Source organism: Segatella copri, assembly GCF_051861805.1.
Taxonomy (GTDB): domain Bacteria; phylum Bacteroidota; class Bacteroidia; order Bacteroidales; family Bacteroidaceae; genus Prevotella; species Prevotella copri_M.
Genome location: NZ_CP146520.1, coordinates 780,515 through 895,857, shown reverse-complemented (window position 1 = coordinate 895,857; position 115,343 = coordinate 780,515). Strand labels below are relative to the sequence as shown.

Annotated in this window: 76 protein-coding genes and 5 tRNA genes (1 of these 81 cut by a window edge); 35 read left to right on the top strand and 46 right to left on the bottom strand. The window is 46.5% G+C overall.

What is annotated here, in order from left to right:
- Both V8Z93_RS03355 and V8Z93_RS03350 read right to left on the bottom strand, forming a co-directional pair.
- A protein-coding gene (locus V8Z93_RS03355) for a FimB/Mfa2 family fimbrial subunit (RefSeq protein WP_439432398.1) crosses the window boundary here: on the bottom strand, positions 1 to 107 show its 5' portion. It extends 817 nt beyond the left edge of the window; only the first 107 of its 924 coding nucleotides appear in the window; the start codon lies at positions 105 to 107; its stop codon lies beyond the left edge, outside the window.
- Positions 108 to 351: 244 nt separating this feature from the next.
- Positions 352 to 1,560 (bottom strand): MFS transporter, encoded by a 1,209-nt coding sequence (locus V8Z93_RS03350; RefSeq protein ID WP_217763324.1) that lies wholly within the window; start codon positions 1,558 to 1,560, stop codon positions 352 to 354.
- Between the two features lie 125 nt (positions 1,561 to 1,685).
- On the opposite strand from V8Z93_RS03350, the gene V8Z93_RS03345 reads away from it, so the two are divergent.
- Positions 1,686 to 2,879, top strand: coding sequence for an SGNH/GDSL hydrolase family protein (locus tag V8Z93_RS03345; RefSeq protein WP_439432815.1), 1,194 nt, complete (start codon positions 1,686 to 1,688; stop codon positions 2,877 to 2,879).
- Between the two features lie 166 nt (positions 2,880 to 3,045).
- Here the strand turns inward: V8Z93_RS03345 and xpt are convergent, their stop codons facing one another.
- The gene (gene xpt, locus V8Z93_RS03340) at positions 3,046 to 3,612 is read right to left on the bottom strand and encodes a xanthine phosphoribosyltransferase (RefSeq protein WP_203040595.1); all 567 of its coding nucleotides are present in this window, start codon (positions 3,610 to 3,612) and stop codon (positions 3,046 to 3,048) included.
- Positions 3,613 to 3,786: 174 nt separating this feature from the next.
- Between xpt and V8Z93_RS03335 the strand changes: the two genes are divergently transcribed.
- Positions 3,787 to 4,773, top strand: a complete 987-nt coding sequence (locus V8Z93_RS03335) for a YqiA/YcfP family alpha/beta fold hydrolase (protein WP_439432397.1) — start codon at positions 3,787 to 3,789, stop codon at positions 4,771 to 4,773.
- A gap of 252 nt (positions 4,774 to 5,025) precedes the next feature.
- Here V8Z93_RS03335 and V8Z93_RS03330 read toward each other — a convergent pair whose 3' ends face one another.
- On the bottom strand, positions 5,026 to 6,333 hold the full coding sequence (locus V8Z93_RS03330) for a nucleobase:cation symporter-2 family protein (RefSeq protein ID WP_439432396.1): 1,308 nt from the start codon (positions 6,331 to 6,333) through the stop codon (positions 5,026 to 5,028).
- Positions 6,334 to 6,360: 27 nt separating this feature from the next.
- On the bottom strand, positions 6,361 to 6,828 hold the full coding sequence (locus V8Z93_RS03325; protein WP_298529807.1) for a nucleoside deaminase: 468 nt from the start codon (positions 6,826 to 6,828) through the stop codon (positions 6,361 to 6,363).
- Between the two features lie 229 nt (positions 6,829 to 7,057).
- Here V8Z93_RS03325 and V8Z93_RS03320 point away from each other — a divergent pair, with 229 nt between their 5' ends.
- The 3 genes from V8Z93_RS03320 to V8Z93_RS03310 all read left to right on the top strand — a co-directional run bounded on the left by V8Z93_RS03320 (position 7,058) and on the right by V8Z93_RS03310 (position 11,740).
- Positions 7,058 to 10,567, top strand: a complete 3,510-nt coding sequence (locus tag V8Z93_RS03320; protein WP_439432395.1) for a DEAD/DEAH box helicase — start codon at positions 7,058 to 7,060, stop codon at positions 10,565 to 10,567.
- Between the two features lie 165 nt (positions 10,568 to 10,732).
- The gene (gene greA, locus V8Z93_RS03315; protein WP_203040600.1) at positions 10,733 to 11,200 is read left to right on the top strand and encodes a transcription elongation factor GreA; all 468 of its coding nucleotides are present in this window, start codon (positions 10,733 to 10,735) and stop codon (positions 11,198 to 11,200) included.
- A 138-nt stretch (positions 11,201 to 11,338) separates the two neighbouring features.
- Positions 11,339 to 11,740: an HIT family protein gene (locus V8Z93_RS03310; protein WP_439432394.1), complete on the top strand. Its 402-nt coding sequence runs from the start codon at positions 11,339 to 11,341 to the stop codon at positions 11,738 to 11,740.
- Between the two features lie 80 nt (positions 11,741 to 11,820).
- Here V8Z93_RS03310 and V8Z93_RS03305 read toward each other — a convergent pair whose 3' ends face one another.
- Complete coding sequence (locus V8Z93_RS03305) at positions 11,821 to 12,912, bottom strand: mannose-1-phosphate guanylyltransferase (RefSeq protein ID WP_218413396.1); 1,092 nt, start codon at positions 12,910 to 12,912, stop codon at positions 11,821 to 11,823.
- Between the two features lie 209 nt (positions 12,913 to 13,121).
- On the opposite strand from V8Z93_RS03305, the gene V8Z93_RS03300 reads away from it, so the two are divergent.
- Together V8Z93_RS03300 and V8Z93_RS03295 are read left to right on the top strand one after the other, a co-directional pair.
- Positions 13,122 to 13,203: transfer RNA gene (locus V8Z93_RS03300), tRNA-Leu, on the top strand.
- Positions 13,204 to 13,255: 52 nt separating this feature from the next.
- Positions 13,256 to 13,337, top strand: a tRNA-Leu gene (locus V8Z93_RS03295).
- Between the two features lie 114 nt (positions 13,338 to 13,451).
- Here V8Z93_RS03295 and V8Z93_RS03290 read toward each other — a convergent pair.
- Positions 13,452 to 15,605 (bottom strand): leucine-rich repeat protein, encoded by a 2,154-nt coding sequence (locus V8Z93_RS03290; protein WP_439432393.1) that lies wholly within the window; start codon positions 15,603 to 15,605, stop codon positions 13,452 to 13,454.
- Between the two features lie 329 nt (positions 15,606 to 15,934).
- Between V8Z93_RS03290 and V8Z93_RS03285 the strand changes: the two genes are divergently transcribed.
- The gene (locus tag V8Z93_RS03285; RefSeq protein ID WP_439432392.1) at positions 15,935 to 17,512 is read left to right on the top strand and encodes a glycoside hydrolase family 28 protein; all 1,578 of its coding nucleotides are present in this window, start codon (positions 15,935 to 15,937) and stop codon (positions 17,510 to 17,512) included.
- Between the two features lie 101 nt (positions 17,513 to 17,613).
- On the opposite strand, the gene V8Z93_RS03280 is transcribed toward V8Z93_RS03285, so the two are convergent.
- From V8Z93_RS03280 to V8Z93_RS03205, 16 genes are all read right to left on the bottom strand, one after another.
- A complete protein-coding gene (locus V8Z93_RS03280; protein WP_439432391.1) occupies positions 17,614 to 18,081 on the bottom strand; it encodes a hypothetical protein in 468 nt (155 codons plus the stop codon).
- 148 nt (positions 18,082 to 18,229) lie between these two features.
- A complete protein-coding gene (locus V8Z93_RS03275; protein ID WP_439432390.1) occupies positions 18,230 to 22,792 on the bottom strand; it encodes an autotransporter-associated beta strand repeat-containing protein in 4,563 nt (1,520 codons plus the stop codon).
- 183 nt (positions 22,793 to 22,975) lie between these two features.
- Complete coding sequence (locus tag V8Z93_RS03270) at positions 22,976 to 24,961, bottom strand: hypothetical protein (RefSeq protein WP_439432389.1); 1,986 nt, start codon at positions 24,959 to 24,961, stop codon at positions 22,976 to 22,978.
- Positions 24,962 to 25,061: 100 nt separating this feature from the next.
- Positions 25,062 to 26,762 carry a RagB/SusD family nutrient uptake outer membrane protein gene (locus V8Z93_RS03265; RefSeq protein WP_439432388.1) on the bottom strand — a complete coding sequence of 567 codons (1,701 nt, stop codon included), beginning with the start codon at positions 26,760 to 26,762 and terminating at the stop codon, positions 25,062 to 25,064.
- 20 nt (positions 26,763 to 26,782) lie between these two features.
- Positions 26,783 to 29,632 (bottom strand): SusC/RagA family TonB-linked outer membrane protein, encoded by a 2,850-nt coding sequence (locus V8Z93_RS03260; protein WP_439432387.1) that lies wholly within the window; start codon positions 29,630 to 29,632, stop codon positions 26,783 to 26,785.
- 58 nt (positions 29,633 to 29,690) lie between these two features.
- On the bottom strand, positions 29,691 to 31,787 hold the full coding sequence (locus V8Z93_RS03255) for a RagB/SusD family nutrient uptake outer membrane protein (RefSeq protein WP_439432386.1): 2,097 nt from the start codon (positions 31,785 to 31,787) through the stop codon (positions 29,691 to 29,693).
- Positions 31,788 to 31,802: 15 nt separating this feature from the next.
- Positions 31,803 to 35,000 carry a SusC/RagA family TonB-linked outer membrane protein gene (locus tag V8Z93_RS03250; protein ID WP_439432385.1) on the bottom strand — a complete coding sequence of 1,066 codons (3,198 nt, stop codon included), beginning with the start codon at positions 34,998 to 35,000 and terminating at the stop codon, positions 31,803 to 31,805.
- 297 nt (positions 35,001 to 35,297) lie between these two features.
- Positions 35,298 to 35,906 carry a ribonuclease HII gene (locus tag V8Z93_RS03245; protein WP_439432384.1) on the bottom strand — a complete coding sequence of 203 codons (609 nt, stop codon included), beginning with the start codon at positions 35,904 to 35,906 and terminating at the stop codon, positions 35,298 to 35,300.
- 38 nt (positions 35,907 to 35,944) lie between these two features.
- Positions 35,945 to 37,159 (bottom strand): cysteine desulfurase, encoded by a 1,215-nt coding sequence (locus V8Z93_RS03240; protein WP_299330877.1) that lies wholly within the window; start codon positions 37,157 to 37,159, stop codon positions 35,945 to 35,947.
- Between the two features lie 37 nt (positions 37,160 to 37,196).
- Positions 37,197 to 38,540: a Fe-S cluster assembly protein SufD gene (gene sufD, locus V8Z93_RS03235; RefSeq protein ID WP_439432383.1), complete on the bottom strand. Its 1,344-nt coding sequence runs from the start codon at positions 38,538 to 38,540 to the stop codon at positions 37,197 to 37,199.
- 13 nt (positions 38,541 to 38,553) lie between these two features.
- Positions 38,554 to 39,309, bottom strand: a complete 756-nt coding sequence (sufC, locus tag V8Z93_RS03230; protein WP_089544837.1) for a Fe-S cluster assembly ATPase SufC — start codon at positions 39,307 to 39,309, stop codon at positions 38,554 to 38,556.
- Positions 39,310 to 39,352: 43 nt separating this feature from the next.
- Complete coding sequence (sufB, locus tag V8Z93_RS03225) at positions 39,353 to 40,804, bottom strand: Fe-S cluster assembly protein SufB (protein WP_118139249.1); 1,452 nt, start codon at positions 40,802 to 40,804, stop codon at positions 39,353 to 39,355.
- A gap of 93 nt (positions 40,805 to 40,897) precedes the next feature.
- Entirely contained in the window at positions 40,898 to 43,801 is a 2,904-nt protein-coding gene (infB, locus tag V8Z93_RS03220; protein ID WP_439432382.1) for a translation initiation factor IF-2, read from the bottom strand.
- Positions 43,802 to 43,866: 65 nt separating this feature from the next.
- Entirely contained in the window at positions 43,867 to 45,129 is a 1,263-nt protein-coding gene (nusA, locus tag V8Z93_RS03215) for a transcription termination factor NusA (protein ID WP_203040613.1), read from the bottom strand.
- 3 nt (positions 45,130 to 45,132) lie between these two features.
- Complete coding sequence (gene rimP, locus V8Z93_RS03210; protein WP_203040614.1) at positions 45,133 to 45,600, bottom strand: ribosome assembly cofactor RimP; 468 nt, start codon at positions 45,598 to 45,600, stop codon at positions 45,133 to 45,135.
- Between the two features lie 154 nt (positions 45,601 to 45,754).
- Positions 45,755 to 47,419, bottom strand: coding sequence for a S41 family peptidase (locus tag V8Z93_RS03205; protein WP_439432381.1), 1,665 nt, complete (start codon positions 47,417 to 47,419; stop codon positions 45,755 to 45,757).
- Positions 47,420 to 47,692: 273 nt separating this feature from the next.
- Between V8Z93_RS03205 and V8Z93_RS03200 the strand changes: the two genes are divergently transcribed.
- Positions 47,693 to 47,766 (top strand) — tRNA-Asn (locus V8Z93_RS03200).
- Positions 47,767 to 47,812: 46 nt separating this feature from the next.
- Positions 47,813 to 47,886: transfer RNA gene (locus tag V8Z93_RS03195), tRNA-Asn, on the top strand.
- Between the two features lie 638 nt (positions 47,887 to 48,524).
- Here V8Z93_RS03195 and pnp read toward each other — a convergent pair.
- A complete protein-coding gene (gene pnp / locus V8Z93_RS03190; RefSeq protein ID WP_203040616.1) occupies positions 48,525 to 50,837 on the bottom strand; it encodes a polyribonucleotide nucleotidyltransferase in 2,313 nt (770 codons plus the stop codon).
- Positions 50,838 to 51,032: 195 nt separating this feature from the next.
- Here pnp and V8Z93_RS03185 point away from each other — a divergent pair, with 195 nt between their 5' ends.
- From V8Z93_RS03185 to V8Z93_RS03140, 10 genes are all read left to right on the top strand, one after another.
- Complete coding sequence (locus V8Z93_RS03185) at positions 51,033 to 52,211, top strand: DUF4369 domain-containing protein (protein ID WP_217763792.1); 1,179 nt, start codon at positions 51,033 to 51,035, stop codon at positions 52,209 to 52,211.
- Positions 52,212 to 52,360: 149 nt separating this feature from the next.
- Positions 52,361 to 53,815 carry a sialate O-acetylesterase gene (locus V8Z93_RS03180; protein ID WP_439432380.1) on the top strand — a complete coding sequence of 485 codons (1,455 nt, stop codon included), beginning with the start codon at positions 52,361 to 52,363 and terminating at the stop codon, positions 53,813 to 53,815.
- Between the two features lie 125 nt (positions 53,816 to 53,940).
- The gene (locus tag V8Z93_RS03175; protein ID WP_439432379.1) at positions 53,941 to 54,474 is read left to right on the top strand and encodes an NUDIX hydrolase; all 534 of its coding nucleotides are present in this window, start codon (positions 53,941 to 53,943) and stop codon (positions 54,472 to 54,474) included.
- A 106-nt stretch (positions 54,475 to 54,580) separates the two neighbouring features.
- Positions 54,581 to 56,908: a type I DNA topoisomerase gene (gene topA, locus V8Z93_RS03170; protein ID WP_203040621.1), complete on the top strand. Its 2,328-nt coding sequence runs from the start codon at positions 54,581 to 54,583 to the stop codon at positions 56,906 to 56,908.
- 58 nt (positions 56,909 to 56,966) lie between these two features.
- Positions 56,967 to 57,494 (top strand): shikimate kinase, encoded by a 528-nt coding sequence (locus V8Z93_RS03165; RefSeq protein ID WP_439432378.1) that lies wholly within the window; start codon positions 56,967 to 56,969, stop codon positions 57,492 to 57,494.
- 114 nt (positions 57,495 to 57,608) lie between these two features.
- Positions 57,609 to 59,501 (top strand): biosynthetic arginine decarboxylase, encoded by a 1,893-nt coding sequence (gene speA, locus V8Z93_RS03160; RefSeq protein ID WP_218412569.1) that lies wholly within the window; start codon positions 57,609 to 57,611, stop codon positions 59,499 to 59,501.
- A gap of 81 nt (positions 59,502 to 59,582) precedes the next feature.
- Entirely contained in the window at positions 59,583 to 60,353 is a 771-nt protein-coding gene (argB, locus tag V8Z93_RS03155) for an acetylglutamate kinase (protein ID WP_006849201.1), read from the top strand.
- A 201-nt stretch (positions 60,354 to 60,554) separates the two neighbouring features.
- Positions 60,555 to 61,070 (top strand): RNA polymerase sigma factor, encoded by a 516-nt coding sequence (locus V8Z93_RS03150; protein ID WP_089544824.1) that lies wholly within the window; start codon positions 60,555 to 60,557, stop codon positions 61,068 to 61,070.
- A complete protein-coding gene (locus V8Z93_RS03145; protein ID WP_089544823.1) occupies positions 61,060 to 61,560 on the top strand; it encodes a pyruvate ferredoxin oxidoreductase in 501 nt (166 codons plus the stop codon). Before V8Z93_RS03150 ends, V8Z93_RS03145 begins: the two co-directional genes overlap by 11 nt.
- 368 nt (positions 61,561 to 61,928) lie before the next feature.
- Positions 61,929 to 63,341 carry an AAA family ATPase gene (locus V8Z93_RS03140; RefSeq protein WP_439432377.1) on the top strand — a complete coding sequence of 471 codons (1,413 nt, stop codon included), beginning with the start codon at positions 61,929 to 61,931 and terminating at the stop codon, positions 63,339 to 63,341.
- A gap of 101 nt (positions 63,342 to 63,442) precedes the next feature.
- On the opposite strand, the gene V8Z93_RS03135 is transcribed toward V8Z93_RS03140, so the two are convergent.
- The 4 genes from V8Z93_RS03135 to V8Z93_RS03120 form a co-directional block, all read right to left on the bottom strand.
- Positions 63,443 to 64,288 (bottom strand): hypothetical protein, encoded by an 846-nt coding sequence (locus tag V8Z93_RS03135; protein WP_439432376.1) that lies wholly within the window; start codon positions 64,286 to 64,288, stop codon positions 63,443 to 63,445.
- Positions 64,289 to 64,368: 80 nt separating this feature from the next.
- Positions 64,369 to 65,202, bottom strand: a complete 834-nt coding sequence (locus tag V8Z93_RS03130; RefSeq protein ID WP_439432375.1) for a lysostaphin resistance A-like protein — start codon at positions 65,200 to 65,202, stop codon at positions 64,369 to 64,371.
- Positions 65,203 to 65,253: 51 nt separating this feature from the next.
- The gene (locus tag V8Z93_RS03125; RefSeq protein ID WP_439432374.1) at positions 65,254 to 66,192 is read right to left on the bottom strand and encodes a bifunctional riboflavin kinase/FAD synthetase; all 939 of its coding nucleotides are present in this window, start codon (positions 66,190 to 66,192) and stop codon (positions 65,254 to 65,256) included.
- 1 nt (position 66,193) lies between these two features.
- A complete protein-coding gene (locus tag V8Z93_RS03120) occupies positions 66,194 to 68,833 on the bottom strand; it encodes a calcium-translocating P-type ATPase, PMCA-type (RefSeq protein ID WP_439432373.1) in 2,640 nt (879 codons plus the stop codon).
- Positions 68,834 to 69,010: 177 nt separating this feature from the next.
- On the opposite strand from V8Z93_RS03120, the gene V8Z93_RS03115 reads away from it, so the two are divergent.
- Positions 69,011 to 69,084, top strand: a tRNA-Ile gene (locus V8Z93_RS03115).
- A gap of 84 nt (positions 69,085 to 69,168) precedes the next feature.
- On the opposite strand, the gene V8Z93_RS03110 is transcribed toward V8Z93_RS03115, so the two are convergent.
- Positions 69,169 to 70,032, bottom strand: coding sequence for a hypothetical protein (locus V8Z93_RS03110; RefSeq protein ID WP_439432372.1), 864 nt, complete (start codon positions 70,030 to 70,032; stop codon positions 69,169 to 69,171).
- Between the two features lie 344 nt (positions 70,033 to 70,376).
- On the opposite strand from V8Z93_RS03110, the gene pafA reads away from it, so the two are divergent.
- Complete coding sequence (pafA, locus tag V8Z93_RS03105; RefSeq protein ID WP_439432371.1) at positions 70,377 to 71,987, top strand: alkaline phosphatase PafA; 1,611 nt, start codon at positions 70,377 to 70,379, stop codon at positions 71,985 to 71,987.
- Between the two features lie 138 nt (positions 71,988 to 72,125).
- Here the strand turns inward: pafA and aat are convergent, their stop codons facing one another.
- The 4 genes from aat to V8Z93_RS03085 all read right to left on the bottom strand — a co-directional run bounded on the left by aat (position 72,126) and on the right by V8Z93_RS03085 (position 75,968).
- Positions 72,126 to 72,791: a leucyl/phenylalanyl-tRNA--protein transferase gene (gene aat, locus V8Z93_RS03100; RefSeq protein WP_439432370.1), complete on the bottom strand. Its 666-nt coding sequence runs from the start codon at positions 72,789 to 72,791 to the stop codon at positions 72,126 to 72,128.
- Positions 72,792 to 72,797: 6 nt separating this feature from the next.
- Positions 72,798 to 75,032: an AAA family ATPase gene (locus tag V8Z93_RS03095; RefSeq protein ID WP_439432814.1), complete on the bottom strand. Its 2,235-nt coding sequence runs from the start codon at positions 75,030 to 75,032 to the stop codon at positions 72,798 to 72,800.
- 116 nt (positions 75,033 to 75,148) lie between these two features.
- On the bottom strand, positions 75,149 to 75,451 hold the full coding sequence (locus V8Z93_RS03090; RefSeq protein WP_153122911.1) for an ATP-dependent Clp protease adaptor ClpS: 303 nt from the start codon (positions 75,449 to 75,451) through the stop codon (positions 75,149 to 75,151).
- 10 nt (positions 75,452 to 75,461) lie between these two features.
- Positions 75,462 to 75,968, bottom strand: coding sequence for a flavin reductase family protein (locus V8Z93_RS03085; RefSeq protein WP_439432369.1), 507 nt, complete (start codon positions 75,966 to 75,968; stop codon positions 75,462 to 75,464).
- Positions 75,969 to 76,754: 786 nt separating this feature from the next.
- Here V8Z93_RS03085 and V8Z93_RS03080 point away from each other — a divergent pair.
- On the top strand, positions 76,755 to 77,453 hold the full coding sequence (locus tag V8Z93_RS03080) for a hypothetical protein (RefSeq protein WP_439432368.1): 699 nt from the start codon (positions 76,755 to 76,757) through the stop codon (positions 77,451 to 77,453).
- A 20-nt stretch (positions 77,454 to 77,473) separates the two neighbouring features.
- Positions 77,474 to 79,453 carry a caspase family protein gene (locus V8Z93_RS03075; RefSeq protein WP_439432367.1) on the top strand — a complete coding sequence of 660 codons (1,980 nt, stop codon included), beginning with the start codon at positions 77,474 to 77,476 and terminating at the stop codon, positions 79,451 to 79,453.
- A 121-nt stretch (positions 79,454 to 79,574) separates the two neighbouring features.
- Here the strand turns inward: V8Z93_RS03075 and V8Z93_RS03070 are convergent, their stop codons facing one another.
- Positions 79,575 to 80,996 carry an AAA family ATPase gene (locus V8Z93_RS03070; RefSeq protein ID WP_439432366.1) on the bottom strand — a complete coding sequence of 474 codons (1,422 nt, stop codon included), beginning with the start codon at positions 80,994 to 80,996 and terminating at the stop codon, positions 79,575 to 79,577.
- Between the two features lie 333 nt (positions 80,997 to 81,329).
- Here V8Z93_RS03070 and V8Z93_RS03065 point away from each other — a divergent pair, with 333 nt between their 5' ends.
- Positions 81,330 to 83,387: a TonB-dependent receptor plug domain-containing protein gene (locus V8Z93_RS03065; protein ID WP_439432365.1), complete on the top strand. Its 2,058-nt coding sequence runs from the start codon at positions 81,330 to 81,332 to the stop codon at positions 83,385 to 83,387.
- A gap of 50 nt (positions 83,388 to 83,437) precedes the next feature.
- Here the strand turns inward: V8Z93_RS03065 and V8Z93_RS03060 are convergent, their stop codons facing one another.
- The 3 genes from V8Z93_RS03060 to V8Z93_RS03050 all read right to left on the bottom strand — a co-directional run bounded on the left by V8Z93_RS03060 (position 83,438) and on the right by V8Z93_RS03050 (position 87,036).
- Positions 83,438 to 84,421 carry a cation diffusion facilitator family transporter gene (locus V8Z93_RS03060; RefSeq protein WP_439432364.1) on the bottom strand — a complete coding sequence of 328 codons (984 nt, stop codon included), beginning with the start codon at positions 84,419 to 84,421 and terminating at the stop codon, positions 83,438 to 83,440.
- A 583-nt stretch (positions 84,422 to 85,004) separates the two neighbouring features.
- Positions 85,005 to 85,997, bottom strand: coding sequence for a hypothetical protein (locus V8Z93_RS03055; protein WP_439432363.1), 993 nt, complete (start codon positions 85,995 to 85,997; stop codon positions 85,005 to 85,007).
- A gap of 25 nt (positions 85,998 to 86,022) precedes the next feature.
- Positions 86,023 to 87,036 (bottom strand): hypothetical protein, encoded by a 1,014-nt coding sequence (locus V8Z93_RS03050; protein WP_439432362.1) that lies wholly within the window; start codon positions 87,034 to 87,036, stop codon positions 86,023 to 86,025.
- A 702-nt stretch (positions 87,037 to 87,738) separates the two neighbouring features.
- Between V8Z93_RS03050 and V8Z93_RS03045 the strand changes: the two genes are divergently transcribed.
- The 6 genes from V8Z93_RS03045 (at position 87,739) to V8Z93_RS03020 (ending at position 95,203) form a co-directional block, all read left to right on the top strand.
- Positions 87,739 to 88,182 carry a DUF1016 N-terminal domain-containing protein gene (locus V8Z93_RS03045; RefSeq protein WP_439432361.1) on the top strand — a complete coding sequence of 148 codons (444 nt, stop codon included), beginning with the start codon at positions 87,739 to 87,741 and terminating at the stop codon, positions 88,180 to 88,182.
- Between the two features lie 61 nt (positions 88,183 to 88,243).
- Complete coding sequence (locus tag V8Z93_RS03040) at positions 88,244 to 89,473, top strand: nucleoside recognition domain-containing protein (RefSeq protein ID WP_089545119.1); 1,230 nt, start codon at positions 88,244 to 88,246, stop codon at positions 89,471 to 89,473.
- Positions 89,474 to 89,574: 101 nt separating this feature from the next.
- Positions 89,575 to 91,038: an oligosaccharide flippase family protein gene (locus V8Z93_RS03035; protein ID WP_439432360.1), complete on the top strand. Its 1,464-nt coding sequence runs from the start codon at positions 89,575 to 89,577 to the stop codon at positions 91,036 to 91,038.
- An 83-nt stretch (positions 91,039 to 91,121) separates the two neighbouring features.
- Entirely contained in the window at positions 91,122 to 91,631 is a 510-nt protein-coding gene (locus V8Z93_RS03030) for a hypothetical protein (protein WP_439432359.1), read from the top strand.
- A gap of 38 nt (positions 91,632 to 91,669) precedes the next feature.
- Complete coding sequence (locus V8Z93_RS03025; protein WP_439432358.1) at positions 91,670 to 92,806, top strand: Fic family protein; 1,137 nt, start codon at positions 91,670 to 91,672, stop codon at positions 92,804 to 92,806.
- A 255-nt stretch (positions 92,807 to 93,061) separates the two neighbouring features.
- Entirely contained in the window at positions 93,062 to 95,203 is a 2,142-nt protein-coding gene (locus V8Z93_RS03020) for a S46 family peptidase (RefSeq protein WP_439432357.1), read from the top strand.
- A gap of 153 nt (positions 95,204 to 95,356) precedes the next feature.
- Here the strand turns inward: V8Z93_RS03020 and V8Z93_RS03015 are convergent, their stop codons facing one another.
- The 3 genes from V8Z93_RS03015 to V8Z93_RS03005 form a co-directional block, all read right to left on the bottom strand.
- On the bottom strand, positions 95,357 to 98,104 hold the full coding sequence (locus V8Z93_RS03015) for a beta-glycosidase (protein ID WP_439432356.1): 2,748 nt from the start codon (positions 98,102 to 98,104) through the stop codon (positions 95,357 to 95,359).
- A 14-nt stretch (positions 98,105 to 98,118) separates the two neighbouring features.
- Positions 98,119 to 99,291 (bottom strand): ATP-binding protein, encoded by a 1,173-nt coding sequence (locus V8Z93_RS03010; RefSeq protein ID WP_439432355.1) that lies wholly within the window; start codon positions 99,289 to 99,291, stop codon positions 98,119 to 98,121.
- A 165-nt stretch (positions 99,292 to 99,456) separates the two neighbouring features.
- Positions 99,457 to 101,430, bottom strand: a complete 1,974-nt coding sequence (locus V8Z93_RS03005) for a DEAD/DEAH box helicase (RefSeq protein WP_439432354.1) — start codon at positions 101,428 to 101,430, stop codon at positions 99,457 to 99,459.
- A gap of 333 nt (positions 101,431 to 101,763) precedes the next feature.
- On the opposite strand from V8Z93_RS03005, the gene V8Z93_RS03000 reads away from it, so the two are divergent.
- The gene (locus tag V8Z93_RS03000) at positions 101,764 to 103,344 is read left to right on the top strand and encodes a DUF3843 family protein (RefSeq protein WP_439432353.1); all 1,581 of its coding nucleotides are present in this window, start codon (positions 101,764 to 101,766) and stop codon (positions 103,342 to 103,344) included.
- Positions 103,345 to 103,952: 608 nt separating this feature from the next.
- Here V8Z93_RS03000 and V8Z93_RS02995 read toward each other — a convergent pair.
- The 3 genes from V8Z93_RS02995 to V8Z93_RS02985 all read right to left on the bottom strand — a co-directional run bounded on the left by V8Z93_RS02995 (position 103,953) and on the right by V8Z93_RS02985 (position 107,898).
- Entirely contained in the window at positions 103,953 to 105,359 is a 1,407-nt protein-coding gene (locus V8Z93_RS02995) for a leucine-rich repeat domain-containing protein (protein WP_439432352.1), read from the bottom strand.
- A gap of 115 nt (positions 105,360 to 105,474) precedes the next feature.
- Complete coding sequence (locus V8Z93_RS02990; RefSeq protein WP_287803381.1) at positions 105,475 to 105,801, bottom strand: hypothetical protein; 327 nt, start codon at positions 105,799 to 105,801, stop codon at positions 105,475 to 105,477.
- 846 nt (positions 105,802 to 106,647) lie between these two features.
- The gene (locus tag V8Z93_RS02985; RefSeq protein WP_439432351.1) at positions 106,648 to 107,898 is read right to left on the bottom strand and encodes an alpha/beta hydrolase family protein; all 1,251 of its coding nucleotides are present in this window, start codon (positions 107,896 to 107,898) and stop codon (positions 106,648 to 106,650) included.
- A 228-nt stretch (positions 107,899 to 108,126) separates the two neighbouring features.
- Between V8Z93_RS02985 and V8Z93_RS02980 the strand changes: the two genes are divergently transcribed.
- The gene (locus V8Z93_RS02980; protein ID WP_439432350.1) at positions 108,127 to 108,666 is read left to right on the top strand and encodes a TIGR00730 family Rossman fold protein; all 540 of its coding nucleotides are present in this window, start codon (positions 108,127 to 108,129) and stop codon (positions 108,664 to 108,666) included.
- A gap of 188 nt (positions 108,667 to 108,854) precedes the next feature.
- Here V8Z93_RS02980 and V8Z93_RS02975 read toward each other — a convergent pair whose 3' ends face one another.
- The 3 genes from V8Z93_RS02975 to V8Z93_RS02965 all read right to left on the bottom strand — a co-directional run bounded on the left by V8Z93_RS02975 (position 108,855) and on the right by V8Z93_RS02965 (position 112,423).
- Positions 108,855 to 110,105: an ATP-binding protein gene (locus tag V8Z93_RS02975; protein ID WP_439432349.1), complete on the bottom strand. Its 1,251-nt coding sequence runs from the start codon at positions 110,103 to 110,105 to the stop codon at positions 108,855 to 108,857.
- Positions 110,106 to 110,286: 181 nt separating this feature from the next.
- Entirely contained in the window at positions 110,287 to 111,474 is a 1,188-nt protein-coding gene (locus tag V8Z93_RS02970; RefSeq protein WP_040553662.1) for an FprA family A-type flavoprotein, read from the bottom strand.
- Between the two features lie 13 nt (positions 111,475 to 111,487).
- A complete protein-coding gene (locus V8Z93_RS02965) occupies positions 111,488 to 112,423 on the bottom strand; it encodes a carbohydrate kinase family protein (RefSeq protein ID WP_439432348.1) in 936 nt (311 codons plus the stop codon).
- A 119-nt stretch (positions 112,424 to 112,542) separates the two neighbouring features.
- Between V8Z93_RS02965 and V8Z93_RS02960 the strand changes: the two genes are divergently transcribed.
- On the top strand, positions 112,543 to 113,934 hold the full coding sequence (locus tag V8Z93_RS02960) for a M16 family metallopeptidase (protein WP_439432347.1): 1,392 nt from the start codon (positions 112,543 to 112,545) through the stop codon (positions 113,932 to 113,934).
- A gap of 90 nt (positions 113,935 to 114,024) precedes the next feature.
- Positions 114,025 to 114,687, top strand: coding sequence for a GDSL-type esterase/lipase family protein (locus V8Z93_RS02955; protein WP_439432813.1), 663 nt, complete (start codon positions 114,025 to 114,027; stop codon positions 114,685 to 114,687).
- Positions 114,688 to 115,343: the final 656 nt, after the last annotated feature.

The following is a 115,343-nucleotide window of genomic DNA, read 5'->3' as shown; positions in this document are numbered from 1 at the left end:
TGGTTTTCTACTTGTGAGGAACCAGTCATCACATTGTCTGATGTACAGCCAACCAACAGGCTAGCTACGAAGACCAGCATCAGGCCTATGCTTCTAAAATTCTTCATCTTTAACCTAGATTTAGGTAAGACGCCAGGAATATCCCAGTGTTATCGGCAATGCCAACCGAATGGTACAGACGATTGTTAGTTACAGTTGCGTTACTGCAAATTTACTTAAAAAAAGAATGGGGTGTTACCGAAGACTCCATTTTTTAAGATTGTTTAAACAGAAAATGTATCCTTACTGCTCTTCCTGGAAGAATGCAATAAGGATACACATTATTATATATAGGGGATGAAATGCACCCTATTATGAACGGATCTTATATCCGTGGATGCTGTAATACAGGATGTAGAGGAAGCATGGAAGGCAGAGCCAATATGCCTGCTGAGCACCTACGGCATCCTTCAAACTGCCATAAAGCGTAGGAAGAACGGCGCCGCCAAACATCGCCATGATAAGCAACGAAGAACCTGCCTTGGTAAACTTACCCAAATCTGCCATTGCCAAAGGCCAGAGTGCAGGCCACATCAGGGAGCAGCCCAATGCCATCAATGAGATGAAATAGATGGAAACCTCAGCTGGAGTAAGAACCACCAGCAAAGCTCCTGCTATCGCCAGAAATGAACAGAGCTTCAATGCCACAGCCTGACTCATGTACTTAGGAATCAGGATGATGCCGCAGATGTAACCGATGACGATGCCGATAGGAGCAATCCATGCATAGTTTGCTGCACCAGGCAAGCCCAGAGAGTTGGCATAATCCACCAGGGTTCCGAGCGATACGGTTTCAACACCCACATAGAGGAACAATGCCAGACAGCCCAACAGTAAGTGAGTGAACTGGAACACAGAATTCTTGGTGGCAGCATAGGCACAGGCTGCAGCCTCTTCACCGTCAGACTCATCTTCTCCGGCAGCCTTTACCTCAGGCAATGGAGCCACGAATGCCAGCACGCCCAGCGCCAGGAAGGCAACGATGATAATCCAGAATGGCTTAGACAGGTCTTCGATGCCAATGAGATGCACGTCCTTACCCAGCAGCCACACGATGAATATGGATGGGATAGGCCATGCCAGCTTGTTGCAGATACCCATCATACTGATGCGCTTTGCCGCACTATCCAGAGGACCCAGGATGGTGATGTAAGGGTTTACCGAAGCCTGAAGATAGGCATTGGCAGCACCACTCACAAACGAAGCCAGCAGGAAGAGAGGAAAACTCTTCTCGTCGGCAGAAAGGATGAAGAGATAGAATGCCGCAGCAAAGATAACGAACGATAGCGACATCGTCTTCTTATAGCCTATCGCCTTGATGGTGAGACCTGCCGGATAACCGAAAACCAGGAACGGAATGAAGGTTGCCGCAATGATGAGATAAGAAGCTGCGTTGGAGATACCCAACGAACCCTGCAACACCGGCACCAGCAATGAATTGATTCCCAAGGCAAAGCCTAATGAGAAAAACATGATTCCAATGAACGACAATGGAATCGCAAAACTTTTACTTGAACTCATAGATTTACATTTAGTTAGAATTTTTGGCAAAGGTACAACTTTTCCCCTTATTATCCAAAGTTTTATGAAAAAAGTTTTTAAATTTCTTGGTTTTATTGGCTTTTCTATCTAACTTTGCACGTATGATGAAAAGATTATTAGTTTTTTTAATGGTGTTCTGTGCCCTGTCAACTTATTCTTTCGCACAGAACTGGGTAGGCACCTGGGCCACAGCTCCGCAAACTGTAGTCAGATCATTTATGCCCTATAACAACTGCATGACCAACCGCTCGGTGCGCCAGGTGGTAAAGGTAAGCATAGGAGGCGACGTGATTCGCCTCAAGTTGAGTAACATCTATTCGATGCAACCCGTGGAAATCCGTTCCATCTACATCGCTCATGCCAAGGACTCGTTCAGCATCGATGCCAAATCGGCACAATACTTCAAGTTCGGCAACAGCTACAAGACCGTCATTCCTGCCGGCAAGCAGATAGTGAGCGACGCCCTGAAGTTCAAGCTCAGGAACCTGGAGCGCGTAGCCATCACCATCAACTACACCTCGGCTCCCGAAGTGCCCACCGTGCACATGGGTTCGCGTACCACCTCTTATATCATGAAAGGTGTAACCAACGCCCACTCCAACTTCGAGAAGGCTTTCAGAGAGAACCACTGGTACAACATCAGCGGCATCGATGTGTATACCATGAGCAACAACATGAGTGCCATCGCCATCATGGGCAACTCCATCACCGACGGCAAATGCTCTACGGATAATGCCCAGAACCGATGGCCCGACGTCATGTCGGAGATGCTGCAGCTGAAGCATAAGATAACCAACCAAGGCGTATTGAACCTGGGCATCGGCAACAACAGGGTAACCGTGCCAGGCGGATTCGGAGCACTCGCCAAGGAACGCTTCGACCGCGACATCCTGATGCAGAGCGGCGTAAAGAAGGTGATTATCTTCGAAGGCATCAACGACATCGGAGCAGCCAAGAGCGGCAATAGCGAGACGGTGGCACGCCAGATTATAGAAAGTATACAGGGAATGGTAAGGAAGGCGAAAGCCCAGAAGAAGAAGGTTTACCTGGGCACCATCACGCCTTTCAAGGGCGCCGGCTATTACAGTCATTTCCATGAAGCCGCCCGTCTTTACGTGAACGACTGGATTCGCAGCCAGGCAAAGAACGTGGATGGCATCCTGGATTTTGCCAAACTGCTGCAAGACCCGAATGACAACAGAAGGATGAAACGGGAATACGCCAGCAACGACTGGCTCCACCCGAATCCGGCAGGATATAAGGCAATGGGAATCTATGCCGCAGACATCATCAAGTAAGTCATCATCTTATCAAGAAGAAACATCCTCATATATTTAGCCTTAAGGCTAAATTTATTTTCCCTTAAGGCTAAATATTTTTAGCCTTAAGGGAAAAAATATCTTTTCTTCAAACACACAAATCCGCCGGGATGCCTAGCGGGATATGTTCTACTATAATTCTTATTTATTTCAATACAATCTTGCAATCATCCAGGCTCTCTACTGTGGCAAGAGCCTCATAACGGATTCCTTCCTTGCGCAGGAAATCACCACCATGCTGGAATGCCTTCTCGATGATGAAGCCCATTGCCTCAATCTTGGCACCAGCCTTCTCGCAGAGATCCATCACACCCTTGGAAGCGTTACCGTTGGCGAGGAAGTCGTCGATGAAGATAACACGGTCTTCAGGAGTCAGGTAGCTGTTGCTTACACATACCGTATAGTCACGGTCTTTGGTAAAAGAGTGAACCACCGAGGTAATCATGCCCTCCATGGTCTTAGGCTGCTTTTTCTTGACGAAGACAACAGGGAGATTGGTCAGATAACCCACCATGATGGCAGGAGCGATGCCCGAAGCCTCGATAGTAATAATCTTGTTGTAATTGATGTCCTTGAAAAGGCGCACGAATTCCTTAGCTAAGTCCATCATCAGAATAGGGTCCATCTGATGATTTACGAAGCTATCTACTTTTAAGATTCCACCAGGAAAGCATCTGCCCTCCTGCATAATTCTTTCTTTCAGTAAATCCATTATGACTTGAACTTTAATATGGTTATTGGGTGCAAAATTACTACTTTTTTCGGAAACAGGAAAGTTTATCGCCCAATAATTTTGTTTTGTCTGCAATTTAGCGTAATTTTGCAGCAGAAATGAATAAGATGTTCAGGGAGCATGATATGATACCCCCTATTAAACTATAAGAATATGAATCCATATATCAAGCAATTCCCCGACCTCATGTCGGGCAAGAAAATCATGTATGTTCACGGTTTCCTCTCTTCTGCACAGAGCGGCACCGTAAAAATGTTGCAGGAACTGATGCCGAATGCCACCCTCGTGGCTGAAGACATCCCGGTACATCCGGAAGAGGCCATAGAGATGCTGCAGAAGATGGCGGAGACGGAGAAGCCCGACCTCATCATCGGCACCTCAATGGGCGGCATGTACACCGAGATGCTGAAAGGCTACGACCGCATCCTCGTGAACCCAGCCTTCGAGATGGGCAACACGATGAGCAGCATGACCGGCAAGCAGGAGTTCCAGAACCCGAGAAAGGATGGAGTAAACGAACTGATGGTTACCAAGGGACTCATCAAGGAATACCGCGACATCACCGAGCGCTGCTTCCAGGACATCACCCCCGAGGATCAGAAAAGAGTTTATGGTCTCTTCGGCGATGAGGACCCTGTGGTTCACACCTTCGACCTCTTCCACGAGCACTATCCGCAGGCCATCCACTTCCATGGCGAGCACCGACTCATCGACAAGGTGGCATTCCACTATCTCTGTCCGGTAATCCGCTGGATAGACGACAAGCAGAACGGCAAGGAGCGCCCTATCGTATACATCGACTTCGATGCCTTGCACGACAGTTACATGAAAGCAACCAGCAGCATGCACAAGGCATACGAAATGCTGATAGAACATTATAATGTATATATCGTTGCCCCTGCGCCTACCAACGACCATGAATACATGGCGAAGGTACAGGCGTGGGTGGAAGAATATCTCTCTACCCCAGCCTACGACCACATCATCTTCTGCAACCAGAAGAACCTGCTCTACGGCGATTACTTCATCGATCCTCGCCCATGCGATGGTTTCATGGGTACGGCGATAGAATACGGCAGCGATGAATTCAAGACCTTCGAAGAAATCATCACCTTCTTCGAAAGACTGGGAGGACAGTGATTTAGTTGATAGTTTATAGTTAACAGTTTACTGAACTTTCGCAAGTTTTGCCCCACACGCCCTGAAAGGGCAGAAGCTCTTAGCCCAGGGTAACACCCTGGGTTAACATACAAACAAGAATGTCGCCCTGTAAGGGCAAAAGCTTTGATTATATGAAGCTTTTGCCCTTACAGGGCGACGTTGTTAAAATCATCATATACCCAGGGCGCTGCCCTGGGCTAGGAGCTTCTGCCCTTTCAGGGCGTGCTGCGATTATGCCTTATCCATGCTCTTCGGCAACACGAGGTTCAGGATAACGGCGAGCAGGAAGACTACGGCTACACAGTTATCGGCGAATACGGTGCGCACAATCTCTGGGAAGATGTTGAACATGCCCGTGGCTGATGTAAAGCCGAGACCTACGCTGAGCGAAAGGCTCACGATGACCATGTTGCGCTGAGAGAAGCCCGTGCGAGCCATCATGCCGAAACCGGCAAAGAGGATGCTACCGAACATCATGATGGTGCAGCCACCCAATACAGCCTGAGGAATGGTGGTCAATACATAACCGATAGCAGGGAATACACCACCGATAATCATGATGATGGCACCCAACGCAATGGTGAAGCGGTTTACCACACCCGACATGGCTGCCAAACCTACATTCTGGCTGAACGATGTGATAGGAGTACAACCGAAAAGCCCCGAGAAGGTACTTACGAAACCATCGCAGCATACAGCTGAACCCATCTCCTTGGTGCTAGGATCACGCTTCAAGGCACTGTTGCAGAGAGCCGAAGTATCACCAATGGTCTCTGTGGCAGACACCAGATATACGGCTACCACCGAAAGGATGGCACCGATATTGAACTCTGGGGTGAATGGCAGGAGCTTTGGCAACGAAACGATGGAAAGACCAGAAAGTCCACTATAATCTATCATTCCCACGAAGAGCGCCAGCACATAACCCACCAGCAATCCTACCAATACAGAAAGAGAGCGGAGGAAACCCTTGGCAAAAATCTGGCAGAGAAGACAGGCGAGCAGGGTAACCGTGCCCACAACCCAATTGTTCATGCTGCCGAAATCTGCTGCACCCTGACCACCTGCAAAAGAGTTGGCACCCACAGGAAGGAGCGAGAAACCGATGGCTGTTACCACGGTAGCGGCTACTACAGGAGGAATGAGTTTGATCCAATACTTGGCGAAAAGTCCGAGTGTTCCTTCTACCAGACCACCAATGATGACAGCGCCTACCAAAGTACCCATGCCATGAGCACCGGCAATGGCGATGGCAAGCGAAAGGAAGGTGAAGGAAATACCCATCACGATAGGAAGGCGTGAACCGATGCGCCATACCGGATAGAGCTGCACCAGAGTACCGATACCTGCGATAACCATACAGTTCTGGATGAGCACAGCGCTCGTCGGACTATCCAATCCTACTGCACCAGCAAGAATCATAATTGGCGCAATGTTACTTACGAACATCGCCAACACATGTTGAAGACCAAATGGGAGTGCTTTACCGACGGGCACTCTACCGTCAAGCTTGTAGAGATTTTCTATTGACTGTTCCATTATTGTTATAAATAATTAGAGAATTTACTAATACTCCGTTTTTTCTGAATTTTCCTCCCACATGCGGAAGGCACCCAGCGCCTCATCACGCATCAGGGCAATCATCGGCTTGTGGCGGTCTTCTATCTTGCGGTCAATCTCCTCGTAGATAAACTCATCGTCGAAACCAATCTTTGCCGCATCCTTTCGGTCGTTGGCATAATAGATACGGTCGAGATGTGCCCAGTAGATAGCACCCAGGCACATTGGACATGGCTCGCAGGATGTATAGATCTCGCAACCTTCCAGGTTGAAGGTCTTCAGCTTGAAGCAAGCCTGGCGCACGCAGTTCACCTCGGCATGAGCCGTAGGGTCGAGGTCGATGGTTACGCTGTTGGAAGCCTCAGCAATGATGATACCATCCTTGGCAATGACAGCACCAAAAGGACCGCCACCAGTCTTAACACTATTCTTTGAGAGCTCAATGGCTCTATGCATCAATTCTTCTTTTGTCATAATTCTTATTCTTTAATATCGGTTATTAAAATAGAGTACTACATTTTTTTGCACGAACTTTTGCTGCAAAGATACACTTTTTCGCACGAATATTCGACACTTTACTACATTTTTTTGCACGAACACCCTAAATTCCCTTAAAAACGTATCCCCATTCAACCGTTAATTATCAATAATTATAAATACCTTTATCATAAGAGTATGCATTATTTTCGTAACTTTGTAGCCTATGAATCAAAACAATATCAGCGCCGCAGAACTCTTCCTTAGGGTAAGAGAACTTTTGATACTCCCCGAACTGGAGCCGAAGACACGCAACAAGATGATGCACGACACGCTCATCCTCTGCTGCCACGAAGGAGTGAAGGATACCAGACAGGCTTTCGGTAACCTCTTCTCCCAGGTGGATTATCTCTGTAAGGCACGCGGCATCAAGGTGGCAGACAAGATTGCCATCCAGACCATGCGCCGACACAGCAACTCGCAGGAACCCCTGTCGGGCGAAGACCTCAAGTATGATGCACGTGCCCTCGCCATCTTCATCTCTGCCGTATTCGGAGTGGATGTGCCTCACGAACTGAACGTGCTCATCCCACATACCAACCGCCCCTACCAGAAGGGATTGGAAATCAACAACCGCCGCATCCGCTGCATCGTGAAGAACTGGGACAGCGACTTTATCCGTGTGGATATCGACCAGGATGCCGACGAGGAGGAATACCTGGTGAGACTGAAGGACGAGGAGAACCACATCGACCATACCTATCTTTGGGACCTTCTGAAGGAAGGTATGCAGCTCAACCTGCTCGACTGTCAGGTGAAGCAACCCATCATCACCCCCCGACTCGTCGTGGTAGAGCCCGATTATCTGGTAGATATCAGTAGCATCGCCACCTGCTTCACGGCTTTCGGCCACCATCCCCTGCTCTATCTTCTCAACCTGATGAAGCCTAGAGCCAACACCCAAGCCACTCTGCTGGGTAACTTTGCCGGAGCAGCACTGGACGACATCATCAACACGCACGGCAAATACCAGATGAACGAGACGGTAAAGACCAATTTCAGGGAGAAAGCCCTGGAGTTCTGCACCTGTCCCTGGTTTGACGCCAAGAAGTTCTATACCGATGCCAGTCTGCAGGCTTTCAATCTGCAGCAGGTGGTGGATATCCTCTTTCCCCGCACCGCATCGCAGGCACAGATGACGGCATTCCGGGGTGAGGAGTTCTACGACAGGAAGAAAGCCATCCTCGAACCTTCGTTCGTCTGCGAGGCACTCGGCATCCAGGGACGTGTGGACCTGATGACCACCGACTGCAAACTGCTGGTGGAACAGAAATCGGGACGCAACATGAACATAGAGAGCCATCAGACAGACCCAAGCTATCACAGTTATCAGCTGGAGCCGCACTATGTGCAGCTTCTGCTCTACTATGGCGTGCTGCAGCATAACTTCAAGCTGAGCAATGAACGGGTAAACATCCGTCTGCTCTATTCCAAGTATCAGCCACAAGACGGACTGATGGTGGTAGCCTATTACCGCAAACTATTCCAGGAAGCCATCACCTACCGCAACCAGCTGGTAGCCGCCTCCTTCGAGATAGCCAAGGAAGGCTTTGAGCATGCGCTGAACGAGTTTACACCCGAAGTACTCAATGTAGCCGGCACCCAGGACTTCTTCTACAACAAGTACCTGAAGCCTCAGCTCAGTGCCATCACCGACCCACTCCATGCCCTATCGCCACTGGAGGAAGCCTACTTCTGCCGCATGATGACCTTTGTGCTCAGAGAGCAGATGATCAGCAAGGTGGGCGCACAGGAAGGTACGAACACATCAAGTTCCGACCTCTGGACAATGCCTCTATCAGAAAAGAAAGATGCAGGCAACATCTACACCGGCCTGCACATCATCAGGAAGGAACAGAGCAGCGAGGGAAGCGGATACGACACCATCACCCTGAGCGTGCCCGACCAGGGCAAGGACTTCCTGCCCAACTTCCGCATCGGCGACATGGTGTATCTCTATACCTACAAGCTGAAGGAAGAACCCGACGTGAGAAAGGCTATATTATATAAAGGTGTATTGCAGGAGATTCACAGCGATGAGATTGTGGTGCATCTGAACGACGGTCAGCAGAATGCCGACATCTTCGAGATGAATCTGCCGTATGCCATTGAGCACGGAACGAGCGATGCCAGCACGGGCGGAAGCATCCGCAACCTGCACCAGTTTATCTGTGCACCCAAGGACAAGCGCAACCTGCTGCTGGGACAGCGTGCTCCGCAAAGAGACACTTCCCTATCGTTGACCAGACATTACGACGATGTTCTGGACGACATCATCCTCCGTGCCAAGCAGGCACAGGATTACTTCCTGCTCGTGGGACCTCCGGGAACAGGAAAGACCAGCCGTGCCCTGAAGTTCATGGTAGAAGAAGCCCTGAACGACGGAACGGGATTGCCTACAGCGGAAAGCATCGCCACGGCAAGAGGCGGCTATCAGCAACCAGCCTCATCCATCCTCCTGATGAGCTATACCAACCGAGCCGTGGATGAAATCTGCGAGATGCTGGTAGATTCCGGCATCCCATTCCTGCGCCTCGGCAGCGAATACTCCTGCGACGAGCGATTCCGCCCATATCTGATAGAAAAAGCCATCAGCGACTGTCCGAAGCTGGAAGCTATCAAACAATATATAATAGGTACGCGCGTCATTGTGGGCACCACATCGATGATGACCTCCAAGCCATTCATCTTCACGCTGAAGCACTTCAAGCTCGCCATCATCGACGAGTCGAGCCAGATACTGGAGCCTAACCTCATCGGTCTGCTTTCGGCTGTGGATAAGTTCATCCTCATCGGCGACTACAAGCAGTTGCCAGCCGTGGTGCAGCAAAGCGAGAAGGATTCCGGCATCCCGACCATCAACGACAGGCAGAAAGGTGGCGTCATTGACATGAGCATCCTGCAGGACATCTGTCTCACCAACTGCCGCAACTCCCTCTTCGAGCGTCTGATCCGCTGGGAAGACCACGAGGAGCGCAGCGAATTCATCGGCATCCTGCGCCGCCAGGGACGAATGCATCCGGAAATTGCAGAGTTCCCCAACAGGATGTTCTACCGACGGGAGAAGCTGGAACCGGTGCCTTGTCCACACCAGTTGGAGACGGAACTCTCCTACACCCTCCCATCGCTCGATGCCACCGACGACCTTCTGAAGAATCACCGCATGATCTTCCTGCCATCCCAGTTCTGCAAGGAGCCGAATGTATCAGACAAGATCAATGCCAACGAGGCGGAAATCGTGGTAGATATGCTTCGCCGCATCCACCGTTTCTACGGCGATCGGTTTGATGCCCAGAAGACGGTGGGCGTCATCGTGCCTTACCGCAACCAGATAGCCATGGTGCGCAAGGGCATCGAGAAGCTCGGCATCCCGGAACTGGAGAAGATCAGCATCGATACCGTGGAGCGATACCAGGGCAGTCAGCGCGACGTCATCATCTACAGTTTCACCATCCAGAACATCTGGCAGCTCGACTTCCTAGCCGGCAACAGTTTTGTGGAAGATGGAGCCATCATCGACCGCAAGCTGAACGTAGCCATCACCCGTGCCAGGAAGCAGATGATAATGACGGGCAATCCGGAGATATTGCGCAATAATCAGATTTTTAACCAATTAATGGACTATGTGAAAGAAAAAGGGGGATATTTTCAAAATTTCACCGAAAAAGTTTGGTGATACGGAAATAAAGTCCTATCTTTGCAATCGAATTACAGACAAAAGGATAAACAAGAGACACAAAATAGATTTAGGATTCCGGTGCTCCGCAGGCACTGGAATTCTTTATTTTTTTATGCCTTTTGCAACCTTATTATTAATAACATATAAACAACAAGAAAAATTATGGCTTACATGTCACAAGAAGGCTACGACAAACTCGTAGCTGAGCTGAAAGAGCTCGTATCTGTAGAGCGCCCTAAGGCATCAGCCGCAATTGCTGAAGCCCGCGACAAGGGTGATTTAAGTGAGAATTCTGAGTATGATGCCGCCAAGGAGGCACAGGCTCACCTAGAAGATAAGATCAACCGCATCAAGCTCACCATTGCCGAGGCTAAGATCATCGACACCAAGCAGCTCAGCACCGACTGCGTGCAGATTATGTCGAAGGTAGAGATGACCAACATGGCTAACAAGGCAAAGATGACTTATACCATCGTGAGCGAGAGCGAGGCAAACCTGAAGGAAGGCAAGATTTCCATCAAGACCCCTATTGCTCAGGGATTGCTCAACAAGAAGGTAGGTGAGATTGCGGAGATCAAGATTCCTCGCGGTACCATCAATCTTCGCATCGACAAGATTTCATTTGAATAAAACGGAATAAAAGGAACTATCATATTGGCAGCGATGCCCGTATGACGGTTCCTTTTATGTTATATGTAAGCCCCCAAGATAAGACAAGAAACATAAATTGTAAATTACAAATTATTAATTATAAATTGATTAGCGATTATGGCAAGCATTTTTTCAAAGATTGCAGCAGGAGAGATTCCTAGCTACAAGTGTGCAGAAAGCGACAAGTTCTATGCTTTCCTCGACATTAGCCCTATCGGCAAAGGTCATACTCTGGTGATTCCTCGCAAGGAGGTGGATTACATCTTCGACATGGAGGATGCAGACCTGGCTGAATTTGAGGTATTCGCCAAAAAAGTGGCTAAGGCCATCAAGGCAGCCTTCCCATGCAAGAAGGTGGCTCAGGTGGTTTTGGGTCTGGAGGTTCCTCATGCCCACATCCATCTCATCCCTATGAACAGCGAGGCTGACGTGAACTTCCGCAAGGAGCACCTCAAGCTCTCAGCAGAGGAGTTCAAGGAAATCGCCGACAAGATTTATACAGAATTCAAGAAGCTTTAAATTCAAGAAGTTTCAAACAGAAAAAGAGCTGCGAAGCATATTCGCAGCTCTTTTTCTATCTATATTCCATACGTTCTTACTTAAACAAACTCATCGCCCTTCTTCATCTGTATCTCGTTCACATATTTGCGAACCAGGGCAGAAGAGTCTTCTTTCTTGCATACCAGGAGCACATTGTCACTCTCGGCTACGATGAAACCGTCGAGGCCGTTCAGCACGGCAAGCTTGCCCTTTGGCACCTTGACCACCGTGTTGCTGCAGTTCTCCATCAGCACATCGCTGTCTACTATCACATTGTCGCCCTCACCTTTCTGCATCGCCTCGTAGATGCTGTGCCAGGTGCCCAGGTCGGCCCATCCGAAGTCGCATCTCATCACGCAGACATTAGACGGTTTTTCCAGAATACCGAAATCCACAGAGATGTTGGGATAAGAAGAGAAGCTCTCCTTCATGTAGGCATTCTCCGTCTCCACGCTGAACTCAGGATATTTCTTGTCGTAGTCACGGAGCACCGGTGGCAATATCTTGCAGAAACACTCACGCAGATAGCTTACATTGCTCAGGAAGAGGCCCGTGTTCCAATAGAACTCGCCACTCTCCATGAAGATTTTGGCGAAATCACGCTCAGGCTTCTCGGTAAACGACTGCACATGATAGATGTTGTCGCTGCAGACATCGCCCATCTGAATGTATCCGTATCCTGGTTCAGGGCGGGTAGGCTTCACACCCATAGTCAGGAAATGGTTGTTCTCGGCTACGAAAGCCAAGCCCTCAAATACATTCTCGCGGAAAGCCTCCTCGTTGAAGATGGCCTGGTCGGAAGGTGTGGTGATGACACAGGCATCCGGGTTCATCATCGAGATGCGATGGTTGGCCCAAGCCATGCTAGGCGCCGTGTTGCGATGGATAGGTTCTGCCAGGATGTTGTCGGCAGATACCTCTGGCAACTGCTCCTTCACCAGATTCACATATTCCTCGTTGGTATTGATATAAATATGGTCGGCTGGCACTATCTTCGCCATACGATCGAAAGTTTGCTGCAACTGGGTTCTACCTACTCCAAAGAAGTCGATGAACTGTTTGGGATAGTTGCTACGACTGCACGGCCACAATCTTCTACCCTTACCTCCTGCCAATATTACGCAATAATTGTTATTATCATTAATTGTCATATTACGGGTCTTAAATGTTGGTTACTGAAATCATGTGTAAAGTTAGTAATTATCCCCGAAAAGACCAAATATTTTGAAAGAATTTAATAAAGATAGGACAAATACAACACATTTTTAGTATTTTTTCCAAGCAAAATATCTTTTTTCGAAAAAAAACAGCCAAAAAGTTTGTTATTTCAATTTTTATTTGTACCTTTGCACCCGCAATCGCCCAGATGGCGGAATCGGTAGACGCGCTGGTCTCAAACACCAGTGGAGCAATCCATCCCGGTTCGATCCCGGGTCTGGGTACAAAGAGCTGCAAGTTCTTCAACTTGCGGCTCTTTCCTTTGCAAACACCATCGCCCAGATGGCGGAATCGGTAGACGCGCTGGTCTCAAACACCAGTGGGGCAACCCATCCCGGTTCGATCCCGGGTCTGGGTACAAAGAGCTGCAAGTTCTTCAACTTGCAGCTCTTTTTGTTTTTATACACCTACCAAAAAAGGGTGTGTCTTGAACTTATGACACACCCTCATAGATTTATTTTCTAAGAAAACCTTATCTCAACTTGATATTGCTCCAATCACTCATGCCATCAGCAGGAACCACCGTTGGCGACTGGCTCTTATGGTTGATGACCACCGACTGGCGGCGCACCTCCTTGTTCACATACTCGCTCAACTCGCCCAAGGTTACATCACCCTTGGTATCCTGCAACTTCTTCAGGAGATAATAGGTGAACAGACCATGTCCCTTCTCCTTATATGGATAAGCAGTCTCGTCGCCCGTAGCAGCACTGAACACCACCATGTTGCCCTTTGGCGCATCCTGCTTCACCTTCAACGCTACACCACGAGCCGATGCCAACATGCCATCGCCACGCTGGGCACCACTGAAGCAGGCATCCATGAACACCAATACCCGCTTGGCATGGAGACCGTCAAGCGTATCATACAGTCGCTTGGTGCTCAGACATACCTCTGTGTTCTGACCGCTGGCATCCACAGGAAGCAGGTAAGCAGCCTTGTCTGATTCGCTTGGCACACCATGACCTGCATAATAGAAGATGACATTCAGGTCGCCCTCGAAGGCAGAAGCAATGCTCTTGATGTCGTCTAAGGCTGAAAGCATCGTACCGAATGTTGCATCGCGATACACACGGATGTTCTCCTTAGGGAGACCCAGGGTCTTCTTGCAGTAAGAAGCAAACACCTTGGCATCGTTCAAGGCGTACTTCACCTTGGTAACACGCTCGTAGTTCTCGTTACCGATAATCACGGCAAAGGTCTTCTTGTTCTCCTCGTTGGTTTCAGGAATATTGATGTCGAGCGCATTATCCACTACTTCCAACTGAGAGTTAGCGGTTCTGGCTGCACTACCACCATGCAAATCTATCTCCAATGGAGGAAGATTGGCAAGGAACTCGCTGGAACCATCGTTCTTGTAGCTGGAAGCCGACTGATAAATCTTATCGCCTAACTTAAACTGGCAGGAAAGGATAGCCAGCTGGTCGTCTATCACACCATACTGAGGTTCAAGCTGAATCTGGTTCCAATATCCCTTGAAGAGATCAGCCTCCTCGGCAGGCACCTTGGCATAAATGCGTCCCAAGCCATCAATGGAAACCGGGTAAGTACCATAATCGGTATCATATACGCCCAAGTTTCCCTTCACCATATTGGTGGTATAGGCGGCGATGTAGTTCTTGCGCACATTGTCAATCACCTCATCGAGCTTCTTCTCACGGTTTTCAGGAGTCACGCGCTCCTTCCACTGCTGGGCAGTTTCGTAATCCTTCTTCTTCTGCCAATCCGCCATTCGGCTGTTTACCATATCGAAAGCGAAATAGCTGAACGACTTCACTATCCTGCGCAGATTCTGACGGGCAAAAGGACTGGAGTTATATGGGAACTCAGGATACTCCTTGGTCATGCTCAGGATGTCCTTCACGGCATAGTTAGGACAGGATGCAGAAGAATTGCTTCTCACATCGGTCAGGGCTGGTCCCTTGATGCCCAAACTGTTGTCATCAGGCAAGTTCTTATCGATATTGGCAGAAGGCTGCATTCTTCTTGGCTTCTGGTCGGGCAAGGTGAGGCTCTTCAACTTGTTGCAGTAAAGGAAACAGCATACACCCAACTTCTTCAAACTGTTAGGGAATGCCAGTTTCTCCAGTTGCTGGCAGTTGTAGAATGCACCCGCGCCAACGGTCTCCACACCCATCGGGAGTTCCATCTCCTTCAAGCCGCTCGCCTCGAAAGCCAGGTCAGCAATCTTGGTTACAGAAGCAGGCACCTGCAGCTCCTGCAAAGCATCACATCCACGGAAAGCAGCCATCGGAATCAGAGTGAGCGAAGAAGACAGGGTAACCTCCTTCAGTTTCTTGCAATCCTCAAAGGCATGAGTACCCAGGCTCTTCACCGTGTTAGGCATCAGAATAGAGGTAACGTCAGAACCCTTGAAGGCCTCCTCGCCAATCTCTACCAGATATTTAGGAAGCACGATGTCGGTGATGGAACCCTGTTCGTCCTTGGCAAAAGCACGGGGAGCGATGGCAACCACCTTGCGTATCTTGCCCTTTATCTTCAAAGAAGAAGGAATTGAAAGACTGGTAGATTTATGTTCCCAGCCAGTAACCTTTGCCGTACTATCCGACAAAGCCTCATAAATGACACCAGCCACCTTGGCACTGATGACCTTCTGTGCGCTCATAGGTATCAAAGCGCACAGGATGCAAACCAAAAGCAGAAAAGTTCTTTTCATCTAAAGCTAATTTATATTATTCACGTTTATATTCATTCACTATTCGACTACAAAAATAAGCAAACTTTTTGAGATAAAGAAACTTATTGGCAGAAAAATAAAAAGAAAAGCAAAAAAAGCATTCGATTGGCTGTTTTGAAAACGTTTACGATGTTTTCCACCCTCTATTCTACACTTTGATTTGGAAAATCAAAATAATATTTCTATATTTGCACACAAAAGGAAACTATTAAGTAAGAAACTCTATATAATAAACCCAAATAAACAAAGTAACATTCATGAAGAAATTATTCAGTTTTGTTTATGCCTGTGTACTGGCTCTCGGAATCCAGGCAGCAGACATCAACAACTATGATGCACTCTATGAGAATCTCCCGTTCAAGATGGAGAAAGTAACTCGACCACAGTTCCCAAGCAATGAGGTCAACCTGAAGGACTTCGGTGCCATCGGCGACGGTTCTACCCTCTGCACCGATGCATTCAGGAAAGCCATCGATGCCCTGGCTCAGAAAGGCGGCGGCAAGCTCGTCGTACCTCAGGGTGTCTGGTTTACCGGTCCTATCACCTTGAAGAGCAACATCAACCTGCATATAGAAAAAGGTGGTATCATCCTCTTCTCGGCAGACGTAAACCTCTACCCTCTCGTGGAGACTTCGTTCGAGGGTCTTGACACCCGTCGCTGCCAGTCGCCTATCTCAGGACGTAATCTGGAAAACGTGGCTATCACGGGTCAGGGTGCCATCGACGGTAACGGTGAGTACTGGCGCCCTTTGAAGAAGGCTAAGGTTACTTCGGCACAGTGGAAGGCGATTACGTCCCGTGGCGGTGCCTTCAAGAACCCAAACTACTGGTTCCCATCAGAGGCAGCACTCAAGGCTGACGCAAAAGGTGCCGGCATGAACGTGCCTCTCGGCATTACAACAGAGGAAGGCTGGAACGAGGTGAAGGATTACCTGCGCCCTGTGATGGTGAGCCTCATCAGTTGCAAGAACGTATGGCTCAACGGCGTCATCTTCCAGAACTCTCCTGCCTGGAACATCCATCCACTGATGTGTGAGAATGTATTGATTGAAGATGTATTGGTTCGCAACCCTTCTTTCGCACAGAACGGCGATGGTCTGGACCTGGAATCATGCAAGAACTCTCTCATCGTGAACTCTACCTTCGACGTGGGCGATGACGGTATCTGCATCAAGAGCGGTAAGGATGCCGACGGCAGAAACCGCGGCGTGGCTTGCGAGAATGTCATCGTTGACGGCTGTACCGTATTCAAGGGTCATGGCGGCTTCGTAGTTGGTAGCGAGATGAGCGGCGGCGTGAAGAACGTGATGGTAACCAACTGCCAGTTCCTCGGTACCGACGTAGGTTTGCGCTTCAAGAGTGCCCGTGGCAGAGGTGGCGTAGTTGAGAATATCTACATCAAGGATATGTCGATGTTTGATATCCAGACCGATGTGGTTACCTTCGACCTCTATTACGGCGGCAAGTCGGCTGTGGAAGTATTGAATGACGGCGACCAGAAGAAGCAGCAGATGGTAGATATGAAGAAGGTGGATGAAACAACCCCAGCCTTCCGCAACATCGACATCAACCATGTAATCTGCCGCGGCGCCCGCCGTGCAGCCTACTTCAACGGCCTGCCAGAGATGCCAGTGCAGAACATCAGCATCAAGGACATGGAGGTGAACAATGCCGAGCAGGGCATCGTGATCAACCGCACCGAGGGTGTAACCCTGGAGAACATCAAGGTAAGCGCCAAGTCTCATACCTTTGATGCCAAGAACTCAAAGAACGTAACCGTAAACGGAAAGAAATACAAGAAGATAGATGAAAAGGGAATTACCCTCGACTTCTAGAAACTTAAGATAAAGACAAGAAACATAAAAAGAGCCGCAGAGGACAAAACCTCTGCGGCTCTTTTTATGTATTTCATCACTGAAACTGAAAGAAAACACAACTATTTATCTGACGAAATCGTAATCTTTGTTGCCTCAATCAGATTGTCGATAGGACAAAGCTGAGAAGTATAATCATGATTATCTACGATGAGGTCAGTAACAATAAAGTTGGTTGTTATGATTTCCTTCTGAGGATTATAGGTTCCCTTCACCGTCAAATACATATATCCCGTATGCTTCACATTTTCAAAAGTATAAGAGAAGTCGAGCTTATTATGCTCCAAATCCTCCTTAGTCTTAAAGGTTAAATACCCTGCGCTATATCCCACGCTATCGATAGGACAAGAGAAAGTGAGGGCATCACCCGAAAGATTTGCATACTGATATTCTCCGCCACACAACTTCTCCATGACTGCATCCATAGGGAATGTAGCCACATTGACATTGGCTTGCGAATCAATGTTGTACTTTACTGTTTTCTTCGTATTCAGAGGAGTGGTATAAGTACCTGCATAGCTACTTTTCATGTTCTCAAAAATACGATTAACCTCATTTATCTGGCTGTTCGGATCGTAATAATTCGAATCGCCATCACACGAATTTAGTCCTATCGCCACAAAAGTGGCGAATAGGACTATAAACATATTTACTATTTTCTTATTCATCAATCAATTGTTATTTTACAATCACCTTCATAGCTTCACCAGCCACACGGATGATATATACGCCATCTGCTACGCCCAAAGCCTTCACAGCATTCTGCACCTGAGCCTTTGTTGTTGTAACAGTACCGATCTTCATACCATTAGCAGTGAAGACATCACCAGTAAACGCCTCGTTGGCAGCCAAGTGAGAGATGCCTGTGGCAACCACAACCTTCAGCACACCAGTTGGCTTGTAAAGGTCAGAAACATCCCAGCTCAAACCTGCAGGAAGCTCTGGCAAAGTCAACTTAGAAGGAGCGCCACTGAAGTTCTGAGCCTTCCACAAAGTGAATGTGTCACCAGCCTTTGCCTTGTAGTTCTTATAAGCCTCAACCACAATCTCACCATTCATAGAGAAAGTGCCTTCTGCAGCAAGAGAAGTATGGCTGTTGTTCAAATCCTTGTTGTTATAAAGGAAGAACTTGACAGCAGACCCCTCATAGCAGAAGATAGATGAAGCAGACTTCAATGCGCCTGAAGGTATAGAAGAGGTATAATTACCTGGCTTAAGCGTTCCGCCATTATTTACAATGATGTTATGAAGCAAAGCCTGACCAGCCAAAGTACCAGAACCGCTAACCACCATGTCGTATGCACCGAAGAACTCATCTTTAGAAGCAGAATTATTCAAGTTGAGCACACCACCATTAACGGTAGTAGTACCTGAGAGCTTATTCATCAACTGGTTGACAGTCCATAAACCGGCACCCGTCTTGATAATCTTGCATCCCGTGATTGTACCAGTAAACTTTACCTCATCACCCAAGTAACCGATGGTGAGGGTTCCGCTACCACTAATACTTCCGCTACCTACCAGGTTACCCATAGCAAGCGACTTGCCGCTGTTCTTGAAGTTGCAATAGATACCCACAGTAGCATTCTTCAATCCATTGCCATTGCTCCAGACAACCTCAGGGGTATAAGAGCCCGACTTACTTGCATTGAAATTGACATTTCCTGCAAACTGCGCCCAATTACCCTTCAACTCTCCACGGATGCTCGTTGCATTAACACTCAAAGTACCAGAACCTGTAAGAGAACCAGTATAGCCACAACGGGAATCAAGATACCAGGCAGACTTAGCATCTGAAGGAACCTCGATGTTTGCAGCATTCGTAGAATATGAATACAGATCATCATGATCGCGCAAGGTAGCATTATTCAAGACAACAGTCTTTGGATAGCCATGCTTGCTGGAAGCATTCTCAGAACTCTTCACCGTACCGCCATTGACAATCAGCTTTCCGTAACTAGCCTCAGGAGCCAAGACCAAAGTACCATTACCATTCTTAGTCAAGGTATTGTTAGTACCGGTAATCTTGTTATCCAAAGTCAAGGTAACACCATCGTTCACCTCGATTGTACCACCATTGTTTCCTACAGCAATAGGATGCGAGGTCTTTATATTCGCTGCTGGAACCAATGATCCACCATTCAAGTTGACAGTATTGGTATAAGAACCAAACGCGCCATTATTAGCACCATCTGCAACACCCAGACTAGCCACAGTAACAGAACCCTTGTTGATATTGACAGAGCCCTTGAAGGTATTGACGTTGTTGATGTTCACATTGCCCTCACCCTTCTTTGTAATGCTGGAATTACCGGTAATGGCCTTTTCACCAGCCACCGTATATTCCAATCCGTTGTTATCGAAGGTAACAGTGGCAGGAGCCACATCCTCAGCAAGAGTAACCTTTCCGCTCTTAGCCTCATCATTGAAGATGACGTTATCGCCGGAAACAAAGACATCGGCAGCATTATCAGCCTGCTGCTTGAAGTTGCTCTTGTCTGCCAAATTCCATACATCATCCTCTTCTCCTGTCCAAACCACAGAAGATGGAGCACGCAGGTCTTCTACATTCAAAGACAACACGCCATCAGCATACTGCAGGGAAGCCTTATGGCCTTTCAGACCCGTCAGAATGATATTCTTGATGTCACCGTCAATCTTCTCAATCTCTGCAATTTTATAGGTACCCGAAGCGAGATTGTCTGAAATCACAAAGTTAAAGCGAGGTGCCAAATACTCTGGACCATTCTCCCAATCCTTCTTCTCTATCTTCAGGGTCTTTGCCTTGATTATATCTGCATTGCCGCTGCCATCTATGGTAAACTCAGCTATAGAACCGAAGTTCATGTTCAGGGAAGTGGTCTCAATAGTACCAATCTTATCCTTGCCTCCAGGACAGATGACAGAACCATAATCTGCAGTGATTCCACCCTTGAAGATACCACCATCTGAGTGCAACTCTGCAAAGCGGTTCAGCCATACTGGACTGCTCTCCATGGTTCCATCAAACTGCAAAGTACCAGCCCAGACATCCGTCTTACCGGTATAAGTCTGAGTTACATGAGGGAGAACCAAGGTTCCATCACCCTGCTTTACCAGACGCATGCTGCCAGTGAATGCACCACCCGTCAAGGTATGTGTATAATAAGCATACTTAATCTCAGTATCCTTGGTCTTGCACTCGCTTGGTGCAGTACCCTGCACCCATGAAGGAGCATTATCTGTGAAGATTGCAGGAGAAGCTCCATCAGCAACGCTCACTGTAGCATCGCCTGTTGTTGCAAGAAGCGCATGCTTGCCATTGAGAGCTGCATCAATAGAGGAAGCAACGATCTCGCGACCAGTTGTGGTGAGTGGTGGAGGTGCAATCGTGATACCTTCCTTCTCGCCCAGGAAATAAGATGGATGAGGTGGCTGGTTATAGCCACATGGCTGCCATACCATCGCATTGCGATACTGATGATCATACCACAAAGAGTAGTTGCGCCACTCTGTTGGGATGGTAGAAGTATAAATGCGAATGTTATTGTCGGCAGTACGCATGATGACTTCTTCACGCCAATCACCAAAGATATCTCCCTGATAACATGGCGTTGCCTTTGTATCATTATTAGTAAAGCTACCACCGAAAGCCTCTACACGACCCTGACCGTATTTTACAATCTGACCGGCAGAATTTCTCACTTCCGTTCCATTGAAGGTTTCATCAAGCAAGTCACCGTCCCAATAAATACGGAAGTTCAAAGATATATTCTTCGCATCCAGCTCCGAACGCTTATTGGTTACACAGTTGATCAGTTTGCTTTCGTGACCCGAGAAGAACTGGCCTCCTACAAGATCATTGGTAAAATTACCTGCCATACTGCGGCCATCATCGCTACCTCCAGAAAGACGATAGTATATCTTACTTGTTGTAGCATCACGATAGTTGTTGGATGGAGCATCCTCGTTACAAGCAGCCATCTCCTGTCCATGAACATAAGGATTGAAATCACCTATATGCTGGGCATCACCATGACCAAGACCTGTAGTAGAGAGACCCATACCGTTATCATCGATAACCATAGAACCCCATACAATCTCATCACGTCCATCCCAATCCACATCGGCAACGATATAGTTGTGATAACCCTGACCATACCAAGGAGAACCAGGCTGGTTGTTGGTCCACTTCCAGCGGACATTCAAGTCGTGAGTCTTTGGGTCTACATCGTATGCGATGAACTTGTGGCGGGTATAGATACCACGCCCCAGGAAGATGCTTGGATGCTTGCCATCAAGATAAGGAGCACCGAAAAAGTACTTGCTACTACGGTGACCATAGCCATCACCCCAAGCTGCCTTCAAATCTTTCTCTCCATCTTCCAGACGCTTCAATGGGAACTCGATACACTGGTATGGCTTACCGGTAGTACCCTCGCAATACCAGAGGAATTCCTTGCCATAATGAGTAAACCACTCAGATGATCCCGCAGCCTTTGGTTCACGATAGTTGGTCCATGATGTACCATTCTTTCCATCAGCACCAATGGTATAAGTAGTTCCATCTGCCATGTGGACAGTAGAGCCTTCTTCGAGTCGCATTACGACCTCTGCCTTTCCATCCATATCCCAGTCGTAGCCAACGATGTTCTGCTCGTTGTTCTGGAAGTCACCCATGTTAGGACCACAGTTCACCCACCAAAGCACGGTACCATCCTGCTTCAGGCAAGCCAGCATAGAATACTCCTTGGTTTCAACGCCATCGATGGTTGGACCATTCTTCGGATAGCGCTGTGCACTCTCCTCCAGGTTGTTGAACTTCATCAGGATTTCCACCTCGCCATCGCCATCCACATCGGCGCAGCAGGCATCATTAGGCTCATAAGTAGCCTTGAGAGACTTATCATGCTTGATAATAATTTCCTTATAGTTATTACCGAGTACAGTAGCTGCTTTAGAAGCCTGCTGCTCTACTCCATTCAATACCGCCTTCACGGTATATTGACTGCTTTCCGAACCAGAAGCATCTGTAAAGTTAGATACCTCCAATGGTTCAGCGTTTACCCTGGTACCATCTCGATAGAGATTGTACTTCACATCGTAATACTCATCGGCCTGGATACGCCATGAGCAATAGACACCTTTGGTGGTTTTCACAGCCACCAATCCACGATCTAGCTTATCAGTGAATCGCTGGGCATTGGCACCCATGCTAACCAACAAAGCCAAAGCTGATGTTGCAAGTAATTTCTTATTCATTATAATCGTAGGTTATTATGTTGTTTGTTTATTCTATAACGATGCAAAGTTACGAAAAAAAAATGAAGTAGCATCTATAAAATCTGATTAATTACTCTATTTTTTGAGAAAAAAAACAAATCAATATAAATACAAAAAAGGGTGCATTGCTGCACCCTTCATTGTATGATATTCTTTTCGGAATTACTTCATCTGAGCACCAGCCAAAGAGAATGTCTTGTTACCCTTAACGATTACGAGACCATCCTTTGTCAGTACCTTCTTTACTACTGGAGCAGCCTCATCGGCAGCCTTTACACCAGCAATACCTGTAGATTCGCCAACTGCGCTGTAAACCTGGATACGAGCCAAGCAGTCAGAAATACGATAGAGACCAATCTGCTCATTACCCTTCAACACTGCTGTTACAGGAGCATTGTTGCTTGCCAAGAACTCAGCCTCATCTGCAACAACTGGATGGAGTGCATTACCACCATAGTTGTTATAGCTGCTTACCTTAAGGATGTCCTTATCTGTCAAACCATTGACAACCAGATACAAAGAGTTAATCCAAGAACCTGAACCATCATCACCCCTTCTACCATCAAGAACCATACCAACACCCTGATAGAAGTGTACGTTTACAGAAGGCTTTGCTGTAAATGCCAAGTTATCGTAAACAATTGAATCAGAAGCAGCCCAAGCAGAAGCTACCTTTGTATACTGAGGGATGGTAGTATATGCAGTCTTTACAGAATCTGCATCATACCAGAAGAGACGGCCGTATGTAGCATACCTACCACCGACTTCGCCATTAACGGCAAAATTCATGGCTGCGAAATCATCAGCTGTCAAGTGAGCCAAGTTATAATCCTTAGCCTGCTTGTACTCAATATTGTTCTCCACTGAAGTCTTAGCCTCACCATAACCGAGAGCTGCAGTTGTTACAGTAAGAGTACCCTTACCAGGAAGAGTAACCTTAGAACCTGTAGGCAACTCCTCGCGTGTCAATGTAGCACCACCATCAGCTGGCTTGAATTCGTATGACAAGAAGAGTGTTGGCTGCAAAGGAACGTCAGTGTTAGAAACGGTCAAGGTGTATTCCTTAGCAAAGCCTTCCTCTACATTAGAGATAGTAGTTGTTGCAGTAGGCAATGCTACGATGTCGTTTTCAATCTCTGTAGAAATAACCTCAGAAGTTGCGCTACCTGCTGTTGTCCATGCCTCCAAAGTACCAGATGTGCAAAGATCTGTAACGTTTACATTATCTGGATCATAGTTAGGGTTGTTGCTCCATACATAAACACCATCAGAAGTATCACCATAATATACTTCATTCTCCTCACCATTATACTTCAGGTGAAGTGTCTCACCATCCATGATTTTGATGTTGTAAACACGCTGGTGGTTATTTACACCAACAAGAGCTACAGATGGGTTGTTAGCAACCTCCTCATCAACCTCTGCCTGAACCTTGATGTTGTCAAAGTAAGCTACGTTCTGATAACGACCAGCCAAATAATAGATACCAGCTGCAGCCATATCTGTACCTGCAGGAACCTCATAGTTGTCACTAGAAATGGTATTACCAACGAGGTCGTCAATTGAGTAAGAAACAACTCTTGCTACAGTATCGATGTCCAACTTAACGGTATACCAAGTACCTGAGTTCAAAGTTACCTGCTTGGCAGAATCACCATTGACAGCAAAAGGCTGTGCACCTGAAGCAGAAATATTAGTCTGCTTGTTATCAGCATCATACTGAGCCAACTGAGTCAAATCGAACAACCAGTTAGCACTGCTGCCACGGAAATTGTTATTAGCCTTCTTTGTACAGGTTGTCTCATCAGAAACTACTGTAATTTCACTGGTTGTATGGTTATTACCAAAAGCCTTGAAATAGAAGTCAAAAGCTACGGAATATGAAGCTGTACCAGCACCCTTCACAATATCCTGTCCCCAGAGAGTATGGGCAGAACGGTCATTATTCGCACCCTGAGAAAACTGGATAAACTTACCATAATCATCACTCAAGATACTTAAACCACCAGGTACACTTGGAGAAGTCCAACCTGCAGCTGCAGCATCAGTTGCCGACTCAAAGTCCTGATTATACAAGACCTTGATTCCTGCGCTGGCACTCATTGAGAATGCGCAAAGCGCCAAGAAAAAGAGATAAAACTTTTTCATAATCAAAATTTTTAATTGAATTAATAGGTTATTATTGTTTCTATTTTAGGATGTCTTGACCAAGGTCACCCTTGGTTCAAGACATCATTAAATTTTTATCTTACCATCCAGGATTCTGTGTATAACCACAAACCTTTGTATCTTTCTGTGGCAATGGGAAGAGATTGTACTTATCATTCCAGGTACGAGTTTCGTAGATACCAGGAGTGAAGGTCAATGTTCCATCCTCAGCTTTGTTGATGGTCATCTTGCGGATACTGGTCAGATACTCAGCACCCTTCTTCCAGCGGCGCAAATCGTAGAAACGATGACCTTCGAAAGCCAACTCTACGAAACGCTCATTCTCATACTTCTTGGTGAACTCTTCGAATGAAAGTCCCTTCTCGATGTTTGGCTGACCAGCACGCTTACGAATCTTATTGATGGCATCAGCAGCCGACATAGACAAACCAGCAGGCTTTTCGTAACCATTCTTGGCATAGTTAAGCACAGCCTCAGCATAATCGAGATAGAACTCACCCAAACGGAAGGTTACCCAGATGTGGTAGAAGCTGTTGGAACCAGTATTGGCAATGATGGTTGGTGCGTTGCAGTACTTCTTCAGATAGTAACCGGTAGGAGTACCATAGGTTACTGACGAAGAGTTAGCACCACCCACGTATGTCTCCAAAGCAGACTTTGCTGCGTTTGGCCACTGCTCACCATTGGTTGCTACAATCTGTGAAAGACGCTTGTCACGATTGGCGTATGGGTTCTGTGGATCATAACCACTATCTTCATCATCGATAGCCTTACCATTCTTCATCTCGAAAGCATCAACCAGGTTCTGTGTAGGACAGTTACCACCGCCTGCATTCTCCATACCGATTGGGAAATTATACTTCTCGAAAGCATTGCTGGCTGCATTGCGGCGACCAAAGATAATCTCCTTCTGTGCATCAGACTCCTTCCAGCTATCACTTACGAAAAGCTTGCTATAATCAGAAGCCAAAGTCTTTGACTGCTTGGAAGCCTGAGTGAAGAGTTCCTGGCAGCGAAGAGCTGCTTCATACCATAACTTATCATCATTCTTGTCGTTGAACAATGGACTGGCATGATAGAGTGCAGCACGGGCACGGAGAGCCATCACAGCCAACTTATTGGCACGACCAGTCTCTGATACGGTAGGAAAACCAACTGCAGAATAATCTTCAAAGATAGAATCCTGTATAGCAGCGCACTCGTCATCGATGAACTTGAAGATGGTATCACAAGGCACCTGAGGCAAGGCATTTGCCTCGTTGGCACCCATGTGCTTGGTCTTCAATGGGATGTTCTTATACTGGCGAACCAATTCAAAATAGAAGTAAGCTCTAGCCCAACGAGCCTCGTACTGATAGTTGTTGTACTGAGCCATCTCCTCTTTATAATGGATATCCAACTGATAGTTAGGGAAAGTCTGTCCCTGGAACTCATCAAGCACCAGGTTGCAATAGCTGATACCATCCCAGCATGTACCCCAAATCTTACTCTGGTCGTTAGAAGGTCCCCAGGCGCCATTGAAGAAATCTTCAACGGCATTACCCGGATGAGAATATACCGACTCATCGGTGGCAGAACTCAACATCGCTCCAGAATAGTTACCGAAGTCAGTATCGAGGTCATTATAAATTCTTGTCATGAAGCCACCCACACGGCCAAACATCTCCTTGATGTAAGCATCGTCGTAGACATTATACTCCTTGTAGTCCATCTTGTCTGAGCATGAACTCAAGGCTGTCAAGCCCAATGTTGCAGCAAATAATATATTTTTCAGTTTCATATTTATACTATTTTAATCATTTAGAATGTTACAGATGCACCAACGATAAGACTACGTGTCAATGGGCTTGTTGCACCATACGAACCAGCATCGACTGTATCAAGATGATCAAGTGTAAACAAGTCTGTGCCTCTTACGTAAACCTTGACTGCGTTGACAAATCCAGTCTTCTGCAACCAGTTCTTTGGCAAATTATAGTAAACCTCAATATTGCGCAACTTGAAGTAAGAACGGTCACGAAGCCAGAAATCACTGGTCTGATAGTTGTTGGCATTAGAGCTTGAGCTCAGACGAGGGAATTCTGCATTAGGATTCTCCTTGGTCCAACGATTATCATAAACATACTGTGACAGGGTACGATTGCTGATCAATCCCCAATAGTAACCAGAGGTATTCAACAGAGCAGAATAGCGGCCTACACCCTGGAACATGGCATCAAATCCAAGTCCCTTATACTCTGCGCCCAAATGAAGTGTATAATGGATTTCAGGGCAAACGGTGCTATAACCAATCTTGGTATAGTCGTTCTTGTCTATCTTTCCATCACCATTCACATCCACATACTTGATATCGCCAGGATGTACAGTTGTGAAGGTATGCTTTGGCACGTAGTTTGGATCAGTCTCCGGCAAGTTCATGTTGTCAATGTCCTGCTGGGTAAGCAAGCCGTCTGACTTCAGACCCCAGATAGAGTTAAGAGGATAGCCCGTTGTTACCAGATTTTCGTAAGCACGTGGTTCCTCAGCCTGTTCCTTGATCTTATTCTTGTTCAGAGAGAAGGTTCCACCAATGTTAACCTGCACCTGACCAATCTGCTTGGTGTAATCCAAAGAACCTTCAAAGCCCCAGGAGTCAACGATACCAGCATTTACGTAAGGAGCATCAAATCCGATGACGCTACCATAGGTACCAGAACCAGAACACCAGATATCGGAACGGCGCTGGAAGTAGCCATCCAACTGAAGATTCAAGCCTCCGAAGAGAGTAGCATCAATACCAACATTGTACTTATCAGCCTTCTCATGAGTAGGATTCTCTGTTGCCATCTGACCCAAGTTGGTACGACCGAAGTCTGAATCATAACCCGAATTGAATGGATAAGTCACACCATCAGTACTATATGACTGAGTGTAATAGGTCCAAACATTGTCACCCGGCAAGTAATCGCAGTTGATTCTACCGTAAGAAGCACGGAGTTTCAGGAAATCAATCCACTTCGCATTCTCCAGGAATTTCTCGTTGCTCAACACCCAGGCTGCACTCACCGTAGGAGAGAATGCCCACTTGGTACCTGGAGCCAAACGGCTGGAACCTGTCTCAACCAGAGAAACCTCACCGATATAACGATTCTTGTAAGCATAATGACCCAACCAAGAAGCCACCTGACGATATACTGTGGTATTCAAACCCGTCTGGTCTTCATACTCATACTGCCAGCGCAAAGAAGAATAAACGTAATGCTTTTTATTGAAGGTACGCTCGTAATTCAAGCCACCATCAAAGTGCATACGGCGAGAATAAACATCCGTATTGGCACCCGTTCCCTGTGTACCATTCTCACCACCCGTGCTATACTTACCTGCAGTAGGAACTCCATCTGCCCAAGTTGAAGGAGCATAGAAACCATAGAGGAAGGTCTTGCTATGATTCTCGTAGATGGTTGAATAGGTGTCATAACCCAAGCGGAGGGTAGCACTCAATCCTTCGAGGAACATCCCCAGGTCCTGACCCAATGTCATATCGGCATTCAAGGCACGCTGATGAATCTTATAGTAAGCAGCACCCGCAGTGTTCGCTACAGGGTTGTTGGTTCCTGCCCAGGTAGAACTGCCACCCCAATCACCATTCTGGAACTTAACAGGGAAAGCAGCAGAAGGCAAGGAATAAACCAAGCCCCACAGATTGACAGCATTACCTGGCTGCGACATCTCACCCAACATACCCATGGTATTCACCTTCAATGTTGTTGTAGGAGTCAGATCAATATCCATGTTGATACGCAAGTTACCACGTACATACTTGTCCTGGGTATTGTTGCCATTATCATCCATCGTATTGTTGATGAATCCCTTATCCGACAGCAGGTTGATACCTGTATAGAAGCGGAATCTCTGAGCACCGCCAGTTACTTCGGCACCAATCTTGTTGGTGATGCCATGATGGCGGAAAGTTTCATCCACCCAGTTTACATTAGGATAGAGATCTGGATACTTTCCACTGCCGAAAGCAGCAATTTCAGCATCTGTATATTTTGGTGCAGCACCCTCGTAACCCAAAGCTTCATTCATGGCAGAAGCATAAGTCTGGGCGTTGATGAACTTAGGACGGTCTATCTGATAGTTAATCAGATGATCATAGTTAACCTTGATTTCACGAGAGTTGTACTTACCTCGCTTCGTTGTAATCTCAATAACGCCATTGACACCCTTATTGCCATAGAGAGCCACAGCCGCTGCATCCTTCAGGATAGAAACATGGTCCACCTCATTAGGATCAACATAGCTTAAGTCTCGCTCAATACCATCCACCAGAACCAAAGGTGTGCTGCTGCTCAAGCTCTGCAATCCACGGATATAGAATGTAGGGTTGGCAGAATAATAAGTTCCGGCACCCTGCAATGATACAAGACCATTGCCACCCTGACCGATGATGGAATTGCCAATGTTCTTGGCAGAGCGCTTATTGACATCCTTGTTTTCAATAACAGTAACCGCAGCAGTTGACTGAGCACGAACAAAATCCTTATTCGCTCCCACTTCTATCTTCTGAAAAGCAAAAGAAGAGCCTGAAGCTATGCTATCTGATTGCGCATTTACTGGTAGGACACTGCCTACCAATAAAGAAAGCGCATATATATTTTTCTTGTTCATAATTGAATCTAATTATTGTTTTAATGATTGATGATGCAGAATCATATATCACTCATGTTTACCATCCAGGGTTTTGAACCAAGCCATAGGCCTTGTTGATTTCTGACTGTGGGAATGGCCACAAGAACCACTTGGTTACAGTCTGAGAATTTGAGTCCTTGTTCCAGAGAGCATGTGAAGGATTTCGGATTTCAAACTTCTCGTACTCAAAACGAGATGGTTCAGTAACATTAGCATCTTTATCTGCACCCATCCATGGACGATATACGCGTACAAAATCACCCTTAGAGTTCTTCTGCAAGCGGAATGTAACCAGTCCGTGAAGAGGCTTAGTCATCCAATCACCACGCTTATAACGAATCATATCATAATAGTGGTTATTGCTGATACCCAATTCGCATGCACGCTCACGAAGGATTTCGTCAATCAGCTTATCCTTATAGGCAGCATCGGTCAGACTGATGTTGGAACCATTAGCATCCTTGTAATATCCTGCTGTATTCAGGCTGCCCAAGCCAACACGCGCACGTACGATATCCACCTGCTTGATGGCTTCTGCAGGATTACCGGTCTGTGCAAGACATTCAGCATACATCAGGTACATCTCGTCAAGACTCAAGTAAACCCACTGAGTAAACTTACGCAAGTAATCCTGATTCATATAGTACTTGTTGCAGTCGTATCCCGTGGCATTGCGAGTAGCAAGAGCCTCGATGATTTTCAGCGAGTCGCCTTTCTCATCCCATGCTGCTACAGCGTTACCTTCGTGATAGCCACCTACCCAAAGTTCATAGACATCACCGTTTGACTTACCAGAAGTCCAATCCAGAGAAGTCATCTGTCCGTTGACAATACACTCTTCATAGAGGCGAGGGTCGCGAGAGGCCTTCTTTACAACACCACCACGTACCGACTTATACTCATAGAACATTCTACCTTTAGAACCTTCCAATCTTCCTGCCTTCATATCTGCATCCCAATCAAATGGCTTACCATCACTCCAAGGGAACATTTCTACATACTCCTGAGTTGGCAAGCAATTCTGGCGGGCAGGATTATCATGCCACTGGTGCCATGTATAAGTACCAGCCTTATAAGCATCCATAACAGCCACACGGGTAGAATGAAGAATCTCAGTACTACCCTGATAAGCATAACCCATACGGTAAGCCTGGCGATAACTATCTGGACTGTTGCTCAATCCCAAAGAAGCTGGGGTAACAAGAGCATAGGTGCCTGGATTGGCAGCCAACTTGTCAAAGAACGCCTTGCAGGCTGCCAAAGCGGTCTGCCAGCGAGCCTGGTCATAGTTACCATACCAAACCAAATGCTTCTGCTCTGCCTCAGACTGGCCGCCATAGTAACCCTGGTCTGCATTATAAAGAGGTGACGCAGCAAAAGTCAGGATCTTCGCCTTCAATGCCATGGCTCCTGCCTCTGTCCATCTACCCGTATTGTTTGCAGCATCGGTCTCTGTGGTATTACCATTATACATCCAAGGAAGTTTACCTGAATTGATTGCCTCATCAAGCATCTTCACCATGAAGTTAACGGTCTCCTCTACGGTTGCACGTGGCAATTCATAAGAAGTCTCATTACCAGTATAGCTATGCTCTACGATAGGAAGTCCACCATATACAGAGAACAGGTCGAAATAGCGGGCTGCTATCAGACACTTAGCCTGCGCCACGAAAGAGGCTTTCTTCTCCTCACTCAAATCAGGAACCTTATCAATATTCTCGATCAAAATCCAAGCTGCACGAACGGCCTGCCAGACATTGTCACCCGTAAAGGAAATCAATGGAGTCTGCGTTGCATCCAGTGTACCTGAATAAAAAGCGCTATAAATGGTATTGTCTGCCCAGTGCATCAACCAGCAGTCTGTTACCTGGTCCAATTTACCAGTATAAGGATTGGCACTAGTGCCACAGTTAGGATTATATGGCAAACCATAATACTGCAAGGCATAAATTGAATTCAAGAACTGCTCCGTATATACAGCCTTATTGAATACAGTATCAATGGTTACAGATGAGCCTGAAGCTTTTTCCAGGAAAGCATTACCAAAGGCCACCTTATCTGTACAAGCAGTGAAAGTAGATGCACCCAGCACCAGTCCTGCCACGCCTATCATTAATTTATGTTGTAATTTCATATTGTTTACTTGCTTTTAGAATCCAACCTTAAGACTTGCTGTATATGTTCTCTGAAGTGGGTAAGAAGGTGCATTAGAAGCACGAGTCTCTGGATCACCCCACTTGTATGGAGAGAATGTCAACAAGTTATAACCACTCAAAGAGAGCTGCAACTGGTTCAGGCCTAACACCTTCATGAATGGGAAGTGGAAGTCGTATGCCACCTGAAGAGTCTTCAGACGCAAATACTTGGCATCCTTTTCATACAATGTTGAAGTAGCATAGTTCTGAGATGAATTTGTCCATGTTGCACGTGGATACTCGGAACTCTGTGATGGATTGGCTTCTGTCCATGTATTATCTACGTGATACTGGAGCAAACCACCCTCAGAATTAGAGTTTGGGCTATAGAATGGCCGACGGAACACGTCACTCAACATACGGGTAACATTCCAGGCACCTGTCAACTGAGCATTGAAAGACAAATCCTTCCACTGAAAACCGAAAGAGAGACCTGCAATATACTCTGGATCATCCGTATAACCCAACTCGCGGGAATTATCATTACCATCAATGTAACCATTCTTATCCAAATCTACGAATACACAGTCACCTGGCTTCAATTTCTTCACCAACTGAGTAGGGAACTTATCAACCCCAAACTCCTTCATATAATCAGCTTCACAACCCTCGTAATAGAACTTCCAGAACTTATACTGGCTACGAGAACCGATACGATGTCCCTTCACATACTGATATTCGTTAGGCTGTGGAACCTCCATACGCTCAACAATTTCATTCTGGTTGTATGAAAGGTTAAACTTTGCCCAATAACGGAAGTTCTTACCTATCTTATCATTCCAGTTCAAGCTAACCTCGTAACCCCACGACTTAGCCTCACCCACGTTAGCGTATGGCAAGGTAAAGCCAATGATACCTGGGGCAACCTCAGGACGCCACAAGATATCTGTACGATGCTCACGGAAGTAATCGAAAGTACCACGCAAGCGGTCGTTCAAGAAGTTGATGTCTACACCATAATCCTGCTTGAAAGCCTTCTCCCAGGTTACTTCATGATTGTGCTTTGAAGATTCAATGGCACCCATCTTGGTAGTTCCGTTTTCTACACCGAAGTTATAACCATACGCACCACCATCCTTACCGGTACGGTTGAACAATGCGTTCTGGTTTACATAGTAAGGGTCTGGAGTATACATGAATCGGTCACCACCAATCTTGTCGTTACCGACAAGACCCCAAGATGCACGAAGCTTCAAGAAAGAAACCACCTTCTTCAAAGACTTGAAGAATGGCTCATCACTGGCAACCCATCCAACAGAACCTGCAGGGAATACACCAAATCGCTTCTCAGGAGCAAAGTTCTCTGAACCATTGTAACCAATGTTGAACTCTGCCATATAACGGTTGTTCCAATCGTATGTAACACGACCTACCACACCAACATATCCGTGAGGGATATCAGAGTATGATGATGGATAGTATTCCTTACTCTGGTTGTAGAGCAGCAAGCCACTTACGGTGTTCAAGCCAAATGAGCGGTTGTAGTTGAAGGCTGTTTCAGCATACCAATTTCTTGACTTGCTCTTATATTCACCATAAGCAGGGCTCGTAGTATCACCATTCTTGCGGTAAGCATAAACGTTCTCTCCATTTTCATCTACACTCTGCCATACAGGAGTATAGGTAGCAACAGAAGCCGAACCACGCTTATCTGCATTATAAGAACTGTTATATGAGCCCTTCACATGCCAAGAGAGTCCCTTGGTGATGAAATCCAACTTCTGCTTCAACTGCAGGTCGATGCTCATCTTATTATTATTGGTGTTCATGAAACCAGAGCCGTAATAAGCCATGGCAGCACCGCCAACGAAAGGCAATACATTACCATCCAAGTTATCTGCTGAAGATGTGGTATTGATAATCCAACGGCCATCCACGATACCAGGGCTAGAGAAAGGAGTTGCATAGTAGATGTTCTTAATCATACCAGAAGAGCCCTGTCCTGTATAAGGCTTCTTAGCCTCATCAATCACACCAGAAAGGTTGGCGCTCAAGGTAGTCGTTTTGGTCAGATTGATATCCAGGTTAGAACGATAGTTGAAACGATGGTAACGGTAATCGTTCACATAATCCTGATCAAACTGATTGAAGAGACCTCCCTGAGTAAACATACCAGCACTGATGAAGTAACGCACATCCTTGGTACCGCCAGAGATGTTGACATTATGCTGAGTCTGGAGGGTTACATCCTTCATGATATAATCAATCCAATCCGTATTAGGAAAACGGATAGGGTCACTTCCATCCTTGAATTTCTCGATGACAGCTTGTGAGAAACGGCCACCAACACCATCATTAGCACTCATCTGATTATGGAACATGGCATAATCATAAGAAGAAGCCTGCTCCACCATCTTAGTTGGAGTCAATGCAGAGAAAGAAGAAGATACGGAAATCTTAGCCTTACCCTCCTGACCACGCTTGGTGGTAATGAGGACAACACCATTGGCACCACGAATACCAAATACGGCAGTCGCAGAGGCATCCTTCAAAACTGTGATACTCTCAATTTCGTTAGGGTCGATATCATACATATCACGCTCAACGCCATCAACCTGAATCAATGGTTTTGAATCTACCCATGTACCCTGACCACGGACAAAGATGTTGGTACTGTTAGCACCTGGCTCACCTGAGTACTGAACGGTTGTGACACCAGAAAGCTGACCTGCCAACACATCGTTCACAGAAGCCACAGGAGTTCTCAACAAGTCCTCGCTCTTGATGGAAGACAAGGCACCAGTTACAGTCACCTTCTTCTGAACACCATAAGCAACGACCTCCACTGCTTTCAGGCTCACGGCACCACCTTCCTTCATGGTTACCTTCATGCCATTCTTTGCAGACACAACCTGGTCATCAAAGCCGATATATGTAACCTTCAGCTTTGCACCTGGCTTCACCTTGATACTGAAGTTACCATCCATATCGGTAACAGTACCCTGGGTTGCGCTACCACCTACGACCAAAACTGTGGCACCAATAATAGGCTCACCAGTCTCGTCGACAATTGTACCTTTAACAAGTTCTCCCTGTTGTACATTCTGAACCTCAGCAATAGCCTTCGACACCAAGATTGGTGAGAAAGTCATCGTCGTGAGACACAGCGCCAAGGGTAGAACAGAACTTTTCAGGACTTTGTTTTTGTTCATACCTGGTTTAGTTTTTAAGAAAATCAGCAGCAGAATCCAAACGCTCCGCCACCAACGTTCATGTTTGTATTTAATTTTGTTTAATTCTTTGGTTTAAAATTTGTTGCGGCAAAAGTACGAATTTCATTGTATATATATAAATCTAAATCGTACAATTATCCGTCAGATTGTACAAATATACATAATAAACAAACAAAAAGACACAATAAATAACAAAAAATAGCACGGAAAACAAAGGAAAGAGACAATAATGCCTAGTTTATCTAGTGGATTTAGTTTTAGTCAGTAGGCTTTCTATCAATCCTTGAATTCCAAGGAGAGTTCTCCTGTTCCCAGAAGATTATAGCTCATGCGATGGTATGGCGTAGTGCCAAACTCCTTGATTGCCGCACGATGCTTCTTCGTAGGATAGCCCTTGTTGCTCTTCCAGTCGTACTGAGGATATTCCTCGGCAAGGGCATCCATATAGTCATCACGATAGGTCTTGGCAAGGATGCTTGCCGCTGCTATCGCCAGATACTTTCCGTCACCTTTTACTATAGTCGTATAAGGTAAATCCTGGTAAGGCTTGAAACGGTTGCCGTCTACGATGACTGCCTCTGGGCGCACCTTCAACTGATCCAAGGCACGGTGCATCGCCAGAAAACTGGCATTCAGAATATTGATCTGATCGATTTCATCGGGAGTAACCACGCCCACAGCCCAAGCCACGGCATCACGTTCTATCTGCTCGCGGAGCGCCTTGCGCTTCTTGTCGGTGAGTTTCTTACTATCGTTCAAATCTGCATTCTGATAATTGGGTGGAAGGATGACGGCGGCAGCATATACGCTGCCTGCCAAGCATCCGCGGCCAGCCTCATCGCAGCCAGCCTCTATCATATCCTTATAATAATGACTTTCTAACATAGACATTAAGTTTTTTACAAGAGAGCTTCAATCCTTCCTTAGAACATCATGGCTACTCGCTTCACGCCAGCAACCAGCGCATCTACCTCCTCCTTGGTATTGTACAAAGCGAAGCTGGCACGAACGGTGCCGAGAATGCCATAGCGGTCCATCAAAGGCTGAGCACAGTGATGACCGGTACGAACGGCGATGCCCAGACGGTCGAGCAAGGTTCCCATATCCATGTGATGAATATCACCAACCAAGAAGCTGACAACGGCATCCTTGCCTTCCTGCTCACCAAAAAGCCTGATTCCATCGATGGTTCTCATCTGTTCCATGCAGTAACGGGTGAGTTCCTGCTCGTGCTTGGCGATGTTGTCCATGCCGAGCGCGGAAACATAATCGATGGCTTTAGCCAAACCGTGGGTAGCTACATAATCCGGAGTACCAGCCTCGAACTTGAAAGGCAACTTCTCGAAAGTGGTCTTCTCGAAGCTTACACTCTCGATCATTTCGCCACCTCCCTGGTAAGGAGGCAACTTCTCCAGCCATTCTTCCTTGCCGTAAAGCACGCCGATACCGGTAGGACCATAAATCTTATGACCGCTGAAAGCGAAGAAATCGCAATCCATGTCCTGTACATCCACTGCGAAATGAGGAGTACTCTGAGCACCATCCACTATCACAGGTACACCGTGCTCATGAGCAATCTTAATCATCTCTTTCACCGGATTCACCGTACCCAGCACGTTGCTTACCTGAGCGATGCTCACGATTTTGGTGCGTTCGGTGAATAAATGGGCGAATTCATCGAGATTTATCTCACCTTTATCGTTGATTGGGATTACACGGATGGCAATTCCCTTCTTGGCAGCCTGCAACTGCCAAGGCACGATATTGGAATGATGCTCCATGGTAGAGATAATCACCTCGTCACCTTCGCTCATAAAGGCATCGCAGAACGATGAAACCACGAGATTCAGACTCTCGGTAGTACCACGGGTAAAGATGATTTCCTCAACCTTCGGTGCATTGATAAACTTGCGCACAGTCTCACGGGCTGCCTCATGAAGGTCGGTAGCCTGCTGAGAGAGATAGTGCACACCACGATGCACATTGGCATTCACGTTGAGATACTCGTCGCGCATGGCATCGAGCACACACAATGGCTTCTGCGTGGTTGCCGCATTATCCAGATACACCAATGGCTTATCGTATACCGTTCTCGATAAAATCGGGAAATCTGCTCTTACTTGATTGATATCATACATATTTTTAAGAAGTTTACTCCTTTAACTACATAATTATCTACTTGCAAAGCTTGCAGCCCTCACACTTATTGAGTTCACCACGGAATCGCTTCTCTACGAGATGATGCAGGCGATCGCGCAATGGCTCCAGCTCCATCTTGTCGATGACTTCGTTGATAAATGCAAACTGAAGGAGCAACTTAGCCTCCTCACGGCTCACACCACGCTGCTGCATATAGAACAGGGCGGCATCGTTGAGCTGACCTACAGTACTTCCGTGCGCACACTTCACATCGTCGGCATAAATCTCCAGCATCGGCTGGGTGAACATGCGGGCTGTCTTCGTAGCACAGAGGTTCTGGTTGGTTTCCTGCGAAGTGGTCTTCTGGGCACCATGACGAACCAATACTCTACCGGCAAAAGCACCACGTGCCTCACCATCGAGTACATACTTATAAAGCTCGTTGCTGGTACAATGACCCACCTGGTGGTCGATGAGCGTATTGTTATCAACCACCTGGTTCTTGTCGGCAATCACACAACCATTGCAGAAGCACTCAGCTCCCTCGCCCTTGAACACGAGGTCGAGTCGGTTGCGGGTGATACCGTTATGAAGCGTGATGACGTTATGGTTTACACGGCTGTTAGCCTGCTGCTCGATATAAACGTTGCTGACACGACGGTTCTTGTAATGAGTCTCCTCCAGACAATAGAGGTCGAGACTGGCATTCTCGCCAACATAAGCCTCGATTACCTGAGTAGCGAGGAAGTTCTTGTCATCGGCAGCATGATCGCAGAAGAGGAACTTAGCCTCAGCGCCCTGTTCCATCACGATGAGGACACGACGGTTTACCATCAAATCAACATCCGAACGAAGGATATTGATTACCTGAATGGTTCGCTCCACCTTCACGTTCTTTGGTACGTAGATCAACAAGCCATCCTGTGCCAGGAATGTATTCAATGCCGTGATGCCATCTTCATCGGTTTTAGCAATCTTGGCATAGTATTTCTCGATGAAATCGGGGTTTTCTGTAGCAATCTTGTTCAAAGAGTCTACGATAACGCCCTCTGGCAACTCCACCTTTGGCAATGCCTTGTTATAGAAAGCATCGTTCACCACGAAGTAGAGCGAAGTGCTCAGGTTAGGCACATCGCAGCGGAAAGCCTCGTATGGATCTACCGGAATTTCCAGACGGTTCAAGTTCAAGCCATAGTCTGGCTCGAAGATGGCACTCATATCTGTGTACTTGTATCTTTCTACCTTTCGGGAAGGGAAGCCCAAGCGACGGAAGTCCTCGAAGGCAGCATCGCGCACCGCATTGAGAACCTCAGCACTGTTCCTCTTGATCATTCTCGAAGAAGACTGATACAAGTCTAAATATTGATTTTCTGAAAGCATAGCCATCCTCCTATTATTTCTCATCTACTTCAGCCTTGATCCAGTCGTAGCCACGAGCCTCAATCTCCTTGGCAAGTTCAGGACCGGCAGTCTTCACGATTCTACCCTTATAGAGTACGTGAACCACACTTGGCTTAATCATATCGAGCAGACGCTCATAGTGAGTAATGACGATGGCAGATGTCTGGTCGGTATGCATCTTATTCACACCGTCAGCCACGATACGCATTGCATCCACGTCGAGACCAGAGTCGGTTTCATCGAGAATAGAAAGCTTTGGCTCCAGCATCGCCATCTGGAAAATCTCGTTGCGTTTCTTCTCACCACCCGAGAAACCTTCGTTTACAGAACGGCGAGCCAACTTGCTGTCCAATTCCACCAACTCGCGCTTCTCACGCATCAGCTTCATGAATTCGCTGGTGTTCAATGGCTCCAAACCCTGATACTCGCGCTTGGCATTGATAGCCGCACGCATGAAGTTGGTCATGGATACGCCAGGAATCTCCACTGGATACTGGAAAGAGAGGAACAAGCCTTCACGGGCACGATCCTCTGGCTTCATATCCAGGAGGTTCTTGCCGTTGAAGATAGCCTCACCCTCGGTTACTGTATAGAGAGGGTTACCTGTGAGCACAGCGCTCAAGGTTGACTTACCGGAACCGTTAGGTCCCATGATAGCATGTATCTCACCATCGTTGATGGTCAGGTTGATACCTTTCAATATTTCTTTGCCTGCAATAGTAGCATGCAGATTCTTTACCTCTAACATAATTTTAGTCAATTTTTATCGATTTCATCGAGAATTATGATAACTATCCTACGGTTCCTTCGAGTGAAACACTCAGGAGTTTCTGTGCCTCTACGGCAAACTCCATAGGCAACTTGTTGAGCACATCCTTGGCATAGCCGTTTACGATCAGACCGACAGCCTCCTCGGTAGGAATACCTCGCTGATTGCAATAGAAGAGCTGGTCTTCTGATATCTTCGAGGTAGTTGCCTCATGCTCGAACACGGCTGTGTCGTTATGGGCATCCATATATGGGAAGGTATGCGCTCCGCAATCGCTGCCCAGCAACAAAGAGTCGCAGGAACTGTAGTTGCGGGCATTGTCGGCATTGGACGTGGCACGAACCAGACCACGATAGGAGTTCTGGCTATGACCAGCCGAGATACCCTTCGAAATGATGGTACTCTTGGTGTTCTTACCCATGTGAATCATCTTGGTACCGGTATCGGCCTCCTGATAGTTGTTGGTAACAGCCACACTGTAGAACTCAGCTACAGAGTTGTCGCCACGCAAGATGCAGGAAGGATACTTCCAGGTAATCGCAGAACCTGTCTCTACCTGAGTCCAGCTCAACTTAGAGTTCACACCACGCAAGTCACCTCGCTTGGTTACCAGGTTCAGCACACCACCCTTACCATGTTCATCACCAGGATACCAGTTCTGAACGGTAGAGTACTTCACCTCTGCATTATCCTTGACAATAATCTCTACGATAGCTGCATGGAGCTGGTTCTCATCACGCATTGGCGCTGTGCATCCCTCCAGGTAAGAAACGTAAGCATCATCATCGGCGATGATCAATGTACGCTCAAACTGACCGGTGTTACGGGCATTGATGCGGAAGTAACTGCTCAACTCCATAGGGCAGCGGACGCCTTTAGGAATATAAACGAATGAGCCATCACTGAATACGCAACTGTTCAAGGCTGCATAGAAGTTATCACGATAAGGAACCACGGTTCCCAGATACTCTCTTACCAAATCAGGATGCTCCTTCACAGCCTCACCGATACTGCAGAAGATGACGCCCTTCTCACGGAGTTTCTCCTTGAAAGTAGTCTTCACCGACACAGAGTCCATGATGGCATCCACGGCGGTGCCGCTCAAAGCCAGACGCTCCTCCAGAGGAATACCGAGCTTGTCGAATGTCTTCTCCAGCTCAGGGTCTATCTCCTTGTTCTTTGGCTTCTTAGCCAAAGGATCGGCATAGTATGAAATCTCCTGGTAGTCAATAGGTGGCACGTGCACGTGACCCCATTTTGGCTCCTTGAGCGTCTTCCAGTAATTGTAGGCTTTCAGACGAAATTCGAGCATCCAATCCGGCTCTCCCTTCTTCTGCGAGATCAGGCGCACAACATCCTCGTTGAGACCCTTTTCTATGATTTCAGTATGTACATCGGTGGTAAAGCCGAATTCATATTTCTGCTCAGCCACCTGCTTGACAAACTGATTCTTTTCTTGTTCTTTCTCTGCCATTTTATTTAGAATAACCTTTCGTTATTTTAACCCTAAATAGGGATAAGCCGCTGAGGACTCATCCCTACCTTATTATATATAATATATGCTATATTACAATTTCTGCTCTACCTCGATTTCTGTGAAGGTCTCGATAATGTCGCCTTCCTGGATATCGTTGTAGTTGACGAGGCTCAAACCGCACTCCATACCGGTAACCACCTCCTTGACATCGTCCTTGTAACGCTTCAAGGCACCGATTTCTGCAGTACGGATGACGATACCGTCACGGATGACACGAGCCTTATCCTTAGCGTGTACCTTACCCTCGGTAACAAGACCACCGGCAATAGTACCCACCTTGGAAATCTTGAAGGTCTGCTTCACCTCTACCTGACCGGTAACGATTTCCTTCTTCACCTTGTCGAGCATACCTACCATCGCACTCTTGATATCGTCGATAGCATCGTAGATGATAGAGTATGTGTTGATTTCAACACCCTCACGGTCGGCAGCCTTGCGAGCATCGGCAGATGGACGAACCTGGAAACCAACGATGACTGCATCTGAAGCAGATGCCAGCATCACGTCGTTCTCAGAAATCTGACCCACAGCCTTGTTGACAACGTTCACCTGAACCTTCTCGGTAGAAAGCTTGATGAATGAGTCGCTCAATGCCTCAACAGAACCGTCGGTATCACCCTTCACGATGACGTTCAACTCGTGGAACTCACCACGTGCGATACGGTGAGAAATATCACCCAAGGTCAAGCGCTTCTGAGTACGCAAGCCCTGCTCACGCTGCAACTGCTCACGCTTGTTGGCGATTTCGCGAGCCTCCTGCTCTGTCTCGATTACGTGGAACTGGTCACCTGCAGTAGGCGCACCGTTCAAACCGAGGATGATAGCTGGCTCAGCTGGAGCTGCTGACTTGATATTGGCATTACGCTCATTGAACATAGCCTTGACACGACCCCAAGATGTACCGGCAAGTACGATATCGCCTACCTTCAAGGTACCGTTGGCAACCAATACGGTAGAAACATATCCACGACCCTTGTCGAGAGAAGACTCGATGATGGTACCTGTTGCACGACGGTTAGGGTTAGCCTTCAAGTCGAGCATATCAGCCTCGAGGAGCACCTTGTCGAGCAGATCGTGAACACCGATACCCTTCTTGGCACTGATTTCCTGGCACTGATACTTACCACCCCACTCCTCAACGAGCAGGTTCATGTTAGCCAAGTCCTCACGGATACGGTCTGGGTTGGCACCTGGCTTATCAATCTTGTTGATTGCGAATACCATTGGTACACCGGCAGCCTGTGCATGAGCGATAGCCTCCTTGGTAGTAGGCATCACAGAGTCATCGGCTGCGATGATGATGATGGCGATATCGGTGGCCTGGGCACCACGGGCACGCATGGCGGTAAACGCCTCGTGACCTGGAGTATCAAGGAATGTAACCTTGCGGCCACTGTTCAGCGTAACACTGTATGCACCGATATGCTGGGTAATACCACCCGCCTCACCGGCAATCACATTGGTATTGCGGATATAGTCGAGCAAAGAGGTCTTACCGTGGTCTACGTGACCCATCACGGTTACGATTGGAGCACGTGGAACCAAGTCGTTCTCATCATCCTGTTCCTCGCTCACGGCCTCCTGAACCTCGGCACTCACGTATTCGGTCTTGAAACCGAACTCCTCAGCCACCATGTTGATGGTTTCAGCATCCAGACGCTGGTTGATAGAAACCATGATACCTACACCCATCAGGGTAGAGATAACCTGAGTAACGCTGATATCCATCATCGTAGCCAACTCGCTAACGGTAACGAACTCAGTGAGCTTCAGGGTCTTGCTTTCCTTCTGCTCCTGACGAGCCTGATCCTGCAACTTCTCCTGAACAGCCTCACGCTTCTCCTTACGGTACTTAGCACCCTTCTTGTTCTGGCTCTTGCTGGTCAAGCGAGCAAGAGTCTCCTTAACCTGGCGTGCTACAGCCTCGTCGTCCACCTCAATCTGGCGCTGGTTGCCGCGGTTGTTGTTATTGCCCTTGTTATTATTGTTATTATTTCTGTTCTTGTTTCTGTTCTTCTTGTTGCCACCATTGTTGCCATTATTGCCCTTATTATTCTGGCCGTTACCGTCGCCATTGTTCTTAGCTTCGGCATTGATGTCAACACGCTCCTTGTTGATACGAACACGCTTCTTGCGATCGTTGTGCTGCTGAGCCAATTTCTCCTCACGCTCCTTGCGTCTCTCCTCCTTCGATTTTTTCTTAGGACGAGTACTCTGGTTGAGAGAAGAGAGGTCAATCTTACCCAACACCTTAGGCTCATTGGCAGAGAACTTCTTCTCACTCTTAAGTGTGAATACACTTGAGGCCTGACTGCTAGCAGCAGTATTCTGCTGTGACTTCTGCTCAGCATTCTGGTGCTGAGCGTTTCCATTCTGTTTACCCTGTGCAGCATTCTTATGACCCTTGGAGTCATTCATCTTTGGCTGCTGTGATTTTTGCTGATTCTCTTGTTTCATCTGTTGTTTTTGCTGAGAGCCCTGTTGATGAGGTCTCTGATCATGTTTTGGCTCAGCCTTACGAGCTTCTTTTACTGGCGCGTGACTGACGGCAGCAGTCTCGTGCTTAGGTTTCTCTGACTTATGGGCAGCAGACTCTGCAGAGTTTCCCTTGCCGATGCTATCCAAGTCAATCTTACCCAGCGGCTTGAACTGCTGCTGCTTGCTTGACTCCAACGAGTTTTCGGCATGAAGGTCGTCCTGCTCTTGTGCACGCTTCTTATCCTTGCCCTTTTTGGAAAAGAGTTTCTCGGCCTGATCGCGAACCTCCTTATCATGACTGAAGGCATTAGTCAATGCCTGATACTGCTGGTCGCTGAGTTTGAAGCTCGGTTCGGCCTTGACCTCTCCCAGGTCTTTCTTTCGTTCTAGGAATTCAACTGCCGTCTGAAGTCCTATATTCAATTCACGTAGTGCTTTGTGTAATCTGATGCTCATATATATATTTTAATCTCCTATTTTTAAAGTTTGATTCCCCTGTAGCACCCGCCAGCAAGGGAAAATTATTGTTCGAATTCAGCTCGCAATACCTTGAGAACGTTATCAACGGTCTCCTCCTCAAGGTCAGCCTTCTCTACAATCATGTCGCGTGGTGCGTTGAGCACCTGCTTGGCTGTATCGTAGCCGATACCCTTGATAGCATCGATAACCCACTGGTCGATCTCATCAGAGAACTCATCCAGGTAGATATCCTCATCAGCCTCATTCTCGCCCACCTCGCGGAACACATCGATGGTGTATTCTGTAAGCATAGAAGCCAGCTTGATGTTCATACCGCCACGACCGATGGCCAGGCTTACCTCCTCTGGCTTCAGGAACACCTCAGCCTTCTTGTTCTCCTCGTCGATGGTGACAGAGGTGATAGAAGCAGGAGCCAGGGCACGCTGGATGAACAGCTTGGTATTGGCGCTGTAGTTGATGACGTCGAGGTTCTCGTTGCAGAGCTCACGAACGATACCGTGAACACGGCTACCCTTTACACCTACGCAGGCACCTACTGGATCGATGCGCTCGTCGAAGCTCTCCACTGCAATCTTGGCACGCTCTCCCGGAAGACGGGCGATGCGACGGATGGCTACCAGACCCTCTGCTATCTCAGGAACCTCTGCCTCCAGCAGACGCTGCAGGAAGATAGGCGCTGTACGGCTCAGGATAATCTTAGGGTTGTTGTTGTCGTTGTCAACACGGAGGATGACGGCACGCACTGTCTCACCCTTGCGATAGTTGTCGCCAGGAATCTGCTCTGTCTTAGGCAACATCAACTCGTTGTTCTCGTCGTCAACGATAAGCACCTCGCGCTTCCATACCTGGTAAACCTCACCAGAGATTACCTGACCCACGCGATCCTTGTACTTATTATAGAGAGAGTCATGCTCAAGCTCAAGAATCTTAGAAGCCAATGTCTGGCGAAGGGTCAGGATAGCACGGCGGCCGAACTTGTTGAAGTCAACCTTCTCGCTCACATCCTCGCCTACCTCGTAGTCTGGCTCAATCTTCTGAGCTTCGGAAAGGGCGATTTCCTTGTTCTCATCCTCTACCTCACCATCGGCAACAACTACACGGTTGCGATAAATCTCGAAGTCACCCTTGTCTGGGTTCACGATAACATCGAAGTTTTCGTCACTACCGAAAATCTTAGCAAGCACGTTGCGGAAACTTTCCTCCAACACACTTACCAAAGTAGTACGGTCGATATTCTTGGTTTCTTTAAACTCGCGGAATGTATCAATCATACTCGCAGTTAATTCTTGCTCTTTTTTAGCCATAGCTTATTTGAAACTGATTATATATTTTGTATATTTTACTTTATCCATCTGGTAAACGTGGTCCACTTCCATCTTTACAGGACGCTTCTTACCTTCAACCTTTACCTTTTCTTCCACGCCAACTGTGAAGTCGTTACCGTCCACAGCCTTCAAGATGCCCTTTACCTTGATGCCATCTGCATCGAGCACCTCTACCTCCTTGCCTACGAAGTTGATATACTGCTGTGGAACCTTGAATGGCTGACCGAGACCTGCGGATCCTACCTCCAGCTCATAGTCCTCGTCATCACGACTCAAGCGTTCTTCAATATATCTACTCAAAGCCACACAATCCTCAATCCATACACCGTCAGCGTGGTCAATCTCGACTACGATGCGATTGTCCGGACTGATTTCAATGTCTACCAGGAAATATTCCTGATCCTGGAGCCATTCATCAACTAATTTTTTTACGACGTTTTTATCAATCATATATACCTATTTAAAATAAAATGAGGAACTCTTGCGAGCCCCTCATTCCACTGAACGGTGCAAAATTACGAATATTTTTGAGAATATCCAAAGATTTCCCCGTTTTTTTCTTCATAACCTGCGCATTTTTAGGTAATTGTGCAGGATTTTGCACTTATTTCTTTGCCGGACGCAGTATTTTGCCGTATTCTTCTGGTGAATTCAGCAACTTTACAGCCTCCTTAATCTGCTTGTCATAACGCAGAGAGTTCTGGATGGCACCAGCCTGGAAATAATAGGCTGCAACAATCTCATTTTCCAACAGTTGCTTGATATACTCCTTGTTGTAATCCAGGTCTTTCGCCACATTGTGGCTCAGCTTCTTCTTCAAAGCCTCAAACTCCGGTTTGGCATCGTCGTAATATCCCTCGAACTTGGCGAGTTTCTCCAAGTCCTTCAGATACTTCTCGGTCTCTCGGTCGTATTTGAAATCCGCCTTCAACACTCTTGCCTTGAATTCATCGTAGTCGGCATCGGTAAGGGCGAAATCCTTGGCTGGGGCAATGGTAGGATGCTTGGCGATGTAATCCACTTCGTAGTTGAGCATCACCTCGTTGCTGTCTCTTGCGCCCGCCAGATAGAAGGCGATGTTAGGAAGCGAGTCAGGCTTTACCTCTACATCCGGCTTCACGCCGCCGCCATCACGCACCTCTCTGCCATTGGCGGTATAGAACACCTTGGTCAGGGAATCAGGCACATGCTCCACATAGCCTCCCTTGGAATGCTTGTAGTTGAGCGCCTGCACGCATCTACCGCTCGGAATATAGTATTTGGCTGTGGTCAGCTTCATCTGTCCGTTATAAGGCAGGTCCATCGTGGTCTGCACCAGTCCCTTGCCATACGTGCGCGTACCTAATATAATAGCACGGTCATAGTCCTGCAGGCTGCCGCTCATAATCTCGCTGGCGCTGGCTGAATTGCCATTCACGAGCACCACCATCGGCATTACGGAGTCTACAGGCTCCACGCTGGTCTTGTATTCCTTGTTGGAACGCTGCAGCTTGCCCTGCATCTTCAGCACAGTCTTTCCCTTTGGCAGGAACATGTTGATGATGCTCACCGCCTCGCTCACCGAACCGCCGCCATTGTTGCGGAGGTCGAACACCAAGCCCTTGGCACCCTGTTTTTTCAGGTCGATGAATGCACGGCGCACGTCCTTGGCGCAATTGTCGGTGAAGGAATTGAAGTTGATGTATCCGAATCCGCCCTCCAGCATACCGTAATATGGGAGGAATGGCATCTGGATGGTACGGCGGGTTATCTTCATCTTCAGAGTCTTGCCCGTACTTGGCCGCTTCACCTTAATGATAAAGGATGTACCCGGGTCACCACGAAGATGATCGCTCACATAAGCCACGTCTTTATTGGTCATATCCTCATTGTCGATGCTGAGGATGATGTCTCCCTTCTTCAATCCCACTTCGGCAGCAGGCATATTCTCGTATGGTTCGCTGATGCAGACACGCTGCAGCTGGAAATTGTAGCGCACCACGGCACCCACACCGGCATATTTACCGGTGAGCATATTCTTCAGTTCGTTGACTTTCTCCTCTGGATAGTAAGTGGTATAAGGGTCCAGACTACCCAACATAGCCTTGATACCATTGCCCACCACCTCTTCGGCATCGAGCGTATCCACGTACATGAGGTCTAGATTCTTGTAGATGGAGTTGAATATATCCATATTCTTCGCCGTCTTGAAATCATGATCTCTATCTATCTGTGCAAAAGCAGGTGCTGCGAGCAGCACCATGAGCAACGAAATCAATACTTTTTTCATGCTTATCTTTATCATCATTAATTATTTCTCATTTTTTTCTCCCCATCATCGGTTTAGAGGATAATCCGAGCAGGGTTGTAATTCGCCCACAAAATTACTCATTTCTTTGCTAAAACTACCATTTTTAGTCTAAAAAAGTGGCTCTAAGCCCCCAAAAATGCACTTTTTTGAAGAAAAAGCAAAAAAAGTTGGGGAAAAATTTGGCAGAATGGAGAAAAGTTAGTACTTTTGCACACGCAAATAAGGAACGTCATGTTTCAGCAATGCAAAAATGCTTCAATAGCTCAGTTGGTTAGAGCACCTGACTGTTAATCAGGGGGTCGTTGGTTCAAGCCCATCTTGAAGCGCAAACGATGATTTTGTTTCATCACTCATTTTATTAAAGTTAAAAATGCTTCAATAGCTCAGTTGGTTAGAGCACCTGACTGTTAATCAGGGGGTCGTTGGTTCAAGCCCATCTTGAAGCGCAAAAAGAGTTACAAGTTTTACTTGTAACTCTTTTTTTTGTTTTTATACCCACCCACATCTAGTTTCCCATATCTACTTCACACTACACAATATTCTTGTTTTTACATGATATGCAGTTTGTTACGTCATAAAAGCATAGTCGTACAACTAAAAGGTATGTAGTCGTACGACTAAGAGATATATACTCGTACGACTAAGAGGTATATGACCGTACGGCTAAGAAGTGTACACTCGTACAACTAAGTAGGTTGTAGTTGTACGATTAGAAGGTGTTGCCACTAGGCTCGGCAGAGCTGCTGACTGCAATCAGCAGACGTGCTGACTAGGCTCAGCACGTCTGCTGAGCCTAGTCAGCAACATTCAAGAAACTATATACTAGCACCCCAGAAGTTATATACTCAAACCTCAGAAGTTATATACTTGCACCACAAAAGTTATATACTTGCACCCCCAAAGAAGCATCCACGCCCTGCAAAGGCAGCGTTTTTGTTTCCTTAAGGGAAAATATTTGTTCCCTTAAGGGAAACTGCATGTTTCATTAAGGAAACATTTTCATAGGGTTCAGATAAAAAACGGGTGCATTCCGCTTGTTCGGCGAAATGCACCCATCTATTTATTCATGTATTTAATACTCGGATTAATCTACATCGTTGTTGTGATCCAAAGAATCGTTGAAGTCCTTTGGAGCATTCTCGTTGCGATGGTCACGACGTGGCTGACGAGCTGGACGCTCACCACGAGCCTCATGACGATCATCACGACGACCGCGACGCTCACCACGCTCAGGACGTGGACGACGCTCACGCTCTACGTAACCCTCTGGCTTCTCCATCAACACACGGTGAGAGAGCTTGTACTTGCCAGTCTTAGGATCAATCTCCATCAACTTCACCTTGATCTTGTCGCCTTCCTTGATACCAGCCTCTTCAACTGTCTCAAGACGCTTCCAGTCAATCTCAGAGATGTGGAGCAAACCATCCTTACCAGGGAGAATCTCTACGAAGCAACCGTAAGGCATGATAGAACGAACAGTACCCTCGTAAACCTCACCAACCTCAGGAACAGCTACGATAGCCTTGATCTTAGCCAAAGCTGCATCGATAGAATCCTTGTTAGGAGCAGATACCTGTACGTGACCCTTACCATCAGTCTCCTCGATAGTGATTGTAGCACCAGTATCCTCCTGCATCTGCTGGATAATCTTACCGCCAGGGCCGATGACAGCACCGATGAACTCCTTAGGAATATCGAATGCTACGATACGTGGAACCTGTGGCTTCATCTCGGCACGTGGCTCAGAGATAGTCTCCATCATGCAGTTGAGGATGTGCTCACGACCAGCCTTAGCCTGCATCAAAGCCTCCTCAAGAATCTCGAAGCTCAAACCGTCGCACTTGATATCCATCTGTGTAGCGGTCAAACCATCGCGGGTACCTGTGGTCTTGAAGTCCATATCACCCAAGTGGTCCTCATCACCGAGGATATCGCTGAGGATAGCATACTTGTCCTCACCTGGGTTCTTGATAAGACCCATAGCGATACCAGAAACCGGCTTCTTCATAGGAACACCTGCATCCATCAGGGCGAGAGTACCGGCACAAACAGTAGCCATAGAAGAAGAACCGTTAGACTCCAAGATCTGGCTTACCAAACGTACTGTGTAAGGGAAGTCTGCAGGAATCTGACCCTTCAAACCACGCCATGCCAAGTGACCGTGACCAATCTCACGACGGCCTACGCCGCGCTGAGCCTTAGCCTCACCTGTAGAGAATGGAGGGAAGTTATAGTGAAGGAGGAAGCGCTGGTAGCTCTTCTCGAGCACACCGTCGATAAGCTTCTCATCCATCTTTGTACCAAGAGTACATGTAGAGAGAGACATAGTCTCACCACGCTGGAAGATAGCGCTTCCGTGAGGCATTGGGAGTGGAGAAACCTCGCACCAGATAGGGCGGATTTCTGTAGTAGCACGGCCATCAAGGCGCAAGCCCTCGTCGAGGATGCAACGGCGCATAGCATCGCGCATTACGTCATCATAGTAACGGGTAGCCTCAGCGTGCTTCTCCTCCAAGTCTTCCTCAGAAAGATCGGTATGAGCAGCGTCATACTTCTCAAGGAAGTCAGCCAAAACCTTGTCGAAAGCATCCTGACGTGCATGCTTCTCCAAAGCCTGGTGGTTGATATCGTAAGCTGGCTTGTAAAGCTCAGTCTTGATCTGCTCACGGAGTTCCTCGTCGTTGATTTCGTGGTCGTACTCACGCTTCACGTCAGTACCCTTCTCCTTAGCCAACTCATACTGGAGCTCGCACATAGGCTTGATAGCCTCGGCAGCCACCTTGAGGGCACCAATGAGATCCTGCTCAGAAACTTCCTTCATCTCACCTTCTACCATCATGATATTGTCCTTGGTAGCACCAACCATGATATCCATGTCAGCCTCTTCCATCTGCTGGAATGTAGGGTTAACAACATACTCACCATTGATACGAGCTACACGAACCTCAGAGATATAGTACTCGAAAGGAATATCAGAACAAGCCATGGCAGCTGAAGCAGCGAAACCTGCGAGGGCATCTGGCTGATCAACACCATCGGCTGAGAGCAACATTACCTGTACGTAAACTTCTGCATGGTAGTTAGAAGGGAAAAGTGGACGCAGAGCACGGTCCACGAGGCGAGAGGTAAGGATCTCCTCATCGCTAGCCTTGCCTTCGCGCTTGGTGAAACCACCAGGGAAACGACCAGCAGCACTGTACTGCTCACGGTAATCTACTTGCAAAGGCATGAAATCTGTACCCGGAACTGCATCCTTTGCTGCACAAACAGTTGCGAGAAGTACTGTGTTACCCATGCGGAGAACCGCAGCACCATCAGCCTGTTTTGCAACTTTTCCGGTCTCAATTGTGATGGTTCTTCCATCAGGCAACTGAACACTTTTTGTAATTACGTTCATCGAAAATTAAAAAACTTATTGTTTTGTCTAACATCTAAATATATAAAACGCTGCAAAGATACCTTTTTAATTATTAATAAACGAATATTTCGGCCACTTTTTTCTACTTTTTTAATTATTTTATCTATCTAAGGCGTATTATTCACAATTTTATTGCTACCTTTGCAGTCGATAATTTTGCAAAATATAAATTCAATGAAGATATCTAAAATCTATTCAGCCGCAGTGATCATGGTAGCTGCGCTGGCTTTTACGTCTTGTAACAACAAGAAATTTCATATCAATGGTAACATTACCGAAGCCACAGACTCGATGCTCTATCTGGAGAACCTGAGCCTGAACGGACCTGTGAAAATCGACTCCGTGAAGCTGGGAGAAGATGGTGCGTTCGCCTTCGATGAGAACGCCATGGATTCCATCACCCCTGAGTTCTACCGTCTCCGCATCGCCAACCAGAGCATCAATCTCAGCATCGACTCTACGGAGACCGTCAAGGTGAAGGCATCCTATCCTCAGATGAGCTATAAATATGAGGTGGAGGGTTCGGAGAACTGCAGCAAGATCAAGGAGCTTTCGATTAAGCAGATGATTCTGCAGAACAACATCAACGCCATCACCAAGAGCCCCAACATGGGCATCGACTCGGTGGATGTCATCGTAGCCCGCATGCTCGATGGCTACAAGCAGGACATCAAGGTGAACTACATCTTCAAGGAGCCGATGAAGGCTTCTTCCTACTACGCCCTCTTCCAGACCATCCAGTTGGGCAACGTGAACTCGCTCATCTTCAATCCACGCAACAACAAGGATGATGTAAGAGTGTTTGCTGCCGTGGCTACCAGTTGGGACACCTACTATCCTGGCGCCGAGCGCGGCAAGAACCTGCACAACATCGCCATCGAGGGCATGAAGGATATCCGCATCATCGAGAACCAGCGTGCACAGCAGCAGATTGACGCCAGCAAGGTGAGCGTAAACGGCTGCATCGACCTCGCCATGGAGGACAGCAAGGGACAGGTTCGCCGTCTCACCGACCTGAAGGGCAAGGTGGTACTGCTCGACTTCCATCTCTTCGCCAGCAGCGAAAGCACCAAGCGCATCATGATGCTCCGTGAACTCTACAACAAGTATCACGCAGCAGGCTTGGAAATCTATCAGGTTTCCGTAGACCCTAACGAGCACTTCTGGAAGACATCCACCGCAGCACTGCCTTGGATCTGCGTACGCGACGAGGGTGGCATCCAGGGACAGAGCCTGCAATTATATAATGTGCAGAGCATCCCTACCTTCTTCCTCATCGACCGCAGCAACACGTTGAAGGCGCGCGATGCTCAGATCAAGGACTTGGACGAAGCTATCAAGAACTTACTGTAAAAAGGTAGGAGAAAGAACTTACTATAAAAAAGGAGAAAGAAATCAGGAACCAGGAAAATTCCGGTTCCGGACTTCTTGCTTCACAACATTTATATCACATGATTCTAAAACGAATATAATCAAACATCAATAAACTTTAAACACTAAAAATGAACAAGAAACTTTTAGCATTGGTAGCCATGGCTCTTATTGCAACAGGAGCGCAGGCTAAGGTAAAGTTGCCACACATCCTGGGTGACAACATGATTATCCAGCAGGATTCAGAAGCCAACCTCTGGGGTTGGGACAAGCCGGGAACCACTGTCAAGGTAACCACTTCCTGGTCTTCAAGAACCTATTCTGCCCAGACGGGCAAGGACGGCAAGTGGGCTGTCAAGGTCTTGACTCCGAAGGCAAGCTATACCCCACTCTCCATCACCTTCGACGATGGCGAGAAGACTGTTCTCAACAATGTGCTTGCAGGAGAAGTATGGGTCTGCGCCGGACAGAGCAACATGGAGATGCCGGTAAAGGGATTCGGCAACTGCCCTGTGAAAGGCTACAACAAGGCTGTATTGACAGCCAACCAGTATAAAGGCGTTCACTATGTGAAGATTCCTAGCGTGATGAGCAGCAAGCCGCTTGACGATGCCAACTGCGAATGGAAGGTAATCAGCCCGGAAACCGTGGGCGATGCTTCAGCCACCGGCTATTTCTTTGCGCAGGTGGTAAACAAGGCACTGAATGTGCCTGTGGGACTGGTGATGGCAAACAAGGGCGGAAGCCGAGTAGAGAGCTGGCTCGACCGTGACTATCTGAAGAAGAACACGAAGGAAGACCTCGACTCCATCAAGATGACGAAGAATCCTAAGTTCAAGTGGGATTTCCTCTACCCTCTTCTCTGGGGCAACGGAACCTTCCATCCTATCCTCAACTACAGTGTGAAGGGAATTCTCTTCTACCAGGGCTGCTCCAACGTGGGCGACCCGGCAGGTCAATACACCCAGCGCCTTGCCGACCTCGTAGCCCAGTGGCGCAGAGACTTCAAGCAGGGCGAACTGCCATTCTATTTCGTGCAGATTGCACCTTATCATAATGGCGATGTGAATGGTGACTGGGGTCCAAGACTCCGCGAGCAGCAGTTTAACGCCGCCAAGGTGATTCCTAACAGCGGCATCGTGTGCACCGAAGACCTGGTTTATCCATACGAGGTAGAGCAGATTCATCCATGCCAGAAGCAGCCTGTGGGCGAGCGCCTTGCCTTGCAGGCCCTGAGCAAGACCTATGGAATGAAGGGACTCTTCTGCGAGAGCATGACCTTCAAGGAGATGAAGATTGTAGGCGACACCGTGAAGGTTCACTTCGACAACACCTATGGAGCCTACAACCGCTTTGAAGGCATCAAGGGCTTCGAGGTAGCCGGCGAGGACAAGGTGTTCCACCCTGCCACAGCCAAGCATTTCTGGCAGGAAGGCAACGACGGATGGAACGAGTGCATCATCGTAACCAGCCCAGAGGTAAAGAAGCCAGTGGCATTGCGCTATTGCTTCCGCAACTTCCAGCTCGGCAACATGGCGAATGCAGGCGGTCTGCCTCTCTTCCCATTCCGTACAGACAATTGGTAATCATCAAAATATCAACAGCGGTCGATCTTTGCCTGAATCAAAGACCGGCCGCTTTTTGATATAACAGGATGATAAATCCTTTTCCATTATACATTAAACATTAATCATTATACATTAACAATATTATGAGTCACGTTTTAGATAAATTCAAGTTCTGCCCCGTTTGCGGTTCTCCGAATTTCGAGATCAACAACATCAAGAGCAAGAAGTGCAAGGACTGCGGCTTCTCCTATTATCTCAACCCGAGCAGCGCCACCGTTGCCTTCATCCTCAACGAGAAGGACGAGCTGCTGGTAGTTCGCCGCAAGAACGAACCAGCCAAGGGTACCCTCGATTTGCCGGGCGGATTTGTAGACATGGATGAAACCGGCGAAGAAGGTGTAGCAAGAGAGGTGAAAGAGGAAACCGGACTCGATGCCATCGAGGTGAACTATCAGTTCAGCATCCCGAACCTCTATCTCTATTCCGGCTTCATGGTCCACACCCTCGACATGTTCTACACGGTAAAGGTGAAAGACCTCTCGCATGTGGAAGCTATGGACGACGCCGAAGAGTCGTATTGGATTCCCCTCAGCGAGCTTCATCCCGAGGAGTTCGGATTAGGGTCGATAAAGCAAGGTGTGACCAAATTTCTTGCAAAACACAAGACGAAAGGATGAAAAAAAGCCCCGAAACATTTAAAAAACTAAAAAAATCACTATATAATAAGGTATAAGCAAAAAGTTTATATACTTTTGCAAACCAAAAGAAATTGTGTAGAAGCTTATGCAAGAAAATTTAGTTATCGTCGAGAGCCCTGCAAAGGCTAAGAAAATAGAAGAGTTCCTGGGTAAAGACTTCAAAGTGATGTCTTCCTACGGACACATCCGTGACTTGAAAAAGAAAGAACTCAGTATAGACGAGAAGACCATGGAACCTTGTTATGAGATTCCAGAGGAAAAGAAAAAACTCGTCACAGAATTGAAAGCAACCGCGAAGCAAGCCAAGAAGATTTGGTTGGCATCCGATGAGGACCGCGAGGGAGAAGCCATCAGCTGGCACCTTTGCGAAGTACTCGGATTGGATGAGGAGAAGACAAGCCGTATCGTCTTCCACGAAATTACCAAACCTGCCATCTTGGACGCTATCCAGCACCCACGCCATCTGGACATGAACCTGGTGAATGCCCAGCAGGCACGCCGTGTGCTCGACCGCATCGTAGGTTTCAAGCTCTCTCCTGTGCTCTGGAGAAAGGTGAAGCCAGCCCTCTCTGCCGGTCGCGTACAGAGTGTTGCCGTACGCCTGATCGTGGAGCGTGAGCGTGAGATACAGAAGTTTAAGAGCGAGCCATACTATCGCGTGAACGCCGTATTCGCATTGATTAATGAGAATGGCGGCGCCACAGAGGTGAAGGCAGAACTTGACCAGCGTTTCAAGACCCACGAGGAGGTGGAAGCCTTCCTGGAGAAATGCAAGGATGCCAAGTTCAGCGTGGAGGCAGTGACCAAGAAGCCGCTGAAGCGTACACCTGCCCCTCCTTTCACCACCTCAACCCTGCAGCAGGAAGCAGCCCGCAAGCTCGGCTTCACCGTAAGCCAGACCATGATGGTGGCTCAGCGCCTGTATGAAGGTGGACGCATCACCTACATGCGTACCGACAGCGTAAACCTCTCTACCCTCTGCAGCAATGCCAGCAAGGACGAGATTATCAAGGTTTACGGCAACGAGTACAGCAAGCCTCGCACCTATCATACCAGCTCTAAGGGAGCGCAGGAGGCTCACGAGGCCATCCGCCCTACCTACATGAGCGAGACCAGCATCGATGGAACCAGCCAGGAGAAGCGCCTTTACGAGCTGATCTGGAAGCGTACCATCGCCTCTCAGATGGCTGATGCTCAGATAGAAAAGACCACCATCAACATCCATATCGACAACACCACAGAAAAATTTGTCGCCAATGGAGAAGTTGTTGTGTTCGACGGATTCCTCAAGGTATACCGTGAATCTACCGACGAGGATGACAACGCTGAGGACTCAACCCACATCCTGCCTGCCATGAAGGAAGGCGATGAGTTGCAGCGCCGCGAGATTATCGCCACCGAGAAATTCTCTCTGGCTCCGGCAAGATACACCGAAGCTAGCCTCGTGAAGAAACTGGAAGACCTCGGCATCGGACGTCCATCTACCTATGCTCCAACCATCAGCACCATCCAGCAGCGCGAATACGTGGTGAAGGGTGACAAGCAGGGCGTGGAGCGCAACTACACCGTAGATTCCCTGAAGGGCATCAAGATAACGCAGAAGACCAAGAAGGAAATGGCTGGCTCCGAGAAGGGCAAGCTGCTGCCTACCGACATCGGCATTGTGGTGAACGACTTCCTGATGGCCAACTTCCCTAACATTATGGACTACAACTTCACAGCCCATGTGGAGCAGAGATTCGATGACATTGCCGAGGGAAAGACCGAGTGGATTAAGTGGATGAAGGACTTTGACAAGGGATTCGAGCCTGAGGTGAAGGAAGTGATGAACGCACGCAGCGAGCACAAGGCCGGCGAGCGCGAGCTAGGCAACGACCCTAAGAGCGGTCGCCCAGTGTTCGTGAAGATAGGCCGCTTCGGTCCTGTGGTTCAGATAGGTACAGCCGACGACAAGGACAAGCCACAGTTTGCCCAGTTGCCTGCCGACAAGAGCATCGAAACCATCACCCTGGAAGAGGCTCTGGAACTCTTCAAGCTGCCACGCCAGGTGGGCGAGTTCGAGGGAACCACCGTTACCATCGGTGCCGGTCGCTTCGGTCCATACGTGCTCCACAACCGCAAGTACGTATCCATCCCTAAGGACATCGACCCTATGGCCATCACCCTGGAGCAGGCGATAGAACTCATCAACGAGAAACGCAGCAACGAGCAGAAGCGCCACATCAAGACCTTCGAGGAAGATGAGAAACTGGAACTGCTGAACGGCCGCTACGGTCCTTACATCGCATACGATGGCAAGAACTACCGCATTCCTAAGGCAAAGCAGGAGAATGTGGAGGCGCTTACCTACGATGAATGCATGACTATCATCAAGGAAGCACCGGAGCCAAAGACTAGAGGCAGAAAGAAGTAAATGCTGATGGATGGTTCCCTTTTTAAAGGAGCCATCCTATCAAAATAATAAGAAAGAAATGAAGTCAATCATCATCATTGGATATATGGGAGCCGGCAAGACTACCGTCGGCAAGGCCCTCGCCAAAGAGCTTGGCGTGATGTTCTACGACTTAGATTGGTATATCGAAAGCCGTATGCGCAAGACCGTGAAGCAAATCTTCGAAGAAATGGGCGAAGAGAGATTCCGCCACATAGAGCACAACATGCTCCACGAGGTGGCAGAGTTTGAAAACGTAGTGGTAAGCTGCGGCGGAGGAACACCTTGTTTCTACGACAACATGGACTATATGAACCAGGCTGGCGAAACCATCTACCTGAAGGCAAGTTCTGAAACTCTGCATGCCCACCTGAAGATGGGCAAGGGCGTACGCCCCCTGTTGCTCAACAAGACTCCCGAGGAAGTGGATGTCTTCATCCGTGAACAGCTCCAGCAACGAGAGCCGTTCTACGAAAAGGCCAAGCACATCATCGACGTCAATGTGATGGACAACTTCGACAAGATTAACAATACGGTTCAGCAGATTAGAGAGCTGCTGAACGTGTAACCCAAAAGGTAAGCATTCCCCCTCAGCCCATGCGAGGAGGAGTGCTTACCTTCACTCGTAGTATATTCACAACATCAAATTATAATAGACTAAAAAGCAAGACAAGAACAGAAAATGAAGAAATGGACTATTGAAGACTCGAAGGAGCTCTACAACATTGGTGGTTGGGGCACTTCTTACTTTGGCATCAACGACAAGGGTGATGTCTATGTAACTCCATGCAAGGACAACACGCAGATAGACCTGCGCGACATCATGGACGAGTTGGCATTACGCGACATCAACGCTCCCGTACTGCTCCGTTTCCCAGACATCCTCGACAACCGCATCGAGAAGACAGCCAGCTGTTTTCAGAAGGCCAAGGAGGAATATGGTTACAAGGGGGAAAACTTTGTCATCTATCCTATCAAGGTGAACCAGATGCAGCCGGTTGTAGAGGAGATCATCTCTCATGGAAAGAAGTTCAACCTGGGACTGGAAGCCGGTTCCAAGCCAGAGCTTCATGCCGTTATCGCCGTACAGGCACAGAGCGACTCGCTCATCATCTGCAATGGCTACAAGGACGAGAGCTACATCGAACTTGCCTTGCTAGCCCAGAAGATGGGTAAGCGCATCTTCATCGTGGTAGAAAAGCTCAACGAGCTGGATATCATCGCCAAGGTGGCAAGCAAGCTCAACGTGAAGCCAAACATCGGTATCCGCATCAAGCTCGCTTCTTCAGGCTCAGGTAAATGGGCTGAGAGCGGTGGAGATGCATCGAAGTTCGGTTTGACAAGTGCCGAACTGCTCACCGCACTCAACAAGATTGAGGAGATGGGATTCCACGATTGCCTGCGCCTCATCCACTTCCACATCGGAAGCCAGATTACCAAAATCCGCCGCATCCAGACGGCTCTCCGTGAGGCGGCTCAGTTCTACATCAACCTGCACAAGATGGGCTACAATGTAGATTTCGTAGATTGCGGTGGTGGTCTTGGTGTAGATTACGACGGCACCCGTTCTGCCAGCAGCGAAAGCTCTGTAAACTACTCTATCCAGGAGTATGTAAACGATTGTGTCTATACCTTCGTTGATGCAGCCAACAAGAACAATATCGAGCATCCTAACCTCATCACCGAGAGTGGCCGCTCGCTTTCTGCCCACCACTCCGTATTGGTGATTGATGTGCTGGAGACTGCATCCCTGCCGGAAATGCCAGAGGAGTTTGAGGCAAAGGAGACTGACCACCAGTTGGTTAAGGACCTTTATGAGATATGGGACAACCTGAATCCCCGCAACATGCTGGAAGACTGGCACGATGCCGAGCAGATTCGCGAAGAGGCATTGCAGCTCTTCTCTCACGGTATCGTAGATTTGAAGACCCGTGCCGAGATTGAGGCGATGTACTGGAGCGTGTGCCACGAGATTAACAATCTTGCCAAGCACATGAAGCACGTGCCTGAGGAGCTTAGAGGATTGGACAAGATTCTTGCTGACAAGTATTTCTGTAATTTCTCATTGTTCCAGAGCCTGCCAGACAGTTGGGCCATCGACCAGCTCTTCCCTATCATGCCTATCCAGCGTCTGGACGAGCGTCCTACCCGCAACGCTACCTTGCAGGACATCACCTGCGACAGCGACGGCAAGATTGCCAACTTCGTAACCGATGGTCATATCGGCAACGTTCTCCCACTTCATCCACTGAAGAAGAACGAGCCATACTATCTAGGCGTGTTCCTCGTAGGTGCCTATCAGGAGATTCTGGGCGACATGCACAATCTTTTCGGCGACACCAATGCAGCCCATATTTCCGTAAAAGACGGCAAATACAGCATCGACCAGATATTCGATGGCGAGACCGTAGAGGAGGTATTGGATTACGTACAGTATAATCCGAAGAAACTCGTCCGCCAGTTGGAGCAGTGGGTAACCAAGAGTGTGAAGGAAGGCAAGATTTCTCTCGACGAGGGTAAGGAGTTCCTGGGCACCTATCGCAATGGTCTCTTTGGATACACTTATCTTCAGTAAGAATTAACAGTTGATAGTTAATAGTTTACAGCAAGATTGCCCTATAAACTATTAACTATTACCTATAAACTAAACTTAAAGATGGAAAAAGTAACAGTAGTAAAGGTAGGCGGTGCCATCGTTGAAGACAGCGAGCAGCTGGCACAGCTCTTGAAGGATTTTGCAGCCATCCCTGGCAAGAAAGTATTGGTACATGGCGGTGGACGCCGTGCCACCAAGGTAGCCGCAGCCCTCGGCATTGAGAGCAAGATGGTGAACGGCCGTCGCATCACCGATGCAGACATGCTGGAGGTGGTAACGATGGTTTATGGCGGTCTGGTCAACAAGAACCTGGTTGCCAAGCTCCAGGCTAACGGCGTGAATGCCCTCGGTCTGACAGGTGCCGACATGGACGTAATCCATAGTCATAAGCGCCCGTTGAAGGACGGCATCGACTTCGGATTCGTAGGCGATGTAGAGCGTGCCAACGGCAAGATGCTCCAGACCCTGATTAACGAAGGCATCACCCCAGTGATGGCTCCGCTGACCCATGACGGTAAGGGCAATATCCTCAATACCAATGCCGACACCATCGCAAGCGAGACAGCCAAGGCTCTGGCTCCTTACTACGACGTGACATTGATATACAGTTTTGAAAAGAAAGGCGTGCTCAGCAATCCTGAGGATGACGACAGCGTGATTCCGGTGATTACCCATGCCGATTTTGAGAGATATAAAGCAGACGGTACCGTGGCAGGCGGCATGATTCCAAAGCTGGAGAATGCCCTTGCAGCCATCGACGCAGGCGTGAAAGAGGTGATTATCACCCTTGCTACCGCCATTGACGGAAAGCACGGAACTGTTATTAAATAGCAAAGTATGTAACGCCACACGCCCTGAAAGGGCAGAAGCACCTAGCCCAGGGTAACACCCTGGGGGTAGGAATGTGGGCTGCTATCGCCCTGTAAGGGCAAAAGCTTCCTATACCCAATTTGTTAGAGATTGTTAAATAATAACTTTTTTAGTACTGGCTTGTAACTTTCTTACAGGTGAGTCGTCATTAATTATAGAGGGATGAAAAAAATCAGTTTCCAAAACGATGTTTTGCCACTGAAGAATAAACTCTTCAGGCTGGCCCTTCGCATTACTCTCAACCGGGAGGAAGCGGAGGACGTTGTGCAGGATACCATGATTAAAGTCTGGAATGCCCGCGACAGATGGCAGGAGCTTGACTCCATCGAGGCCTACAGCCTCACCATCGCCCGCAACCTCTCGCTCGACCGCATCAAGAAGATGGACAATCAGAATGATTCGCTGGAAGAGCAGACCACGGAAAGGCTCGACGAGACATCATCCACTCCTTCCGAACGAATGATTCAGAAAGACAAGCTGAACATCGTAAGGAACATCATTAATGAGTTGCCCGAGAAGCAGCGCAGCTGTCTGCAACTTCGAGACATCGAAGGAAAATCCTATAAGGAAATAGCAGACATCCTCAGCATCACCGAAGACCAGGTCAAGGTGAATATCTTCAGGGCTCGACAAACAGTTAAACAAAGATTTCAACAATTCGACAGTTATGGATTATAAGTACATCAACCAACTTTTGGACCGCTATTGGAAGGCCGAGACCTCTCTCGAAGAAGAGGAGATTCTCCGTGCATTCTTCAGCCAGGACGAGTTGCCTGCCGAGCTGAAGCCATATCAGGCGCTCTTCTCTTACGAGATGGGCGAGGCTAAGCAAGAGACACTGGGTGATGACTTCGATCAGAAGATGATGGCGATGATTGAAGATGAATACACCAAGGAGCCTAACAAAGCGAAGGTCGTTTCATTGACAGAGCGTCTGAAGCCTCTCTTCAAGGCTGCTGCCGTGGTAGCTATCGTCCTGACCTTGGGCAACGCTGCCCAGGTGCCATTCCAGAACGATGTCGATAACCAGATTGAAAACGTAGGATACACCAAGAGTGGCAAGGGCGTTTCCGTAGCCATGGGCGATTCTGCTTCGGTTGATTCCATGCAGCGCACGGGCATCGACCAGATAAGCACCACCACCGCTTCTCCTACGATATTGAAGTAGTTATTTCTATGCTTTCTCTATATAAAAAAAATCATGTTTAGTAAAACAATTCTGAAACTGTGAAGTTTCAATTCTCTCAAATTTTTCATAACATACTAACGTATTAGGGCTGCCAGAATATTCTGGCAGCCCTTGCTATTTTTATATAACCTTGTATATCCTCATCTCTCTCATTACCCACAAAGTTTTTCGACTTCAAATAAGTAATCACCTGTTATCTTTCGTATATAATATAATAAGTGGATGCCTGACGTTTGTTATATGTTAAAAATATGCTTATAAGCTGCCAAAACCATGTTAAAAAGTATAGTTTTGGCAGCTTATAAGCATATTTTTATTATATTTGCACTCAAAAAGAAGAGACCATTATGCTTATCGGAAGAGAAAAAGAAATAAAAACATTACAGCAGGCCTATCACTCAGAATACTCTGAGTTTGTGGCAGTTTATGGACGACGACGCATCGGGAAGACTTTCCTTATCAGAGAGGCTTTCAACTATCAGTTTGCCTTTCAGCATACAGGTGTGTATAAAGAAACACTCAAGAAACAACTTCGCAACTTCAGAGATGCCCTAAAAATGAGTGGAATGAAGAAAGTAAGAATCCCAACAGATTGGAGCGATGCCTTCTTTCAACTGGCTCAATTCATCAAAGAAAGCAAGGAAGAAAAGAAAGTCATCTTCATAGACGAGGTTCCTTGGCTTGACACCCCTCGCTCTGGATTCCTTTCGGCATTGGAATATTTTTGGAACTCCTTTGCCTCTGCTCGCAAAGATGTTCTCTTGATTATCTGCGGCTCTGCCACCTCATGGATTATCAATAAAGTATTAAAAAACCATGGTGGGCTGCACAATCGTGTTACTTATCGCATACACCTCCAGCCATTCACGCTACACGAATGCGAAGAATATGCCAAGTATCTAGGCATGCGTGCTTCTCATTACGACCTTATAGAATATTATATGGTTTTAGGGGGAGTTGCCTTCTATTGGTCACGCCTTGACAAAGGGCTGAGTGTGGCCCAGAATATAGACAACATGATTTTCTCCGAAACAGGTTTCCTACATAATGAGTTTAATGAGTTATACGACTCTCTTTTCAATGAGCCAGAATCATATCTCAAGATTATCGACGCCTTAGGCACAATCCGTCTTGGAATGACCCGTGACGAATTGGTAAAAGAAGGCGGCATTACAAGCAATGGTAAACTCACGAGAATGCTGGAAGACTTGACGGAATGTGGATTCATCAAGCGAATACCTTCTTATGGGGGAAAATCCAAAGATGACCTGATCCAATTGGTTGATAACTTCACTATATTCTATTATAAGTACATCAAAGAGAACCAAAACAATGATGAACATTTCTGGTCCAACAGCTACAATTCTCCTATCAGAGCCGCATGGACAGGATTGGCTTTCGAGCGAGTTTGCTTTCAGCATATTCCACAAATCAAACAAGCGATGGGGATTGCTGGTGTAGCCACACAATGCTATTCTTGGAAAGCGAAAGGAGGAATGCACTCCTCTGGTGCTCAAATAGACATGGTACTAGATAGGAGCGACAACATCATCAACATTTGTGAAATTAAGTTCTCAAAAGGAGAATATACCATTACGAAAGATTATGCAATGTCGCTCAACAATAAAGTGGAAAGATTCATTGATGACACTAAGACCAAGAAGTCGATTCTCCTAACAATGATTACGACAAATGGAGTGACACACAATGAATACTGGAATCAAATTCAGAAAGAGATAACTGCCAATGAACTATTTTAGTTGCAAGTACACAAAGTGATGCGTCGGGAGGGGGGGGGGTGTTACACAAGGTTGTGTATCTTGTGTTTATTTATGATTTACAACTATTTAAGAGCATTATTTTATACCCTAAACCGTATGTAAGTGCGGTCATCGAAGCTTTTGTTCCCTGCCACCAAGCCCTTAGTGGCAATGAAGTCGTGGATGCATTGAGGGTCGTGGGCGATGAGATGCGCCAAGGCAGCCTCACTATCTGCCAAGGTTGGCTTCAGGAAAGGATAGCCATCGCTAGCCAATACTACTTCATTGGGAGATGAAACAGGCTTCGGATGCTCTTGAAAGTATGTTTCAATGCTACTTGAAGCAGGTTTCATTTTCAACGCTACAATCTTCACTCCCTCCCGATAAACCGGGAATCCATCGATAACCGTATAGGTCTGGTTCTGCCCGGAAAGCATCGCCTCGATCAATAATGGCTCTATCTGCTTTCTAGCCTCAGCAGGCGAAATGCCCTGCTCTATCAGCTCTACCCTCTTTCTGGCAATCTCCTGCTCATAAGGCTTGCCGTTCTCATAAAGCTTTCCATCGATGATGGCCTGGCAATCGCCCACCATCCATACTTCATTCCTTGTCCGGCTATAAAGAATAGCCGAGGCAGTAAGCCGCTCTTCCGGATGCTCCTTCAACCGCTCTTCCATCCCTAGCTTTTCATACACCTTATTATATATATAGGCTGTCACACCCTGGCAGAAATCATCTACCGAGGCATCCGCTTTCAACTCCTCACGAATATACTCCGAGATAAGCATCATGGCATATCTTCCGTTCTTCATATCAGGATTGAGATGCTTCGGAGTCTTGCTCGTACTGCCATCAATCACTGCGATGAAATCATCGGTAACTACCATTCCATCCTCACAAGCCTCAGGGCTCTTCTTTCCTATGATACTGCTTTCTATTATCTTCATAAAATCTACTTATCTATCTGATTATATATCTGAAAAAAGGCTACCCATCCAGGTAACCTTTTCACTCGTTTATTTATCTCTTATGCTTTTGCTTTCTTTAATCTGATAATCATCTGTATAAAACTTGGAATCATGATACAGAGCGAGAAGCCTACGGCGTAATATACGGTCTTCTCATCGCCATGGAAGAGGTCGATGAGCTTGCCGTCGCTCTGCGGCATGATGTTGGTAAGTACATACGCCATCGTATTATTTATCCAGTGGAGCAGGATGCCCGGAACAAGACTGCCGGTGCGATAATACATCCATCCCAGAAGCAAGCCCATCAGAAGGGCATTGATAAACTGTGCCGCGTTGAAATGAGCCAAACCAAACAACGCTGCAGAGATGATGATGGCTACCCAATGGTTCTTCTTGCTCATGATGCCCAGCAGGGTGCGGAGGATGGCTCCACGGAACACTACCTCCTCGGCAAGAGGCGCCAGGATGCCGACCGCTACATAGCCCCAAGGCTCCTTCATCAGCGAGGTGAATATCTGCTGAGTATTCTCATCCATCTCGATGCCCAGCTGTTCATAGAGGAACGACAGAGGAATGATGGTGCCCAAGGTGAACAATGCCACCCAGAGAAGCGTGCCCCAAGGCTTGGAAAGCAGATAACCGCGGGTAAGCGGCGTCCACTTCGCCTTCAGGAAGATGATGAGGGTGATGACACTGCTGAACACCGAAATAAGCGCCGTAAGAATGGCGTTACCGCCCGTATTTGCTGCCTGAAGCGTTGCCTGATAACCTTCGCCCTTGATGCCTGCCCAGATTCCTGCACCGGCATACATCATGATGATTTGTACTACTATAAATATAATAAGGTAGAGGACTACATCCGTCAAACCTCTCTTTAAATTAATCTTTGCCATTGCTTTTATAGTTTATAATTAACTGTTTTATAGTTAATAGCATTCTTGCTATCATTTCGCTTCCTTTTCGAAGAGATCCAGCACGGTCTGCTCATCCACCTTCAGTTGCGCCGCCAACTCCTCGGGACCGTCAAACTTCCGTTCGCCCCTTATCCGCTTCATGAAGCCTACAAGTAGGAGCTGGTCGTAGATGTCGCCATCGAAATTGAAGATATGCGTCTCCAGGGTTATCTGCTTGCCATTGAAGGTAGGGCGATTGCCCACATTCATCATTCCCCGCTTCCATACCACCGAGTTCTCCAGTCTTACCTTTACGGCATAGACGCCAGGGGCAGGAATCATCTGTCCGAAGTGAGAGATATCGAGATTGGCTGTAGGGAAGCCGAGCTTTCTGCCTTCATGGAATCCGTTCACCACCTTTCCGATGATGGTATAAGGGAAACCGAGGCACCGGGCTGCCATCTCCACTTCTCCCTCTTTCAGCAAAGAGCGGATTACGGAAGAAGAGATGTTGATGCCGTCTATCTGGAAGGCTTCGTTCCTGATTACCTCAATGCCCATCTCCCTGCCATAGCGCACATAATCCTCAAAAGTCTCTGCACGATTGTGACCAAAGCGATGGTCATAGCCGATGAAGAGTTTCCTTACGTTGAGATGGTCGTGGAGCACCTGCTGCATGAACTCCCTTGCCGACATGGCAGCCATCGCCTTGTCGAAATGCAGCACCACGGCATTATCCACTTCAGTCTTCGAAAGCAGCAGCAGCTTGGAATCGAGCGTACTCAGCATCTCTGGCTGATAATCCGCCTGCAAAACCTTGCGGGGATGCGCATCGAAGGTGATGACGGTGGATTGCAAGCCATCCTTTCGTGCTGTCTCTACGAGATGATGAATCAGGAACTGATGTCCACAATGCACCCCGTCGAAGAAACCGATGGTTGCCACACATGGCGGCAACTGCACGGTATCGTTATAATGTATTGTATTCATTCTATCTTCTCTTTGCTATCATTCTCTTAAAAGCTCTCCACAGCTCGCCCACCCAGAGCACAACAGAGGTGGAACCGATGATGAGCAGCCACTCGTGGAGCGACAATGGTGTGGTGCGGAACATTTCGCCACCAAAGGTTACGATGATCCACTGACCCACCAATACCAGTACAAGCACCAGAATCATTCCCCTATCCTTCAGGAAATGGCGGAAGGCGGTGTGATGACTCATCAGCGCCTTGGCATTGAAGAGGTTCCAGAACTGAATCATCACGAAGGTGGTGAAGAACATTGTCAGTTCATGCACATCTACCCCACCCTTGCCTCTGCGCTCGCAGTAAACCAGCAGGGCAAACATCACGAGGAAGAAGACGATGCCGCAGAACAGGATTCCGAAACCGATGCTCTTGTTGATGATGAAATCGGATGCCTTGCGTGGCTTCTCCTTCATCACCTCGTGAGATGGAGGCAATGAGGCGAGCGCCAGGGCTGCGAAGGTATCCATGATAAGGTTGACCCAGAGAATCTGGGTAACCGTCAACGGCATCTCGGTTCCGATGACAGATCCGCCAAGCACCAGCAGGAGGGCTGCCACGTTTACTACCAACTGGAAGAAGAGGAAGCGCTGCAGGTTGCGATAGAGCGAACGTCCCCACATCACGGCGTTGGCGATAGACTTGAAGGAATCATCGAGCAGAGTCATATCCGAAGCCTCCTTAGCCACGGAAGTTCCCGAACCCAGCGACAAGCCCACGTGGGCATAGTGAAGCGCCGGAGCATCGTTGGTACCATCACCTGTTACGGCAACCACCTCGCCACGCTTCTGGAGCATCGCCACCAGTCGCTGCTTATCGGTAGGACGGGCACGGCTCATCACACGGATATCCTTCGCCCGTTCGTAAGCCTCTTCATCAGAAAGCGCCTCCCACTGTTCGCCCGTAATCATCTGCTGGTCGAACGAGGTCAGAGAGCCATCTGCTCCGATATTCTCAGGTTCATCTTCGAAGACACCTATCTGCTTGCCTATCTCCATGGCGGTGGCAGCCGTATCACCCGTAACCACTTTTACTTCGATACCCGCATGGCGGCACTCCTGCACGGCAGCAGGAACATCCGGACGGATAGGATCGGCAATGGCTGCAATGGCCTGCAACTGAAGATCGTTGGCATCGAGAAGTGCTACCACTTCGGCAGTAGAGGTTCTGGATGTTCTCATGATAGAAGTTTCTATCTTCTTATAGGCGAACGCCAGGGTTCTCATTGCCTTATGCTGCCACTCATCGAGTTCTTCGGCTGACTGTCTCTGCATTCTATCTTCGATGATGCATTTCTTCATCACGATTTCAGGCGCACCCTTTACGAAGAGATAGGTCTCGCCATCTACTTCTGCCAAGGTTGCCATCATCTTTCTCTCGGTAGAGAAAGGCAACTGCTTGAGCACGTTCACCTGCCTGCGGAGTTCTTCATAATCCTTGCCCTGGGCATCGAGCCAGAGCAGGAGAGCCGACTCGGTAGGATTTCCAATAGGTTTGCCGTCATTCAACTCGGCTGTAGAGTTGAGGGCGATGGCAGTATCGAGCAGCGCCTCATCGCCCTGCTTGAGTTCCAGGGCACTCACCTGCATCTTGTTCTGGGTAAGCGTACCGGTTTTATCGGTACAGATCACGGTAACGGCACCCATGGTTTCGCAGGCATGGAGCTTGCGCACCAGATTGTTCGACTTCAGCATTCTTCGCATGTTGAGTGCCAGGGAAAGGGTAATCGCCATCGGCAATCCCTCCGGCACCGCCATCACAATCAGGGTAACAGCCATCATGAAGTATTTCAGCACGATTTCTGCCATATAGAAATAATCCTTGCCGCCCCATGCCGGGTTGGTGAGGATATCGTGAATCAGGAAGATGAAGAAGGCTGCCACAGATACCACGGAGCCTACCTTGGAAATCATCTTTGCCAACTTATCGAGCTGCATGTGAAGCGGTGTCTCCACCGAAGTCTGTTCGGTAGATTTCTTCGCCACCTTACCAATCTCGGTAGCATCGCCCACGGAAGTAACCACGAACTCGCCCCTGCCATTCATCACCATGGTAGAACGGAGGATGACATTGCGAGGATAGGCTCCATCGCCACCGCCCTCCAGAGATTTCTCAGTAACGGGTTCGCCCGTCAGGGTAGATTCATTCATCTGCAGGTCGTTGCAGACGATGAGTTCGCCATCGGCAGGCACCTCGTCGCCCACTTCCACGAGTACCACATCTCCCACCACCACATCGTGGCGTGGAATTTCCATCACCTTACCATTGCGGCGCACCTTTACCGGCTGCTCTTCGCTGAGTGCCGTAAGCAGATTAAACTTCTTAGCCGCATCGCGCTCAAAGTAGAAGCCCACGGTTGTAGCAAGGAAAACTGCCACGAAGATACCGATGGTCTCCATGAAATTCTTTTCGATGAAAGCGAGGATAAGGGAAACGAAAGCCGCAACGAGGAGTATCTGGATAATCGGATCGCGATACTTATCCAAATACAGTTTCCATAATGAGGTACGTTGAGGAGGGGTGAGCACGTTTTTGCCATGCAGTTCCCTGCTCTGTTTTACTTGTTCGTCGGTAAGACCGATTCTTTTGTTTTTGTCTATGTCCATTTCTGAATAGAAATTCTTTTCTTTTTGTACGATTAATAAGTACATACGCACGTGTGCGCACATAAATTTGGTGCAAAGATACGGTATTTTTCTGATTCTAAGAAAATTTTTAAGATTTTATTTGGTTATTTGCCTAAAATCTAGTATCTTTGCACTCGAATTTGATAAAAATTCAATGGACTTGTAGCTCAGTTGGTTAGAGCAACAGACTCATAATCTGGAGGTCCTAGGTTCAAGCCCTAGCTGGTCCACATTGAAAATCAAGCAGTTAAGCAGAAATCGCTTAACTGCTTTTTTCGTTTTCAAATATCCTTATTAGAACACACCCTATTGCTTCATTTCCTATAAAACTTTATAGTCTTTATTCTTGTCTTGCCAGAATAAATTTCCACCAGATACACACCAGCAGGCAAACTCTGTAAACTGCTAAAGCTATTTGTCGAAAGTTTACGATTGCCATACAAATCCCTAACTATAAAATGCCTGTCATCTAACTGCAGGTTATTTATTCCGGCAACATTGCCATATGGAGGTAGCTCTAAAGTATATACATCCTTACCATATTTGTTCTCTGCCGAAATATCTATCCAAGCATAATAAGGAGCAGTGATATTTTCAGATTTAACATGAGCATAAAACGGCTCTTTGATTATCTGACTTGACATACCACCGCCATATTCCTCTTCTACACTGATAAACAATTCATCGCTACCAACATATTCAACATCATAATACACATCATAAGAATCGTACTTTGGCATATTACTAACGATTTTTACCACCTTTACACTTTTGATTCTAGGCTTTAATTCCAGAGTCAAATTATAAACACAAGATATTTTCTGTCCTCTCACCTCTCCCTCTAAAACTATCTTGGCATCAATATCACCATTGATATTGATATGATACTTACTGGCATCATCTATTTGTGGGATAGAGAAATCTTTCGTGTCACTTTTTTGAATGACAACATTCTCTTTCCCATCACTCGATGGCAAGATATACTTCCAACATATATGATCCAGATACGCAGCATCAGCACCACCGATATAAAAATCATGTCCTGTGTAGGAAGATACCAAGCCCGTACTATCCATATCTCTCCCTATAATTTCTACATCTTCTTTTCCCTCAACAGCAACTGATGATACCAGCAAAAGCACCAACAAAAATACTTTTTTTATAGTTCTCCCCTTCATGACTTTATTATTTAAATAATTTCCACAACACTATAAACTCTATATTTTCACAAGCAGCTGAACAACCTAAAGTTACTCAGAATATTGCCACATCAGTAAATTCACTTATCCTAGTGTTGCTAAAAAACAGTAAAATACTGAATGACATGGCAAAAGTACAAATAAAATCTGAAAAGTTCACTCCTTTAGGAGTTTTTTTTTCAATCATAGAGTTTTTTCTCTTTTCTTCTGTTTTTATTGTTTTATCCCAAAATAAATTGTATCTTTGCAAGCGTATTTAAAACATATTGCAATTTACAATCTATCTATATCAGATATAGATGTATCAAATAACATGTAGAGAAATGAATAAGATTTTTAAACTCATCTTCGTGCTCTGCTGCTTCTGCGGCATTGCACAGGCTCAGCCTCAACGACCTAAGCTCGTTGTAGGCATCGTAATCGACCAGATGCGATGGGATTACCTCTATCGCTACTACGCCCGCTACGGCGAAGGCGGATTCAAGAGAATGCTCGGCGAAGGATTCAGCGTGGAAAACTGCAAGATTCCTTATATCCCTTCGGTTACAGCTATCGGACACTCTTCTATCTGGACCGGTTCCGTGCCTTCTATCCACGGAATCGCCGGAAATAACTTCGTGAAGGATGGAAAGGTTGTGTACTGTACTGCTGATGATACCGTGAGCCCTGTGGGCTCTGATAGCAAGGCGGGCAAGATGTCGCCTCGCAACCTGTGGGTAACTACCATCGGCGATGAACTCCGTCTGGCTACCAACAACCGCTCTAAGGTGGTGGGCGTGGCCTTGAAAGACAGAGCTTCCATCCTCCCTGCCGGTCATCACGCCAATGGCGCTTACTGGTTTGATGATAAATCGGGCAAGTTCATCACCAGCACCTTCTATATGGAAAAGTTGCCAGAGTGGGTGAACAAGTTCAACAAGCAGAAACTGCCTAACAAGTATCTTTCCAAGAAATGGGAGACGCTCTACCCTATCGATTCCTATAAGGAGAGCACCAGCGATGACAACAACTATGAGAACGGCATCGCTGAGGGCGAGAAGGCGGTATTGCCACTCGACTTGCCTGCCTTATACAAGAAGCATGGCTACAAGATTCTCCGCAACACCCCATTCGGCTGCAACCTGACCTTCGATATTGCCAAGGCTGCCATCGAGGGCGAGAACCTGGGTAGAAACACAGATACCGACCTGCTGACCATCAGCTGCTCCAGCACCGATTACATCGGTCATCAGGTGGGCGTGAACGCCATAGAAACAGAGGATTGCTATCTCCGACTTGATAAGGCGTTGGCGGATTTCTTCGCTTATCTCGACCAGACCGTGGGCAAGGGGAATTATCTCACCTTCCTCACCGCCGACCATGGAGGCGTAAACAACGCCACCTTCCTACAGGACCAACGAATCCCTGCCGGCATCTGGAACAAAAAGGGATTGGTAGAAGAGCTGAATCAGATTCTGAAAGCTAAGTTCAATACCGATAAGGACCTCGTGAAGACCATCATGAACTACCAGGTGTTCTTCAACACAGATATCATCGAAGAACTCGGTTTGGATTACGCAGCCATCAAGCAGGCAGTGGTAGATAGATTGAAGAAAGACAAGGATGTGCACTATGCCTTCGACATGGAGAAGACCTCCACAGAGAGCATTCCTGCAGAGCTGAAGTTCCGTGCCATCAACGGTTACAACCGTGAGCGCAGCGGAGGTGTTCAGATTGTACTGAAACCAGGTCACTACGATTATTACAGCAGCAAGGGAACCACCCACGGAGCATGGAATCCATACGATATCCATATTCCTTGCCTGTTTATGGGTTGGGGCATCCAGCACGGCGAGAGCGCCCAGCCTCACTATATGACGGATATTGCCGCTACCGTATGTGCCCTGCTTCATATTCAAGCACCTAACGGCTGCATCGGCACACCGATATTCTAAACAAAACAAAGGCTAGGTTTCCCAGAATCGGGAACCTAGCCTTTATTATTTATTTCCTCTTCAAAAGAGAAACTCTTTTATTCTTTCATGCAGATTGTATTCTTCATGCATAATTATATTCTTTCATGCATGATTTTCCTAATCATCATTCATGATTTCCATATATTCCTCGTAGGAAATATATCTGCCACCCATCGACTTGAGATGCGGGGTTTCCAACTGGCAATCTATCATCTTGCCTCCATGCTCCTGCAGATAACGGGCCAGGAAAATGAGGGCTATCTTAGAGCCTGATGGAACCTTGGAAAACATACTCTCACCGACGAAAACCTTGCCGATGGTAACACCATAAAGTCCACCCACCAGTTCACCGGTCTCATTATCCCATACTTCCACGCTTGCCGCAAAGCCCTGCTCATGAAGGGCGGTGAATGCCTGAATGATGTTTTCACCCAACCAGGCACCCTCTTCCTCGTAGCGGCCATTGGTCTTGCTGCAGGCACGAATCACAGCATCGAAATCTTCGTTGATTCCCACGCTGTATCGGTTCTTTCTCAGCAGGGTTCTCATGGAATGACTGACGTGGATTTCGTCTGGGAAGATGACGAAGCGCTTCATCGGACAGAACCAGAGAATCTCCGGCTGGTCGCGAAAGCTATACCAGGGAAAGATGCCGTTGCTGTAAGCCAGCAGCAGGCGGTCGATGCTCAAGTCGCCACCTATCGCAAAACATCCGTCTTCATCACCATAATGCGGATCGGGAAAATAAATCTCTTCCGCATTTTCATCTATCTGTAATATCATTGCTTCCTAATAATTAACCACCAGTTCCTTACCATCGAAATCTACGCTGCCCTTGCCTGCCTTCTTGAGCTTGCCGAAGAGCAGCGCCTTCATCAGGATTGGCTTCAGGCGGTTGCCGATGACACGGTCCATCTCGCGGGCACCATATTCCTTGGTGAAGCCCCACTCCAGAATCTTCTCTCTTGCCGCATCGGTAAGCGTAATAGAAACTCCCTTTGCTGCCAACTTTGCATCGAGCTGACGAAGCTTCTTGGCAAGAATCAGTTCTGCCATGTGCTTATCCATATCGTTGAACACCACAGTGTCGGAAAGTCGGTTGATGAACTCTGGCTTGAAAGTCTTCTTTACCTGAGCCAACATTGCCTCGCCACGGGTTACATTACCACCGAAACCTACACTTGCCTGGGATGCATACTGCGCTCCGGCATTGGAAGTCATCACGAGGATTACGTTTCGGAAGTCTGCCTTCTGACCCTTGTTATCGGTCAATCGGGCATAGTCCATCACCTGCAGCAGGATGTTGTAGATGTCGCTATGCGCCTTCTCAATCTCGTCGAGCAGGAGCACGCAGTTTGGGGTCTTGCGGATGGCATCGGTCAGAAGACCGCCATCTTCATAACCCACGTATCCGGCAGGAGAACCGATGAGTTTAGCCACGGTATGCTTCTCGGTGTATTCACTCATATCGAAGCGCACCAGCTCGATGCCGAGTTCCTTAGCCAGCACACGGACCACCTCGGTTTTACCTACGCCCGTAGGACCCACGAAGAGCAGCGAAGCCATCGGCTTGTCATCATCCACCAGTCCAGCCTTCGCCATCATCACAGCCTCAACCACCTTATCCACAGCCTTGTCCTGACCGTAGATCTTGTCGAGTATGCGCTGGCGGAGCGTAGCCAGGGAATCATTGTTTTCATCCTTGATGGCAGCCGCATCTATCTTGCAGACCTTGGTAAGAATCTGCTGGATAATCGCCTTGGTAACGTAGGAACGCTGGCGATATTCCACAGGATGCACCTCCAGATAAGCACCCGCCTCATCCATCAGGTCGATGGCCTTGTCAGGCAGGCAGCGGTTGCTGATGTATTTGGCACTGGCACGAACGGCATACTCCAGGGCATCCTTGCGATAAGTTACGTTGTGGAACTTATTATATTTATACTGCAGCCCCTCCAGTATCTTGATAGCCTCCTCCTCGGTAGGTTCCTTGATGTCAATCTGCTGGAAGCGGCGCACGATGCCCTTGCTCTGAGCCATGTAGCGGTTGAACTCCTCGTAGGTGGTAGAGCCGATGAATCGGATGTCGCCAGCCTCCAGATACTGCTTCAGCATATTGGAAGCATCCGGTCCACCATCAGAGCCACGGCCTGCACCTATCATATTATGAATCTCATCAATATAGATGATGGTATTGCCTTCCTTGGCGGCTCCCTCCATCACCATCTTGATACGCTTTTCGAAATCGCCACGATACTGGGCGCCGGCAAGCATCTGTCCCATGTCCATGCCATAGATGCGTGCTCCCTTGAGACGATCAGGCACCTGATTCTCGTTGATGAGTTTGGCAAGACCATAAACCAGGGCGGTTTTACCTACGCCCGGTTCGCCGATGTGAAGCGGATTGTTTTTTTCTGCACGACAGAGCACCTGGATGGTTCTATCCAGTTCCTGCTCTCTGCCGATGAGCGGATTGTGCTCCTCCACCTGATCAGAGATACAGGTAACCAACTGGTGCCAATCCTGAGGCTGTCGGCTTCTTCCCTCCTCTTCGTCATCATCATAATCGTTATCATAGTCATCCTCATCGTAGCCATCACCCATCATCAGGGTTTCATCACCTGGTTCATTTTCCAGCGGATAATAGCTATCCACACTCGCCAGGAATTCGCCCTGACGGTCGCCCACGTTCTTGCACAACAGGTAAGCGGCTTCTGAGTTCTGCAAGCCAAACATCGCCTGCACGAAATGAGGCACATTCACGAGTTTTCTATCAGCGGCAGCAGCCAAGGCGCATGCCGTTCCAAACATGGTCTTGAAGAGCGACGAAGGCTCCGGCAGATACTTGATGTTTTCAGGCACACGCTCCTGCTTGGCGAGCCATCCCACCAAGTCTTCGTGCATCTTGAGACTATCCACGCCCTCCTCCTGCAAAGCCTGGCAGAAGGCATACTGGCGGAGCAATGACAGGAGCATGTGCTCCGGCATCACGAACTCGTGGTCGAAGAATCGGGCCTGCCTCATGGCATCGTCCATCAAGACACTCATATATCGGGTTAATCCCATACTGTCCATTCTATTCTTTTCCTTTCTTTATTCGGGATTTAAAACTTGAATCGGGGGTTTTGAAAAGCCCCCTATCATTCTGGCATATAAGTGAGCTTCAGCGGATATTTCTGCGTACGGGCTTTCTCCATCGCTTTTTCCACTTTGCTCTTGGCAATGTCGTAGCTGTAGGTGCCCACCACGGCTTTTTCTTCGTGATGAACCTTGAGCATGATAGCTTCAGCCTCAGCCTGCGACTTGAAGAAGATGGTTTCGAGGATATCCACCACGAAATCCATCGGTGTGAAGTCATCGTTGAACATCATCACCACGTAACGCCCCGGCTCCTTGAGCCTGGTTTTCTGGCGTTCACGAATTGCAGTCTGTTCTTGAGCCATATTTTAATTATTACTTTGTATAAGCATTGGTAATCTCTACGACATAGACATCGTGGAATCCGCCCTTGGCACCATACCACTGCAGCAGGTCCTTATCGAGGAACTTTTCTGCCGTCATATTGTCCTTATAGAGTTTGCGGCATTCCAGGGTGAGTCGTGACTGTTCAAAGGCGATGCTGCCGTTATCGGTTTCCACAGGAGTCAATCCTGTTTCCTTTGCCTTATCGAAATCACGTCCGCTCTTGGATCCGCAGAAGTTATATATCTTTCGAGCCTCCTCGCTATGTCCGAGGAAAGAGAGGGTCATGAATTCATTCTCCTCGATGATGCCGTGGGTGTAGCGTTCCGGACGGATAAATACCACAGCCACCGACTTGTTCCATAGCCAGCCCAGGCAGCCCCAGGAAGCGGTCATCATATTGAACTTATCCTTGTTGCCGGCACAAACCAGCATCCACTCTTTGCCAATAGTCTCGAAGACATTATCATTCAGTTTTTTTACGTTGATTTTCTCCATTTTATCTTTTCCTTTCTCTGTATATTTTAATTAATGAAATATTGCAGCATTCAACAAAAGCCATGCCAATTCATCGCCTAACACTGCATATCACCTGCAAAGATACAAGAATAATCTGAAAAAGCGAATGTTTCTATCAGAAAATATCGAAATCGCAGAAAATATTAGTAGGGTATCAAGATAGCATCAGGTAGAAGAGTGGCGAAAAGTAATTGCAAAAACCTACAAAAACAAATTAAAAGCGGAAAAGTTTTGCATTCATGAAAAAAATCTCCATTTTCTGATACAACTTAGCGAAATTATCACTATCTTTGCAACCGTAACCCTTGCAGAAAGCCCCCAAAGGGCAGGAGGTCGGGGCGACATATACATATTAAGGCGTAACTGTACGCTTTGGTTTTGACGTGTTAGAACTTCGCAACTTCAAACAGAATGTCAAGAACAAAGCAACGGGGACGCCCTACAGGGTGTATTATATACAGCCCTCTTTGGCTTCGAGCAATATGCTCGTTGGTAGAGAGGAGGAATTATATACACATCTACGTGGGGCTTTCAGCGTTGCTCGTTTCGACATTCTGGGCAATGCGAAGGCCTTAACACGTGGAACGAGCGACAGGACTGGCTCCACGTTTTTCTATGCTATATGAGAGAACTTAAAAATAAACTGCCAATTCTGGAGTCGTTGGCTTATCAAGGAGCACCATGTGTAAAATGACCATATCATTCCAAAAAGACTTCAATCAAGAAGACTACTTATTCATAAATGGCATTCATGTATCAAAAGCTATGTGGAAACAACAAGACGTTCCCATATACAGATATATGGACGCTGAATATTTACTGAGTTTGTTGGATTCCAAGAAATTATACATCAATAACCGTCAGAAGTTTGAAGATTTAAACGAACACGGATGGAAACTAGGACTAAAAGGCTCTTTTCCTCCAATTCCACAGGAAAAGAATAAGCAAAAACAGAAAGCATTGGACGAAGAATCCTATGCCAAATGGGCATCGGCCTATTCTTGCTGCATTTCATGTTGGACACGTGCCATTGGTAATAACACAGGTTGTTACTCAGAGAATTATCTTATGTGGAAAAATTATACTTCTAAGTATGGCATAAGAATAACAACAACCAATAAGAATTTAGTTAATTGTATAGACAACCATTTTAAAAAAGACATTATACTAGATAATGTAGCGTACTCTGAAGATGAGATACGTTCCTTTCACACAAAGGATATGATTTTCACCAAAAGAGCATTCTACAAAGATGAACGAGAGATTCGTTTGTGTCTATTAGATAACAGCAGTTATTATCTATTGGAGATTAATCCAGAAATTTTAATCAAAGAGATTATATTCTCTCCATTTATGCCAAAAGAAATCAGAGCAGTACTTCAAAGCCATTTAGAGAACAAATACGAATGGCTCAAAGGAAAGATTTTCTGTTCACAAATTTGCACCAAGAATAATATATTTTAATTATCAAATAATACAAAATTATGAAGAATAAGATAAAATACATTTGTACAATAATCATAGTGCTCCTTTCATTTGCACAACAAATGAAAGCTCAACATAATACCGACATTAACATTGACGAAATAATGAGAAAAGCAGAGTATGGGGATGCTGTTTCTCAATACCAACTAGCTGCATTCTATCACAATGGGTATGGTATCAAAGAAGATCAAAAGCTAGCTTATTTCTGGGGATTAAAAGCTGCAAAACAAGATTTAGCACAAGCTCAATATTTAGTAGGATACCTATATGCTAACGGACAAGGCGTCACCAAAAATCTTGCTAATGCTATTATTTGGTGGAAGAAATGCGCTAATCATGAGAATGATACAGAATTGATGAAACACGATGATTTCAAATCTTGTATTGCAAATGCGCAATACTTTCTTGGGTATTGTTATCGCAATGGGGAAGAAGTAGAAAAAGATCCCAGCGAAGCATTCGCATGGATGAACAAAGCTGCAAAAAATGGTAATATTGATGCAATGTGGAATGTTGGTTTTTTATATCACGGTGGAATTGGTGTTAGTAAAGATTTATCAAAAGCATATGACTTTTTACAAAAAGCAGCAGAAAAAGGTTCTTCGAATGGAGCATTTTATCTTGGAGTTATGTATCTAGATGGAGAGTTCGTCAAAAAAGATGAAGTTAAAGCTTTCTATTGGACCCAAAAGGCTGCAGAGTCAGGTTTCACAACAGCAGAGCTAATGCTTGGTTCTTTATATTACAAACAAGGCGTTGGCACAAAGCAGGACTATAAAAAAGCAAACGAATGGCTTACAAAAGCTGCAAATAAAGGTGTACCACAAGCATTATGTGACTTAGGATGGTCATATTATTTAGGACAAGGAGTGTCAAAAAACTATCCAGAAGCACTTCGTCTATTCTCCAAAGCTACAGAAAAAAACTATCTAGATGGTTACAATGGAATTGCATATTGCAAATTCTATGGATTTGGCACGAAAAAAAACGAAGATGAAGCTATAAGTTTAATAGATAAAGCTATAGAACTAAGTAACAATGACAATAGATTCTTAGATACAAAAGGAGAATTTTATTGTAAGTTAGGTTATATTGACAAAGCTAAAGAAATATACGACCAAATTGTCAACAATGACTCCACATATTACAACAGCACATCAAATTCTTATCTAGCTAGCTTTTTTAAAAATCAGCAACATATCGATACTGATGACAACATACCTTGCACTACAACTAATAGCAAAAATGTATTTGCCGTTATTATCGCAAATGAAAAATATCAAAGTGAGAAAGCCGTACTGTATGCAAATCGTGATGGAAAAATCTTTTCAGAATACTGCAATAAGACATTAGGTATTCCTGAAAAGAACATACATTTTATATCTAATGCGACTCTGAATAATATAAAACATGAGATAAAATGGCTTCAAGATGTAATCAATGCATACAATGGAGATTCACGTATTATATTCTACTATGCAGGTCATGGTATTCCAGACGAAAAGAATAAAAGTACTTACCTGCTTCCAGTTGATGGCTATGGTTCTGATGTAACAACAGGATATGCCTTAGAAGACTTATATAAATCGTTGGGAAGTCAGCCTTCAAAATCGGTGACGGTATTTCTCGATGCATGCTTCAGCGGTGCAAACCGTGATGGAAGCATGTTAGCTTCGGCTCGCGGTATTGCCATAAAGGTAAAATCTAGCAGTCCAACAGGCAATATGGTAGTATTCACAGCCGCACAAGGAGATGAAACCGCCTACCCATACAAAGAGCGAAGTCATGGTCTCTTCACTTACTATCTTTTGAAGAAGCTTCAAGAAACAAAAGGCAATGTTACTTTAGGCGAGCTTGGCGACTACATACAAACACAAGTAAAACGCCAATCTGTAGTAACGAATGGCAAACTACAATCACCAGCAATTCTCACAGCACCAAAGCTTGGGAATAATTGGAAAAATTGGAAACTGAAATAAAGCTATTTTGTTTCAGGTTCGCCTATCTAGAGTTATTTACACAATAACGAAAATGGGCGTTTTTTTACCCATATCTACGTTTTTTTATGAGATATGGGTAAAAAATCGCCCATTTTTACAATTATTCACTAAACAGATCATCTGCCACAACCTCGCTCTGCACCCTATTCCAATAGGCATTATGCACTACCCCATAGGTGGTAACCATCGTAAGATGAATCGCCTTGCGATGAGAAACGGAAGCACCAAAGCGGGAGAGCTTGTGACGAAGAACTGCATCGTAATCCTTATCTATCACAAACTCATTCTGTGAGAACTTCATCTCGCAGATATTGACCGTATTATCGGCTCGCTCTATCAGCATATCAATCTGCGCTCCTGCACCATAAACCGGATCATCTTTCACCTGCCAGGAATACGTATTGGTAACAACGCCCGAAATGCCAAGCGCCTGCTTGATTTGAGGAATATGCTGGAAACATACCCGCTCGAAAGCCAAGCCGCACCACGAATACCGGAGAGGCGAAGTATAATTGTGAGACCAGAACGAAGGATCATCAGTTTTGTTCTCCTGCATGAACTTCAGGAAGAACAAAGAGAAATTATCCATCAGGCGATAGATGGCATTATATTTCCTGGCACCATAGGCATTGGTACGGACGATAAAGCCACAATGCTCCAAATCTTCCAAGATTCGGGAAAGATTGCCATTATCCGCAATTCCCAGACCAGACACAATCTCCTCTCTACGCATTCCGCCTAACTTCTTCCCCAAGATACTCACCACATCTATATATTTATCAGAATTACGGAAGAGAGAATCATACAACTCCCTGAACTCATAATGCAAAAGCCCCTGAGGTGCAAAGAAAAGAGAATCTATATTCTGTGCCAAGCTCCTGCCCTTCTGCATCAAAGACCAATAATAGGGAACACCACCCATCACCATATAGGCTTCCAGCAAATCATATCGAGAATAAGCCAAGCCCATAGCCTCGCTATATTCCTCACACTCGTGAAGGGTGAAAGGCTCCAGGAATATCTGATAGTTCACACGATTATGAAGTCCGCCATGATTCCTGAAGATCTTATTGATAATCCAGGATGTGGCAGAACCGCAAATAATGAGCAGGATGTCGTCTCGCATGGCAGCCCATCCATTCCAGAAGAACTCCAAAGCCGTGACAAACTTAGACCTAGGCGTATCCATCCAAGGCATTTCGTCGATGAAAACAACTTTCTTCTTCGCTGATGACTGGCGAATAAGCTCCTTCAACATATCGAAAGCCTCCAGCCAATGCTTGGGGGTAGAAGGCGCAACATATCCTGCGTTCTCTAAAGAAGAACGCCAACCATACAGTTGCTCTTGCAAAGACCCATTAGCAAGACCGGAATGAGAAAAAGTAAACTTATCCTTAAACGTCTGTTTGATGAGATAAGTCTTTCCCACACGTCTTCTTCCATACAACGCAACGAATTTTGAGTCATCGGAATTATAAGCTTCCAGCAACTCAGCCTGCTGTTTCTTTCTGCCTATCAACATATTATAATCCTCCCTAATTGATGATTCTACTTATTAAACTAGGGGCAAAGATAATAAAAACAATCGGTATAATTGGCGGAAAATACATTTTTTAACCCACATTCCGCCAAGTATACGCTTATAATTGGCGAAAAACGCCTTTTTAACCCCTTTTTCCGCCAAGTATAGCAAGCCAACCGCTCTTGATTTAAATTAAATCTTTACATGCAGGATAAAATAAATCACATTTTGCTTTGCCATTTCGAGGAAAGGTAGTACCTTTGCACCCCGAATGCCGAAAACCGTGCAGGCTTGCGGCTTCGAATTATTAATCATTTATAAACATTTTATTTAATGTACAAAACAATTTTCAACAAGCGCAACAGCTTGAAGTTCAACCGATTCTCTAACAAGAATTACTCACTCTTCGCAGTTTTGGGAAGAGAGGTACTTGTTGGTGCACTCAGCGTTGCTACCCTGAGCCATGCTAAGGCTGCAGGCGTTAGCACAGAGGGAGCCAAGGTTGATTCTACCCTCTACAAGGGCGGAAAGGCTTACGAGCTAGATGCGGTGAGCGTTACCGGATCTCGTGCGCCGATGACTGTAGAGCAGTCACCTAAGATTGTGTCTGTCATTACCCGCGACGATATTCATCGTGCGGCTGCGCAGACTATCAACGATGTATTGAAATTAGCTACCGGCGTGGATGTCCGTCAGCGTGGTGGCTTTGGTGTTCAGACGGATATCTCCATCAATGGTGGAACCTTCGACCAGATTACCATTCTCTTGAATGGTGTCAACATTTCCAATCCACAGACTGGTCACAATGCTTCTGATTTTCCTGTAGCTCTTGCCGACATCGACCACATCGAAGTGCTCGAGGGGGCAGCATCGCGCGTATTCGGAACTTCAGCCTTTAATGGTGCCATCAATATCGTGACCAAGAAGGCAAAGAATGATGGAGTATCTGCAAGTGTAGAAGGCGGAAGCTTTGGAAGTTTCGGAGCACAGGGACGTGTGCAGACGGCTTTTGAGACAGGCAAGTGGACTCATGCTTATTCTGTAAGCGGAGGCTACAAGCGCTCGGATGGTGGCACAGACAACAGCGACTTCGAGAAGGGACAGGGCTACGGCAATCTCTCGCTCTCTTACGACCAGCGTTTCGACATCATCGCCCAGCTGGGTATTGCTACCCAGAGCTACGGTGCCAATACTTTCTACAGCGCCAAAAACAACAACCAATATGAGAAGACAGATCACGGTATGGCTTCTCTCAATCTGAGTCTGCACAACCAGGAGAAGACCTGGGAGATTGCGCCTCAATTCTATTATAACAAATTCAAGGATCACTATCAGTTGATTCGTGGTATGGCTGGAGCCAAGGCGGGCGAGAACTATCACGACCTCGATGTTTATGGTGGAGGTCTGAATGCCAACGTGGCTTGGGCTTTGGGTAAGACCGCAGTGGGTTTCGACATCAGTAAGGAGTGCATCTACTCTACTGCATTGGGCGAGGAACTCGCAGAGAAAGACTATAAGGACATCTCGGGTTCCGACCGTCAATATACCCGAAAGGGTGAGCGCACCAACACCAACATCATGCTGGAGCACAACTTCATCTTCGGCGGCTTCACCTTGTCGGCTGGTGTCTTGGCTAACAAGAACACCGGTTTGGACAACGACTTCCGCTTCTATCCTGGTGTGGATATGAGTTATCGTCCTAACAACAACTGGAAGTTCTACGCATCCTGGAACAAGGCTCTGAGAATGCCTACCTACACCGACTTATATATAAGTAATGTGGTGCAGCAGGGCGACATCACCCTAAACCCGGAGAAGAACTCAACCTTCAAGGTGGGAACCCAGTATCGCCAGACTGGTTTTGCCGCAACCGTAAGCGGATTCTACGCACACGGCACCAACATGATTGACTGGGTTCAGACTTCCGTGACCGAACAGAATGTCAGCAAGTATCATGTAATGAACATCGGAAAGCTCAACAACATGGGCTACAACGTAGATGCTACTATCTACATGAGAGAGTTGGTACCAAACAGTTTCATTACCCGCATCAAGTTGGGTTATGCTTACATCTATCAGGATCATAAGACCGAGACCAACATCCTGAAATCACTCTATGCATTGGAGTATCTGAAGCACAAGGCAGTATTCGGTCTGGATCATCAGATCTGGAACAAGCTTTCAGCATCGTGGAGCGTAAGATGGCAACAGAGAATGAATGGCTATCATCCATACACCAAGGTGGATTGCAAGCTGATGTGGGATGAGAAGAAATACAATATCTTCGTGAAAGCCGACAACATCACTTGCCACCGCTATTACGACCTCACAGCCGTTAAGCAGCCAGGTTTGTGGATTATGGCAGGAGCCAGCGTAAATCTCGGCTGGTAATATAAAACAAAAAAGTCTTCAAGCCAAAATGGCTTGAAGACTTTTTCCGTTTATTCCGGTTTCTGATATTTTCCATTCACTTTAATCGGTTCGAGATGGATTCCCACATGGGTATCTGCGCCGAAGTGCTGCTTCAGTTTTGTTTCGATATGAGTAGCATGCTCATGAGCCTCATAAAGCGAAAGAGAGCCCGGCATGCGGATGTGCATCTCTACCGCAATCTTGTTTCCGATGCGACGGGTACGCAGGTTATGAATCTCTCCTACTCCCTGCTCTTCATTTGCAATCTTCAGGATTTCATCTTCCTCCGTTTCCGGAAGACTGGCATCCGTCAGTTCTTTCACAGACTGCATCACCAGTCCCCAGGCAGCCTTGATGATGAAGGCACTCACGATGATGGCTGCAAGCGGATCGAGCACCGCCCATTTTTCTCCCAGGATGATGGCGCCACCAATACCGAACATCGTTCCGATACTCGATAAAGCATCGCTACGATGATGCCAGGCATTTGCCACTACAGCCTCGGAATGATATTTTCTTCCGGCTTTAACCGTAAACTGATAAGCCCACTCCTTCATCACGATACTTACGATGGCTGCAATCAAGGCTACAACGCCCGGCTGCTGGAGTGTCTCGCCGCAGATGGCACGATAGGTCTTGGTTACGCCCGAATAGCAGATCATCACACCCACCACGAAGAGCGAAATGCCGATGATGGCTGTGGCAAGCGTCTCGTATTTGCCATGCCCATAATCATGGTCCTTATCCTTCGGCTTATTGCCCAGTTTTACGAATACCAATACCACCACATCTGTGGCGAAATCGGTGAGCGAATGAATTGCATCCGCTATCATGGCTGCAGAATGTCCGAGGATACCAGCAGCAAACTTCAGTACGAGCAGCACCACATTGATGATGCTTCCCGCTATCGTCACCTTATATACTTCCTTTACTCTATCCGCATCAACGGAATGATTCTTTTTCGTTTCTGCGGGCATCTCTTGCTCGTTATTTATTCTCTCATTCTTATCCATACCATAAAATATAACAGAAGTCCTTTGCTTCCTCAATAATGTTTTTGTATAACCAAATTCCTGTCTTTCATGAATTGAGCGGCAAAAGTACATCTTTTTTCTGAAATCGGATAAAAAGAGAGATTAAAAAAGTATAACGAATAGGGAATAATGTGATAGCGAAGAGATAAAAGCATGGAATTCGACAAATCACCGAACTTAAAATATCAAGCCGTAACCGTTAATTCTGCGAAAGAAAACTGCGGAAATCCGCAAAAATCTTTCCTGTTATGATTGTAAATATAGAGACTAATATCTACCTTTGCTACGTATAGACGATAGTTTTATAAAGTATGTGATAACAGGCGACCTCATCAAGAAATACCAAAACGATGACGGCATCGTATTTATGGACGTATTTGATTTCTTGTTGGATAAAGATTCTATATGAAAACTTAAAAAATAAAAAGGAGGGTGTGTCATAAGTTAATGACACACCCTCTTTTCTAAATATCAGTCTAATTGCTTAAACTCAAAATCAAACTTGCTGCAACAACTCTTCTTGTAGTCGAACTGGTACATACGCATTACAGAAAGAAAATTTTCAATCTAATCTTTGCCAATTATGGCTACTATTAATCTTATTTACAGCACGTGGACATTTTACACCTCTGTTAGGAGCTTTCGCTTTTACTTGTGCCCCACACCTACTGCATCTCCACGTATGAATACCATCACGACCTGTATTTGCACGGATATTCTTATTTACACTTCTATCAAAAGCCGCCTGCATCTGCTTTACCTGTTTATCCGTTATCACCCACTCTTTATTTTGTTTAGGTGCTTCCTTCTTGGCTTTATAAGAAGTTACAGTAGTACCTAATTCAGCATTTATATCATTGACGTTATCTTCAAATAAATCACGTACAGCCTTTGCAAAGTTTTCACTTAGACAATCTTCCCGCAGTTCTACATACCTCTTCCCCATATATAAACGTGCTGGATTTTCTTCATTTCTAATAGTACCCGAAGCTGTCAACCGTAAAATTGTTGACAACGTAGCCATATCAGCATTTTCTAGCCCAAAATCGTTCAAACATCTTGTATACTTTACTAAATATTCTCCAGACTGTGACAAATAAAACAAATGACTATGTCCAAACAAGTAAACCAAATTAGTTCCATCTCCAGTTAAAACAATTACACCTTCACTATACCACCCATCGTCTTCGGAATATTCAAATTCAACAAACCTCTGATGGATATCTTTGATTTTTAAATTAACGAAACTACTATCTGAACCCACCTTAAGAAAAGCAGTTCCATTATCAAAATACAAATTTCCAGATTGGCATTGACTAAAATCTACTTCTCTTAAATCAGAGTGAAGATAAACGTCTAAAACACGAACTTCAGATTTTGTTGATTTATATTCACTTCCATTATCATTTATTACTATATCAGTACTACTATTTACTTTTAAATATCGCGGCATATCCCCACCACGATAAAAATAAATAGAACCATCTATCTCCATGGCAACGCTTGACATCACCATTGTAAGAACTAACAACAAAATAGAAAAAACACGTTTCATTACACAAAAAACTTTAATAATCAATTTAATCTAATCTTCCCCAAACATGTTGCCCGCCTTCAGGACAATTACCCGTATGAGGGATATCGTTTGTTTGTATTTGCACACCACAATGTTGACATTGATAAACATAAGAAGAACCAGCAACTGCTATTTTTATCCAACTATGAAATGTCCAATATGATTTTGTAAAGAAATCACATACAGAACTTTTTGGTTTTTCTTCTGCTTTAACAACTCTACCACAATTTTGACAATTCCAATAATACATAGGATGTAATGCAGATTCTATCTTTGCGATATAGGCAGGAAGCTCTGGGGTGCCAAAAACAGAGACTGGTATTGAATATGCCTCACCAATTGTTATTTTATCATCTACACCAAGTATCTCACTATCGTCGGCTATCTGCATATTAAACTCACATTTCTCAAAGACCAGCTTTTCTGACAAGCTATACAAGCCCAAATTATTTCCCTTATCGTGGAAATGAAGGTTAAAACCTTTTTCATTTTTCTTCACTGTAACGACTTCATTCAGGCTGGTGTAAATTTCTCCTGGTCTATCAAAAAAGAAGATTATGCTTGATTTACCATCAAAATAATAAGCACAATATTGATTAGGACACACGATATCTTTAAATGCAATTATCTTCAATGGCCATATTTCATAAGAAGGTTCAATAGTCATCGTATTAGTTGCAGTATCTGCCTGTACCAAACATTTTAAAGAGCTTTCATTCTCACCAAAATCAATACTGTCATTACCTGCAGCATCTCCATTATAAAGACCAAAATCAAAACTTTTTAAATTGCCTAAAGGATAATGTCTTAGAGAATCAACTAAGTCATCAACAACAATATTCTTATTATCAATGTATACAATATAATGCTCCTTTCCTGAAGGATCATCAGACTTACCAAGAATATATTTACCCTCTTGCTGGTATTGTAAAGCCTTCTCATACACCATTTCAGGATAATTCTTCATACAAGAAGAAAAAAGCAGGCTCATTAATAGTATCACCAAAAAATGTTTCATATACAATTATTTTTTAAAGTTATTAATTTGGGGGACAAAGATAGTTATTCTATTTGAAACTATCAAGTCCATAATGGTTCATAAGCGAAATTTCTTGATTTCGGCTTAACAAAAGTAGTAAAAAGCGTTCTGTTTCATTGGTATATTATCATTTTGCCAGGTGTTCCCGAGACTTGGCGGGTTAAGATTTCAGTTTCGGCAAAATAAAAAAGCGTGGGAACTTACCCGTCACTCGTCCCACGGATTGAGGCCTTCGCATTGCCCTGCATTGTTGAACGAGCAACGTCGAAGCCCACGCCGATATGTATACACTTATCCCTATACGGATATAAGACCTACCGCCTTGACGCAATAAGCCATACCAGTAAAGGGATGTGAATTAACACATCCCGAGAGCACCTACCGTTGCTATGTTCTGACAATGCATGAAGTTTGCGAAGTTTCAATCCGTCAAGAACAAAGCGCTAAGTATGCGCCTTTTCCATTATGTCGTGATCCTTACTCAGAATCATCGGCAAATATACGAATAATGTTTGAAAGAACAAAATTTTTTAGCAAAAAATCCTCATTGAGGGATAAAAATCATCAAATTCCTCCCTTTCTGAGGGATTTTCCTGTATTTAACCACGCTATGCGAAATTTTTATTGTACTTTTGCACCCGTGCTTGGAAAAGCAACAAATAAAACTGAAGAGTAAACGATATGGCAGAAAAGAATAGCATACCCCAATTCGTGAATAGCGAATCTATTATGTCGGATAGCAACTATGTGAAGTGGCTCTCCGATTTGAAAGGTCGTATTCGCATCGCCCAACTCAAAGCGGCTATCAAAGTCAATGAAGAGTTGCACAAGCTTTATTGGAGCTTGGGAGAAGACATTTGTAACAAGCAAAAGCTATATAAGTGGGGCACTAATTTTATAAAACAGCTTAGTTTGGACTTGCGTTCTGCATTTCCAAATGTAGAAGGTTTTTCTTGGTCAAATCTTTATAAAATACGCAAGTGGTATCTCTTCTATTCTTCGCAAAATGAATTTTTGTACCAAGCTGGTACAAAATTAGAAACCTTAGAAAGTACTAGCGTTCCTATGCCTGCGATTTTGCTTCGTGTACCCTGGAGGCATCAGGCTGTCATTGTCTCGAAATGAAAGAGCAATCCGCAAAGAATTCCACTAGCAATAACAACGATTAAGAAAGCATAAACAGAATATGGTTTTAAATTACATTTGGATAGCATTTTTCGTGATTGCGTTCATCTTCGCACTCATCGGATTGGCAATGGGAGATACGACTATCTTCCAGAAGATTGTAGATTCCACCTTCGATTCTTCCAAGAATGCCTTCGAGATTTCTCTCGGACTGACGGGCGTGCTCGCTCTCTGGCTTGGCATCATGAAGATTGGAGAGAAGGCGGGAGTAGTGAATGTGTTGGCCCGAGCACTCAGCCCGGTCTTCACCCGTCTCTTCCCCGATATTCCGAAGAACCATCCGGTGATGGGAAGCATCTTCATGAATATCGCTTCGAATATGCTGGGACTCGATAATGCGGCAACACCAACAGGATTGAAGGCGATGCAGCAGATGCAGGAGCTCAACACGAAAAAGGATACGGCAACGAACCCGATGATCATGTTCCTGGTTCTGAACACATCAGGACTCACCATCATCCCTACCACCATCCTCGCCTTCCGTGCCTCCTATGGTGCAGCCCAGCCTACGGATGTCTTCATCCCTATCCTGATGGCTACGCTCGTGGCTACGCTTGCCGGAATCATCATCACTTCGCTCTGGCAGCGCATCAACATCCTGCAGCCGGTATTGCTCGCTACTCTGTTGGGAATGTGCGCCTTCGTAGGCATCATCATCTGGGGATTCGGACAGATGGACAAGGATACGATGAATACAGTTACTACCCTGGCTTCGAATATGATTCTCCTGGGCATCATCCTCTGCTTCATCCTGGCTGGTTTCTGGAAGAAGGTGAATGTTTATGATGCATTTATCGAGGGAGCGAAGGAAGGTTTTACCACTGCGGTGAAGATTATCCCTTATCTTGTAGCGATTCTCGTGGGCATCGGCGTATTCCGTGCTTCGGGAGCGATGGATATGGTGATTCAAGGCATTTCGTGGTCGGTAGAACAATGCGGCTTGAATGCCGATTTCGTAGGCGCCCTGCCTACCGCCATCATGAAACCGCTATCGGGAAGTGGTGCACGAGGCATGATGCTGGAGGCGATGAAGAACTATGGTCCTGATTCGTTTGTGGGCAGATTGAGCTGCATCTTCCAGGGTTCCACCGACACCACCTTCTATATATTGGCAGTATATTTCGGAAGCGTAAGCATCAGGAATACCCGTCACGCCGTAGCTTGCGGCCTGCTCGCCGATTTGGCAGGAGTCATCGCAGCAATCGCTATTGCATATTTATTCTTCGGATAAGAGTCTCCCACAGATTTCACAGATTTACACAGATAATCTTTGAATGACGGCGCAAGCCCAATTTAACATTTAACACTTAACATTCAACATTAAGAAAGATAATGGCAAGTTTAAAATCACTCGCAAAGGATACCGCCATCTATGGTTTGAGCAGTATCATCGGCAGATTCCTCAACTATCTGCTTGTACCACTCTATACGGCTAAGATCAGCGCCGCCAGTGGTGGTTATGGTGTCATCACCAACATGTACGCCTATACGGCGTTACTCCTCGTTATCCTGACCTACGGAATGGAGACCACCTTCTTCCGTTTTGTCAACAAGGAGGGAGAAAACTCAGAAAAGGTTTATCACACGGTATTGAGCATGGTGGGATTCTCTTCCCTACTCTTCATCGCCCTGGTATTCCTCTTCATCACGCCTTTGAGCGATGCGATGGGCTACGCCGACCATCCGGCTTATGTATGGACCATGTTCGTAACCGTGGCTATTGATGCCTTCCAGTGCATTCCGTTCGCTTACCTCAGATACAAGAAGCGCCCATTGAAGTTTGCTGCCTTCAAGTTGCTCTTCATCGGTCTGAACATTGCGCTCAACCTAGTTTACTACGTCATCATGGATGGTCACGATGTGGGTTATGCTTTCTACATCAACCTGGTTTGTACCGCCTCCATCACCTTCTGTTTCTACAAGGAACTGAAGGAAGGATTCATGGGCGAGAAATGCTCCTGGAGCGAATGTAAGGTGCTCGTCAGGAAGATGATGGGCTACAGTTGGCCAATCCTCGTACTCGGTATTGCCGGTATTCTGAACCAGACAGCCGATAAGATTCTCTTCCCTTACATCTATGAGAAGGGCGATGCGCATGCGCAGCTCGGAATCTACGGAGCAGCCAGCAAGATTGCGATGATCATGGCGATGATTACCCAGGCTTTCCGCTATGCTTACGAGCCGTTCGTTTTCGGCAAGGCGAAGGATAAGGACAACCGACAGACTTACGCTTCGGCGATGAAGTATTTCGTCATCTTCACCCTCTTGGCTTTCCTGGTGGTGGTAGGCTATCTGGATGTATTGCGCCACATCATAGGTCGCGACTACTGGGATGGTTTGAAGGTAGTGCCTATCGTAATGGCTGCCGAAATCATGATGGGAGTATATTTCAACCTCAGTTTCTGGTACAAGCTCATCGACAAGACCATCTGGGGAGCTTACTTCTCGGGCATCGGTTGTGCGGTATTGATTGCCATCAACGTTATCTTCGTACCTATCTATGGTTACATTGCCTGTGCCTGGGCTGGTTTCGCAGGATATGGAACGGCGATGCTTCTCTCCTACTTCGTGGGTCAGAAGAAGTATCCTATCAACTATCCGGTGAAGGAAATTATGATTTATGTGGTTCTCGCCCTCATCCTCTTCGCAGGAATGACCGAGGCAAACAGATACTTCTCCAGTGGAATTGCCTGCCTCATCAACACGGTGCTCATCCTCATCTTCGCCGCCTATCTCGTGAAGAAGGATTTCCCATTGAAGAGTCTGCCGGTGGTGGGTAAGTTCTTTAGAAAGTAAAGCATCTTATGAAATTATAAGAGCTGAAACAAGAAGTTATAAGAACTGAAATGATGAGGAATCAACTCATAAACAGATTAAGTGTGAACGATATTTATTCTCTTTGCCTTCAGACGCAAGGCAAAGAGAATAATTGTTTAAAGGAAGAGCTTTACCAGCTCACCTTTGATGAAAACGACCGTGTATCGTTCAATGCGCTTTGGGCTTTAACCCATTTCGATGAAGCCAACAACCCGTGGCTCTTTCAGAAGCATGACGAACTGATAGATAGAGTTCTCGTAGAGAAGAATGAGACCAAGCGCCGCCTGATGCTCCATCTTCTTCTCCGTCAGCCTTTCGAGGAAGAATCACTCCGCTCCGATTTCATCGATTTCTGCATTGCCAAGATTACCGCCTGTTCCCAACCCTACGCCATCCGCTGCTACTGCATGAAGCTTGCCTACGAGCAGATGAAATACTATCCCGAACTTCTCGAAGAGTTAAGAATGGCATTGGATATGCTGGAGCAAGAGGTTCTATCACCAGGAATGTTATCAGCAAAAAGGCAAATTATGAAGAAAATCAAGCGAAGCCTTGGAAAATTCGGGAAATAGTCGTAACTTTGCAAAGTTAAATATCAAGCATTACATCTATGAATAAAGATAATATCAACGAGTTCGCATCCTTCGACGAGTATCTTCGACAAGGAGAGCCTTCGCAGAAGGAAAGTGCCGAGAACTGGAAGACGGCTATCGGATTGCAGGCTGTAGATGGGCTGCAACCGTCGGCGTATCTCATAGATGTGGCTAAGCGAAACATCGAAGGAAAAATCACTCTGGATGAAACTAGAAAACTGATTGACTCTTACTATCAGAGCAAGACGGTCCGTACACCTAAGGATGAAGACGAGGAAGAGGCAGATAAGGTTTCGGCCAACATCGCGAAGATTCTCGCCAGCAAGACCTTTGCCTTCAATACCAACGGATATGTTTCCCTGCATCGAAGAATATTCGAGGGAGTATTCAAGCACGCAGGAGAAATCCGACAGTATGATATTTCCAAGAAAGAATGGGTGCTCGAAGGAGATTCCGTAAACTACCTGAATTGGGAAGACTTGCGAAGAGCCTTGGATTGGGATATTGAACAGGAGAAGAACTTCTCATATAAAGGTCTGACGGATGATGAGAAGATTGAGCATATTGCCAAATTCATTTCAGGCATCTGGCAAATCCATGCTTTCAGAGAGGGAAACACCCGAACCACGGCAATTTTCACCATTCAATATCTCCGTTCGTTAGGATATGAAGTGAACAACGAAATGTTTGCCAAGCATTCCTGGTATTTCCGCAATGCCCTGGTTCGTGCCAATTATCGCAATATCAATAAAGATATAGAGTACTCTCCTATCTACCTTGTTCGTTTCTTCAGAAACTTGCTGCTAGGCGAAAGTTGGGTTCTCAAAAACAGATACTTGCATATAGATCCTACAGATGAATGGAAGGTACAGCCAAGACTTGCTACCCCCCAAGTACCCCACACGCCTCATCAAAAGGTGGACAGAAAAGGTGGACAGAAAACAGAAAAGGTAGGCAGAAAAGGTGGACAGAAAACCAAAGAGTCTATCCTTTCCCTTATCGCATCCGACCCATTTGTCACCACCAATGAGATGAGTAAACGATTGAAAATCAACCGAAGTGCCATCTCTAAACATATAAAGAAACTGAAAGAAGATCACATAATAGAACGAATAGGACCAGACAAGGGAGGGAAATGGCTCATCAAGAAATAAGAAACACCTTTTTTATGGCGCAAAGATAGCACTAATTTTTTCACTTATACAAGAAAAACTCGCTACTTTTGCAATCTTTTTCATGTATAAGTGAAAAATATTGTGTTTTTATCGAATATTTCTAGTATAAGTGAAAGAAATAACTCTAAAAAGGAAACTTTGATGGAATTTTTTGCTTTTTTCTGTTCTACTTGATGTTATCTCGCAGAAAAATCGTAACTTTGCAAATCATATAACAACAACACAAAGAATAAAATGAAGAAAAAAGCAACGGTCCTTATCGCCTCTATCATGGAGTTCTGCGGAATCAACACCGCTCACGCTGACGAGGGAATGTGGACAATTTACAACTTGCCAAACGCTGTGTATGAGATGATGCAGCGCGAAGGCTTCAGTATGACTTACGACCAGCTCTACAACGGCGAGAACGCCTTGAAGAATGCTGTGGTTAACTTCTCTGGCTATTGCTCAGGCGTAGTCGTTTCTCCAGACGGTTTGGTATTTACCAACCACCATTGCGGTTTCGAGGCTATCAGAAGCCACTCTACCGTGGAGCACGACTATATGCTCAACGGTTTCTTTGCTAAATCTTACGCAGAGGAATTGCCTAACGAGAATATGTTCGTCAGCTTTATGGTTGAACAGAAGGATGTAACCGATAAGGTGATGAGCCTCGGATACGAGAAACTCGACAACAAGAAGCGCGATGAACTCATCGATTCTCTGGAGAACGAGATGACTAAAGAGGCTAAGAAGAACGATTCTACCCTCCATATCACCGTTCAGCCATTCTACGAGGGCAACAAATGGTACGCTACTACTTACCGCGACTTCACCGACCTGCGTCTGGTTTTCACTGTACCAAAGTCTATGGGTAAGTTTGGTGGCGATACAGACAACTGGATGTGGCCTCGCCAGACCTGCGACTTCTCTGTATTCCGCATCTATGCCGACCCTAAGACCAATGGTCCTGCTGCCTACAGCAAGGATAATGTGCCTTATCATCCAAAGCGTTGGGCACAGGTTTCTCTCCAGGGTTACAAGGATGGTGACTATGCGATGACCATGGGTTACCCAGGCAGCACAGAGCGCTATCTTTCAAGCTACGGAATCCAGACCATGCGCGATGCAGAGAATGCTCCTCGTGCCCAGGTTCGTGGCGTAAAGCAGGAGGTAATGCAGAAGCACATGCGTGCCGACGAGGCTGTCCGCATCAAGTACGACAGCAAGTACGCCAGCTCTTCCAACTACTGGAAGAATGCCATCGGTATGAACAAGTGTATCGACTCTATCGGCATCGTGAATCTGAAGCGTGAGTACGAAACCCGTCTCCGTGCTTGGCAGGATACAGCCAAGGCAGCCAACGACCTCGCCCACAAGGTAGATTTCGACAAACTCGCCAAGCTCTACAAAGAGAGCGCAGACGTGAAATACGCCTGGACCAACTTCGCTGAATCTTTCACAAGAAGAAGCAACATCGAGTTCTCTACCCGTGCCATCAAGCTCCAGACCAACATGGAGGTAAAGGGTCCAGAGAAGAACAAGAAGAAGCAGTATCATGAGTTTGAAGATAACTCTGCAGAATGGGATATGGCGCTCGATAAGGAAGTGCTCGCTACCCTCTTGAAGAACTACAAGGAGCACGTAGATGCCAAGTGGTTGCCTAAGTTCTACAAGACCATCGACGCTGAGTTTGGCGGCAATTACGCCAAGTATGTGGATTATCTCTGGGAGAAGTCGCTCATCATGAAGAAGGGTGCCAAGCTCTACTTCAACAAGAAGGGATATGAGAAGGATCCAGGCGTAAGCTTCGGTATGGATCTGAACGATGTATTTGCAGATTTCGCTGCTCAGATGGGCAGCATTAACGACAGTATCGCCGAGCAGGAGAAGTATCTCTGTGCTGCCAAGCTCCGTATGGAGGAAGACATGCCTCACTACAGCGACGCCAACTTCACCATGCGATTGAGCTATGGTCAGGTAGGCGGTTTCGACCTCGGTGGCAAGCCATCAGGCTATTATACCACAGCCGAGAGCCTCGTTGAGAAGATGAAGCAGGGCGATAAGGTAATCGATTACTACGCTGAGCCTATCATGCACGAGCTTCTCTCTGAGAAGGATTTCGGCAAGTATCAGGATAAGACGACTGGCAAGATGCAGCTCTGCTTCCTCACCAACAACGATATTACCGGTGGTAACTCTGGTAGCCCTATGTTCAATGGTAAGGGTGAGTTGATTGGTCTTGCCTTCGATGGCAACTGGGACAGCCTCAGCTCTGACATCAACTTCGACAAGCGCCTGGCTCGCTGCATCGGTGTAGATATTCGCTATGTGCTCTACCTGATGGATAAGTGGGGACACGCAGACCGCCTCTTGAAGGAGATTAATGCGAAGTAAATCCTATCTCTGAATCAACAGAGATGATATAAAGGTTTATCCTGGGATAAAGATTAGTCTCAGGATGATATAAAAAGAGCGGAAAATCAGCTGTTAACTGTTAACCTGTTAACTTCTGACTTTCCGCTCTTACTTTTTCTTATAGGTTCGCAACTAATATTGCGAGATATTATTCAGCTCCTTCAATGAAACCTGACGAGGCTTCTCGGCGAGTTTCTTTTTCAATTCATCCACCGTTATTTCTGCAGATGGATTGAAATCGGCAGAGCGCATATAATCAATTACACTCTGATAGAAAGCCTTGCCTTCCGGATATTTGGCAGCCTTTTCCAAATCACTCATGCAGACGAGAAGCTTTCCGGCTCCCACCTTCCATTCCATCACCAAACCCAACTTATGATTCCGCTCGATATTATCTATCACCTGAACTACCGGGCGATAATCCTTGGCGAAGTTGTCAAGCACCAGCGGATGCGATTCCTTAATTACCGGGAACCATTGCCAGTTGGTGTGCATCTCCGTTGGGAATCCCTTGAATATCGGATGTTCCGGATTCGTCAGAATGCCCAGAGTTCCTGGAGAAACCTTCTTTTTGTTGTTCTCACAGATGGTCTTGAACATGCGATAGTTCCAGTAATCGGTCTGGAAGAGTCCGCCCACCGTATAAGGAGTAGCGTTATCTGCCTGCAAAACCGAATTATCTGCCTGCGATAACGTATCATCGGCAGCCACGAAATGGCTGGAAGCCGTAGGCATCCAAAGCACCTTTCCGCCATTTTCCAAGACTTTCACTACTTCCTGGTTCAAATCCTTGGCTATGATGACGCCCTTCTTTTCCAAAGCCTTCTTAGGATAAACCCAAAGTTCGTAGGAGTTTCTCGCCTCTGTTCCTTCTATGTTTAATGTAAGAAGCAGCTTGGTAGGTTTCTGTACGTGGAAAACACCATTCAGTTCACCCACATCCACCAAACCTTCATCGTATGAAAAGATGTTCAATACTCCCTCATCCTCAGCCATCAAGTCGCCCACATTCTTTCTCACTTCACCATCCTTGGTGCTGAAAGTTCCATCATCCATACAGAACAATCCGTTCTCGGCAGCCAGATGCCATTTCAGTTTCTTGCCCTTCAGCGAAGAACCGCCATAGTTGGCAACCTTAACCTTAGCCTGAATCTTCTCGCCATCCTCGAAGCAGAACTTCTTCATTACCAACAGAGGAACCACAGGCGAACACCACTGGCGCCATTCCTCGGGCGTAGTGATTCCCTTGCTCTCCATAAACGCATCCAAGATGCCTACGAAAGCACTTCCCTGACCGGGATAATCCTGAATATCGAGTAGTTGGAAGCCCGCCATATTCCGGGTCCTCAAATCCATCTCTATATCGGCTTTATAGAGTTTCACGCTCCATAAACCCGAAGCCTTGTGGAAATCATCTGCCTGCGAGAGCATTCCGGCTGCAGCCAGCCTGCGGCGGAACACTTCAAAGTTATAAGGATGAAGCACTCCGGTGTATTTCTTCATCTCCCGATAATCAGGATAGGTCTGAAACTGGCCTGTTTCGTGAGAGATGATAGGGATTCCGACCTTATCGCAAGCCTCATCAAAATTCATCGTAGAATTAGGATGGAAATGATTGATCATTCCTCCATCGTAGGCATCGGCAAACGAGAAGGAACCACGGGTATGGGTATTGTATTTGCCCCATCCCTCGCCTCCGATACGGCAAGTGGTGAAGTAATCCATTCCTTCTTTTATTCCCTGATAACCGAGATAGTAATTGCTGCCGAAGGTATAGTATTTATCGGGCGCAATCTTGCGGAAATCATCCACAAACTCCTTCATCTTGTCGATGTCGCCCCAGAGTTCATTACCCAGTGCCATCATTCTGAAAGATGGATGATGACCGTATTCTCTGAGGATGTTCTCGCCTTCTTGATGCAGGAACGCCATCAGCCTTTCATCCTTCTTATCAAAAGAGCCCCAGAAAGGAAGCTCCGGCTGAAGATAGATTCCCAGACTGTCCGCTGCCACGAAAGCCGCCTCCGGTGGACACCAGGAATGAAAGCGCACATGGTTGATTCCATACTCCTTGCAGGTTCCGAGATACTTCATCCAGCCTTCCACGCTCATCTCCACATGTCCCGTCAGCGGCCATACAGCCGCATCGTGCTTGCCACGGAGGAATATCCTATGACCATTGGCGTAGAAGTGAGCGCCCTCAATATGGAAATCCCTGGCGAAATCAGGCATCTGAAGGGCGGAAGGAGAAGCTACAGAACGGCTTGAGATTGCTCCTGCCAGTGTTTCTGTCGATTTGCAATCGGTAGAAGAGGCAAGCTGGAGTTCTATCCTTCCGATAATTCCATTCCAGTTGGTCTGCGTATCTTCCGTATAAGCATGGCTGGAACCGTAAACCTGATCAGGCACACCTCTTCCATTATCCACCACGATTTCCAGGAGATGCTTGCCCGGCTTCACCTTCTTTGGTAGAAGATAGCGCTGGGGAGTAGAGATGAAGTTGCAGGAATCCACCAGTTCTCCATCCACATACACCCATGTCGGTCGGGTACGCTCCAGGAAGAGTTCTACCGGCTTCTTCTTCCAATCCTTCGGGATATTGATGGTTCTGGAATATCTTGCAGCTCCTTTATAGGCATAGAGCCTCGTAAGATGCGTTGTTTCCATCGTATCTTTCGGAGCGAATCCCAGATGGTTCGTGTCGATGGTGCCTGGGAGGATGGCGTGCTTCACCTCACCCTGCGAGGCACGCTTATTCTTGGCAAAAGCACTACCGCTCTTTCCCAACTCTACATTCCATTCACCAACGAGCGAAATGCTCTGTGCTTGCAAGCCCAGACTTACCAGTCCCAGACAAGCGATAAGAATAGTTTTCTTCATTAACTTATAATTGTCTAATAGTTCATACCAAAAGCCCAGAGTGGAATAACATTACCCATGCCTGTCTCTATATCATCCTTCACAACATATCCCTCTTTAGCCTCAGAAATCTGCTTCTGACCTTTCTTTTTACCTCCAATCTCAAAAGTCTTGTCTTCTATCTGGAAATCAGAGATTGGAGAATTGAAGACAGCATGATTCACACGCATCTGATTAAAAAAGAAAGTCTCTCGCTGATTGCCAATATCAGGCATCGAAGAAGAGAGTGCAAAGGAGAGGTTGGTATTATCAAGATACACCTTTTCTACTTTGCCCAAACCACGCACTCCTCCTATGGACTCGTGAAGTTGGGCTATCAAACCTGCACGCTCCATCAGTTCGAAGTAATCGGGCAGATTATTGCGATCCACCTTGATAGTTGTAGCAATGGTACTCATGTTTGGCTTGAAAGGCACACTATCAGCTATTACCTGCATCAGTTCCTTCAGTTTTCTAGACACCATCACCGTATAATTGGCATATTGTGGAATATCCGTCTCCAAAGTCATACTCACCACTTGATTCAGTCGCATCCTATAGCCCTCATCCTTTGAAAAAGGATAGTAACCCTTGCGCAGATATTCATGAAATAATGCCAACGGATGCTCTATCTCCTCCGGCAATACTACCTCATTATTTACGATTTGTTCCAATGTAGAGACAGGAATGTCTATGCCCTTTTCCATACCGATGTATTCACGAAAAGACAAGCCTTGCATCGTAAAGACCAGTACTCGTCTACTTAAATCTGCTGTACCTTTATAAATATCAAGCACAGAAGAACCGGTAAATACCACTTGCAAGGTTGGCAGATTATCGTATATCATCTTAAGTTCTGTAGCCCATCCCTTATATTTATGTATTTCATCGATAAAAAGATGCTTGCCTCCAAGTTGGCTAAACTTCATTGCAGTTTCAAAGAGAGTATGATTAGCGAAATAGATAGATTCCGCACTCACATAGAGTGTGTCTTTCATCTGAAGATTCAATTTGATATACTGCAAAAGGAGTGTTGTCTTGCCGACTCCACGAGGTCCAACAAGGGCCGTCATCCGATTCGACCAAGGAATCTGATGATACATATATCGTAGGTATCGAGTATCGGTACGCTTGATAAGATTGTCTGAAAGTTGCTTCAATAATTCCATATTTCTTGCCTTATTTGATGTTTACGGCTGCAAATATACAAAAATTGCGGTAAAAACACCGCAATTTACCAAAGAAATTGCTGTATTTTTACCGCAAAATATGGATATTGCATCAAAACATCCCTTTGATGCAGGCTTTCATCTTATTATAAATCGCTGCCTAAACTACTTCTTTTTAGGTCTGCGGCGAGCCCAACCTTCTTCCTCGAAGTTTGGCTCCTCGCCCTTGAACTTCACGTTGTCGTTGTTCTGGAAGAACTGGCGCCAATCGCCTGTATCCTCCTGGCTGCGTGATTTTCTTCCGCCACGAGATTCGCCACGGCTTCCACGTCCTCCCTTTCCACGAGCATCACGAGAGTCTCTTGCATCTTCAGAAGAACCTCTGCGACCACGAGCTTCTGAACTGCGACCTCCTCTTTCAGAAGAACGGCCGCCACGACTCTCAGAATCGCGTCCGCCACGGGCTGCTCTGCCATGACCTTCCTCATCAGCATCGTTACATCTCACGGTTCTGCCCTTATACTCAGTACCGTTCAATGCCTTCATCACGCGCTTCGCATCCTCCTCAGGCACCTCGATGTAGGCAAACTTACTCAGCAGGTCGATGTGACCCACCTCCTGGCGACCCTTCACGTGCTTGTTCAGATACTGCATGATTTCGCCCGGATAGAAACCATCCGCCTTACCCAGGTTGATGAACAGTCTCTTGAAACCAGCCTCAGTCTCATGCTTTCTGCGGCCATTGGAAACCTTGCCACGGCCTTCGCCACGATTTCCACGACCCTCACCGCCACGGGAACCCTTGCCGGTTTCCGGCTTGATGATCTCAGGAGCGTTCTTATAGTAATCGAGGAACTTACCGAAGGTGATGGTTACCATCTTCTTGATGATGTCCTCCTTGTCGATGTACTCAAACTGGCGGTTGATTTCTGCCATGTATGGTTCAATCTGATCCTCGTCCACATCGGTCTTCATGATGTCGTCCATGGTCTTGAAGAGCTGCTTCTTGCAGATTTCCTCTGGGGTTGGCAAAACGCCATCCACGAAGTCCTTGCCAATCTGCTTCTCTATCTGGCGAACCTTGAACTTCTCTCTGGTATGGATGATGGAGATGGATGTTCCCTTCTTTCCGGCACGACCCGTACGGCCGCTTCGGTGGGTGTAACTTGCCACATCATCAGGCAAACCGTAGTTGATAACGTGAGTCAGATCATCTACGTCCAGACCACGGGCAGCCACATCAGTAGCCACCAGGAACTGAACGGTATGGTTGCGGAACTTCTGCATAGTGAGGTCACGCTGCTGCTGACTCAAGTCGCCGTGCAGCGCCTCTGCATTATAACCATCCTTAATCAGCTTATCTGCAATATCCTGAGTCTCCAGCTTGGTGCGGCAGAAGATAATCGCAAAGATGCGTGGATAGAAATCCACCACGCGCTTCAGGGCGAGATACTTGTCCTTGGCATTTACCAGATAGTAGATGTGGTTTACATGCTCAGCACCCTCGTTGCGCGAACCTACCACGATTTCCTTGTGGTCGTGCAGATAGTTGAGGGCAATCTTCTCGATGTCCTTGCTCATGGTAGCCGAGAAGAGCAGGGTGTTTCTATCCTCTGGAACGTTCTCAAAGATGGCATTGATGCTCTCAGAGAAGCCCATGTTGAGCATCTCGTCAGCCTCATCAAGCACCACATTGTTCACGTTCTCCAACAGAGCCACGCCACGATTAATCAAATCGAGCAGACGGCCAGGGGTAGCCACGATAATCTGCACACCATGCTTCAGGGTGCGAATCTGGCTTCCGATGTCGGTACCGCCATAAACAGCGGCAATATGCAAACCGTCGATGTACTTGGCAAAACTGTTCAAATCGTCTGCTATCTGGAGACAGAGCTCACGTGTAGGACTGAGGATGATAGCCTGTGTCTGCTTGCTGCTGGCATCAGTTTTCTGGATAACCGGAATACCGTAAGATGCAGTCTTACCCGTACCAGTCTGCGCCAACGCAATCACGTCGTTCTTATTACCAAGCAAATATGGGATAACTTCTTCCTGAACTGGCATTGGATTTTCAAATCCAAGCTCTTCGATGGCACGGCGAATCTCCTCGCTCACGCCCAATTCTTCAAATGTCTTCAAATCTTTTTAACCTTAATTCATTATAATCAAAATGGAAGGCCGAATTCACCCTCCCAGCCATGAATTAGGGTGCAAAATCCTTCCGAAACGCTTGCGGCAATCCTACGCTTTTATTAAGATTGCCTAAATTCGGGTGCAAAGATACGAAAAAAATGCGAGTTTCTTGCATTTTTTGCGCAGAAATCATTATCTTTGCATTATCTTTACAGATAAATCGGGCGACATTCTATGCCGAACGACTAACAATTGATAATAACAAACAATGAGAATAACGACCCTCGCACCTATACGATGCATCCGTTATAACCTCGAAACAACAAAGAATCAAACGATATGAAGAAGGTAATTTTCACCCAAGAGTGGATGGCAATGCATCCATACGAGAAGCCAAACGACGTTGACCAGTACTACACAGAACTTGCCAACGAAATATATCACGCCCTTGACGAGGCATGCTTCACCCACCAGTTTCCAAACGTGGAGGAAGCCAAGCAGCTTGCACTCAGCATCGCCGGCTACTTCGAGGACATCATCTCAGGCACCTGCATCTGGAAGACCTTTACTGCCGAATGCAAGAAGCGCTACGGCTCCTACATCCCTTTCTATGAGAACGAGGACGATTTCATCCAGAATACCCTGAACGAAAATATGCCTCCATACGACCCGGACGAAATCAACTTTGCCGACATCAAGTTCCTCTGCTGGCATCATTATCAGCAGAGCAGTCATGTGCAGGGAGCCGTGCCTTTCCTCTTCAGCACCATAGAGCTGGCTGCAAAGCTTGCCTACAATGTGCTCGACAAGGAGTATGAAACGGCACCAGAGAACGACCGCCTCTATGAGTTCCTCTGCGAACTGCCTACCGATGAGGATAAGTTCTATGAATATCGCGATGCACTGGCCTGGTTCCATTATGGCTGCTACTTCAACGTGGGCAACCGCTTCCGCCTTCAGATGGAGCTGGAGCGCCTCGCCCACTCTCCACAGGGCTTCAACGACATCATCGCCTACTCTATCCAGATAGAACAAACGATGAACAGCCGCAACAACCTGCTTGCCCTCACCTCTGCCGAATGGCTTGCCAAGGTGAGCGAACATCATCCTGCCCACAAGCTCTGGACAGACATCGACTACAAGAGTACCCGTGCCTTCAAGATGATCAAGGAGGATGATAACTTCTTCTATCTGAAAGATGTATATGATGCTTCGGAAGAGACTTCAAAGGATGATGCAGATGAGGAGAATCTGCTCAGAGTACGCAAGGATTCAACCAACATCGAGGATGCGAGCGCATTCCTCAGCGGCGAACAGCTGATAGTTACCAACCTCTTCTACTTCGGTGGTGACTGGTGGCAGACGGGTGCCTTGCTGAACCCTCCTTACGAGGAGAACAAGGAGCAGATTGAGGCAGAGAAAGACCGCCTGAACCACAAGCAGCCTATCCACGATTACAACCTGCTCAAGGCGAAAGATTTCGGGGATAAGTTCATCTTCCTGGAGGATGTCAAGACCCTGAAGGAGTTCTTGCAGGAGGTAGGCATCGAATTACCTGCCAACATCAAGTTCCCTCCAAAATACGAGAAGGGAATCATCGTTTGCGGAAGTCCATATACGGGCATCAACATCTGTTTCGGTATGGCTCATTGCATTGCAGCTCCTGAGAATCCATATTACAACGCTGAGCGTGCAGAAGTTGATGCTTTCAACATCATCAGCGGCAACGGTCGCCCATTCCCTTACGAGATTGTGTGCAAGCTGATAGACAACAACATGTTGCCTGATGCCAACCTCTTCACCAGCCGATACGTAAAGGAGGCAGGCTTGAAGATTACCCAGGCAAACCTCCAGTTCCTTGCCGATTACTATCTGATGGGCAGAAAGGACAAGGATCTGTCGCCAGCAGAATTGTGGTAAAATCATATTGAAAAGAGCGGAAAAACAACTGTTAACTGTTAACTTTGTTAACCCCCGGTTGTTCTTCCGCTCTTTTTTATTTTTAGTAATTTCTCAGTTAGTTATTCCAAAATCACTAATTTAAAATTTGCTTACACTTGATTAACCAAGCCGCACTTCATAATGTAACAGCCGTTAAATTAATGTGCGTTAAATAAACAGTGCAAAGATACAATATTTGTCGTCAAATTCCCCAAATCTCGAAAAAAACATACTTTTGGGGGATTTAAAGGCAAAAAGTTAAGATATAAGACAAATTAGAAATCAAAAAGGGCACGATTACTCGTGCCCAAAAGAATTCTTTACCTACTGATCTGATAAGAGGGAGTTAGCAGGCTTCACTCCCAATGATGATTGATCTAATAATTCTTTCCTCTCTGAGTGTTCTAGAATATCCAAAGAGGGAAAGGCAAACTTTCGCTTAAAGATTGACGTTGATGTGCACGCGTACACAGCAAAGCACAAATAACAAAAACATGGTATCCCACATACTTGCTAAAATTTTTAATTAATTTACTCATCTACAAAATTACTTGAATCTATCATTATATTGCGTTCGTTAGCCAAAGCTATTGAACAGCAACTTTCTTCACACTACCATCGCTATACTTCACGATGTTCAAGCCCTTGGTTGGAGTAGCCAATCGCTGACCATTTACTGAATAGCGAGAGAGTTCCTTGGCATCGGTAGAGGTTGTTACCTTATCAATGCCAGTAGGATCGTATTCTACAATATTTCCAAAATCGCCCCATACGTCAGCAAGGAAATAGTCCTGCTCTGTGCCTTGTGGTACATACAAAGTACATTTACTGACATCAGCCTTATTAAACGCTTTGCCTGCAGAAATCGGAGTTGACCAGCTAACATGTACAGACTGTAAGGATGAGCAATTTTTGAAAGCATACTCACCTAAAGAGTTTACGCTAGAAGGTATAGTCAAACTAGTTAAATAACTACAGTTAGAGAAGGCATATTTGCCAATTTTAGTAACACCATCAGGTATGGTTAAACTCGTTAATCCGCTACAGCCATAGAATGCGCTACTGCCTATCGTGGTAATACCTGCAGGAAGGTTTAAACTCGTTAATCTGCTACAGTTCTTGAATGCGCTTTCGCCTATCCTTTTAATATTAGCAGGAAGGGTTAAACTCGTTAATCCGGTACAGTCTCTGAATGCGTTCTTGTCTATTTGGGTAACTCCATTAGGTATGGTTATACTCGTTAATCCGCTACAGCCATAGAATGCATCATCGCCTATTGAGGTAATACCAGCAGGAAGGGTTAAACTCGTTAATCCGCTACAACCTTCGAATGCGCTACCGCCTATTGTGGTAATACCAGCAGGAAGGGTTAAACTCGTTAATCCGCTACAGCCATAGAATGCATCATCGCCTATTGAGGTAATACCAGCAGGAAGGGTTAAACTCGTTAATCCGCTACAGGAAGAGAATGCGTAAGAGCTTATCTCGGTAATACCAGCAGGAAGGGTTAAACTCGTTAATCCGCTACAGCCCTTGAATGCGCTACTGCCTATCTCGGTAATACCATCAGGAAGGGTTAAACTCGTTAATCCGCTACAATATTCGAATGCCTCATCGCCTATCTCGGTAATACCAGCAGGAAGGGTTAAACTCGTTAATCCGCTACAGCCCTTGAATGCGCACTTGCCTATTACATCATTAGAAGTATAACAATTTTTATAATAATAAACATCATTTTCATAATAATAATACTTATTATAATAATAACCACCTTCTACAATCTTTGCCTCGGACAAATCTAATACAGAGAGTTTTCCTTCAGTAGATTTACCATCATAACCACTTCCAGCCATCTCACGGATAAAACACCAATCAGTACCATTAACTTCACCAACAATCTTCAACTTGGTAATCAGATTCTTCTTACTACTTCCAATCTTGTCTGGTAAAGTACCTGCCTTATCCAACTTGATGGTGATTTGCCTTGTAATCAAGTCGTCATCAGCAGCTTGGATTGATAAACAACCAAGCAACATAAATACCGCAGTTAAAAACAGCCCTTTAAACGTAAATGTTCTCATAAATTTTAATTTTATATTCTTTCTCCTATTATAATATTATAATACTTGTTAGCCCAGTTACTATAGGCTCTCCTTCATCACCTTTGCTTAATTCGCAATTGCAGGTAAAAAAGAAGTTGTCTTCTAGAACTCCATCCTCCTTTTCAATACCCAATTTAACACGACCACTTACATTCCAATGTGAGTCGGTCTCAGAAGGTAGTTGGATACTTCCCGGTTCTAAAATTGCACTCTTTACCTTTAACCCTTTCGCATTCCCCAAGAATGAAATTGAAGAAACATGTGTACGGACATAGTCAGCTATCGCTTTCATTTTATCCGCTTTAACATCAAATGATAACTTTGGTCGTACCATAATCGTACTTTTTAATGTGAAACAATCTGTTAACTACACAACAAAAAGAAAGCGTGAACTTGCCCGTTGCTCGCTTCATGAACAGAGGCCCTGGCAAGCCCATCTTATCGAAACGAACAACATCGAAGCCCACGCCGATATGATACACTTATCCCTATACAGAATTGGACACCCTACTTGCGGAGGGTGCCACATCAGTACAGAGATGTGGATATACACATCCCGAGAGCATCTACCGTTGCATAGTCTTTGATAAGATTCTGAAACTGCCAGGTTTCTGTTCATCAAGAACTAAGCGCATAGTAAACGCACTTTAATATTATGTATGATACCTCTACCCTCCCAAGTCCTCGTCTCAGCCATCTACCCTCTTGAAAAGGAAGAAAAGCATCAACTCGGCGTGAGCGAACGGGTATCTGCGTGCAAAGGTAATGAAAATAATCGGAAAGTCGTATCATTTCCGATTATTTTTTTCAAGAAACATAAAGATTCTGTTGTGTGAAGGCACACAAACAGCCACAAAAGCCCTTTATCTATTCTACTTTGAACAAATCATCCAGCACCACCTCGTTCTGAATGTTTTGCCAACCAGCATTATGCTCTACACCATACGAAGTTATCATTGTTAAATGGAGAGTCTTCTTCGTTCCTGTAGCTTGCCTGAACAACTCCCTGCGCTTGATTAACCAAGCCGCATAATCGGGAATAATGGAATAAGTACACAAGTAAAAATACAAAAGTCTACTACGCTAACCCCTTAAAAAATGGCGTTAGCGTAGTAGACTTTTGATATTTAAGAGAAGAAGGTACAGAAAAACAGCTGTTAACTGTTAACTCTGTTAACCCCTATTTCAGATTCTTATTCAGAAACTCCAGCATTTTCTCCTGCGCCTTCAAACCGCAGGAATGAGGAATATCCCAAAGCTCGGTATCCAGCAGATTATCAGTTCCCTGACTCTTCCAAACCTTGTGCATTTCGCTGAAAGCATCTTCTACACCAGGCACGGGGAAGAGCTTGTCTTTTGTGCCATTGATGAAGAGCATCGGCTTCGGACAGGCGAGGGAGGCGATGTGAGGATAGTCGAGATATTGCCTCAACCCCGGGATGCAATTCGCAAAACCGCCATTCTCCTTTCTTCCGAATCTCCGGGTAAGCTGCGCGTCCGTAGTAATCATCCAGCAGATAGAAGCACCCGCCTTGATTCTATCCGATAAGGCAGAGAGCATCCACGAGCGATAGGCTCCCATCGAACACCCCACGCATCCGATACGCTTCGCATCTACCATCGGCAGCGAAGCCAGGAACTCGGTGCTGGCGATATCATCGTAAGTCATGAAGGCAGAGAGGTCTCTACCCAGCATCATCATATTGCCGGCTATCAGGTCGTATTTGTTTCTATCCACGCCTTCCTTCCGGCCTCGTTCTCCCCACATCGGAGCATCTGCCGAAAAGACCACGTAACCATGTTTCGCCAGATAATCGCCCACGTACTGATTATCATAAAGCTGCTTTGCCCACGCATCCGCATCATCCAAGATTTCCTGACAGAGTGCCTGCTTCGTAGGGGAATCTTTTTCTTCCGGAGTAAAGAAAGGGCGAACCATCTTCTCCTTTCCGATAAAGAGATGAGCGCCATGATCATGAAGCGCATTGACTGTTGGGAACGGGCCCTTGCCATCCGGAATCAGGAGATAAGCCGTAATTCGGGAATAGGCGTTGATATTAAAGGCGATTTTCTGCGCCTTATATCCGTCTCTCTGTTCCTCGCCCAATACTTCCATATTCCAAGCCGCAGCCGCTTTCGGAGGCGTCATCATGCATTCAAACACCTTCGCTCTTGTCGCCTTCTTCCATTTTTTGAAGTTCTTAATCGGACTGTTTCCCCAAGCCATCGGATACGTCAGTTCCTTCTTCAGCGTTTCTACATAGGTAGGAATCTCTCCCTGCCATTCATACTTCTCCCGCTTCTGAAACTTCGGCTTCGAAGGGGTTTGTGCAAGCGATACAGAGGTCTGAGCAAGCGATACAGAGGTCTGAGCAAGCGCAACCGACGCCTGCAACAATGCAATAATACTATATGTGATAATCCTTTTCATTCTATCTTTCTGTTTATAATTTTGTTGATAAGAAATCTATCTTCCTGTTTATAAGATTAGTTATAGTTTGCAAAATTAAGAAATTATCCGCAAAAAGAGTCCAATAATCTCGAAATTTTTGCGTACCTTTGCCTAAACATCTATAAATAACGGATAAAACATTATCAAATAGAAGATAAAATATCAATAAACAACAGATAAAACATCATCAAATAGAAAAATAAAGACATGAAAATAGCAGTTTTTTGTTCAGCAAATAAGAATATCGACCCCGACTTCTTCACGATGACTGAAGAGATGGGAAAGTGGATGGCTGAGAACGGCCACGACCTGGTTTTCGGCGGCTGCAACTCTGGTCTGATGGATTGCATCGGCAAGGCAGTGAAGGCGAATGGCGGCAGAACCATCGGTGTGGTTCCTACGCTTGTAGAGCGAGGAGGCAGAACCTTCCCTGACCTCGACATCGAGATTCCGTGTGATAATCTCAGCGACCGCAAGGACCTGATGCTTGCCCAGAGCGACATCTTCGTAGCCCTTCCTGGCGGCATCGGCACCCTGGATGAAATCTTCACCATCGCCGCCGCCCACACCATCGGCTACCACCACAAGATGGTGATTCTCTACAACATGAAAGGCTTCTGGAACTCCACTATTGCTCTTTTGGACGATATGGCAGAGAAAAGCATGATTCGTGGCAATTGGCGAGATGTGATTGAAGTGGCGGATAACCTGGAAGAGTTAAAGGTGATAGTTGAAAATTCCCATTAATATGATTTTTCGGCAAACTTGCACATTTCTCATAGCAAAAAGTGGCAAACTTGCACATTTTTGATATTAAGGAAGGAATAGAAGCCTATAAACGAAACACTCAGAAACAAAAGAAAGAGCGGAAAAACAACTGTTAACTCTGTTAACCCCAGTTGTTCTTCCGCCCTTGATATTTTCTTCAAGACCATCTATCCCTTATTTTCTTTCCCCAAAAGGAAATCGGAGAGGCTCATCATCAGAATGCCTTCTTCATTATAACCCGAACGATACCTATCCCCTACGATTATCAGTTTGCGGAAGCCATCGTTTACATTCAAAAGAGAAGCCTGCTCCTGATCTACCTTCTCCTTATCTGGCAAGGCGTAAGCCGACTGGATATAGAGGCGTTCATCATGACGGTTCACCACGAAATCTATCTCAAGATTCCTACGCTGCAGCTTGCCATTCTCATCCCGCTTGAAGCTCTCCACTGACCCCACATCCACAGTATAACCCTGCTTCCGCAACTCGTTATAAACCACGTTTTCCATGATATGAGTGTATTCTATCTGTCGGAAATCTACCACGGCATTTCTAATACCGATGTCCTCGAAATAATACTTGGTACCAGTACCAATATATTTGCGCCCCTTCACATCATAGCGCAAAGCCTCGCTGATGATGAAGGAATCCTGCAGGTTCTCCAGATACCTGCCAATGGTTTTAGTACCGATTTCCACTCCTCCAACAGATTTGAACGTATTAGAAATTCTCTGCACATTTGTACAGGAACCAATCGTAGAAGCCAGAAGGCGCACCAACTCGCGCATTCCATCAGAATTCTTCAGGCGATTACGCTCCAAAACATCCTTCAGATAAACCGTCTCGTAAATCTCACGAAGATAACTCTGTTTCGCTTCAGGAGTTTCCATCTGCGCCACAGCAGGCAATCCACCATAAAGATAATAGGTTTCCAGGGCTTGACGCTCCTCTCCTCCTACCACTTCATAATATTCAGAAAAACTCAGTGGATGAATTCGGATTTCCCAACCTCGACCACGAAACTCAGTTATCACATCCTTCGATAAGAATCGGGCATTGGAACCAGTAACATACACTTCGGCATTCTCTACATGGAGATAAGAGTTGAGCACATCCTCAAACTCCTTCACCATCTGTACCTCATCAAGAAGAATGTAATACCTATCCTTATCTTTCATCAAAGCATCGATATGCTCCAGCAAAGCATCAGGATCACGGAGTTTCTTGTTTCTACGGTCTTCAAGATTTACTTGTATGATATGATCTTCCGCAACACCTCTTTCAAGCAAATGCTTGCGGAAGATGTTGAACAAAAAAAAGGATTTACCACAACGGCGAATGCCGGTGATAATCTTTATCATCCCATTGCCTTCTGCCGAAATGAGTTCTTTCAAGTATGCTTTACGTTCAAAATACATAGTTTTATGACGTTTTTTTGTGTCAAGACACGGTTTTCAGTCGCAAATATACGCTTTTTACACAACTTCACCAAGTTTTATCGTAATTTACACGAAATATTTAAAGGTATTTAAACAAAGAAAGAGCGGAAAAACAACTGTTAACTCTGTTAACCCCAGCTGTTCTTCCGCCCTTAAACTTTTATTCCGCCAGCAGCTTCTCAGCCATCGCCTTACCCAGAGCCTCGCACTGCGCCTTTACCTCTGGAGTAATCGCCTGCTTCATATCTACCGGCTCGCCCACAGGCTCATAGTGGAGCTTGGTTTCGTTCCACTCCTGAATCTTAGCCACAGCCTTGCTTGCCCAGCAATGAGAACCATACCAGCCAAGAAGGTGGTTCTTGACGTCCTTATTGGCAAGCTCAGAGAGGAGGACCTCCATCTCGTGATAAAGACCGGCATTGTAGGTTGGAGCACCCACGATGAGACCCTTATAGCGGAAGATGTCGCGCAGGATGTAGCTGTGGTGAGTCTTCGAGATATTATACATCACGATGTTCTTCACGCCAGCCTTGCTTGCTGCACGGGCGATGATTTCGGCCATACGCTCGGTGTTGCCGTACATGGTGCCGTAGCAGATAACCAAGCCCGGCTCCGTCTCGTACTTCGACATCTTATCATACATGCCGATAACCTTCTCAATATGCTCGTGCCAAACCGGACCATGGGTTGAGCAGATGTAATCCAGCTCCACGCCAGCCAACTTCTTCAACGCATTCTGAACAGGGATTCCATACTTACCCACAATGTTTGAGTAGTAGCGAACCATCTCCAGCCAGAAAGTCTCGCAGTTGATTTCCGTATCGATGATTCCGCCGTTCAGCGCACCGAAGCAGCCGAACGCATCGCCCGAGAAGAGCACCTTGTTCTTTGCATCGAGGGTTACCATCGTCTCTGGCCAGTGAACCATAGGGATGAGAACGAAGCTCAGCTCATGGTTTCCGAGTGACAGGGTTTCGCCATTCTTCACCTCTACCACGTCATCAGTTACGCCATAGAAGCCTTCCAGCATTCCCAAGGTCTTCTTGTTACCCACAATCTTGATGTTAGGGTAATATTTCTTGATGAGGGCGATGGAGCCGCTGTGGTCAGGTTCCATGTGGTTGATGATGAGGTAATCGATTTCGCGGTCGCCAATCACCTCGTGAATGTTCTCCAGGAACTGGGTGAAGAAATCTACCTCTACAGTATCTACCAGCGCTACCTTCTCATCGTCAATGATATAAGAGTTGTAGCTCACTCCGTTAGGCAAAGGCCAGAGGCCCTCGAAACGATGCTTGTTGCGGTCGTTAACGCCTACGTAATAAATCTTGTTTGTAATCTCAGTCATAATCTATATATTTTTATAATTCCTTCTTCTTTTCTTCTCCAAATTCCTTGGAAACATAATTGTAGATGTCCTTGCAGCATTCGGTGGAGAACTCCTGGGCACTCTTCAGGAGGCTATCCCATTGTGCCTCAGATAATCCACGGTCGATATCCTCGCGGGTGATTCCATCCTTAATCAGTCCGAATACGAAGCCGGCATTGAAGTTATCGCCTGCTCCGATGGTGCTCACCGGCTTCATCTTCTCCGAAGGATAACTCTTGGCAAAGCCGTTCTCGGCTCTCACCTCCACAGGCTCAGCGCCCTGGGTGCAGATAAACTTCTTGCAGTAGAAACTGATTTCGGCATTATACACCTTATCCGCATCCGGCTTCTTGTAGAGGATTCCGAAGTCCTCGTGACTGCCACGCACAAAATCGGCGTGCTCCAGGTTCTCTATCAGATTAGGCGTAATCTTCATGATCTCATTCTGATGAGAAGCACGGAAGTTGATGTCGTAATAGAGGATGGCACCGTGATTCTTGGCGTACTCCAGGAAACCGGCCACCTGAGGACGAACCACCGGATTCAGGGCGAAGAACGAACCGAAAAGCACGATGTCGCCAGGATTGATTTCGGGAGTGGCAAACTCCAGCTGGTCGTGGGGATGGTCCTTGTAGAAGATGTAGTCGGCATTGTTGTTCTCGTCGAGGAACGCCAGCGAGAGCGGCGACTTCGATTCCGGAAAGATGCTCACATTGTCGGCATTCACCCCATTATCTCTCAGAAACTGAATCACATACTCACCAATACGGTCGTTGCCCGCCTCGCTGATAAACGAAGCGTTCACGCCCGAACGTCCCAACGAGATGACTGCATTGAACGATGAGCCACCCGGTACTGCCTCTATCGGCTTGCCGTTCTTGAAGATGATGTCAAGCACGGTCTCTCCTATTCCTATAACCTTACGCATTGTTTTATGTCTCTATTATATTTTTTTGGGGACAAAGATAAGTCTTTTTGGCGATAATGCAAAATAAATGCTCAATATTTTGGATAAATTACATTTTCAATGTAACTTTGCACCTTGAAATGAAATACAATACTTATACATTAGACAACGGACTCCGCATCATCCACCTGCCATCAGATAGCCAGGTGGTGTATTGCGGCTATCAGATAAATGCCGGCACCCGCAACGAGGAGCCGGGCGAGGAGGGTTTGGCTCACTTCTGCGAGCACGTCACCTTCAAGGGCACCGAGCGCAGAAAAGCGTGGCACATACTCAACTGCTTGGAGAGTGTGGGCGGCGACCTGAATGCCTACACCAACAAGGAGGGCACGGTGTATTACTCCGCCATCCTGAAGGAGCACATCGCAAGGGCCGTGGACCTGCTTTCCGACATCGTCTTCCACTCGGTTTATCCGCAGGCGGAGATAGACAAGGAGGTGGAGGTAATCTGCGATGAGATAGAGAGCTATAATGATTCGCCTGCCGAACTGATATATGATGAGTTTGAGAATATCCTCTTCAAGGGTTCGCCGCTGGGGCATAATATTCTGGGCACAGCCGAGCAGGTTCGGGCTTTCAAGACGGAGGATGCGCTGAGGTTCACGCAGAAGCTTTACCGGCCGGATAATGCGATATTCTTCGCATACGGGGATATTGATTTCAAGAAACTGGTGAAGCTTATCGGGAAGGCGCTCACAGATGATAGTTCGGGCAAGCTTGCTGAGAAGGGTTGTCACGCAGATTTCGCAGATGACGCAGATTTCTCGGGAGAAACGGGAGACACGGGATTCGCGGGGGCACGGGATTCTGAGATTACGCAGATGTCGCAGGCTCCGCAGATGACGCAGATTTCTAGGGGAGCGATGGATTCTCAGGGAGCGATAGATTCGATGGGGTCGATGGATCCGATGGGTTCGCCTGCCGGGCAAACGATTGTGATGCAGAAGAATACCCATCAGGCTCATGTGATGATTGGAACCCGGGCTTACGATGTGAACGATGACCGCCGAATGCCGCTCTATCTGCTTAATAATATGCTGGGCGGACCTGGCATGAACGCCAAACTGAACCTCGCCCTCAGAGAGCATAACGGACTGGTTTACACCGTAGAAAGCACGATGGTTTCCTATGGCGACACGGGCACCTGGAGCATCTATTTCGGCTGCGATGAGCACGATGTGAAGCGCTGCCTCCGCCTGGTTCGCAAGGAACTGGATAAGTTCATGCAGAAGCCATTGAGCGATGCGCAGCTCAAGGCTGCCAAGAAACAGATAAAGGGTCAGATAGGCGTGGCTTGCGACAACCGCGAGAACTTCGCCCTCGACTTCGGCAAGAGCTTCCTGCATTATGGCTGGGAGAAAAACGTTGACCGCCTCTACGAGCAGGTGGATGAGATTACCGCCGCCCAGATTCAAGCCGTGGCTCAGGAACTGTTTGATAAAGACAGGCTCACCACCCTGATTTTCAAGTAGTTCTTGAAAGACAGAAGGCAATGCCCCACACGCCCTGAAAGGGCAAAAGCTTTAAAATACATTTTTAATAACTAACTTTTATACATTATGATGAAAAAAATCATGTTATCAATCTGCCTCCTCTGCGCCTGCACTACCTTACAGGCTCAAGGACGGAAGCACACAACTTTCTTTGATCAGAGAGCTACGCTCTTTGAAGTTCTCCCAACCAGCAAGAAGGACATCATCTTCCTGGGCAACAGCATCACCAACGGAGGTGAATGGGCGGAACTGCTCGGCAACCCACACGTCAAGAATCGAGGAATCAGCGGCGATAGAGCCGATACCATGCTCGACCGCCTCCACGTCATCACCAAGGGCAAGCCAGCCAAGATTTTCCTCTTGATCGGCATTAACGACCTCGCCGGAGGCCGCAGCGTCGAGGACATCGCCAAGGACATCGATGAGATTGCCGAGCGAATCAAGAACGAATCTCCTTCTACCCGACTCTATCTGCAGAGCGTTCTGCCGCTGAACCCAAAGTTCAACATGTTTGTTGACCACATGAACCGCAAGAAGGATGTTCCTGCCCTCAATGCCCTGATCAAGGACATCGCCAACCGCCGCGGCTTGACCTACATCGACCTCTTCTCTGAGTTCGTGGCTCCTGGAACCCAGGACATGAACCCAGATTATACCAACGATGGCTTGCATCTGCTCGGAAAAGGCTACCAGAACTGGGTTAGAATCCTGAAGCCATATCTTGGGAAATAAATTCAAAAGAGATAGATTTACCTACATATCAATAAGTTACGTAATTTCTTCTATGTGGTAAATCTCAAAATCATCCTCGAATAGGGGTATAAACAAAGAAAATCGGGCTGTTAACTGTTAACCTGTTAACCGCCCGATTCCTTTTTATATAATGTATGTCTGATTTTTTGTTGTTAAACGAAAAAAGGAGCATCATCCGCTCCTCATCCGGAAAGCCCCATTGGCTCCCCTCCTACATTCTGGAAGCCCCTTTGGCTTCCTGCTTTGCTTCAATTACTGTTTTTGAACTTTTAATGTTCTTTACTTTTAAATACCTGAACTTCTTAAAGTCTCTGAACTTCATAAAGTTCATTACCTCGTTGGCTTTTACTTAAGCGAGCTTGTTGCTTGCTGCGCCAACTGTTGCAGCGAATGCTACTACTGCTGCGAATGCAATTCCTAATACTAACATAACTTTTCCTTTCTTTACTTTAAATTAAACATTATCCTTTATATTAACAATCTTTCAACGTTACCCTGCTTCTCCAATCTTTCACCTTATCCAATACCTTCGTTTACCTTATCTAATACCTTCGTTATCCTTACTCTAACAATCTTTCTTCCTTATAACCAATACTTTATGTTACCTGAACTAACAATCTTTTATCCTTCTTTCT

Coding starts and splice junctions, on each gene's coding strand:
- V8Z93_RS03350 (WP_217763324.1), bottom strand. CDS start 1,560: ATGAGTTCAAGTAAAAGTTTTGCGATTCCATTGTCGTTCATTGGAATC.
- V8Z93_RS03345 (WP_439432815.1), top strand. CDS start 1,686: ATGAAAAGATTATTAGTTTTTTTAATGGTGTTCTGTGCCCTGTCAACT.
- xpt (WP_203040595.1), bottom strand. CDS start 3,612: ATGGATTTACTGAAAGAAAGAATTATGCAGGAGGGCAGATGCTTTCCT.
- V8Z93_RS03335 (WP_439432397.1), top strand. CDS start 3,787: ATGAATCCATATATCAAGCAATTCCCCGACCTCATGTCGGGCAAGAAA.
- V8Z93_RS03330 (WP_439432396.1), bottom strand. CDS start 6,333: ATGGAACAGTCAATAGAAAATCTCTACAAGCTTGACGGTAGAGTGCCC.
- V8Z93_RS03325 (WP_298529807.1), bottom strand. CDS start 6,828: ATGACAAAAGAAGAATTGATGCATAGAGCCATTGAGCTCTCAAAGAAT.
- V8Z93_RS03320 (WP_439432395.1), top strand. CDS start 7,058: ATGAATCAAAACAATATCAGCGCCGCAGAACTCTTCCTTAGGGTAAGA.
- greA (WP_203040600.1), top strand. CDS start 10,733: ATGGCTTACATGTCACAAGAAGGCTACGACAAACTCGTAGCTGAGCTG.
- V8Z93_RS03310 (WP_439432394.1), top strand. CDS start 11,339: ATGGCAAGCATTTTTTCAAAGATTGCAGCAGGAGAGATTCCTAGCTAC.
- V8Z93_RS03305 (WP_218413396.1), bottom strand. CDS start 12,912: ATGACAATTAATGATAATAACAATTATTGCGTAATATTGGCAGGAGGT.
- V8Z93_RS03290 (WP_439432393.1), bottom strand. CDS start 15,605: ATGAGCGCACAGAAGGTCATCAGTGCCAAGGTGGCTGGTGTCATTTAT.
- V8Z93_RS03285 (WP_439432392.1), top strand. CDS start 15,935: ATGAAGAAATTATTCAGTTTTGTTTATGCCTGTGTACTGGCTCTCGGA.
- V8Z93_RS03280 (WP_439432391.1), bottom strand. CDS start 18,081: ATGAAAAGTAGCTATGCAGGTACTTATACCACTCCTCTGAATACGAAG.
- V8Z93_RS03275 (WP_439432390.1), bottom strand. CDS start 22,792: ATGAATAAGAAATTACTTGCAACATCAGCTTTGGCTTTGTTGGTTAGC.
- V8Z93_RS03270 (WP_439432389.1), bottom strand. CDS start 24,961: ATGAAAAAGTTTTATCTCTTTTTCTTGGCGCTTTGCGCATTCTCAATG.
- V8Z93_RS03265 (WP_439432388.1), bottom strand. CDS start 26,762: ATGAAACTGAAAAATATATTATTTGCTGCAACATTGGGCTTGACAGCC.
- V8Z93_RS03260 (WP_439432387.1), bottom strand. CDS start 29,632: ATGAACAAGAAAAATATATATGCGCTTTCTTTATTGGTAGGCAGTGTC.
- V8Z93_RS03255 (WP_439432386.1), bottom strand. CDS start 31,787: ATGAAATTACAACATAAATTAATGATAGGCGTGGCAGGACTGGTGCTG.
- V8Z93_RS03250 (WP_439432385.1), bottom strand. CDS start 35,000: ATGAACAAAAACAAAGTCCTGAAAAGTTCTGTTCTACCCTTGGCGCTG.
- V8Z93_RS03245 (WP_439432384.1), bottom strand. CDS start 35,906: ATGTTAGAAAGTCATTATTATAAGGATATGATAGAGGCTGGCTGCGAT.
- V8Z93_RS03240 (WP_299330877.1), bottom strand. CDS start 37,159: ATGTATGATATCAATCAAGTAAGAGCAGATTTCCCGATTTTATCGAGA.
- sufD (WP_439432383.1), bottom strand. CDS start 38,540: ATGCTTTCAGAAAATCAATATTTAGACTTGTATCAGTCTTCTTCGAGA.
- sufC (WP_089544837.1), bottom strand. CDS start 39,309: ATGTTAGAGGTAAAGAATCTGCATGCTACTATTGCAGGCAAAGAAATA.
- sufB (WP_118139249.1), bottom strand. CDS start 40,804: ATGGCAGAGAAAGAACAAGAAAAGAATCAGTTTGTCAAGCAGGTGGCT.
- infB (WP_439432382.1), bottom strand. CDS start 43,801: ATGAGCATCAGATTACACAAAGCACTACGTGAATTGAATATAGGACTT.
- nusA (WP_203040613.1), bottom strand. CDS start 45,129: ATGGCTAAAAAAGAGCAAGAATTAACTGCGAGTATGATTGATACATTC.
- rimP (WP_203040614.1), bottom strand. CDS start 45,600: ATGATTGATAAAAACGTCGTAAAAAAATTAGTTGATGAATGGCTCCAG.
- V8Z93_RS03205 (WP_439432381.1), bottom strand. CDS start 47,419: ATGAAAAAAGTATTGATTTCGTTGCTCATGGTGCTGCTCGCAGCACCT.
- pnp (WP_203040616.1), bottom strand. CDS start 50,837: ATGAACGTAATTACAAAAAGTGTTCAGTTGCCTGATGGAAGAACCATC.
- V8Z93_RS03185 (WP_217763792.1), top strand. CDS start 51,033: ATGAAGATATCTAAAATCTATTCAGCCGCAGTGATCATGGTAGCTGCG.
- V8Z93_RS03180 (WP_439432380.1), top strand. CDS start 52,361: ATGAACAAGAAACTTTTAGCATTGGTAGCCATGGCTCTTATTGCAACA.
- V8Z93_RS03175 (WP_439432379.1), top strand. CDS start 53,941: ATGAGTCACGTTTTAGATAAATTCAAGTTCTGCCCCGTTTGCGGTTCT.
- topA (WP_203040621.1), top strand. CDS start 54,581: ATGCAAGAAAATTTAGTTATCGTCGAGAGCCCTGCAAAGGCTAAGAAA.
- V8Z93_RS03165 (WP_439432378.1), top strand. CDS start 56,967: ATGAAGTCAATCATCATCATTGGATATATGGGAGCCGGCAAGACTACC.
- speA (WP_218412569.1), top strand. CDS start 57,609: ATGAAGAAATGGACTATTGAAGACTCGAAGGAGCTCTACAACATTGGT.
- argB (WP_006849201.1), top strand. CDS start 59,583: ATGGAAAAAGTAACAGTAGTAAAGGTAGGCGGTGCCATCGTTGAAGAC.
- V8Z93_RS03150 (WP_089544824.1), top strand. CDS start 60,555: ATGAAAAAAATCAGTTTCCAAAACGATGTTTTGCCACTGAAGAATAAA.
- V8Z93_RS03145 (WP_089544823.1), top strand. CDS start 61,060: ATGGATTATAAGTACATCAACCAACTTTTGGACCGCTATTGGAAGGCC.
- V8Z93_RS03140 (WP_439432377.1), top strand. CDS start 61,929: ATGCTTATCGGAAGAGAAAAAGAAATAAAAACATTACAGCAGGCCTAT.
- V8Z93_RS03135 (WP_439432376.1), bottom strand. CDS start 64,288: ATGAAGATAATAGAAAGCAGTATCATAGGAAAGAAGAGCCCTGAGGCT.
- V8Z93_RS03130 (WP_439432375.1), bottom strand. CDS start 65,202: ATGGCAAAGATTAATTTAAAGAGAGGTTTGACGGATGTAGTCCTCTAC.
- V8Z93_RS03125 (WP_439432374.1), bottom strand. CDS start 66,192: ATGAATACAATACATTATAACGATACCGTGCAGTTGCCGCCATGTGTG.
- V8Z93_RS03120 (WP_439432373.1), bottom strand. CDS start 68,833: ATGGACATAGACAAAAACAAAAGAATCGGTCTTACCGACGAACAAGTA.
- V8Z93_RS03110 (WP_439432372.1), bottom strand. CDS start 70,032: ATGAAGGGGAGAACTATAAAAAAAGTATTTTTGTTGGTGCTTTTGCTG.
- pafA (WP_439432371.1), top strand. CDS start 70,377: ATGAATAAGATTTTTAAACTCATCTTCGTGCTCTGCTGCTTCTGCGGC.
- aat (WP_439432370.1), bottom strand. CDS start 72,791: ATGATATTACAGATAGATGAAAATGCGGAAGAGATTTATTTTCCCGAT.
- V8Z93_RS03095 (WP_439432814.1), bottom strand. CDS start 75,032: ATGAGGCAGGCCCGATTCTTCGACCACGAGTTCGTGATGCCGGAGCAC.
- V8Z93_RS03090 (WP_153122911.1), bottom strand. CDS start 75,451: ATGGCTCAAGAACAGACTGCAATTCGTGAACGCCAGAAAACCAGGCTC.
- V8Z93_RS03085 (WP_439432369.1), bottom strand. CDS start 75,968: ATGGAGAAAATCAACGTAAAAAAACTGAATGATAATGTCTTCGAGACT.
- V8Z93_RS03080 (WP_439432368.1), top strand. CDS start 76,755: ATGTGGAAACAACAAGACGTTCCCATATACAGATATATGGACGCTGAA.
- V8Z93_RS03075 (WP_439432367.1), top strand. CDS start 77,474: ATGAAGAATAAGATAAAATACATTTGTACAATAATCATAGTGCTCCTT.
- V8Z93_RS03070 (WP_439432366.1), bottom strand. CDS start 80,996: ATGTTGATAGGCAGAAAGAAACAGCAGGCTGAGTTGCTGGAAGCTTAT.
- V8Z93_RS03065 (WP_439432365.1), top strand. CDS start 81,330: ATGTACAAAACAATTTTCAACAAGCGCAACAGCTTGAAGTTCAACCGA.
- V8Z93_RS03060 (WP_439432364.1), bottom strand. CDS start 84,421: ATGGATAAGAATGAGAGAATAAATAACGAGCAAGAGATGCCCGCAGAA.
- V8Z93_RS03055 (WP_439432363.1), bottom strand. CDS start 85,997: ATGAAACGTGTTTTTTCTATTTTGTTGTTAGTTCTTACAATGGTGATG.
- V8Z93_RS03050 (WP_439432362.1), bottom strand. CDS start 87,036: ATGAAACATTTTTTGGTGATACTATTAATGAGCCTGCTTTTTTCTTCT.
- V8Z93_RS03045 (WP_439432361.1), top strand. CDS start 87,739: ATGGCAGAAAAGAATAGCATACCCCAATTCGTGAATAGCGAATCTATT.
- V8Z93_RS03040 (WP_089545119.1), top strand. CDS start 88,244: ATGGTTTTAAATTACATTTGGATAGCATTTTTCGTGATTGCGTTCATC.
- V8Z93_RS03035 (WP_439432360.1), top strand. CDS start 89,575: ATGGCAAGTTTAAAATCACTCGCAAAGGATACCGCCATCTATGGTTTG.
- V8Z93_RS03025 (WP_439432358.1), top strand. CDS start 91,670: ATGAATAAAGATAATATCAACGAGTTCGCATCCTTCGACGAGTATCTT.
- V8Z93_RS03020 (WP_439432357.1), top strand. CDS start 93,062: ATGAAGAAAAAAGCAACGGTCCTTATCGCCTCTATCATGGAGTTCTGC.
- V8Z93_RS03015 (WP_439432356.1), bottom strand. CDS start 98,104: ATGAAGAAAACTATTCTTATCGCTTGTCTGGGACTGGTAAGTCTGGGC.
- V8Z93_RS03010 (WP_439432355.1), bottom strand. CDS start 99,291: ATGGAATTATTGAAGCAACTTTCAGACAATCTTATCAAGCGTACCGAT.
- V8Z93_RS03000 (WP_439432353.1), top strand. CDS start 101,764: ATGAAGAAGGTAATTTTCACCCAAGAGTGGATGGCAATGCATCCATAC.
- V8Z93_RS02990 (WP_287803381.1), bottom strand. CDS start 105,801: ATGGTACGACCAAAGTTATCATTTGATGTTAAAGCGGATAAAATGAAA.
- V8Z93_RS02985 (WP_439432351.1), bottom strand. CDS start 107,898: ATGAAAAGGATTATCACATATAGTATTATTGCATTGTTGCAGGCGTCG.
- V8Z93_RS02980 (WP_439432350.1), top strand. CDS start 108,127: ATGAAAATAGCAGTTTTTTGTTCAGCAAATAAGAATATCGACCCCGAC.
- V8Z93_RS02975 (WP_439432349.1), bottom strand. CDS start 110,105: ATGTATTTTGAACGTAAAGCATACTTGAAAGAACTCATTTCGGCAGAA.
- V8Z93_RS02970 (WP_040553662.1), bottom strand. CDS start 111,474: ATGACTGAGATTACAAACAAGATTTATTACGTAGGCGTTAACGACCGC.
- V8Z93_RS02965 (WP_439432348.1), bottom strand. CDS start 112,423: ATGCGTAAGGTTATAGGAATAGGAGAGACCGTGCTTGACATCATCTTC.
- V8Z93_RS02960 (WP_439432347.1), top strand. CDS start 112,543: ATGAAATACAATACTTATACATTAGACAACGGACTCCGCATCATCCAC.
- V8Z93_RS02955 (WP_439432813.1), top strand. CDS start 114,025: ATGAAAAAAATCATGTTATCAATCTGCCTCCTCTGCGCCTGCACTACC.